The organism is Xanthomonas translucens pv. cerealis (genome assembly GCF_006838285.1).
In the GTDB taxonomy this organism is placed as follows: Bacteria; Pseudomonadota; Gammaproteobacteria; order Xanthomonadales; family Xanthomonadaceae; genus Xanthomonas_A; species Xanthomonas_A cerealis.
Genome location: NZ_CP038228.1, coordinates 1,368,430 through 1,483,772, shown reverse-complemented (window position 1 = coordinate 1,483,772; position 115,343 = coordinate 1,368,430). Strand labels below are relative to the sequence as shown.

Annotated in this window: 95 protein-coding genes, 1 tRNA gene and 3 pseudogenes (2 of these 99 only partly in view); 35 read left to right on the top strand and 64 right to left on the bottom strand. The window is 66.7% G+C overall.

The window, feature by feature from the left end; all coding sequences use genetic code 11:
- A protein-coding gene (gene phaE / locus E4A48_RS06550) for a class III poly(R)-hydroxyalkanoic acid synthase subunit PhaE (protein ID WP_142742077.1) crosses the window boundary here: on the bottom strand, positions 1-265 show its start. 902 nt of this gene lie to the left of the window's left edge; the window shows 265 of its 1,167 coding nt (coding positions 1-265); the start codon lies at positions 263-265; its stop codon lies beyond the left edge, outside the window.
- 46 nt (positions 266-311) lie between these two features.
- Positions 312-926 carry a CDP-alcohol phosphatidyltransferase family protein gene (locus E4A48_RS06545; RefSeq protein ID WP_039010113.1) on the bottom strand — a complete coding sequence of 205 codons (615 nt, stop codon included), beginning with the start codon at positions 924-926 and terminating at the stop codon, positions 312-314.
- A gap of 141 nt (positions 927-1,067) precedes the next feature.
- Between E4A48_RS06545 and E4A48_RS06540 the strand changes: the two genes are divergently transcribed.
- Positions 1,068-1,826, top strand: a complete 759-nt coding sequence (locus tag E4A48_RS06540; protein WP_039009887.1) for a 3-hydroxybutyrate dehydrogenase — start codon at positions 1,068-1,070, stop codon at positions 1,824-1,826.
- Between the two features lie 292 nt (positions 1,827-2,118).
- Here the strand turns inward: E4A48_RS06540 and E4A48_RS06535 are convergent, their stop codons facing one another.
- The 3 genes from E4A48_RS06535 to ppsR form a co-directional block, all read right to left on the bottom strand.
- Complete coding sequence (locus E4A48_RS06535) at positions 2,119-2,607, bottom strand: NUDIX hydrolase (RefSeq protein ID WP_039009884.1); 489 nt, start codon at positions 2,605-2,607, stop codon at positions 2,119-2,121.
- Positions 2,608-2,664: 57 nt separating this feature from the next.
- Positions 2,665-3,171 (bottom strand): DUF1249 domain-containing protein, encoded by a 507-nt coding sequence (locus tag E4A48_RS06530; RefSeq protein WP_039009882.1) that lies wholly within the window; start codon positions 3,169-3,171, stop codon positions 2,665-2,667.
- Positions 3,172-3,315: 144 nt separating this feature from the next.
- The gene (ppsR, locus tag E4A48_RS06525) at positions 3,316-4,137 is read right to left on the bottom strand and encodes a posphoenolpyruvate synthetase regulatory kinase/phosphorylase PpsR (protein WP_039009881.1); all 822 of its coding nucleotides are present in this window, start codon (positions 4,135-4,137) and stop codon (positions 3,316-3,318) included.
- 146 nt (positions 4,138-4,283) lie between these two features.
- On the opposite strand from ppsR, the gene ppsA reads away from it, so the two are divergent.
- Both ppsA and E4A48_RS06515 read left to right on the top strand, forming a co-directional pair.
- Positions 4,284-6,659: a phosphoenolpyruvate synthase gene (ppsA, locus tag E4A48_RS06520; RefSeq protein ID WP_039009879.1), complete on the top strand. Its 2,376-nt coding sequence runs from the start codon at positions 4,284-4,286 to the stop codon at positions 6,657-6,659.
- Positions 6,659-7,600 carry a mechanosensitive ion channel family protein gene (locus tag E4A48_RS06515; RefSeq protein ID WP_039009876.1) on the top strand — a complete coding sequence of 314 codons (942 nt, stop codon included), beginning with the start codon at positions 6,659-6,661 and terminating at the stop codon, positions 7,598-7,600. The genes ppsA and E4A48_RS06515 overlap by 1 nt, the downstream gene beginning before the upstream one ends.
- Positions 7,601-7,660: 60 nt before the next feature.
- On the opposite strand, the gene orn is transcribed toward E4A48_RS06515, so the two are convergent.
- The 3 genes from orn to mntR all read right to left on the bottom strand — a co-directional run bounded on the left by orn (position 7,661) and on the right by mntR (position 9,313).
- Positions 7,661-8,239, bottom strand: coding sequence for an oligoribonuclease (gene orn / locus E4A48_RS06510; protein WP_039009874.1), 579 nt, complete (start codon positions 8,237-8,239; stop codon positions 7,661-7,663).
- A 115-nt stretch (positions 8,240-8,354) separates the two neighbouring features.
- On the bottom strand, positions 8,355-8,852 hold the full coding sequence (tadA, locus tag E4A48_RS06505; protein WP_039009872.1) for a tRNA adenosine(34) deaminase TadA: 498 nt from the start codon (positions 8,850-8,852) through the stop codon (positions 8,355-8,357).
- A complete protein-coding gene (mntR, locus tag E4A48_RS06500) occupies positions 8,849-9,313 on the bottom strand; it encodes a manganese-binding transcriptional regulator MntR (RefSeq protein ID WP_039009870.1) in 465 nt (154 codons plus the stop codon). The genes tadA and mntR overlap by 4 nt, the downstream gene beginning before the upstream one ends.
- A 148-nt stretch (positions 9,314-9,461) precedes the next feature.
- Between mntR and E4A48_RS06495 the strand changes: the two genes are divergently transcribed.
- On the top strand, positions 9,462-10,814 hold the full coding sequence (locus E4A48_RS06495; protein ID WP_185910726.1) for an Nramp family divalent metal transporter: 1,353 nt from the start codon (positions 9,462-9,464) through the stop codon (positions 10,812-10,814).
- Between the two features lie 78 nt (positions 10,815-10,892).
- On the opposite strand, the gene E4A48_RS06490 is transcribed toward E4A48_RS06495, so the two are convergent.
- From E4A48_RS06490 to E4A48_RS06480, 3 genes are all read right to left on the bottom strand, one after another.
- Positions 10,893-12,605, bottom strand: a complete 1,713-nt coding sequence (locus E4A48_RS06490; protein WP_058195874.1) for a response regulator — start codon at positions 12,603-12,605, stop codon at positions 10,893-10,895.
- Complete coding sequence (locus E4A48_RS06485) at positions 12,602-14,119, bottom strand: ATPase domain-containing protein (protein ID WP_052235163.1); 1,518 nt, start codon at positions 14,117-14,119, stop codon at positions 12,602-12,604. Before E4A48_RS06485 ends, E4A48_RS06490 begins: the two co-directional genes overlap by 4 nt.
- Positions 14,120-14,457: 338 nt before the next feature.
- The gene (locus tag E4A48_RS06480; protein ID WP_260608074.1) at positions 14,458-17,262 is read right to left on the bottom strand and encodes a TIM-barrel domain-containing protein; all 2,805 of its coding nucleotides are present in this window, start codon (positions 17,260-17,262) and stop codon (positions 14,458-14,460) included.
- A gap of 693 nt (positions 17,263-17,955) precedes the next feature.
- Here E4A48_RS06480 and E4A48_RS06475 point away from each other — a divergent pair.
- Entirely contained in the window at positions 17,956-18,807 is an 852-nt protein-coding gene (locus E4A48_RS06475) for an AraC family transcriptional regulator (RefSeq protein ID WP_142742075.1), read from the top strand.
- Between the two features lie 239 nt (positions 18,808-19,046).
- Here E4A48_RS06475 and E4A48_RS20710 read toward each other — a convergent pair whose 3' ends face one another.
- From E4A48_RS20710 to E4A48_RS06455, 4 genes are all read right to left on the bottom strand, one after another.
- Complete coding sequence (locus E4A48_RS20710; RefSeq protein ID WP_218061108.1) at positions 19,047-19,427, bottom strand: Fur family transcriptional regulator; 381 nt, start codon at positions 19,425-19,427, stop codon at positions 19,047-19,049.
- 124 nt (positions 19,428-19,551) lie between these two features.
- Positions 19,552-21,021 (bottom strand): efflux transporter outer membrane subunit, encoded by a 1,470-nt coding sequence (locus E4A48_RS06465; protein ID WP_221887393.1) that lies wholly within the window; start codon positions 21,019-21,021, stop codon positions 19,552-19,554.
- Positions 21,008-24,100: an efflux RND transporter permease subunit gene (locus tag E4A48_RS06460; RefSeq protein WP_142742074.1), complete on the bottom strand. Its 3,093-nt coding sequence runs from the start codon at positions 24,098-24,100 to the stop codon at positions 21,008-21,010. The genes E4A48_RS06465 and E4A48_RS06460 overlap by 14 nt, the downstream gene beginning before the upstream one ends.
- Positions 24,101-24,111: 11 nt before the next feature.
- The gene (locus E4A48_RS06455) at positions 24,112-25,260 is read right to left on the bottom strand and encodes an efflux RND transporter periplasmic adaptor subunit (RefSeq protein ID WP_142742073.1); all 1,149 of its coding nucleotides are present in this window, start codon (positions 25,258-25,260) and stop codon (positions 24,112-24,114) included.
- A gap of 351 nt (positions 25,261-25,611) precedes the next feature.
- Between E4A48_RS06455 and E4A48_RS06450 the strand changes: the two genes are divergently transcribed.
- From E4A48_RS06450 to E4A48_RS06440, 3 genes are all read left to right on the top strand, one after another.
- On the top strand, positions 25,612-27,927 hold the full coding sequence (locus E4A48_RS06450; protein ID WP_142742072.1) for a TonB-dependent siderophore receptor: 2,316 nt from the start codon (positions 25,612-25,614) through the stop codon (positions 27,925-27,927).
- A 115-nt stretch (positions 27,928-28,042) separates the two neighbouring features.
- Positions 28,043-28,462, top strand: coding sequence for a hypothetical protein (locus E4A48_RS06445; protein ID WP_221887392.1), 420 nt, complete (start codon positions 28,043-28,045; stop codon positions 28,460-28,462).
- Positions 28,443-28,844: a hypothetical protein gene (locus E4A48_RS06440; protein ID WP_142742071.1), complete on the top strand. Its 402-nt coding sequence runs from the start codon at positions 28,443-28,445 to the stop codon at positions 28,842-28,844. Before E4A48_RS06445 ends, E4A48_RS06440 begins: the two co-directional genes overlap by 20 nt.
- Positions 28,845-28,966: 122 nt before the next feature.
- On the opposite strand, the gene E4A48_RS21700 is transcribed toward E4A48_RS06440, so the two are convergent.
- From E4A48_RS21700 to E4A48_RS06425, 4 genes are all read right to left on the bottom strand, one after another.
- The gene (locus E4A48_RS21700) at positions 28,967-29,227 is read right to left on the bottom strand and encodes a TrbJ/VirB5 family protein (RefSeq protein WP_425512395.1); all 261 of its coding nucleotides are present in this window, start codon (positions 29,225-29,227) and stop codon (positions 28,967-28,969) included.
- Positions 29,228-29,287: 60 nt separating this feature from the next.
- A complete protein-coding gene (locus E4A48_RS21695) occupies positions 29,288-29,428 on the bottom strand; it encodes a hypothetical protein (RefSeq protein WP_458296288.1) in 141 nt (46 codons plus the stop codon).
- A gap of 156 nt (positions 29,429-29,584) precedes the next feature.
- Positions 29,585-30,004 (bottom strand): type II toxin-antitoxin system VapC family toxin, encoded by a 420-nt coding sequence (locus E4A48_RS06430; RefSeq protein WP_142742070.1) that lies wholly within the window; start codon positions 30,002-30,004, stop codon positions 29,585-29,587.
- Positions 30,001-30,255 (bottom strand): FitA-like ribbon-helix-helix domain-containing protein, encoded by a 255-nt coding sequence (locus E4A48_RS06425; protein WP_039009846.1) that lies wholly within the window; start codon positions 30,253-30,255, stop codon positions 30,001-30,003. The genes E4A48_RS06430 and E4A48_RS06425 overlap by 4 nt, the downstream gene beginning before the upstream one ends.
- A gap of 198 nt (positions 30,256-30,453) precedes the next feature.
- Between E4A48_RS06425 and E4A48_RS06420 the strand changes: the two are divergent.
- Together E4A48_RS06420 and E4A48_RS06415 are read left to right on the top strand one after the other, a co-directional pair.
- Positions 30,454-31,155 (top strand): annotated as a pseudogene (locus tag E4A48_RS06420) (DNA-binding protein); the annotation flags it as partial.
- A gap of 443 nt (positions 31,156-31,598) precedes the next feature.
- Positions 31,599-32,768, top strand: coding sequence for a YopJ family acetyltransferase (locus tag E4A48_RS06415; RefSeq protein ID WP_185910725.1), 1,170 nt, complete (start codon positions 31,599-31,601; stop codon positions 32,766-32,768).
- Positions 32,769-34,064: 1,296 nt separating this feature from the next.
- Here the strand turns inward: E4A48_RS06415 and guaA are convergent.
- The 3 genes from guaA to folD all read right to left on the bottom strand — a co-directional run bounded on the left by guaA (position 34,065) and on the right by folD (position 38,312).
- Positions 34,065-35,630 (bottom strand): glutamine-hydrolyzing GMP synthase, encoded by a 1,566-nt coding sequence (gene guaA / locus E4A48_RS06410; RefSeq protein WP_039009840.1) that lies wholly within the window; start codon positions 35,628-35,630, stop codon positions 34,065-34,067.
- A gap of 153 nt (positions 35,631-35,783) precedes the next feature.
- Positions 35,784-37,241: an IMP dehydrogenase gene (guaB, locus tag E4A48_RS06405; protein ID WP_009602247.1), complete on the bottom strand. Its 1,458-nt coding sequence runs from the start codon at positions 37,239-37,241 to the stop codon at positions 35,784-35,786.
- 150 nt (positions 37,242-37,391) lie between these two features.
- The gene (gene folD / locus E4A48_RS06400; RefSeq protein WP_142742069.1) at positions 37,392-38,312 is read right to left on the bottom strand and encodes a bifunctional methylenetetrahydrofolate dehydrogenase/methenyltetrahydrofolate cyclohydrolase FolD; all 921 of its coding nucleotides are present in this window, start codon (positions 38,310-38,312) and stop codon (positions 37,392-37,394) included.
- A 51-nt stretch (positions 38,313-38,363) separates the two neighbouring features.
- Here folD and E4A48_RS06395 point away from each other — a divergent pair, with 51 nt between their 5' ends.
- Positions 38,364-38,660: a DUF1244 domain-containing protein gene (locus E4A48_RS06395; RefSeq protein ID WP_039009837.1), complete on the top strand. Its 297-nt coding sequence runs from the start codon at positions 38,364-38,366 to the stop codon at positions 38,658-38,660.
- Between the two features lie 94 nt (positions 38,661-38,754).
- Positions 38,755-39,432 (top strand): alpha/beta hydrolase, encoded by a 678-nt coding sequence (locus E4A48_RS20940; protein ID WP_312845576.1) that lies wholly within the window; start codon positions 38,755-38,757, stop codon positions 39,430-39,432.
- A gap of 108 nt (positions 39,433-39,540) precedes the next feature.
- Here the strand turns inward: E4A48_RS20940 and E4A48_RS06385 are convergent, their stop codons facing one another.
- The 15 genes from E4A48_RS06385 to ndk all read right to left on the bottom strand — a co-directional run bounded on the left by E4A48_RS06385 (position 39,541) and on the right by ndk (position 56,390).
- The gene (locus tag E4A48_RS06385; RefSeq protein WP_039009831.1) at positions 39,541-39,927 is read right to left on the bottom strand and encodes a DUF3325 domain-containing protein; all 387 of its coding nucleotides are present in this window, start codon (positions 39,925-39,927) and stop codon (positions 39,541-39,543) included.
- Entirely contained in the window at positions 39,920-41,587 is a 1,668-nt protein-coding gene (locus E4A48_RS06380) for a PepSY-associated TM helix domain-containing protein (protein WP_142742068.1), read from the bottom strand. The genes E4A48_RS06385 and E4A48_RS06380 overlap by 8 nt, the downstream gene beginning before the upstream one ends.
- Positions 41,588-41,615: 28 nt before the next feature.
- Positions 41,616-41,933, bottom strand: a complete 318-nt coding sequence (locus E4A48_RS06375; protein ID WP_052235161.1) for a hypothetical protein — start codon at positions 41,931-41,933, stop codon at positions 41,616-41,618.
- 37 nt (positions 41,934-41,970) lie between these two features.
- On the bottom strand, positions 41,971-44,112 hold the full coding sequence (locus E4A48_RS06370) for a TonB-dependent siderophore receptor (protein ID WP_142742067.1): 2,142 nt from the start codon (positions 44,110-44,112) through the stop codon (positions 41,971-41,973).
- A gap of 508 nt (positions 44,113-44,620) precedes the next feature.
- A complete protein-coding gene (locus tag E4A48_RS06365; protein WP_039009824.1) occupies positions 44,621-46,465 on the bottom strand; it encodes a monovalent cation:proton antiporter-2 (CPA2) family protein in 1,845 nt (614 codons plus the stop codon).
- A gap of 119 nt (positions 46,466-46,584) precedes the next feature.
- Positions 46,585-47,724, bottom strand: coding sequence for a molybdopterin-synthase adenylyltransferase MoeB (gene moeB, locus E4A48_RS06360; protein ID WP_039009823.1), 1,140 nt, complete (start codon positions 47,722-47,724; stop codon positions 46,585-46,587).
- A gap of 62 nt (positions 47,725-47,786) precedes the next feature.
- On the bottom strand, positions 47,787-49,004 hold the full coding sequence (locus tag E4A48_RS06355; protein WP_039009820.1) for a molybdopterin molybdotransferase MoeA: 1,218 nt from the start codon (positions 49,002-49,004) through the stop codon (positions 47,787-47,789).
- On the bottom strand, positions 49,001-49,606 hold the full coding sequence (mobA, locus tag E4A48_RS06350) for a molybdenum cofactor guanylyltransferase (protein ID WP_142742066.1): 606 nt from the start codon (positions 49,604-49,606) through the stop codon (positions 49,001-49,003). The genes E4A48_RS06355 and mobA overlap by 4 nt, the downstream gene beginning before the upstream one ends.
- Before the next feature lie 7 nt (positions 49,607-49,613).
- A complete protein-coding gene (gene der / locus E4A48_RS06345; protein WP_039009814.1) occupies positions 49,614-51,011 on the bottom strand; it encodes a ribosome biogenesis GTPase Der in 1,398 nt (465 codons plus the stop codon).
- Positions 51,012-51,026: 15 nt separating this feature from the next.
- On the bottom strand, positions 51,027-52,382 hold the full coding sequence (gene bamB, locus E4A48_RS06340) for an outer membrane protein assembly factor BamB (protein ID WP_142742065.1): 1,356 nt from the start codon (positions 52,380-52,382) through the stop codon (positions 51,027-51,029).
- Positions 52,382-53,020 carry a YfgM family protein gene (locus E4A48_RS06335; RefSeq protein WP_142742064.1) on the bottom strand — a complete coding sequence of 213 codons (639 nt, stop codon included), beginning with the start codon at positions 53,018-53,020 and terminating at the stop codon, positions 52,382-52,384. The genes bamB and E4A48_RS06335 overlap by 1 nt, the downstream gene beginning before the upstream one ends.
- A gap of 64 nt (positions 53,021-53,084) precedes the next feature.
- A complete protein-coding gene (locus E4A48_RS06330; protein ID WP_039009808.1) occupies positions 53,085-53,948 on the bottom strand; it encodes a helix-turn-helix domain-containing protein in 864 nt (287 codons plus the stop codon).
- Entirely contained in the window at positions 53,945-54,763 is an 819-nt protein-coding gene (pilW, locus tag E4A48_RS06325) for a type IV pilus biogenesis/stability protein PilW (RefSeq protein ID WP_142742063.1), read from the bottom strand. Before pilW ends, E4A48_RS06330 begins: the two co-directional genes overlap by 4 nt.
- Entirely contained in the window at positions 54,750-55,955 is a 1,206-nt protein-coding gene (rlmN, locus tag E4A48_RS06320; RefSeq protein ID WP_058196093.1) for a 23S rRNA (adenine(2503)-C(2))-methyltransferase RlmN, read from the bottom strand. The genes pilW and rlmN overlap by 14 nt, the downstream gene beginning before the upstream one ends.
- A gap of 9 nt (positions 55,956-55,964) precedes the next feature.
- A complete protein-coding gene (ndk, locus tag E4A48_RS06315; RefSeq protein WP_002812972.1) occupies positions 55,965-56,390 on the bottom strand; it encodes a nucleoside-diphosphate kinase in 426 nt (141 codons plus the stop codon).
- Positions 56,391-56,612: 222 nt separating this feature from the next.
- Between ndk and E4A48_RS06310 the strand changes: the two genes are divergently transcribed.
- From E4A48_RS06310 to E4A48_RS06300, 3 genes are all read left to right on the top strand, one after another.
- Positions 56,613-57,284 carry a TetR/AcrR family transcriptional regulator gene (locus tag E4A48_RS06310; RefSeq protein WP_039009791.1) on the top strand — a complete coding sequence of 224 codons (672 nt, stop codon included), beginning with the start codon at positions 56,613-56,615 and terminating at the stop codon, positions 57,282-57,284.
- 19 nt (positions 57,285-57,303) lie between these two features.
- Entirely contained in the window at positions 57,304-59,676 is a 2,373-nt protein-coding gene (locus E4A48_RS06305) for a 3-hydroxyacyl-CoA dehydrogenase/enoyl-CoA hydratase family protein (protein ID WP_142742062.1), read from the top strand.
- 70 nt (positions 59,677-59,746) lie between these two features.
- Positions 59,747-60,952, top strand: coding sequence for an acetyl-CoA C-acyltransferase (locus E4A48_RS06300; protein ID WP_058196095.1), 1,206 nt, complete (start codon positions 59,747-59,749; stop codon positions 60,950-60,952).
- Positions 60,953-61,076: 124 nt separating this feature from the next.
- Here the strand turns inward: E4A48_RS06300 and galU are convergent, their stop codons facing one another.
- The 8 genes from galU to cmk form a co-directional block, all read right to left on the bottom strand.
- Positions 61,077-61,973 carry a UTP--glucose-1-phosphate uridylyltransferase GalU gene (gene galU, locus E4A48_RS06295; RefSeq protein ID WP_039009784.1) on the bottom strand — a complete coding sequence of 299 codons (897 nt, stop codon included), beginning with the start codon at positions 61,971-61,973 and terminating at the stop codon, positions 61,077-61,079.
- Positions 61,973-63,883 (bottom strand): polysaccharide biosynthesis protein, encoded by a 1,911-nt coding sequence (locus E4A48_RS06290; protein WP_039009782.1) that lies wholly within the window; start codon positions 63,881-63,883, stop codon positions 61,973-61,975. Before E4A48_RS06290 ends, galU begins: the two co-directional genes overlap by 1 nt.
- A 17-nt stretch (positions 63,884-63,900) precedes the next feature.
- A complete protein-coding gene (locus E4A48_RS06285) occupies positions 63,901-64,872 on the bottom strand; it encodes an MraY family glycosyltransferase (RefSeq protein WP_142742061.1) in 972 nt (323 codons plus the stop codon).
- The gene (gene lapB / locus E4A48_RS06280) at positions 64,873-66,051 is read right to left on the bottom strand and encodes a lipopolysaccharide assembly protein LapB (protein ID WP_039009779.1); all 1,179 of its coding nucleotides are present in this window, start codon (positions 66,049-66,051) and stop codon (positions 64,873-64,875) included. It lies immediately after the preceding gene.
- A gap of 6 nt (positions 66,052-66,057) precedes the next feature.
- The gene (locus E4A48_RS06275) at positions 66,058-66,357 is read right to left on the bottom strand and encodes a LapA family protein (protein ID WP_039009777.1); all 300 of its coding nucleotides are present in this window, start codon (positions 66,355-66,357) and stop codon (positions 66,058-66,060) included.
- Positions 66,358-66,448: 91 nt separating this feature from the next.
- Positions 66,449-66,754 (bottom strand): integration host factor subunit beta, encoded by a 306-nt coding sequence (locus E4A48_RS06270; protein WP_003468670.1) that lies wholly within the window; start codon positions 66,752-66,754, stop codon positions 66,449-66,451.
- A 78-nt stretch (positions 66,755-66,832) separates the two neighbouring features.
- Positions 66,833-68,512 (bottom strand): 30S ribosomal protein S1, encoded by a 1,680-nt coding sequence (rpsA, locus tag E4A48_RS06265; protein WP_039009775.1) that lies wholly within the window; start codon positions 68,510-68,512, stop codon positions 66,833-66,835.
- 240 nt (positions 68,513-68,752) lie between these two features.
- Positions 68,753-69,424 carry a (d)CMP kinase gene (gene cmk / locus E4A48_RS06260; RefSeq protein ID WP_039009773.1) on the bottom strand — a complete coding sequence of 224 codons (672 nt, stop codon included), beginning with the start codon at positions 69,422-69,424 and terminating at the stop codon, positions 68,753-68,755.
- A gap of 174 nt (positions 69,425-69,598) precedes the next feature.
- Between cmk and ykgO the strand changes: the two genes are divergently transcribed.
- The 5 genes from ykgO (at position 69,599) to E4A48_RS06235 (ending at position 73,958) form a co-directional block, all read left to right on the top strand.
- Positions 69,599-69,724, top strand: a complete 126-nt coding sequence (gene ykgO / locus E4A48_RS06255; protein WP_003468676.1) for a type B 50S ribosomal protein L36 — start codon at positions 69,599-69,601, stop codon at positions 69,722-69,724.
- A gap of 128 nt (positions 69,725-69,852) precedes the next feature.
- Positions 69,853-70,182 carry a hypothetical protein gene (locus E4A48_RS06250; protein WP_039009770.1) on the top strand — a complete coding sequence of 110 codons (330 nt, stop codon included), beginning with the start codon at positions 69,853-69,855 and terminating at the stop codon, positions 70,180-70,182.
- A 167-nt stretch (positions 70,183-70,349) separates the two neighbouring features.
- A complete protein-coding gene (locus tag E4A48_RS06245) occupies positions 70,350-71,387 on the top strand; it encodes an agmatine deiminase family protein (protein WP_039009768.1) in 1,038 nt (345 codons plus the stop codon).
- Between the two features lie 310 nt (positions 71,388-71,697).
- Complete coding sequence (locus tag E4A48_RS06240) at positions 71,698-72,600, top strand: carbon-nitrogen hydrolase (protein ID WP_039009766.1); 903 nt, start codon at positions 71,698-71,700, stop codon at positions 72,598-72,600.
- Positions 72,601-72,662: 62 nt separating this feature from the next.
- Entirely contained in the window at positions 72,663-73,958 is a 1,296-nt protein-coding gene (locus E4A48_RS06235) for a TraB/GumN family protein (RefSeq protein WP_039009764.1), read from the top strand.
- Positions 73,959-74,105: 147 nt separating this feature from the next.
- Here E4A48_RS06235 and E4A48_RS06230 read toward each other — a convergent pair whose 3' ends face one another.
- From E4A48_RS06230 to E4A48_RS06220, 3 genes and pseudogenes are all read right to left on the bottom strand, one after another.
- The gene (locus E4A48_RS06230; protein ID WP_039009762.1) at positions 74,106-77,192 is read right to left on the bottom strand and encodes an efflux RND transporter permease subunit; all 3,087 of its coding nucleotides are present in this window, start codon (positions 77,190-77,192) and stop codon (positions 74,106-74,108) included.
- Complete coding sequence (locus tag E4A48_RS06225; protein ID WP_185910724.1) at positions 77,189-80,719, bottom strand: efflux RND transporter permease subunit; 3,531 nt, start codon at positions 80,717-80,719, stop codon at positions 77,189-77,191. Before E4A48_RS06225 ends, E4A48_RS06230 begins: the two co-directional genes overlap by 4 nt.
- Positions 80,719-81,716, bottom strand: a pseudogene (locus E4A48_RS06220) (efflux RND transporter periplasmic adaptor subunit). The gene E4A48_RS06225 and the pseudogene E4A48_RS06220 overlap by 1 nt, the downstream one beginning before the upstream one ends.
- 269 nt (positions 81,717-81,985) lie before the next feature.
- Here E4A48_RS06220 and E4A48_RS06215 point away from each other — a divergent pair.
- Both E4A48_RS06215 and E4A48_RS06210 read left to right on the top strand, forming a co-directional pair.
- Positions 81,986-82,357 carry a c-type cytochrome gene (locus E4A48_RS06215; protein ID WP_039009758.1) on the top strand — a complete coding sequence of 124 codons (372 nt, stop codon included), beginning with the start codon at positions 81,986-81,988 and terminating at the stop codon, positions 82,355-82,357.
- A 7-nt stretch (positions 82,358-82,364) separates the two neighbouring features.
- Positions 82,365-82,826 carry a c-type cytochrome gene (locus E4A48_RS06210; protein ID WP_039009756.1) on the top strand — a complete coding sequence of 154 codons (462 nt, stop codon included), beginning with the start codon at positions 82,365-82,367 and terminating at the stop codon, positions 82,824-82,826.
- 235 nt (positions 82,827-83,061) lie between these two features.
- On the opposite strand, the gene E4A48_RS06205 is transcribed toward E4A48_RS06210, so the two are convergent.
- Both E4A48_RS06205 and E4A48_RS06200 read right to left on the bottom strand, forming a co-directional pair.
- Positions 83,062-84,717 carry a hypothetical protein gene (locus E4A48_RS06205; RefSeq protein WP_142742060.1) on the bottom strand — a complete coding sequence of 552 codons (1,656 nt, stop codon included), beginning with the start codon at positions 84,715-84,717 and terminating at the stop codon, positions 83,062-83,064.
- 16 nt (positions 84,718-84,733) lie between these two features.
- Entirely contained in the window at positions 84,734-85,330 is a 597-nt protein-coding gene (locus E4A48_RS06200; protein WP_003468698.1) for an NfuA family Fe-S biogenesis protein, read from the bottom strand.
- 90 nt (positions 85,331-85,420) lie between these two features.
- On the opposite strand from E4A48_RS06200, the gene E4A48_RS06195 reads away from it, so the two are divergent.
- The 4 genes from E4A48_RS06195 (at position 85,421) to E4A48_RS06180 (ending at position 89,102) form a co-directional block, all read left to right on the top strand.
- Positions 85,421-85,762: a 4a-hydroxytetrahydrobiopterin dehydratase gene (locus tag E4A48_RS06195; protein WP_003468699.1), complete on the top strand. Its 342-nt coding sequence runs from the start codon at positions 85,421-85,423 to the stop codon at positions 85,760-85,762.
- Between the two features lie 5 nt (positions 85,763-85,767).
- Positions 85,768-86,211, top strand: a complete 444-nt coding sequence (locus tag E4A48_RS06190) for an energy transducer TonB (protein WP_039010105.1) — start codon at positions 85,768-85,770, stop codon at positions 86,209-86,211.
- Positions 86,212-86,328: 117 nt separating this feature from the next.
- Positions 86,329-87,150, top strand: coding sequence for a zinc transporter ZupT (gene zupT / locus E4A48_RS06185; RefSeq protein WP_142742059.1), 822 nt, complete (start codon positions 86,329-86,331; stop codon positions 87,148-87,150).
- Positions 87,151-87,281: 131 nt separating this feature from the next.
- Positions 87,282-89,102 carry a DUF3300 domain-containing protein gene (locus E4A48_RS06180; protein ID WP_142742058.1) on the top strand — a complete coding sequence of 607 codons (1,821 nt, stop codon included), beginning with the start codon at positions 87,282-87,284 and terminating at the stop codon, positions 89,100-89,102.
- A gap of 53 nt (positions 89,103-89,155) precedes the next feature.
- On the opposite strand, the gene E4A48_RS06175 is transcribed toward E4A48_RS06180, so the two are convergent.
- A complete protein-coding gene (locus E4A48_RS06175) occupies positions 89,156-90,154 on the bottom strand; it encodes an RluA family pseudouridine synthase (RefSeq protein WP_409976373.1) in 999 nt (332 codons plus the stop codon).
- 387 nt (positions 90,155-90,541) lie between these two features.
- Here E4A48_RS06175 and E4A48_RS06170 point away from each other — a divergent pair, with 387 nt between their 5' ends.
- Positions 90,542-94,057 carry an Rne/Rng family ribonuclease gene (locus tag E4A48_RS06170; protein WP_142742056.1) on the top strand — a complete coding sequence of 1,172 codons (3,516 nt, stop codon included), beginning with the start codon at positions 90,542-90,544 and terminating at the stop codon, positions 94,055-94,057.
- A 427-nt stretch (positions 94,058-94,484) separates the two neighbouring features.
- Here the strand turns inward: E4A48_RS06170 and E4A48_RS06165 are convergent, their stop codons facing one another.
- From E4A48_RS06165 to serS, 5 genes and pseudogenes are all read right to left on the bottom strand, one after another.
- Complete coding sequence (locus E4A48_RS06165) at positions 94,485-95,132, bottom strand: response regulator (RefSeq protein ID WP_058196747.1); 648 nt, start codon at positions 95,130-95,132, stop codon at positions 94,485-94,487.
- Positions 95,133-95,440: 308 nt separating this feature from the next.
- Positions 95,441-95,770 (bottom strand): annotated as a pseudogene (locus tag E4A48_RS06160) (hypothetical protein); the annotation flags it as partial.
- Positions 95,771-95,854: 84 nt separating this feature from the next.
- A tRNA-Ser gene (locus E4A48_RS06155) sits at positions 95,855-95,944 on the bottom strand.
- Between the two features lie 129 nt (positions 95,945-96,073).
- On the bottom strand, positions 96,074-97,060 hold the full coding sequence (locus tag E4A48_RS06150; protein ID WP_039009741.1) for a LysR family transcriptional regulator: 987 nt from the start codon (positions 97,058-97,060) through the stop codon (positions 96,074-96,076).
- 571 nt (positions 97,061-97,631) lie between these two features.
- The gene (gene serS / locus E4A48_RS06145; protein ID WP_142742055.1) at positions 97,632-98,912 is read right to left on the bottom strand and encodes a serine--tRNA ligase; all 1,281 of its coding nucleotides are present in this window, start codon (positions 98,910-98,912) and stop codon (positions 97,632-97,634) included.
- A 142-nt stretch (positions 98,913-99,054) separates the two neighbouring features.
- Between serS and E4A48_RS06140 the strand changes: the two genes are divergently transcribed.
- Entirely contained in the window at positions 99,055-99,714 is a 660-nt protein-coding gene (locus E4A48_RS06140) for an energy transducer TonB (RefSeq protein WP_039009737.1), read from the top strand.
- 105 nt (positions 99,715-99,819) lie between these two features.
- A complete protein-coding gene (locus E4A48_RS06135; protein WP_142742054.1) occupies positions 99,820-100,038 on the top strand; it encodes a hypothetical protein in 219 nt (72 codons plus the stop codon).
- 85 nt (positions 100,039-100,123) lie between these two features.
- Here the strand turns inward: E4A48_RS06135 and aroA are convergent, their stop codons facing one another.
- The 3 genes from aroA to serC form a co-directional block, all read right to left on the bottom strand.
- A complete protein-coding gene (gene aroA, locus E4A48_RS06130; RefSeq protein ID WP_039009733.1) occupies positions 100,124-101,437 on the bottom strand; it encodes a 3-phosphoshikimate 1-carboxyvinyltransferase in 1,314 nt (437 codons plus the stop codon).
- A 417-nt stretch (positions 101,438-101,854) separates the two neighbouring features.
- Positions 101,855-103,048 carry a prephenate dehydratase gene (gene pheA / locus E4A48_RS06125; RefSeq protein WP_142742053.1) on the bottom strand — a complete coding sequence of 398 codons (1,194 nt, stop codon included), beginning with the start codon at positions 103,046-103,048 and terminating at the stop codon, positions 101,855-101,857.
- A 79-nt stretch (positions 103,049-103,127) separates the two neighbouring features.
- A complete protein-coding gene (gene serC / locus E4A48_RS06120; RefSeq protein ID WP_039009729.1) occupies positions 103,128-104,213 on the bottom strand; it encodes a 3-phosphoserine/phosphohydroxythreonine transaminase in 1,086 nt (361 codons plus the stop codon).
- Between the two features lie 149 nt (positions 104,214-104,362).
- Here serC and msrP point away from each other — a divergent pair, with 149 nt between their 5' ends.
- Entirely contained in the window at positions 104,363-105,331 is a 969-nt protein-coding gene (msrP, locus tag E4A48_RS06115; RefSeq protein WP_142742052.1) for a protein-methionine-sulfoxide reductase catalytic subunit MsrP, read from the top strand.
- A gap of 94 nt (positions 105,332-105,425) precedes the next feature.
- Complete coding sequence (gene msrQ, locus E4A48_RS06110) at positions 105,426-106,061, top strand: protein-methionine-sulfoxide reductase heme-binding subunit MsrQ (RefSeq protein ID WP_003468300.1); 636 nt, start codon at positions 105,426-105,428, stop codon at positions 106,059-106,061.
- Here the strand turns inward: msrQ and E4A48_RS06105 are convergent.
- Positions 106,030-106,902 (bottom strand): FHA domain-containing protein, encoded by an 873-nt coding sequence (locus E4A48_RS06105; RefSeq protein WP_409976363.1) that lies wholly within the window; start codon positions 106,900-106,902, stop codon positions 106,030-106,032. The two genes, msrQ and E4A48_RS06105, sit on opposite strands and share 32 nt — an antisense overlap.
- Before the next feature lie 44 nt (positions 106,903-106,946).
- On the opposite strand from E4A48_RS06105, the gene E4A48_RS06100 reads away from it, so the two are divergent.
- The gene (locus E4A48_RS06100) at positions 106,947-107,222 is read left to right on the top strand and encodes a polyhydroxyalkanoic acid system family protein (protein ID WP_003473856.1); all 276 of its coding nucleotides are present in this window, start codon (positions 106,947-106,949) and stop codon (positions 107,220-107,222) included.
- A 156-nt stretch (positions 107,223-107,378) separates the two neighbouring features.
- On the opposite strand, the gene E4A48_RS06095 is transcribed toward E4A48_RS06100, so the two are convergent.
- Entirely contained in the window at positions 107,379-108,098 is a 720-nt protein-coding gene (locus E4A48_RS06095; RefSeq protein WP_039009723.1) for an FFLEELY motif protein, read from the bottom strand.
- Positions 108,099-108,185: 87 nt separating this feature from the next.
- On the opposite strand from E4A48_RS06095, the gene E4A48_RS06090 reads away from it, so the two are divergent.
- From E4A48_RS06090 to E4A48_RS06080, 3 genes are all read left to right on the top strand, one after another.
- Entirely contained in the window at positions 108,186-109,460 is a 1,275-nt protein-coding gene (locus E4A48_RS06090; RefSeq protein ID WP_039010101.1) for a patatin-like phospholipase family protein, read from the top strand.
- An 83-nt stretch (positions 109,461-109,543) separates the two neighbouring features.
- Positions 109,544-110,179 carry a phasin family protein gene (locus E4A48_RS06085; protein ID WP_142742050.1) on the top strand — a complete coding sequence of 212 codons (636 nt, stop codon included), beginning with the start codon at positions 109,544-109,546 and terminating at the stop codon, positions 110,177-110,179.
- 201 nt (positions 110,180-110,380) lie between these two features.
- A complete protein-coding gene (locus E4A48_RS06080) occupies positions 110,381-111,385 on the top strand; it encodes a restriction endonuclease (RefSeq protein ID WP_039009719.1) in 1,005 nt (334 codons plus the stop codon).
- A gap of 143 nt (positions 111,386-111,528) precedes the next feature.
- Here the strand turns inward: E4A48_RS06080 and E4A48_RS06075 are convergent, their stop codons facing one another.
- The 3 genes from E4A48_RS06075 to E4A48_RS06065 all read right to left on the bottom strand — a co-directional run.
- Complete coding sequence (locus tag E4A48_RS06075) at positions 111,529-113,517, bottom strand: SDR family oxidoreductase (RefSeq protein WP_142742049.1); 1,989 nt, start codon at positions 113,515-113,517, stop codon at positions 111,529-111,531.
- A 172-nt stretch (positions 113,518-113,689) separates the two neighbouring features.
- Positions 113,690-114,421 carry a histidine utilization repressor gene (gene hutC, locus E4A48_RS06070; protein WP_142742048.1) on the bottom strand — a complete coding sequence of 244 codons (732 nt, stop codon included), beginning with the start codon at positions 114,419-114,421 and terminating at the stop codon, positions 113,690-113,692.
- 34 nt (positions 114,422-114,455) lie between these two features.
- Positions 114,456-115,343, bottom strand: the 3' portion of a protein-coding gene (locus E4A48_RS06065; protein WP_142742047.1) for a formimidoylglutamate deiminase. The gene runs 510 nt beyond the window's last position; only the last 888 of its 1,398 coding nucleotides appear in the window; its start codon lies beyond the right edge, outside the window; the stop codon is at positions 114,456-114,458.

Genomic DNA, 115,343 nt, shown 5'->3' with positions numbered 1-115,343 from the left:
CGGCGAATTGTGCGGCCACCTGCTGCATCGCGCCGAACCACTCGCCGGCCTGCTGCTGCAACTGCGATACCGCGTCCTCGGCCTGCGCCGCGGTGCCACGCGGCAACCACTGCGCCCAGGTCTCAATCGCCTCGCGCCAGCCGCCGCCGCCGCCGGCGCCTGAGGGGAAGGCGCCGCCCTGGCGCAAGGCGTGGCTCCAGGCGCTCCAGTACTGACGCGCCAACGCCTCGAAATCGCCGGCATCGTTGCCGCCGCTAGCCTTCATCGCCACCCTCCCAGGTCAGACCGGGATGATAACAACCTGCCAGCGCTCAAGGCTTGGGAATGCGCAGGGTCTTGCTGATCATCAGCGAACCGGACAGCGCGAACAGCAGCACCAGCGGGTGCAGCAGCCATGGCCCCAGCCGCCACTCGCCCCACCATAGCGCATCGCCGAGATGGCCCAGGTGCGCGGCCACCGCCAGCACGATCACCAGTGCCAGACTGCTGGGGATCGGCGTGCCTTCGAAATACGGCACCTTGTCGCCGTCGCCGGCCAGCTGCTCGGCGGTGACGTTGTAGCGCGCCAGGCGGCTGACCCCGCAGCACACGAAGAAGCTCAGCACCAGCCAGTCCCAACCGCCCTGCATGCCGCAGGCATAGGCCAGCGCCGCCGGAGCGACGCCGAAGGAGATCACGTCGGCCAGCGAATCCAGCTCGCGGCCGAGGGTGGATGAGGACTTGCGCCAGCGCGCCACGCGCCCGTCCAGCGCATCGAACACGAACGCCAGCGGGATCAGCGCCATGCCGACCAGCAGGTCGCTGCGCCGGCCCTCCTGCAGGAAACGCATCGACGCGAACACCGCGCCGGTGCCGCAGAAGGCATTGGCCAGGGTGAACCAGTCGGCCAACTGGAATTCGCGCAGCATCGAAAAGTGGCGTTGCATCGGCATAGCGTGGCGGATCCGGGGTGAAAAGGGTGCGACCGGCACAGGGTAGCGTGGCGCCACCGCACTGGCGAGGACCGCTGCCATAGCGCCATCGCAGCGCGCTGCTACGCTGCGCACTTTCCCCGACAGGTGCCTTGCATGCAGACCGTCCTGATCACAGGCGCCGCCAGCGGCATCGGCGCCGGCCTTGCCCACGAACTGGCCGCTGGCGGCCGCCGCATCGTCGTCAGCGACCTGGATGCGGATGCCGCGGCCGCGGTGGCCGCGCAGCTGCGCGATGCCGGCGGCTCGGCAGAATCGGTGGCGCTGGACGTGACCAACGAGGCCAGCATCGATGCGGCGCTGGCGGCACTCTCACGGCCGGTGGACGTGCTGGTCAATAACGCCGGATTGCAGCACGTGGCGCCCTTGCAGGACTTCCCGATAGCCAAGTGGAGCCTGCTGGTGGACGTGATGCTGACCGGCGTGGCGCGGCTGACCCAGGCCGTGCTGCCAGGTATGCGTGCGCGCGGCTTCGGCCGCATCGTCAACATCGGCAGCATCCACTCGCTGGTCGCCAGCCCCTACAAGAGCGCCTACGTCGCCGCCAAGCACGGCCTGGTCGGGTTTTCCAAGGCCGTGGCGCTGGAAACCGCCGATACCGACATCACCATCAACACGCTGTGCCCCAGCTACGTGAAGACTCCGCTGGTGGACAAGCAGATCGTCGACCAGGCGCGCACCCGCGGCATTTCCGAAGCCGACGTGATCGCTCAGGTGATGCTCAAGCCGATGCCCAAGGGCGTGTTCATCGACTACGACGAGCTGGCCGGCTGCATCGCGTTCCTGGCCTCGCCGGCGGCGCGCAACATCACCGCGCAGACCATCGCCATCGATGGCGGCTGGACCGCGCAGTAGCGGCGCGGCACGTGCCGCAACAGCGGCGTGGGTAGGAACGGGAATGCCGGTTGGCGAATTTTTCGCCAGCCAGACGCCAAGCCCCGCGCTGCAACGCGGCGACGCGCTTATCCACAGACTTTGGCGGCTTCCATCCACACGCGCTGTGGAGAAGCGCCGCGCGTACTGGCGAAATTTTCGCCAGGCACAAAAATCCGGCAGCGATTTCAGCGACTTGCCGCGCTTGCCCACAGGTTTGTGCAGAATCGATCCACAGCCGCTGTGGACAAGCCAAGCGCAGGCGTGACGGCGCTCAGACCCGCGAATAACGCCACGACAGCATGCGCCCGTCGCGGTACGGCATCACCCCGTGGAACGGACGCGGATCGGCGTCGAATACCAGCGGCAGGAAGTGGCGGTCGCCCTCCCACAGCGGCAACGCTTGCATCTCTGCCACCGGCACCCAGGCCAATGTGCCCTCGTCGTTCTCGGTAAAGGGTTCGCCGCGGTAGGCGCTGATCAGGAACAAAAAGCCCAGCCAGTCCTCGCCATGCTTGCCGAAGCCGGGCCAGCTGATGGTGCCACGCAGTTGCAGCGCGTCGCATTCGATGCCGGCTTCTTCGCGGATTTCGCGGCGCATGCCGTCCAGCACATCCTCGTCGGCCTCGACCTTGCCGCCCAGCCCGTTGTACTTGCCCAGGTGGTGGTCGCCGGGCCGCGCGTTGCGGTGGATCAGCAGCACCTTGGAACCGTCGGGTGACAGCACGTAGCCCAGCGTGGCGACGATCGGGGTGTAAGGCATGCGGCAGGCGGGCGAGTCGACGGGCGCGCAGTATGCCGCATCCGCCGCGGCCGACGATCAGCGCGCCGGCGCCGCCGTGTCCTCGGCCGGGCGCCGCAGCGGTCCGGCCGGCTTCAGCGTGGCCACGCCGTGGCCGCGCTCGGCCAGGTATTCCAGCCATTTGCTGAGGAAGGTGTTCATGCGCATGCGGTGGCTGATCAGTTCCGCCGGCGGCGGATACAGCCCCATCACGTCCTGCCAGCGGCGGCCGACGTAGCAATGCGTGGTCTCGGCCTGACGCGCGTCGCGGTACAGGCGCACGTAGGCCGACGGATCCGGCTCGCCGGTGAGCGGGTCACACAGGTCGTAGGTGAGGCGCAGTTCCACCGTGTAGCGGTGGTGCTCGATCACGTCCAGGCGCAGGTCCAGGCCGTCGCCGATCGAGGACAGGTAGCTGCCCACGGCCAGGTCCGAGGGTACAAACAGGCGGTTCAGGTGCACGAAGTTCTCGGCGTACAGGCCCATCAGCCAGCCGAATCGGCTCAGCCGGGGGATGCGTTCGCTGCGGGTCAGGGCGTGCTGCATGGCGCTGATGCTACACGCTGCAACGCTCGCGCGGCAGCATTGACGGATCGTGCGTGGCGGCCTACCTTGGAAATCTGCACGGCGGCTGCACCAGCCTCCCGGGTACGCAGATTTCCCCAGCCGACCGCGTCGGCGCCACGGCATTCAGAACATCTCGCGCTGCAGCCCCAGCGTCGCCAGCACCTTGCTGGAAATCTCCTCGATCGAGGTATGCGTGGTGCTCAGGGTCGGGATCCGCTCCATCCTGAACATGGTCTCGGCCGCGGACACCTCGCGCCGGCACGTCTCCAGGTTGGAATAGCGCGAATTCGGCCGCCGCTCCTGGCGGATCTGCTGCAGCCGGTCCGGATCGATGGTCAGCCCGAACAGCTTGCTGCGGTACGGACGCAACCGCGGCGGCAGCCGATCGTGCTCCAGATCCTCCTCGGTCAACGGATAATTGGCCGCGCGCACGCCGTAGTGCAGCGCCAGGTAGATGCAGGTCGGCGTCTTGCCGGCGCGCGAGACGGCGACCAGGATCAGATCGGCCTCGTCGTAGTTGATCGCGATGCCGTCGTCGTGGGTCAGCGCGAAATTCATCGCATTGATGCGGCGGTGGTAGGTCTCGAAATCGACCAGGCCGTGCGCCTGCCCTACCCGCGAATGCCGCGGCGCGTTCAATTCGCGCTCCAGCGGCTCGATGAATGGCGCGAACACGTCTAGCATCAAGGCGCCGCTTTCCGACAACAGCATGCTCAGCTGCGGATCGACGCAGGAATTGACCACGATCGGCCGCACCTGGTAGCGCTCGCCAGCCGCATGGATGCGCTGCGCCGCCTCGCGCGCTTTTTCCGGATCGTCGACGAACGACATGCGATCGGTGACGAAGCTGAAACCGCTGAACTGGGTGAGCAGGCTATGCCCAATGGTTTCAGCGGTGATACCGGTTCCATCGGAGACGTAGAACACCGGTCGGATCGTCGACATTGCCTGGATTCTCCTTGCTGAAACCCAACGGATGCACCCGGCCGCGCTTGTGCCGACTCGGGTGCGCACTGCATGATATCGGCTTCTTCCCCCACGGACGCGGCCACTCAGCCCGCTTCGGGCGATGGCCCTACGGAGCATCGCGCTTGAACGAGAACATCCTTTGGTTGCACGAGTTGCGCCTGACCGACCTGGCCCGTGTCGGTGGCAAGAACTCCTCCCTCGGCGAAATGATCGGCAACCTGGCAGGTTTGGGAGTCTCGGTACCCGGCGGCTTCGCCACCACCGCCGAAGCGTTCAAGGCGTTCGTCGCCCACAATAATCTCTATCAGCGCATCTTCGACAAGCTGGCGACGCTGGACGTGGAAGATGTCGGAGCGCTGACCGTGGCCGGCAAGGAAATCCGCGGCTGGGTCACCGATGCGCCCTTGCAGCCGGAGTTGGACCAGGCGATCCGTGAGGCCTATGCGCAACTGTGCGCCGAGAACGGCGGCGGCGACGTTGCGGTGGCGGTGCGCTCATCGGCCACCGCCGAAGACCTGCCCGACGCCAGCTTCGCCGGCCAGCAGGAGACCTTCCTCAACGTGACCGGCGCCGACGACGTGGTGCACAAGGTCAAGGAAGTGTTCGCCAGCCTGTACAACGACCGCGCTATCGCCTATCGCGTGCATCACGGCTTCAAGCACGAGGACGTATTCCTGTCGGCCGGGGTGCAGTTGATGGTGCGCTCCGGCGTCGGCGCTGCCGGCGTACTGTTCACGCTCGACACCGAGTCCGGTTTCCGCGACGTGGTGTTCGTTACCTCGAGCTTCGGCCTCGGCGAAATGGTCGTGCAGGGCGCGGTCAATCCCGACGAGTTCTACGTCTACAAGCCCACCCTGGCGGCCGGCAAGCCGGCGATCCTGCGCCGCTCGCTGGGCAGCAAGCTGATCCGCATGGTGTATTCGGACGTGCCGGGCGAGCGCGTGCGCATCGAAGACACCCCGGCCGAGCTGCGCAATACCTTCTCGATCAGCGACGAGGACGTGCAGGAACTGTCCAAGCAGGCGCTGGTGATCGAAAAGCACTACCAGCGGCCGATGGACATCGAATGGGCGAAGGACGGCGTCAGCGGCAAGCTGTTCATCGTGCAGGCACGCCCGGAGACGGTGAAGTCGCGCGGCCATGCCACCCAGATCGAGCGTTTCGCGCTGGAACAGCGCGGCACGGTGATCGCCGAAGGCCGCGCCATCGGCCAGAAGATCGGTGCCGGTGTCGCCCGCGTGGTGCGCAGCCTGGACGACATGAGCCGGGTGCAGCCCGGCGACGTGCTGGTCGCGGACATGACCGATCCGGATTGGGAGCCGGTGATGAAGCGCGCCTCGGCGATCGTCACCAACCGCGGCGGCCGCACCTGCCACGCGGCAATCATCGCCCGCGAGCTGGGCGTGCCGGCAGTGGTCGGCACCGGCAACGCGATGGAGCTGATCGAGGATGGCCGAGAAGTCACGGTGAGCTGCGCCGAGGGCGACACCGGCTTCATCTACGCCGATCTGCTGCCGTTCGAACGCACCACCACCGATCTGGGCAACATGCCGCCGGCGCCGCTGAAGATCATGATGAACGTGGCCAACCCGGAGCGCGCGTTCGACTTCGGCCAGCTGCCCAATGCCGGCATCGGCCTGGCGCGGCTGGAGATGATCATCGCCGCGCACATCGGCATCCATCCCAATGCGCTGCTGGAATACGCCAAGCAGGACGTGGCGACCAAAAAGAAGATCGACGAGAAGATCGCCGGCTATGCCGACCCGGTCAGCTTCTACATCAACCGCCTGGCCGAAGGCATCGCCACGCTGACCGCGTCGGTGGCGCCGAACCCGGTGATCGTGCGCCTGTCCGACTTCAAGTCCAACGAGTACGCCAACCTGATCGGCGGCAGCAACTACGAGCCGCACGAAGAGAACCCGATGATCGGCTTCCGCGGCGCCAGCCGCTACGTCGATCCGAGCTTCTCGGCCGCGTTCGCGCTGGAGTGCAAGGCCGTGCTCAAGGTCCGCAACGAGATGGGCCTGGACAACATGTGGGTGATGATCCCGTTCGTGCGCACCCTGGAAGAAGGCCGCAAGGTCATTGAGGTGCTGGAGAAGAACGGACTCAAGCGGGGCGAGAACGGCCTGAAGATCATCATGATGTGCGAGCTGCCGTCCAATGCGCTGCTGGCCGACGAATTCCTGGAAATCTTCGACGGCTTCTCGATCGGCTCCAACGACCTGACCCAGTTGACCCTGGGCCTGGATCGCGATTCGTCGATCGTGGCGCACCTGTTCGACGAGCGCAACGCCGCGGTCAAGAAGCTGCTGTCGATGGCGATCAAGGCCGCCCGCGCCAAGGGCAAGTACGTCGGCATCTGCGGCCAGGGTCCGTCGGACCATCCTGACCTGGCCGAGTGGCTGATGCAGGAAGGCATCGAGTCGGTGTCGCTGAATCCGGACACCGTGGTCGATACCTGGCTGCGCCTGGCCAAGCTGAAAGCCGCTGGCTGATGGGCGCGGCGGCAACGTTGCTGGCCGCGGTCGCGCCGGCGGAGCGGGCACAGCAGCCGTTCAACTGGCGAGACCTGGATTGGGCGCAGTACGCGCTCAACTGGGGCGTGGCGCTGGTCATCCTGGTGCTGGGGATGTGGATCGCCAAGCGCCTGAGCCAGTGGTTGCACCGCGCGCTGATTCGCGCGCGGGTGGAGACTACGCTCAGCAATTTCCTGCGCAATGTCGCCTATGCCTTGCTGCTGGTGCTGGTGTTCGTCACCGCGCTGCAGAAGGTCGGCGTTCCGCCGACCTCACTGTTCGCGGTGCTCGGCGCGGCCGGCCTGGCCGTGGGCCTGGCGCTGAAGGATTCGCTGTCCAACATCGCCTCGGGGGTGATGCTGATCGTGCTGCGGCCGATGCGCGACGGCGACCATGTGGTGGTGGCCGGCCAGGAAGGCATCATCGACGAGATCCGGATCTTCCAGACCCGCATCCGCAGCTTCGACGAGCGCATGATCACCCTGCCCAACAGCACCATCACCACCGCGCCGATCGTCAATTACAGCACCTTGCCCAACCGGCGCCTGGAGATCACGGTGGGCGTGGGCTACGGCGACGACCTGAAGAAAGCGCAGCAGTTGCTGCTGCAGATCGCGCAGGACAATCCGAACATCCTGGAGACGCCGGCGCCGTTCGTGCAGGTCACCAACCTGGGCGAGAGCACGGTGGACCTGATGCTGTTCGCCTACGCCAGGAACGGCGACTTCGGCGCGGCCAAGAGCAGCACGCTGGAGAACATCCGCAACCGATTGCTGGAGAACGGGCTCAGCATTCCCTACCCGCAGCGCGATCTGCACGTGTACCACCACGATGCCGATGGCCGTCCGATCGCCGAGCTGCTGCTGAAGGGCGTGACCGACGACGGCGAGACCAGGCAAGGGCCGCCGCTGGCCCGTTGACGCAAGTGATTGCGCAAGGCCGTGCCGGACAGGCGCGGCCTGCGTGCCGCGCAGCGCGACTCAGCGTGCGCCGCCGCCATGCCCGCCCAACGCACCCATGAACGGGCGGTAGTAGCGCAGTTCGTCGATCGAGTCGTGCACGTCGCTGAGCGCGGTGTGCGACGAGGTCTTGTTCAGTCCCGAGGCGACCGCCGGCGCCCAGCGCCGCGCCAGCTCCTTCAGGGTGGACACGTCCAGGTTGCGGTAGTGGAAGAAGCGCTCCAGCCGCGGCATCTGCCGGTGCAGGAAGCGCCGGTCCTGGCAGATCGAATTGCCGCACATCGGCGACGCGCCCGGCTTGCACCACTGCGCCAGGAACGCCACGGTCTGCGCTTCGGCCTGGCCCAGGGTGATCGTGCTGTCGAGCACGCGCTGCCACAACCCGGAATGGCGATGCTGGTTGCGGTTCCACTCGTCCATCGCCTGCAGCGTCTGCAGCGGATGCGCGATGGCGAATTCCGGACCCTCCGCCAGCACGTTGAGCTGGCTGTCGGTGACCACCGTGGCGATCTCGATGATCGAATCCTTGTCGGTATCCAATCCGGTCATTTCCAGATCGATCCAGATCAGACGATCGTTGTCCACGTGCGGTTCCGCCATATCACCATCCAGTCGTTCGCGGCGGCGCCGCCGCCGCAGGGGTTTCGTATCGGTCGCGCATGATACCGCGCGTGACGCAGCGGATTCACATCCACCCGCCAGCGCATCGCGGCGCTCACCCGGGCAGCGGTGGCCGGCCGCGCTTGGCGCGGAAATAGTTGCTCAGGCGCAGCCCGGCGGGTGCCGCCAGCACCCCGCCGCGCACCTGCACGCGGTGGTTGTGGCGCGGATCGGCGAGCAGGTCGAACACGCTGCCGCAGGCGCCGGTCTTCGGATCGGCGGCGGCATAGACCAACTGCGCCACGCGCGCGTGCACCACTGCCATCGCGCACATCGCGCACGGCTCCAGGGTCACGTACAGGGTGCTGCCGAGCAGGCGGTGGTTGCCGAGCCGGCGCCCGGCCTGGCGCAGCGCCACGATCTCGGCGTGCGCGCTGGGATCGTGCTCGGCGATGTTGAGGTTCCAGCCCTCGCCCAGCACCTCGTCCTGCGCCGAGACCAGTACCGCGCCGACCGGGATCTCGTCGAACTCGCGTTCGGCGCGGTCGGCCAGGGCCAGCGCATGCAGCATCCAGCGCTCGTTGCGCGCGGCGATCTCGCTATCGCCGTTCATCGCGCCGCGGCATGCTTGCGCACGAACTCGGCGAACACCGTCAGCGTGGCTTCGCTGACATGGTGCTCGATGCCCTCGGCATCGCGCCGCGCGATGTCCTCGTCGATGCCCAGCGCCAGCAGGAACTGCTCCACGGTCTGGTGCCGCTGCCGGCTGGCCGCCGCCAGCGCCTCCCCGTCGGGGGTCAGGAACACCCCGCGATACGGCCGCTGAATCACCCAGCCGCCCTTGACCAGGCGCTTGAGCATCTTCGCCACAGTCGGCTGGGCCACGCCCAGGCGCGCGGCGATGTCCACCTGCCGTGCCTCGCCGCCGTCGGCCAGCAAGTCGGAAATCAGCTCCACGTAGTCCTCGATCAGTTCCAGGCGGTGCGCCTCGCGCACCTGGCGGAAGCTCTCGACCTGTACTTCGGCGTCGAGCAGCACCGCCCCCGGTGCTGTCGACTTCCCGCTTTTGTGCATCGCAACGCCCTTGTCCGGTGCCGGCGAACGCCGGCCGCCGCCTATTCTGGCCGAAATTGCGTGTATCGCAGCGATTTGGTTTGCCAATGCTAAACAGCATAGCAAGTGCTATATACTCGGTCGTGCTCATCCCACACACGTTTGCGCCATGGCCGATCCCCTACCCCTGCCCGATTCCGATGCCGCCTGGCCGCAGGCCAGCGAGCCGCCGCGGCGCAGCCTGGGACGCATGAACGGCAGCGTCGCCGTGCCCGGCGGCGGACTCGGCTGGCGCCGTTTCCTTGCGTTCCTGGGGCCGGGCTACATGATCTCGGTGGGCTACATGGATCCGGGCAACTGGGCCACCGACATCGCCGGCGGCTCGCACTTCGGCTACCTACTGCTATCGGTGATCCTGCTGTCGAACCTGATGGCGATTGTGCTGCAGGGCCTGGCGGCGCGGCTGGGCATCGCCACCGGCCGCGACCTGGCACAGGCCTGCCGCGAACACTATTCCAGGCCGGTCAATTTCCTGCTGTGGCTGGCCTGCGAGACGGCGATCGTGGCCTGCGATCTGGCCGAGGTAATCGGCACCGCGATCGCGCTGAAGCTGCTGTTCGGCATCCCGCTGACCCTGGGCGCGATCATCACCGCGATCGATGCGCTGCTGGTGCTGTACCTGATGCGGCGTGGCTTCCGCACGCTGGAGGCATTCGTGATCGCGCTGCTGCTGGTGATCTTCGTCTGCTTCCTGGTGCAGATCGTGCTGGCCGCGCCGCCGCTGCGCGAAGTGCTGGCCGGCTTCGTCCCGCACACCGAAGTGGTAACCAATCCGGCCGCGCTGTACTTGGCGATCGGCATCATCGGCGCGACGGTGATGCCGCACAACCTGTACCTGCATTCGTCGATCGTGCAGACCCGCGCCTACGAACGCAGCGACGACGGCCGCCGCTCGGCGCTGCGCTGGGCGCTGGCCGACAGCACCATCGCACTGAGCCTGGCGCTGTTCGTCAATGCCGCGATCCTGGTGCTGGCCGCGGCGGTGTTCCATGCGCACGGCCGCACCGACGTGGAGGAAATCGAGCAGGCCTACGAATTACTGGCGCCGATGCTCGGCGTCGGCCTGGCCTCGACCCTGTTCGCGGTGGCGTTGCTGGCCTCGGGCATCAACTCCACGGTGACCGCGACGCTGGCCGGGCAGATCGTGATGGAAGGCTTCCTGCACTTGCACATCCCGGCCTGGGCGCGGCGCCTACTGACCCGCGGCCTGGCGATCGTGCCGGTGGTGGTGGTGACCTGGCTGTACGGCGAGCGAGGCACCGCCAAACTGTTGGTGCTGAGCCAGGTGCTGCTGTCGATGCAGCTGCCGTTCGCGGTGATCCCGCTGGTGCGCTTCGTCGCCGACAAACGCAAGATGGGCGCACTGGTCGCGCCGCGCTGGCTGGTCTGGCTGTCGTGGATCATCGCCGCGCTGATCGTGGTACTGAACGTGAAGCTGCTCGGCGACACCTTGCTGCACTGAGCCGACGCTAGGCACCGCGCTGACACGGCGGCCGGGGCGACTTGGCGCACCGCCGGCAGTCGCCAACGGCGCCTGCCCTCACGAATATACGGGAGCCGCTTCCGGTTTGTCCTGGGCGCCGGGATTGGCGCGTACCTGCTGCAATGCGGTGGCCAGTTCGTCCAGCCGATAGGGCTTGGACAGGATCTGCACGCCTTCCGCCTCGGCCGCGGATTTCGCCGCTTCCGCGTAGCCGCTTGTGAGCAGGATCGGCAATTCCTGGCGCCGCATCCGGATCTCGTGGACCAGCTCCAGGCCGTTCATGCCGCCGGGCATCATGATGTCGGAGAACACGATGTCCACCACGCGCTCGTTGGCCAACGCGCCCAGCGCCGCGGCCGCGCTGGCGACGCGGGTGACCTGGTAGCCGAGCTGGCGCAGCATTTCGCCGACCAGCGCGGCGACTTCGTCGTCGTCCTCCACCAGCAGCACGTAGCCAGCATCGCCCGGAGCACGGCGCGCCACCTGCAGGTCGAGCAGATGCCGTTCGTCCAGCGCCGGCGCGCGGAACGAGCGCGGCAGCAACAGGTGGATGGACGTGCCCTGCCCCAGGTCGCTGTCGATGTGGATCGAGCCGCCGGATTGCTGCACGAACCCGTGTACCTGCGCCAGGCCCAGGCCCGAGCCCTTGCCGATGTCCTTGGTGGTGTAGAACGGCTCGAACACCCGCGCCTTCACTTCCGGCGTCATGCCGGTGCCGGTGTCGACGACCGACAGGCGGATGAAGTCCGGATCGGTCTTGCCGACGCCCGGCAGATTCTGCGCCCGCACCACGATGGTGCCGCCGCTGGGCATCGCATCGCGCGCATTGACTGCCAGATTGAGCACCACCAGTTCCAGCTCGCCCGGGTCCACTTCGATCGGCCACAGGTCTTCGGCGAAATCGAAATCCACATGCACGTCGCCGCGCAAGCTGCGGTCCAGCAGCTCGCGCATGCCGCCGATCTGCCGGATCAGATCGACCGGCTCCGGCTTGAGCTCCTGCCGCCGCGAAAACGCCAGCAATTGCCGGGTCAGTCCGGCGCCGCGCTGCGCCGCCTTCTGCATGCCGTCCATCAACCGCTTGCGCACGGCCGGGTCGGTCTGGATGTCGAGCATCGCCAGGCCGCCGGAAATCACCATCAGCAGGTTGTTGAAATCGTGCGCGACGCCACCGGTCAATTGCCCGATGGCCTCGATCTTCTGCGCGTGGCGCAGGGTCTCCTCGACCCGCGCGCGCTCGTCCATCTGCGTGCGCAGCAGGCGGTTGGCTTCTTCCAGCTCGCATGTGCGCGCCACCACCTGCGCCTCCAGCTCCTGCGCCGCCGAAGCCTGCGCTTGCAGCAGCGAGCGCACTTCGTACTGGCGGGCGCGGGCGCGCAGCGCGGCCTTGATGGTGCTGGTGAAGGTGATCGCCTGCACCGGCCGCTCGAGCAAGGCCACATTGCGCAGGGCCGCCACCAGGTTGCGCCGCCAGCTCACCACCGACGGTTGCTCCTGATGGCTGGTGAGCACAACGAACGGCAGATCCGACCATGCCGGCTGTGCATTGGCCCAGGCGAACAGTGCCGATGCATCCTTGCCGAACAGGCCTTCCTCGGCAACGAACACCGCGGCGGCACCCACCTCCAGTTCACCCACCAAATTGTCCAGATCGGGACAATGGCAGGCCACCACGCCGCCACGCCGCAACAGCTCCACCGACGCCCCGCCGTCGCGGCCGATCGGGGCATGAACCAGAACGCGGTGTTCGGTCGCGTCGCTGCTGCTCATGCAGGCGTATCCACCAGCAACGGCATCTCCTCTCCGCTGTAACGCGGCGTTCCCGAGAAGATGCCGCTGAACCCCTTGAGTGGCGGACCGACATCGATGCCGTTGCGGCTGAGGCGGAATTCGCGGATGGTGTTCTCGTGCTGGCCGCTGCGCTTCTTCACCACCGACAGCGCCCGGCGCACTGTGCCGTCCACCTCGAAATAGCGCAGCATCAGCACCGAATCGCTCAAATAGCTGAGGTCCAGCGGCGTTTCCATCGGCCCGACCAGGCCGTGCTGGGCCAGGACCAGGATGGTCAGCACGCCCTTCTGCCCCAGATAGCTGAGCAGCTCGTGCATCTGCAGGATCAGGAAGCGTTCGTCCGGCATCGCATTGAGATAGCCGTTGAGGCTGTCGATGACGATCACTCGCGCGCCGTCCACTTCCACGCTGCGGCGCACGTTGGCCGCAAACTGGCCCGGCGACATCTCCGCTGGATCGATCTGCTGGAATCGGATCAGTCCGTTATCGAGCTTTTCATCGAGCGGCAGGCCCAGGGTGCGCGCGCGCGCCTCCACGGTACCGCGCCCCTCGTCGAAGGCGAAGAACACGCTGTGCTCGCCCCGCTCGGCCGCGGCGATGGCATAGGTCAGCGCCAGCGAGGATTTGCCCACGCCGGCCGCGCCCAACAGCAGCGCGTTGGTGCCGCGCTCCAGACCGCCGCCGAGCAGCCTGTCCAGTTCGTCGTTGCCGCTGGGGGCGACTTCGTGGATGTGGTGGTGCTTGTAGTCGGCCGCGATCAGGCGCGGATAGATTTCCAGCCCGCCCTTCTCGATGGTGAAGTCGTGGAAACCGCCGCGGAACTGGATGCCGCGCATCTTGATCACCCGCAGGCGCCGGCGTTCGGCGCCGTAGTCGATGGCCAGCTGTTCCAGTAACACCACGCCGTGGGTGATGGAATGCAACTGCAGGTCGTTTTCCTGGGAGGAAAGGTCGTCGAGCATGATCACCGTGCACTGTCGGCTGGCGAAGAAATGCTTCAGTGCCAACACCTGGCGGCGATAGCGCAGCGGACTCTGCGCGAGCAGGCGCAGTTCGGAGAGACTATCCAGCACCACCCGCGTGGGGTTGAGCTGCTCGACCTTGTCGAAGATCAGCTTGGTGGTCTCGGTCAGTTCCATTTCCGCGGGATGGAACACGGTGAGTTCGCGTTGCGGATCCAGCGCGGTCTCCGGCGGCACCAGTTCGAACACGTCGACCTGGTTCATGCTCCAGCCGTGGCGGCTGGCGACCAGGCTCAGTTCGCGCTGAGTCTCGGACAAGGTGATATAGAGCACCCGCTCGCCGTTGCGCGCGCCTTCCAGCAGGAACTGCAGGGCGATCGTGGTTTTGCCAGTGCCTGGGCGGCCTTCGTACAGATAGAGCCGATTGGGGTCAACGCCGCCGCCGAGGATGTCGTCCAACCCCGCGCTGCCGGTCGAGATGCGCGGCGGATCGTCGCCATTCACGTGATCGCGCTGCCGATGGGGCGTCATGGTCGTCCTTATACTTGCGGTTGGATGAAAGGCGCCGGTTGTCCGTCGCCGCTGCGGGCCCACGCGCAGCGACTCGAACCGAGTCCAGCTTCGCCAGCACGCGCTGCCCGATCCTGCGACAGACGCGCCAAAGAGTGGTGCTCAGCGCACGAATCGCATACTTCAATCACACTACGTTCGGCAAAGTGATGGTCTTGTGTAGAACCGCCGCACGCTCGGCAGCGGCGCATTGCCGCTGCATTACCTGCAGCGGCATGATCGGCGAAGAGCGACGCGAGCGCCTGGCCGCGCCATTGCCGACGGGCCTGCTCGCAATCGAACAGCAACGACGCTGCGCGTCAGAACCGGATCGTAGCCGCTGTCCCGGTATAGGAGACCCGCTTGGTGACTGGCGCCGGTTCCAGGCCGCCACCGGTTGCGCCGTCCACGAGCACCAGATCGAGTTCCCGCCGCCGGGTCATCCAGGGAAAGCCGCCGCGTCGCGGGCCGATGGTCAGCGTCCTGGCCGCATCGTTCCAGACCAGATCGTAGGTGGCATAGCCCCCCTGCTCGTAGGCATAGGTTTCATTGTCGTCTTCGTAGAGCGTGAAGTGCGCGTCCTCGCCTGGATAGATGCGGACCTCGTACGCCGCGCCCGGGTCTTGCGTGGCGTATTGCACATGCGGCCCCATCGGCACGATCGATCCGGCCCGCACATAGAGCGGCAGCAGATCCAGCGGCGTGCGGCGCGCGACGCGGCGGCCGCCATCGAAACGCTGATTGGTCCAGAAGTCGTACCAGCCCGCAGCCTTGGGCAGATAGGTCTCCACGTTGTCGTCCGTGGCGGCGCGCGGGGCGGCGAGCGCCTGCCGCTCGCTCGGCGTTCGCCACGCCAGGCGCAGCATGCGTTCGGCATCGCCCTGGTAATACTCCAGTCCGAGCTTGACCACCTGGCCCTTGTGCAGCGCGACCGTGGTTGCCTTGTAGCGCGCGGCGCCTGCCGCCCAATCCTGCACGACGGTCTTGCCGTCGAGCATCAGCCGGACGCCGTCGTCGGCTTCGACCCCGATCTCATACTCGCCCGCTTCCGGCGCGGTCAGGCTACCCTGCCAGCGTGCCGAGAAGTGCGTCAGCCCGGCAAGGCCGGCCGGCACCTCGGCGAGCGGCGGATCCGGCCAGGTGTGGTCCACCTTCGGATCGACGAAGCGGCTCCTGGGCGTGTCGAAATTCTCGCCTTCGAAATACTGGCCCGCCAGGCCCGGCTTCCCGTCCGGCGTGCGCAGCACCGCGCTCGGGATGGTCGTCGCCGGCGGCGGCTCGATGTGGTACATGGGCCGCGTCACCGGATGCACGAGAAAGGCGCTGCCGAACATGAAGGTATCGTCGATGGTGTCGGTGGCGCGGTCTTCGGGGAAATCCATCATCAGCGGCCGCATCAGCGTATAGCCGTCGGAGGTCACCTTCCAGCTGAGGCTGTAGAGATACGGCAGCATGCGATAGCGCAGCTGGGTGCTCTTGAGCAGCGCGGCATAGACCGCCGGGTCGGTCGACTTGAACCGGTACGGCTCGCGCTCGACGTGGGTGCCGTGGATGCGCATGATCGGATTGAACGCCGCGAACTGCAGCCAGCGCGCATAGAGCTCGCGCCATGCAGGATTGTTCTCGCCACCGGGGAAATCGGCGACGAAGAAGCCGCCCGTATCCTGCGTCCAATACGGGTTGCCGGTCACCGTGACATTCACCCCGTCGGCGACCTGCTGTTTCAAGGTTTTCCAACTGGCGAAGATGTCTCCGCTCCAGGACGCCGCGGCGGTGCGTTGCGCGCCCGCCCACGCCGAGCGCGTCAGCGTGAACACGCGCTTGTCGCTGACCGCGCGCTGGCCGTCGTACGTGCCCTGCGTGGTGAGCAGCGAATAGGGATTGAGGTAACGGGTGAAGTCGCCCAGGGCGTTGGAGCCCAGCGCCTTGGTGTCGCGGATATTGTCCTGCGCGTTCCACATGGCGCTGCTGACTTCGATCTCGGTCCCATCCATCCACAGCGCATCGACGCCCTTGTCGAGCAGGCCCGACTTGATGTGCTTGAAGTAGATCTGCCGCCCCAGCGGACTGTAGGCGTCGTACACGCGCGCATGCTTGGAGATCCAGTGCAGCGGCACGAAACGCAATTGGTGCTGGTCAAGTTCGTGGGCGAGCGCGGTATCGTCGCCGACGGAGGGCCAAATCGACACCATCAGCTTCATGTGCAGGTCGTGCACCTGGCGCGCCATGCCGGCAGGATCGGGATAGCGGACCGGATCCCAGGTCATGCCGCTCCAGCTGCCGTCCTTGTCCGATCCCCAGTACTGCCAGTCCTGCACGATGTAGTCGAGCGGGAATCCGTGGTTGCGGAAGCTGCGGGCGACGTCGAGCAGTTGCTCCTGGGTCTTGTAGCGTTCCTTGCTCATGAACAGGCCGAACGCCTGCTTGGGATACATCGGCGCCTGGCCGGTCAGCGCCCGGTAGGCCGCGACTACCGCATCCGAGGTATCGCCGCCCATGAAGTAGTAATCGACGCCGCCGGGGGCGCTTTCGGCCCACATCGATGCGCCGTTCGCATCGTCCTTGAAGCGCATTTGCGAATAGGTATCCCACAGGATCCCGTAGCGGCGCGAGGACATCAGCACGGGGATGACGATGCCGACATTGGTCTGCACCAGCAGCAATTCCTTGCCGCGCCGATTACTGCTCTCCTCGCCGAGGAAGCCAAGGCCATAGATCGCCTCGTCCGGGCGCAGGGTAAAGCGGTTGGCCGCCTCGAACGTCGGCGCCCCCGACACCACGACCTTCTTCAAGGTCTGCGGCGCATCGCGGTTTTCTTCCGCATAGAGCTTGCCCGCCGCGTCGAAGAAACGCAGCGCGCCGGTCTTCTTGCTGATGTCCACGCGCAACCTGGCGCTTTTCAGCGTCAGCGCGTCGGCGGTCTCGCTGGTGGCGAAGGGGGTGGGTTGCGGCTTGCCGATCACCGCGAGGCTGGGAGCGTTCCAGTAATTCTCCCCCAGGTTCGCATTCACCCGCACGGTCTGCGGCCCGTAGAAGATCACGTTCTTGACGACCCGGCCGATGCGCACCTGGACGCCTTGCTGCAGACGCGTATACGCGAACGACTCGCCGCGTCCGGTTGCCACAGCGCGCAGATGTCCGCGCGCATCCAGGCCGGTCTCCGCGGCACCAGCGGCCTGCATCGCAGCAGCGAACGCTGTCGGAACGGATACCCAAAGCCCGACACTCAGCAACGCCGCTGCCAGCAACCTGTGTCGCCCGATCCGCATCTGACACTCCCTGATCGCCCATCACGGGCACATGGCGTTCACTTTGCGAAAAAAGTGTACGCCATGTGGCCGGACGATCAACCGAAGCTTGCAACCGTATCCGTACGCTACGCGCGCATGCGATCGGCACGGTCCGCAGCAGTGGAATTCTCAACGCGGTGCGGCAGCTGCCGCGTCAATGCCATATTCGAGGCCGGCTCGTGCGCGTCGAGAATGAAGATAACGCCCCCACTACGCCCAACGGGTTATGTCGATAGGCCCTGAAAGCCGCCATACCTCCCTGCGGCACACCGAAGGCGTGCTTTCGCCACCTTGGTCCGCATCGCCATACGCGTCGCGTCCAGCAGGTCTTCCGCCAGCACGCAGCCTCCGCGGGACTGCAGCCAGGCCAGCCACATTGGCAAGGTGTTCGATCTACTCGCCGGGAATCGCGACCGTCGTCGGCCGGTTGCTACTTGCTGACCGCCTAGACAAAAACGCAAAACTTTTCCATAATATTTTTCAAACAAGACATCACTCTCATCTTCAATACAAGTCCCACTACGCACTATGTCTAGCGTCGCCATCACTGATGTGACCGTGTCCAGGGATGTCGACAACTCCCCTCGATCCGTTGTTGCCCTGAGTGCCACAACGGTAACAAAGGACTGGGAAAACGCGAGGCATCAGCACCACAAGGCACAGCTGATTTACTCCGTTCGCGGCATCCTTAACTGCGAAATCGAAGATGGGGTCTGGATCGTGCCGCCCCAGTGCGCCATATGGATACCAGGAGACTTGCCGCACTCGGCCCGGGGATCGGGCGAAACGGAATTTTATTGCCTGTTCGTGGAGCCTGATGCCGCACCGGATCTTCCGAAAACCTGTTGCACGATTGCGGTATCACCATTGCTACGCGAGTTGCTAGTGAAGGTGGCCGGTTTTCCTGAGTTGTACGCGCTGGGGGGGCGGGAAGACCGGTTGATTGCCGCCTTGCTCGATGAGTTGGTGGCGGCACCGGTGGAAGATCTGCATCTGCCCATGCCGCGCGCCCCGCGATTGCGCCGCCTCGCGGAAATGATGCTGGCCGATCCCACGGACAAAACCTCGAAGGCCGATTGGGCTACTCGCATTGGCATGAGCGAGCGGAGCATGAGCCGTCTTCTGCTGCAAGAAATTGGAATGAGCTTCGGCCGTTGGCGCCGGCAGCTGCATGTGATCCTTGCGCTTCAACGTTTGACCAAGGGCGAAAGCGTGCAAACGGTGGCATTGGAGCTGGGCTACGAAAACGCCAGCGGGTTCGTCACCATGTTCCGCAAGGCAGTGGGCAAGCCTCCGGCACGCTACCTCTCGGATCGCATAAGCGGCGCGCAGCTGGCTTCCGTGCCCGGCATCATGTTCCCCGATGAACTCTCACCCTGATTGGATCAGGCTGTGTGCGCCCGGGACCACCGACCGCCCTGCATCGCCTGCTGCCCTTCCTTGCGGAGTTGCCGACATTTCGCACACGTCGTGGTGATGGTGAAGACTGACTCCTGGTCGAGAGCGAAGCCCTCCTCGGATGCCAGCGACTGCAGGTGTTCATGCAACGCCAGGTCTTCAATGAAAACAAGCCGCGCGCCACAATGACACCGCAGTGTGTCGTACTGGTCGTCTAGCGCCTACGGTTTGATTGCATAGAACGCGCGCCCACGTGCGCCTTCCGTGCGAACCAACAACCCGGCAGTCCATAGATCATTCAGCGCTCGGTAGACCGATCCCGGCGTGAGGCTGTCGAATTGCGTGCGGAGGAGACGGTACATCTGGCTGGCATCGAGACAGCTCGGTGTCGCCTTCTCCAGCGCGTTCAAGACTCTGGTACGAGCGATCGTCGGTCGCAGTCGGCTCGCCGCCAATCGTTGTTCCTGAGACGACACCGGCGATCTGGTCTCGGGATTGGCTGCTGCGGAATGCTTCATCAGGTGATTGCCTGACGGCAGACTTTTGCTACCGAATGATGTGATCAGTTCAATGATCCGAGGTGGGTCATCGTGCGGTTCCATGTCTGTCTTCCTTCTCCATGCCGGATCTCCGGTTGTTTGTGACAATGCGGAGCGGCGTGGCTAATCGTTGCTCTCGGACATGGGCGCGATGCTGCGGCCGCCACCGCGCCCATGTCCGCAGGAGCTACTGCGCAGTAGCCTGTTTCCATCCGCCGCCCAGCGCCTTGAACACGCTGACTCGTGCGGAACCTACACGCTGGTCGGCAGCGGCCACCTGCGATTTTGTGTCGATCAGACTGCTCTGCGCGACGATCACGTCGAGGTAGCCGATAGATCCGGCGCGGTAACGCTGGTCTGCCAACTGGAAGGCTTTTTCGGCCCGGTCGCGCGCTTCGACCAGTGCCTCGCGCTGCTGCATCGCGGCACCGTACGCACTCAACGATTGTTCGGACTCCTTCAAGGCATTCAGCACGGCGCCATCGAAGCTGGCCAGCGATGCCGCGTTTTGCGCCTCTGCCTGTGTGATGCGGCTACGAGCGACCATCGTGTTGGGGAAGCTCCAGGAGATCAGCGGCCCGAAGGAAAACGACCAGGTGCGATTGCCTTTCAGGTAGTCGTTGCGCAGGTAGTTGCCAGAGGCGCCCAGCGTGACGCGCGGATAGAGGTCGGCAACGGCCACGCCGATGCGGGCGGTATCGGCGGCCAGTTGGCGCTCGGCCTGGCGCAAGTCCGGACGGCGGCGCAGCAGCGCGGTGCCATCACCGATCGGCAGCGCCCCCGCGATCTCCGGTGCCTGCGTGCAGTTGCGCGCCGACTCGGGCACTTGCGACGGCGTACGGCCCACCAGCGCGGCCAGTTCGAACAACGCGGCATCCCGCTGACCCTGCAATCGCGGCAAGGCGGCCCGTGCCTGGGCCAGGGTGACACCGGCCCGTTCCACATCCAGATGGGACGCCGAGCCGGCGTGTTCCTGGCGGCTGACCAGATCCAGGCTGCGCTGAGCCAGTTCAATGGACGAGTCTGCGACGCCGATGGATTCGCCAAAGGTGCAGGCGTCCACATAGGCGCGTGTGGTCTCGGCGACGACGACGACCTTGGCGGCATCATGGGCGGCGGCGACTGCATCGGTGTCGTCGCGTGTGGCCTCGATGTCGCGCCTGACCCGGCCGAACAGGTCGAGTTCGTAGGAGACGTCGAGGCCACCGCTGTAGCTCCATTGTGTGGGCGCCTGGCCGTTGCCGGTCCACGTGGACTGGTCGCGGCCGTAGCCTGCGCCCGCCGACACGTTGGTCGAAGGAAACAGGCCACCGCGCGCTTCCCTGTAGATGGCCCGTGCGCGGTCGAGGTTGGCCAGCGTCACGCGCAGGTTGGTATTGGCCGACAGGGCTTCGCGCACCAGATGGTCGAGTGCCGGATCGGCATACAGCTTCCACCAGTCCGCCGGCAGTGATGCAGCGGCGTCCGTATCGGCCGGCTTGCTGACGAAGGGGCCTGCCGCGGTTTCCGGCGTGGCCGGAGCGCGATAGTCGGGGCCGCTGGCGCAGCCTGCGGCGATCACGGCAACGGCAATGGCCATGAACGCAGCGCGCCGAGGGGGAAACATGGCTGGATGCGAAGCAGTCGTCATGGCAGCAATCGGTTTAGAGCGCGACATCGGGGGCCTCCGCAGTGGCGAGTTCGCGGGCGCGGGGGCTTTTCGCTGCCGCCCGGTGATCCTTGGCGATGAAGCTGTAGATGGTGGGCAGCACGAACAGCGTGAAGAAGGTGCCGACCAGCATGCCCATCACCACCACGATGCCGATGGAGAAGCGGCTGGCCGAACCCGCGCCATCTGCGAACAGCAGCGGCACCAGGCCGGCGACCATCGCCGCGGTGGTCATCAGCACGGGGCGCATACGCACCGCTGCGGCCTTCTCGATGGCCTCGATGCGGCTCAAGTTTTCGTGATGCTGGATGTGGTTGGCGAAGGTGACCATCAGGATGCCGTGCTTGGAGATCAGGCCTATCAGCGTGACCAGTCCGATCTGGGTGTAGATGTTGAGCGTCGCGTAGCCCAGCCACAGCGGCACCAACGCGCCGCAGATCGCCAGCGGCACCGTCACCAGGATCACCAGCGGGTCGCGCAGGCTCTCGAACTGCGCTGCCAGCACCAGGAAGATGACCACCAGCGCGAAGCAGAACGAGACCAGCAGGCGGTTGCCTTCCTGCACGAACTGGCGGCTATCGCTGAGCCAGTCCACGCTGGTGCCGGGCGGCAGCGGTTGCGATTGCAGGAACGCCACGGCGTCTCCCATGGTCACGCCCGGGGCCGGCAGCATTTCCAGCGTGGCCGAGTTCATCTGGCCGAACTGGGTGAGCTGGTTGGCCTGCGGACGCATTTCGACGCGGGTCACGGTCGAGAGCGGCACCAGTGCGCCGGAGGTCACCTTGACGTAGAAGCGCCCGAGGTCTTCCGGCGTCATGCGTTCGCCGCCGCGCACCTGCGGGATCACGTCGTAGGAGCGGTCATGGAAGTTGAAGCGGTTGACGTAGTTCTCACCGACCAGCACGGCCAGGGTGTCGGCGATGGACTGCATGGTCACGCCCATTTCGCTGGCCTTCGCATTGTCGATGCTGATATGCGCCTGCGGACTGTCGTAGGACAGGTCGTTCTGCACGTAGAGGAACAGGCCGCTGGCATAGGCGGCGGTCTTGAGCTTCTCGCCGGTCTCGTACAGCGTCTTGAAGTCGTCGGGCGAGCGCAGCACCATCTGCACCGGCAGGCCGCCGCTGGAACCCGGTAGCGGGGGCAACTGCACGGCGGTCAGCGTCTCGCCGTCGATGGCGCCGCCGGCGGCCTGGATCTGGCCTTGGATGTCGGCGGCCGATCGCTTGCGTTGCGACCAGTCCTTGAGGATGGCGCCGCCGACCATCATGTTCTGGCCGCCGGCATAGTCGCCGATATTCATGAAGCTGCTATCGAACTCCGGAATCGACTCGAACAGCTTTTCGATCTGCTGGGCATAGTGGGCGGTGTAGCCCACGCCGGCATACTGCGGCGCCTTGGTGACGACGATGACGGCGCCCTGATCCTCGGTCGGCGCCAGTTCGTGGCGGGTGCCGGTGAACAGCACCACGATGGCGGCCAGCACGACCGCGCCGACCAGCAGCACCGCCCCGCGAGCGGCCAGCGTGCGGGCCAGCAGGCGACCATAGACTGCGGTCAGCCCTTCCATGGTGTGTTCGACGCGCTTCGCCAGCCGTCCCTCGCCTTGCTTGGAACTGAGCAGCATCGAGCTCATCACCGGCGAGAGCGTCAGCGCGACGATCCCCGAGACGATCACCGAACCGGCCAGGGTGAAGGCGAACTCCTTGAACAGCGTGCCGGTCAGCCCGCCCATCATGCCGATCGGCGCATAGACCGCCGCCAGCGTGATGGTCATGGCGATCACCGGTCCGACGATTTCGCGCGCGCCGAGCAGTGCCGCACGCACGGGTGTCAGTCCTTCCTCGATGTGGCGATGGATGTTCTCCACCACGACGATGGCATCGTCCACCACCAGGCCGATCGCCAGCACCATCGCCAGCAGCGTCAACAGGTTGATCGAGAAGCCGCAGGCCAGCATCAGCGCCGCCGTGCCGACCAGCGACAGCGGAATGGTGACGACCGGGATGATGACGGCGCGGAAGGTGCCGAGGAACAGGAAGATCACCACGATCACGATCACGATGGCTTCGATCAGCGTGTGTTTCACTTCGTCGATGGAGGCGTTGACGAAGCGCGCCACGTCGTAGTTGGGCGCCACCGTCAGTCCCGGCGGCGCCATCGCACGGATCTTGGGCAGCATTTCGTTGGCCCGCTTGACGATCTCCAGGGGATTGCCATCGGGCGTCGGCTGGAGGGCAACGAAGATCGCGGGGACGCCGCTAGCGAACGAGAGATTGTTGTAGTTCTGGCCGCCGACTTCCATCGTGGCGACATCCGACAGCCGCACCACGCCGCCCCCGGGGCTGGACTTGATGACCATCTGGCGGAAGTCCTCGACGCCGCGCAGGTCGGTGGAGGCGCTGATGTTGGTGACGGTCAGCGCGCTCTTGAGCTGGCCTGGCGCGGCCTGCACGTTGTTGGCGCGCAGTGCGGCCGAAATCTCGCCAGCCGACAGTCCATGTGCGGCCAACCGCACCGGATCGATCCAGATGCGCATGGCCAGCGCCTGACCGCCAAAGACGTCGGCCGAGGCCACGCCGGGAATGCTGGTGAACAGCGGCTGCGCCACCCGGGATGCGAAATCCGTTACCTGCGGGATCGACAGGGTCTTGCTGTAGAAGGCGACGTACTGCACGGCGGTGCCGCCCTCGGTGGACTTGGCGATGACCGGATCGGTGACGCCGGCCGGCAACTGGTACTTGACCTGCTGCACCTTGGCGAGGATCTCGGTCATCGCGCGATCGGCGTTGGCGTTGAGCACCAGCCGCGCCTTGATCTCGCTCTTGCCCTGCGTGGTGGTCGAACTGAGGTATTCGATGCCGCTGGCCGTGGCGATGGACTGCGCGATCGGGGTGGTGACGAAGCCCTGCATCACGTCCTGGGTCGCACCCGGAAGCTTGGTGCTGACCGTGATGGTGGCGTTTTCCAGATAGGGGTACTGCCGCACGGGCAGCAGGAACATGGCGGTGGCGCCCATCAGCAGGATCAACAGGCTGACGACCAGCGCCAGAATGGGCCGGCGGATGAAGATGTCGGTGATATGCATGGCGCCGTCCTCTATCGTGCGCTGGCGGCGGAGGCGACTGCCGGGGCGGCAGGCGGCGCTGCGGCGGCAGACGCGGGCGCATTGATCTTCACCGTCGCACCGGGCGGCAGCCGATTCTGGCCGGCCATCACCACGATGTCGCCAGGCTTGACGCCCTGGGTCACCAGGACGTCCTCGCCGAGCCGGCGACCAGTGACGACCGGCACGGCGACCGCCTTGCCGATTCCCTGCGCGTCGGCACCTTGCACGAGCACCACGCTGTCACCGGAGGCCGACGTCTGGATCGCGGTCAGCGGCAACACGATCGCGTCGGTCGTGGCGGGCAACGCCAGCCGTGCAGTCGCGTACATCCCGGACTTCAGCAGCCGGTCGGCATTGGGCAACAGTGCCTGCACGGCCACATTGCGGGTTTCGCCGTCGATGCGCGGTTCGATGGTGCTGATCTTGGCGTTGAACACCTGACCTGGTGCGGCATCTACCGTCACCTGCACCGGTGCGCCCGGCGTCAGCTTGGGCAAGTCCTGCTGGGGCAGCGTGAAGTTCACGTAGAGCGGGTCGAGCTGGGTCAGCGTGGCGATCGCATCGCCGGCATTGAGGTACTGGCCGGGATTGATGCGCCGGATGCCGAGCTGGCCGGAGAACGGCGCGCGGATGGCCTTCTGCTGGATGCGCGCGTCCAGTTGCCGCACCACCGCCACGGCCTGGGCGGCCTCGGCCTTGCGTTGTTCGAGCAATTCGCGCGGCTCGGCGCCGCTGGGGGCCAGTTCCTGCGAGCGCCGCAATTGCGCCTGCGCGAAATCGGCCTTGGCCGCAGCAGCGGCACGATCCGCTTGCTCGGGCGCGTCGTAGAGCTGCATCAATACCGTCCCTTCCTTCACGGACTGGCCGGCGTCGAAATGGATGGCAGTCACGCGGCCCGACGTGTCGGGGGCCAGCAGCACTTCGCGAACGGCTTGCAAATTGCCGACGGCCTGCAACTCCTCGGCCACGCCTCGAGGTTCGGCGCGGATCGTCGAGACGGGCATCGGCGGCATGGCGTGATATTCCGAGCCACCGCTGTGGTGGGTGGTGCGCCAGGCATACAGCAATCCGAAGACCACGACGAGGCCAACAACGCTGACGACAATGGGTTTGGCACGGGCGATAACGGCGGTGCTCATGCGTTCCTCCCAACGACAAAGGGGATCGGGGTGGCGCGCGACCGGCTGTGCGGGGCCGATCCACCGAGGCAAAGTGAGTGCATAGGGGGAATTTCCTGGGGAAGAACGGGGGACTCGTTCGGCCGGCCAAGCACGCTGGGTTGAGGCATGGCAGACCACGATGAAGCGCACCCTATCCGCGTGGGCACACTTTTACATTGCGAAAAAAGGTCAATTTATTTCGCATTACGGCCAAAGGCCCGGCGACACGTAAGTTTGGCCTAAATGAATAATAATCTGGCCTGATTTCACCATCATGCCGATGCCGCTCTATTGTTAAATAGAACGTCTAAATGCAAATGAGTATTGTTAATGACTCCTCTCAAAACTGCAGGGAAGTCCCGTTGGCCAATCGATAGGCGCAAAGCACTCGCCGCCCATCCTCATCTGGATGGGCAGTCCAAGGGCGCCATCAGGAGTGCGCCCCGCACCGTGCTTGGCTCGGCAGTTGCGGTGGCAGTTTTCATCAGCGCGCAGGGCGCATTTGCCGCTGAGCCCGCACAGTTGCAAAACGAGGCCGAGGGAAAAACGTCTCAGAAGGGGACGACCTTGCCGGCCATCACCGTAACGGGCCGCGTGGAAACGGCGACCACCGAAGGTACTGGCTCCTACACCACAGGCCAGACGGCAGCGGCGACGCACCTGCCGCTGTCGCTGCGGGAAACACCGCAGTCGGTGACGGTGATGACGCGCCAGCGCATGGACGACCAGCAGTTGAATTCGGTGCAGGGCGTGCTGGAGAACACCACGGGCGTAGCGGCGTACCAGTCCGACAGCGAACGAACGAGTTTCTATTCGCGTGGTTTCCTGATCAACAACGTTCAGTACGACGGCATCCCCACCGTCGTCGGCAACATCGTCAATGGGAGCGGCATCGGTTCTATCGATACCGCGTTCTATGATCGTGTCGAGGTCGTGCGCGGCGCCTCCGGCTTGCTGACGGGCACCGGCAATCCCTCAGCCGCCATCAACCTGGTGCGCAAACGGCCGACCCGCGACTTCTCGGCAGCCGCCTCGCTTGGTGCCGGGAGTTGGGACACCTACCGTGGCATGGGCGACATTTCGACGCCGTTGACCGAGGACGGCCGGATCCGCGCGCGCATGGTGGGGACGTACCAGGACGGACAGTCGTACATCGACGGCTACAAGCCCAAGGGGAAGTCGTTCTACGGCATCATCGAGGCAGATCTGACACCAGACACGACGGTGAGCCTGGGCTATGACGACCAGGACATCACGCCGAAGGGCTCCACCTGGGGAGGTTTGCCGCTCTGGTTCAGCGACGGCACGCAGGCGGAGTATTCACGCTCCAGGAACTACGCGCAGGACTGGAGCCATTGGGACAACACCCTCAAGACGGCATTTGCCGAGATCGAGCACCGCTTTGACAACGGGTGGAAACTCCGGGCCGTCGCCAACCAGTACCGCACCCAATACGATGCCGAACTCCTCGGCCTGATCGGCCGCCCCGATCGCGCCACGGGACTAGGCTCCTATCCCTACGGGGCTTATCCGGTAGCACTGGCGTCCGAAGGTCGCAGCCGTCAAAACACCTTCGACGTGATGGCGAGCGGCCACTTCGAACTACTGGGCCGCCAGCATGACCTGGTGGTGGGGGCGACGACTTCGCGCCGCACGGCCCGCCAAGAAGATATCGCACCGTTCTATGCAGGCGTTGCGCCGGTCAATGTCTTTGACCTGAGCGCTGCATATCCCCGCCCCAACTTCGATGCCATGGCGTCGATACCGACCCGCACCCGAATCAAGCAGAGCGGTGTCTATAGCGCAGCCCGGTTCTCGCTGGCCGAGCCGCTGAAACTCATTGTCGGCGGCCGCTTCAGCAACTACCAAATCGACGACGTCGCCGGTGGTTCGTCGTTGCATTACAAGAAGAGCAGTGAATTCACCCCGTATGCCGGCTTGATCTACGACATCGACAAGACCTATTCGGCCTACGTCAGCTACACGGGCATCTTCAATCCGCAAACCGACTATCGCGACAGCAGCGGCAACGTGCTCACGCCGTCGAAGGGAAAAACCAAGGAAATCGGCCTCAAGGGCGCTTACCTGTACGGGCGTATGAATGCGTCGGTGGCCTTGTTCGACACCGCGCTGAACAACGCTTCACAGATGGTCGCGGGAACCTATACGCCGGGCGGTGCCCAAGCCTACAGGGGCGCGGATGGGACGAAGTCGCGTGGGATCGAGCTGGACCTGCAGGGCGAGCTGGCGCGTGACTGGAATGTCTACGCAGGAATCGCCCATTTCACGGCGCAAGATGGCGATGGCGTCCGCTTGAATTCGCAACTGCCGCGCACCACGGCCCAGCTTTTCACCACCTACCAGTTGCCCGGAGAGTGGAGCAAGTTGACGCTGGGCGGAGGCGTCAAATGGCAAAGCCGCTTCTACCAGGCGCCCAACACTGGCACCAGTTCGTTGGGCGGGGAACAGGGGTCTTATGCCCTGGCATCGCTGATGGGGCGTTACTCCATCACAAAGCAGACCAACGTGGCCGTCAACGTCAACAACGTTCTCGACAAAAAATACGCGCTACAGAAAGGCGATTTCGACACCGTGGGGTATGGCGCACCACGCAACGTGATGGTGACGCTGAACTATCGGTATTGACTTGCGCTCGAGCGAACGCTTCAGCCGTTGGAAATCCTCAGACATTTATCCATTCATTATCGAGAAAGCTCCTATGCCTCTTCAGCCCTCCCTGCGCCCTGCACAAGACCTGGCCATGAACAACCCATACAAGGTCGCCCTGTTCTGGTTGACGACAGCCGCTGGTGCCGTGCTTTTCGTCACCTTCCAGTTGTTCTTTTACGTCAACGACTTTGTGAGAGCGCACGGAGCGACGCCTGCCATTACGTTTGAGCCCGACGTCCTCTGGATGTTTTCCGCGTTCTATGGCTCTTGGATCGTCACGGTGCTTCTCGCACTGATCGGAACCCGTAAATCTCAGTGGGCGACCCTGGTCCTCGGCAGCCTGCTTGTCGTCCTGAATACCCTCGGGGGCATCTCCGACGGGTTGCGCGACGGTTGGCACATTGCCTTTTCGGCAATGTTCTTTATCACGTTGCCAGGCGTGTTCGCCATTGCGGCCACCTGGCGCCGCATCAAAAGTAAAGGAAACGGCCATGTCGATGAACAATTCTGACTTCCCTTTAGTCTGGATGAATCTTACGCAAGAACCCGGACATGACCACCAGAAGGACTTCGACGAATTCGAGAAAAATTTGCAGCGCGGGGAGCCTTTCATTCTGTTGACCGATACCGCACCCGCTGAAGACCATGAGCACTCGCCGGAAGAAAAAAAACGCACCGCGCTCTGGATGAAGAAACACAAGGTTGAATTGCGAAGGCTGGTTCTGGCACTGATCCTGGTCGAACCCAACTCGGCAAAACGTCTTGGTTTCAAGGCATTTGCGGTCGTTTTTTCCAAGTTCTGGGGCTACCCTCTACTGCTTGCGCCGTCGCGAGAGCAGGCAATAGAAATGGCAAGAGAACTGCTCTCAAGGAACGGGAAGTCATCTCACTGATCTCGGCCACGATCATCCTGGCCCGGCCACAAGCCTTGTAGATGGGCCTCTGGTTGCGCAGTGCTGTGTCGGTGAGCATCGAGGTTTCCCTCCTGACCCGTGACGGCTTTTACCGTCACGGGTCAGGACACCTGCTGATGCCCGCAAAGCCGCATGAAACCAGCTTTCCAGAGCAGACATTTACCTTCAAAGACCGATCTGGTCGTAAAGCAGGGAGAGCTGCGGTAGTAGGACACGTCTTGGAACTTTCCCAGGTAGGCGTCGATGCTGCCCGCCTGGTTCTTGTAGTAGTTCAGAGTGTCCACGGCCTGCATCAGCCCATTGATGGTGGACTGTGCTTGGTCCCAGATGTAGGCCGCCGGCGCGACGGTGTTTTGCAGCATGTTTTCGTATTGCTGCAACTGCGTCCGCTATTGCTCGATTTGCTTCTGGACCTGCGCAACCTACTGAATCGCGGTGACAGTGGTTTGCGAAAGGTTGCTGCCGTCGAGGACCGGGATGCCCGCGTGCGCAGACATCGAGGCGACGCCAACAGTGAGGGCTAGGGAGAAAGCGATTTTAGCCGCTAAAACGTGCTGCTTCATGGTCATTACCTCGCGATGAATGGCTGCCCCCTTGAGCAAGCGCGCTTGTTAAAGGGTTCATCAAGTAGCTGCGCCACGGAGCTACCGGTAATTGACCTGGGCGACACCGAAGCCCGGCCTTTTTGATCAGATCACGGTGTCAAGTAGCGATTGAATTTACCGATGGTTCCAAGGATTGATAACAGTAAGCCCGGCCGCTTCAAAAGGGCTGGTGTCGCGTGTTGCTACGATAAATCCCTTGGAGGCCGCAATAGCCCCAATATATCCGTCGGGTGTTGGAAAACCCTTCCCGGCTGTGCGGGCTTTCACCGCCAGCTCGGCATAATGGCGAGCGGCTTCGGTGTCGAACATCAGCACCCGCTCGTCGAACAGCTCGAGCAAGCCGTCCAGGGCTTCGCCCAAGCCTTTCTTACGTTTCCCGTTCGGCAGCGCGACGATGCCGAAGAACAGCTCGGCAAGCGTCACGCTGGACAGGTAGAGGGTTTCCGCTACCTGCTCATTCAACCAAGCTCGCACGGCCGGGTTGGGTTCGGGTTTCATCGCCTCGGAGACGACATTCGTATCCAAGACAATCATTCAAACCTCATCGGTTCTGCCGGCACCTTGTCGCGCACTTGGTCCAATACTGCGAAATCATCGTTTGTTAGCCGTACGCGGCGGCCAAGCTCCGCCAACGCGTCGCCCATGCGGATGCGCTTTTCTGACTTAACCGCACTCTCCAGAATCTCGCGGACCTCCGCCTCTGTACTGCGGCCATGCTCGGCGGCCCGTAAGCGCAGAGCGCGATGTACCTCGTCGGGCACATTCCGCACTGTCAGGATTGCCATAGTCAAGACCTCATATGTGACTTCATTGACTTCAATATTACACAAATGACATCATCAAGGCAAGGGCGGCTGCGCCCTTCTCTCTAGCGCTCCAAGTCTTCGGCGGTAGCCGGCCCGGCCTCGCAGAGCAGGATTCCCTTTGAGCACCGCAGGTGCGAATAAGGGACAGTGAAGATAGATGACCGGCTCGCCGGTTAGCTGCAGCGCTGTGAGACCATACTGCAGGCTGAACACGAGGCGGGCGGCGCCGCCAGGGGCGAGTTGGTCAGCCGCACCACCGAACTGGCTCAGTTGGAGGAGCGGATCGCGGGCCTCACGGCGCGACTGGAGGAGCACGAAAGCCACGCCCGCTCCATGGAGCAGAAGCACGATCACGCCAGGGAAGCCATGGAGCACTACCGCACCTCGGTCAACGACCAGCGTGAGCAGGAACAACGCCGGCACGAGCACCAGGTATAGGAACTGCAGCTTGCCCTACGGCAGGCCAACGAGGCGCTGACCACCAAGAACCACGACCTGATGCAGCTCAACCGCGACAATGGCCAGTGGCTGGAACGCCATACCCGCCTGGAGCAGGAACTGACGCAGGCACGCCAGCGGGCCGACGCCCAACAGCGCGAGCGCGACGCGCTGCGCCTGGCGGCCGCCGAGCACCAAGGCCTGCAGGCGCGCTGGGCCGACGATGTCCAGGCGCTGGAAGGCGTGCGCGCCGAACTGGCTGCGGCGCGGACCGATCTGAGCCAGGAGCGCCAGCGCCGGGAATACGCCGAGGCGGACACCTTGCGGGCCACGGTACGTCTGGGCACATTGGAACAGCTCCTAGAGCAGCTGCGTCCGCCGCACCGCGTTGGCGAACCCGAAAACGCCATCTCAGCCGGTGCAATGACGGCAGGTAAATGATCAGCCGTTTCGGGGGAAGGCACCGGTCATCCCGTATGCCTTCGTCATCCCAGCCAGGACTTCGGTGAGGCGAAGCGAAGCGAAGCGCTCCTCCGCCAAACTTGCTTCTACAGTCACTGCAGGAGATCGACATGGGTCTATGCAATTCAAAGCCGAGCGTGGCGGGGTCACCTGCGCGTTATGCAACCTCCACCACAGAGCAGGCCGCGCCATCTGAGTCGCCGTCGCCATCGCGCAGGGACTCGCCTTCTTCTTCGACCAGTGCACTGCGCGAGGCTTTACCTTCCCCACCGCGTCGCTCTGCTTCTCTCGAACCGCAGGGCTCACCCAATTGGCAAGGGGCAGGATGGTCCGGCCATGAAGGTTTTAGCGGTTGGTCAGAATACCAGGGCAACTTGCATGACTCAGCCCATGAGTTGCAAGGCGCGTCGACTGGTGAGCACTTGGCCGATCCTGCCGATATGTGGCCTTCTCACGCTTTGAACCCTAATGCCACTTTTGACATTGGCACTGCTTCTTCGCACCCTCAAGCACTCCAAGAACGGGCGCAAGATTCGCGCACATGTCAACCCGTAACGGAGGCCATCAACACCCTTCGCCAAATCAAGGCACGCTTCGCGGCGCTGCTCGATGGAAACTGGACGCCGGGAGAGGAAGAAAAAATCTTCGACGCCGTAGTCATTCCGACACTAATCGCCGCGGAGTCCGCGCGCAAACCCGGCTCGCCATTGACTTTGCTCGATACTCCCAAGGAACTTGGTCAATGGTTGAGAAAAAGCATCCCCGCGTCGGGCAAGAGGGCCGTAGCCGTACTGCCAGGCCACGAAGAGCATGCGGTCGCCGTGGATGTCCGCATTATCGGTGGGCGGAGTTCGGTCCTTATCATCGATCCACTGGGAACGGATCCCGACCGGGTTGCCCAATATCGCCAGGATGTATTTCCAGCACTGAAGGAGAGGCTGCCATCCAAAGCGAAGACGACGTTGCTCTGCTTGAGTACCCAGAAGGCAAAGACGGGATGCAAGATCTTCGCGCTGTCGGCTACGTCCAAAGCAGCAGATCAACAGACGCTCATGGATGACCTCCACCATCGGAACGTCAATGGTGACGCGTTCGAGGATTGGAGCGGCAACGAAATCCCCGTAGCAGCGGTCGGTGATGGCGGCATCCGCATGATCGACGGGAAGCCGCTATTGCCCGCACAATTCTTCAAGCATTCGCAGTCCAACGGCACCCTTGGTCAATGGGCGGAGGCCAATCAGCCGGGTTCTGCGGCGGCAGCCATCAACACCCGAGGCGAAACGATCGGTGACCGATATAGCCGACACGCGTCGGAGCGTCATCCATGGCCTTTCTTAATCCTTAAAATGGATCAGCGCGGCCTTCGCGGAACCGTCGACCCGAAGGTGATTGAACCTCGACGATTAAGCACCTCACTGGAGCAGAAGCGGCTTGTCTATCTACAGCGCGCAATAGATTTTCTGCGGGTGGCCTCGAAGGACGAGAGCCGCCAGTTCGTAAAGCGTCTGGAGCGGTTTCATCTAAAGGATACCGATATCTCAACACCAAACCTGAGGAGCCAACCGTGGGGGCCGGACCCTTACACACTTTGACGGCAGGCTTTGCGAGTCCACGGCATACCGCCCCGTTGGAACGCTAGGCATGGGTGTGCGGCCTGTCAGTTACAGTTCGTCCTGCGCAACGCAGGCGCTGTAACTGGGCGCACTTCGTGTTGGTAACAAGCCGCGCCGCCAGGGGGCGGCTTGATTTAAGCCAAACAGCCGATTTTGATGAAGCTTTTTAAAAAAGTGCGGGACTATTTTTTAGCGGATTGCCCTAGCCTTAGCAGGCTGCTGAAAAACTCCACAGGACCTATGAATGTCGTCTTGAGATACCCCGTTTGGGGGCTTCTGCGTGGAATCTGAGGCGTCCGATGTCAGTCAACAGAGGACGCAGAATTCACAGGGGACGGCTCACCGGTGTGGGTTTGTCAGGTCCAAATTGGTATTTCAGCAGCCTTTTAGGCTTCAGCTCTTCACCGCGAGCCCGATCGCGTTGAGGGTCGGCAGGGATTGGTAAAAAATTCTGTACTGACAGCAAGTTAGCTCAATTTTGGCTGTTTTTTTTACACCAATCCCTGCTCCACCCTCACTTTTGGCTATTTCTTGCACGAATCGCTCCTAGTCCTCATGCTGATCGCGGCGTGGGGTAAGTAATCATTGGTCGTAGGCGTGAGTTCCGTTGCTCCTGGGGACGTGGGCTACGTCCAGGCCAGAATGACTCACAGAATCCGCAGGGTGGCTAATAGACGGATGCCACCGGCTTCACGAGAGCGAGCACGAGCCGATTGCCTGCATCTCACTTAACTGGGATGACCCACATTGTCAAGACCCACTACATAGGGCTGCGGCGTTCCGTCTACCTATTACGCGCCCAGTGGCCTACCGGCCCCGCACACTTGCCGCAAGACAGTTGCAGCGTGCCGAACCTGAAGGGACAAGGTAGTGGATGATCCCACGAAAGTGCGGTTTTAACTGGCAACTTCATGTTTTCACGAAGGAAATCGGATTCTGCGAGTCATTTTTGCGCGTATGTCGGCTGAACCCCGGCCATCTGAGGGCGATTCGAACACCATGCTCAGAAATCTCTGTGATTTCACGTTAAAAATATTTAAAATCAATGAGTTAGATTGACTCAATACCATGAATTTATCGTCAAAATCAGCATGGTATTGAGTGCCGAACATGGCATCAGTTCAAATCGTACTATCCAACATGCCATAAAAACGGGGTGCTTGGCGATGCGAAAATTTGCCAGATGGTGCTAGGTAGAAAACGAAAAAAGCCCGCTGTTACGCGGGCTTAGAGGTGTTTTATGCTCTTTGGTGCCGGTCTATGTCGGACATGGGATCATTCCCACTCGATCGTCGCCGGCGGCTTGCCGGAGATGTCGTAGACCACGCGCGAGACGCCGCGCAATTCGTTGATGATGCGGTTGGAGACGGTGCCGAGGAAGTCGTACGGCAAGTGCGCCCAGTGCGCGGTCATGAAGTCGATGGTTTCCACCGCGCGCAGCGCGATCACCCATTCGTAGGCGCGCGCGTCGCCGACCACGCCCACCGACTTGACCGGCAGGAACACCGCGAACGCCTGGCTGGTCTTGTCATACAGTTCGGCCTTGCGAAGCTCTTCGATGAAAATCGCATCGGCCTTGGCCAGCAGCTCGGCGTACTCGCGCTTCACTTCGCCGAGGATGCGCACGCCCAGGCCGGGACCGGGGAACGGATGGCGGTAGACCATCGTGCGCGGCAGGCCGAGTTCCACGCCCAGGCGCCGCACTTCGTCCTTGAACAGCTCGCGCAACGGCTCGACCAGGCCCAGTTTCATGTGCTCGGGCAGGCCGCCGACGTTGTGATGGCTCTTGATCACGTGCGCCTTGCCGGTCTTGCTGCCGGCCGACTCGATCACGTCCGGATAGATGGTTCCCTGCGCCAGCCACTTGGCGTTGGCCAGTTTGTTCGACTCCTCGTCGAAGATCTCCACGAACAGGTTGCCGATGATCTTGCGCTTGGCCTCCGGGTCGCTGACGTCGGCCAGGGCGTCGAAATAGCGGTCGGCGGCGTTGACCCGGATCACCTTGACGCCCATGTGCTCGGCGAACATCGCCATCACCTGGTCGCCTTCCTGCCAGCGTAGCAGGCCAGTATCGACGAACACGCAGGTCAGCTTGTCGCCGATCGCCTTGTGCAGCAACGCGGCGACCACCGACGAATCCACGCCGCCGGACAGGCCCAGGATCACCTCGTCGTCGCCGACCTTGGCGCGCACGCGCGCGATCTGGTCGTCGATGATGTTGGCCGCGGTCCACAGGGTCTCGCAGCCGCAGACGTCGACCACGAATCGGCGCAGCAGGGTCTGGCCCTGCAGGGTATGGGTGACTTCCGGATGGAACTGCACGCCATACCAGCGCTTGGCCTCGTTGGCCATCGCCGCGACCGGGATGCGCTCGGTCACCGCGGTGATGGTGAAGCCAGGCGGCACCTTGGAGACGTGGTCGCCGTGGCTCATCCACACGTTCAGGCGCGCGGCGCCGGGGTGGTCGCTGAGGCCGGAGAACAGCGCGTCGGGCGCGATCACCTCCACTTCGGCATGGCCGAACTCGCGCTGGTCAGCCGCCTCGGTGGCGCCGCCCAGCTGCGCGGCCAGGGTCTGCATGCCGTAGCAGATGCCGAACACCGGCAGGCCGCTGTCGAACACTTGCTGCGGCGCGACCGGCGCGCCCGGCAGCGTGGTCGATTCGGGGCCGCCGGACAGGATGATGCCCTTGGCGCCGAAGCCGGCGATCTCGGCAGGATCGTGGTCCCAGGCCCAGATCTCGCAGTAGACCCCCAGTTCGCGGATGCGCCGCGCGATCAGCTGCGTGTACTGCGCGCCGAAATCGAGGATGAGGATCTTGTCGCTGTGGATGTTTGACATCGGGACTCGGGACTCGGGACTCGGGACTCGGGACTCGGGATCCCGCGATCCGGTAGCGATCGACGATGAAGAAACGGCGAGGAGGAATCGCTTCGTCCGTCGCCGTCCAACTGCTGTGCCGAGTCCCGAGTCCCGAGTCCCGAGTCCCGGCACTTACCCCATGCGATAGTTCGGCGGTTCCTTGGTGATCTGCACGTCGTGCACATGGCTCTCGCGCTGGCCTGCACCGGTGATGGTGACGAACCTGGGCTTGGTGCGCATGTCCTCGATGGTCGCGCAGCCCACGTAGCCCATCGTGGCGCGCAGGCCGCCAACCAACTGGTGGATGATGCCGCTGAGCGGGCCGCGGTACGGCACGCGGCCTTCGATGCCTTCCGGCACCAGCTTGTCGGCGTCGGAGGCGTCCTGGAAATACCGGTCCTTGCTGCCCTTCTCCATCGCGCCCAGGCTGCCCATGCCGCGGTAGCTCTTGTAGCTGCGGCCCTGGAACAGTTCGACCTCGCCCGGGGCTTCCTCGGTGCCGGCGAACAGGCCGCCGACCATCACCGTGGAGGCGCCGGCGACCAGCGCCTTGCCGATGTCGCCCGAGTAGCGGATGCCGCCGTCGGCGATCAGCGGGATACGGTCCTGCAGCGCCTCGGCGACCATGTCCACCGCGGTGATCTGCGGCACGCCGACACCGGCGACCACGCGCGTGGTGCAGATCGAGCCCGGACCCACGCCGACCTTGACCGCGTCGGCGCCGGCGTCCATCAACGCCAGCGCGGCATCGCCGGTAACGATGTTGCCGCCGATCACCTGTAGCTGCGGATAGGTCTTCTTGACCCAGGCCACGCGGTCGATCACGCCCTGCGAGTGGCCGTGCGCGGTATCGACGATGACCACGTCCACGCCCGCCGCGGCCAGCAGTTCGATGCGCTGCTCGGTGTCGCCGCCAACGCCGACCGCTGCGCCGACCAGCAGGCGCGTGGAAGCGTCCTTGGCGGCGTTGGGGTTGTCGGTCTTCTTCTGGATGTCCTTGACCGTGATCAGGCCGCGCAGCTCGAAGCTGTCGTTGACCACCAGGATCTTCTCGATGCGGTTGCGATGCAGCAGCTGCAGCACTTCCTCGTCGCTGGCGCCTTCGCGCACGGTGATCAGGCGATCCTTCTTGGTCATGATGTGGCGGACCGGATCGTCGAGCTTCTTCTCGAAGCGCATGTCGCGGCTGGTGACGATGCCGACCAGCTCGCTGCCATCGACCACCGGCACGCCGGAGATGTTGCGCGCGCGGGTCAGTTTCAGCACTTCGCCGATGGTCGTTTCCGGACCGACGGTGAACGGCTCGGTGATCACGCCCGCTTCGAACTTCTTGACCTTGGCCACTTCCGCCGCTTGCTGCGCCGGGGTCAGGTTCTTGTGGATGATGCCGATGCCGCCGAGCTGGGCCATGGCCACCGCGAGGCGGTGTTCGGTCACCGTGTCCATCGCCGCCGACAGGATCGGCAATTTCAGGCGCAGGTCGCGGGTCAGCCGGGTTTCCAGGCTGACGTCCTTCGGCAGGACGATCGAATGAGCGGGGACGAGCGAAACGTCGTCGTAGGTAAGAGCTTCAGCCTGGATGCGCAGCATCGGCGGACCCGAATGTGGGGAAGCGCGGCATTTTAACCTGAAAGGCGGGGCGTAGGCTATGGGAGGAGAAGCCTAGACCGGGGACCCGAAGAACGTCTCTCGGTCAAGCCACATGTATCGGCCGCCGGTGCTTCGGCTCGAACGTTGCTTTTACCGGGTCCCCGGTCCCCTGTCCCAGGTCCCGGCAACACCAGCCCCATCCGCCGCTTCGATCGTGTTCTGCATCAACGTCGCCACGGTCATCGGCCCGACTCCACCCGGCACCGGGGTGATCCAGCTGGCGCGCTGCGTGGCCGCGTCGAAGCCGACGTCGCCGACCAGGCGGCCGTCGTCGAGGCGGTTGATGCCGACATCGATCACCACCGCGCCGGGCTTGACCCATTCGCCCGGGATCAGGCCGGGACGGCCCACCGCCACCACCAGGATGTCGGCATCGCGCACGCGGGCCTGCAGCACCTCCGGCGGGGTGAACTTGTGGCAGCAACTCACCGTGCAGCCCGCGATCAGCAGTTCCAGCGCCATCGGCCGGCCGACGTGGTTGCTGACCCCGACGATAGTGGCGTTGCGGCCGCGCACCGGCTGGTCGGTATGCCCGAGCAGAGTGACGATGCCGCGCGGGGTGCACGGGCGCAGGCCGAATTCGCGCAGCGCCAGGTGGCCGACGTTCTCCGGATGGAAACCGTCCACGTCCTTGCGCGGGTCGATGCGGTGGATCAGCCGGCTGGCGTCGGGAATGCCCGGCAGCGGCAGTTGCACCAGGATGCCGTGGATCTTGGGATCGGCATTGAGGCGGTCGATCAGCGCCAGCAGCTCGGCTTCGCCGGTACCGGCCGGCAGATCGTAGTCGAACGCCTCGATGCCGACCTTTTCCGCCGCGCGGCGCTTGTTGCGCACGTACACAGTGGAGGCTGGATCGCCGCCGACCAGTACCACCGCCAGGCCCGGCCGCGGCTGCCCGCCCGCCAGCCGCGCATCGACCCGCAGCTTGAGCTGGTCGAGCAGTTCGTCGGCGATGCGCCGCCCGTCGAGGATGCGGGCCGGAACGGAGGAGGCGGGCGCGGAATCGGTCATCGAGGCGAGCGGGTGTAGAGTCTGGGGACCCCCATTGTCCCCGATTCCGCCATGACCGACACCACCCGCATCGAGGCCGCCGCGTTCCGGCGGCTGCTGCAGCACCTCAACCAGGACCGCAGCGACGTGCAGAACATCGATCTGATGATCCTGGCCGGCTTCTGCCGCAACTGCCTGGCCGACTGGTACCGCGAGGCGGCGTCCGCCGAAGGCGAGACGCTGAGCAAGGAACAGGCGCGCGAACGCGTCTACGGCATGCCGTTCGCCGACTGGAAGGCGCAGTTCCAGGCCGAAGCCACGCCGGACCAACTGGCGGCCTTCGCCGACGCGCAACGCCGACACGCATAGATGCTGCGTCACCTGGGCATCGTGGCGGCGATCGCGGCCGTCGCCTACCTGGTGGTCTGCGCGCTGCTCTACCTGGGCCAGCGCAACTTGCTGTATTTCCCGCAGGCGACCCGCGTGGCGGCCGCCCAGACCGATTTCACCCTGCAGCGCAGCCCGGCATTGCGCCTGCGCGGTTGGCAGCTCAATCCCGGCCGCGACAAGGTCTTGCTGTACTTCGGCGGCAACGCCGAGGACCTGCGCCAGGCACGCGCAGCTAGCGCCGCTGCTGCCCGACTACAGCGGGTACCTGCTGGCCTACCGCGGCTACGGCGCCAGCGACGGCACGCCGAACGAAGCGGCGCTGATCGGCGATGCGCTGGCGCTTTACGACCACGTGCGCGCCGCGAAGCCGCACGCCGAGATCGCGGTGCTCGGGCGCAGCCTGGGCAGCGGCGTGGCCAGCCAGCTGGCGGCGTGGCGGCCGCTGGCGCGGCTGGTGCTGGTCACCCCGTTCGACAGCCTGGCCGCGGCCGCGCAGGCGCACTACCCGTGGGCGCCGGTGCGCTGGCTGCTGCGCGACCGCTACGACTCGGCGAGTGCGCTGCGCGGCTACCGAGGCTCCTTGCTGGTACTGCGCGCCGGGCGCGACCAAGCGATACCCGCATCGAGCACGCAGCGCCTACTCGATGCGTTGCCGCAGCAGCCCAAGCTGGTCGCCCTGCCCCACGCCGGACACGACGACCTCAATGCCGACCCGCGCTATGCGCAGGCGCTGCGCGCATTCCTGCACTGAGGTGCGTCTCCCGGATGGTCCGGAGCAGCGTCTGTTTTCCTGGGGTGCGCAACGGCGCGTTGTCGGCTGGGCCTGCGGGCGACGCGTCAATGGAACGGCGCCTGGCGCCTATCGGTCCTGTGGAGGATGGCTGCGCCGCTGCGCGCGTGCCTCGCCCGCGTGGCCCGGCAACGGAGGCGTCCACGGAACGAGCACACGCAGCAAATGCGGGCGCCAGGCCAGGGTCAAGGCGACGAGCAGCGAGGCGCCGGTCAGGGCCATCACCCAGACCAGGGCCGCCATGGACGCATGATCGACCGTCAGGCACAGCCCCAGCGCCACGACGAGCCCGGACGCGCCCATCCAGCGCAGCACGCGCGCCGCACGCAGCGACAGAACGCCGCCCAGGACCTGCTGCGCGTGCGCCTGCATCGATAGCGCCAGCCAACCCATGCCGGCCACGCTGACGAGTAAGGCCGCCGCCAACAGGCAGGCCGTGGAAATGGGGTCAGGCACGTGCAGGCTCCTCGACCGGTGAACGCGGCTGCGCGATGAGCGCGTGCCGTCCCAGCCTGCGTGCGGCCACAAACGCCACCGCGGCGCTGGACAGCAGGAACAGGTCGATGCCGGCGACCGGCCAGTAGCCGGCAGCGATCGTACGCACGAGGTGGTCGCCGGTGGTGATCCAGTTCAACGCCACCGCGGCCAACGCGCCCGCGCCGATCGCCCAGCACTGTTCGCGCCAGGCGGGATTGGCCAGCCCCTGCGCGACAGCCGCGCTGCGCCAGGTCGCGTGCAGCAGCGCCAGCATCCAGGTCGCCCAGAACGCCCAGCGCTCCCAATCGCCGCGCGCAGGCAGGTTTTCCGGCAGCAAGCGGTTAGCCATCAGGATTCCCAGCGCCGCCAGCACCATACCGGTCACCATGGTCACTGCCAGCGCATCGACGATACGTGCGCCCTGGCTGCCCTGCTCGGCATGCTGGCGCTTGCGTTTCTCGACGAAGAACACGAAGCCAGTCGCGATGCACACCGCGCCAGCCAGTCCGCCCAGCACGTAGAACCAGCGCAGCAGCCAATGGCGGAAGTGCTGCAGGTGCAGCCCGGTGAGGAACTCGCTGACGCGCCCGACCGGCGTGGTCGGCGGGTCTTCCCTGATCAGCTCGCCGCTGGACGCCTTGAAGTGCACGCCGTCGCCGATCAGCGCGATGCGGTCGGTGCCGGCGCGGTACACGCTGACGTAGCCGTTTGCGTCGCCCACGTGCTGCAGCACCAGGAACCCGACTTCGCCAGCCTTGCCCTTGGCCTGCCAGCGGCGCTGGGCTTCGGCGACCATCGCATCTACCGGCGCCAGGCCCGCGGGCACGCCGGCGCGGTCGTGCGGTAGCCCGTTTTCGCGCGCTTTCAGCTGCTCGTGCAGGTCGTGCAGTTCGTGCAGTTGGGTATGGCCGACCGGGAAGTAGTAGCTGCTGGCGAAGATCACCAGCCCGGTAAAGGCGAAGAAGAAGTGGAACGGCAGCGCCACCACACCGGTGAGGTTATGCAGGTCGAGCACGCTGCGCAGCCGCGCCTTGCCCGGACGGAAGGTGAAGAACTCGCGGAACAGTTTGCGGTGCATCACCACACCGCTGACCAGCGCGACGAGCATCATCAGCGCCGAGAACCCGACGATCCAGATGCCCAGATTCTTCCAGTCAAGCGTCAAGCTGTAGTGCATCGGGTAGAAGAATTCGCTGCCGAGCTTGAGGCGGTCGTCGGGCAACGCGCTGCCATTGCGCGGATCGATGGTGCTGTAGGCCCAGATGGCTTCTTCCGGGTCCTTGGCGTTGGGCACGTCGTAGCCGGCATACAGCGCCAGCACCGGGTCGCGGTGGGTGGTGTAGGCGCTCCAGCTGACCACCGTGTCGAAGCGTTCGGGCATGCCGCCGTCCACGCGCGGGCGCATCGCGTCGATGGCCTTGGGCGTCGGCCGCATCCGCTCGAACGCCGGGCGCAGCACGCGCTCGAACGAGGGCATGGGCTGCGGCTCGAAGCGCGTGGCCGGGATCGCCCAGCGGTCAATCTCGCGGTCGAACACCGACAGCGCGCCGAAGAAGAACGCGGCCATGAGCACGAAGCCCAGGAGCAGGCCGAACCAGGTGTGCAGCCAGGCCATGGATTGACGGAAGCTCTGGAACACGACTATCTCCGTTTCAAGGTGGGCACATTCAAGCCAGCAACGATTGCACATACGAAGCGCCGGCGGCCATCAGCGCAGCGGCGCCCAGCAGCACCGCCCAGACCCGCGCCAGGCGCCGCGCCGCGATCGCCCACAGGAACGCCACGAGGTAGGCGAGCAGGCCGGCGACGGCGCCCAGGAACTCGGCATCATGGAAATCCAGGTCGGCGGCGGACAGCACCGCGGTGACCGCAGCGACCGTTCCCCATGCGAAGGCATAGCCGCCGAGCACCGCCGCGGCGATGCGCGAGGCCAGGCGCAGGCGCGGGGCGGCGAAGGGAGCGGGAGTTGTGGCGGTGCGGGGCATGGCGTCGGCTGTGGGCTGTGCGTGGGTCGGAGCGGGGTCAGAACCGCCAGTTCAAGCTGAGCGTGTAGGCGCGCGGCGCGCCGTAGTAGCCGCTGTAGCGCAAGGTATTGATGTACTTCTCGTCGGCGATGTTGTTGGCAATGAGGCGCACCGTCGCGTTGGGCAGGAAATCCCAGGCGACGAAGCCGTTGAACAGCGCATAGCTGCCCTGGCGCACGGTGAACCCGTTGCTCTCCACGTTGGAGATGTCGCTCTGCCAGCGTCCGCCGATCCCGAAGGACAGCGCGGTGTAGCTGGGCAGGCGTGCGCTGAGCATCAGGTTGGCGGTGCGCCGAGGCACCCAGCGGTAGGTGTCGTCGCCGTCCTGGCCGGTCAGCTTCAGCGCGGTGTAGCCGAACACCACGTCGAGGTCGTCGCTGAGCTTGCCGGTCGCCTCAAGTTCCACGCCCTTGGACTCGACATCGACGCCGGTGTAGTAGAACTGGCCGATCGCGTTGTAGCCGGCGCCGGTGGCCAGCCCGTTCTGCTCGGCCTTGAACACGGCCAGCGTGGTCAGCAGGCGCTGGTCCAGCCAGTCGGCCTTGACGCCGATTTCGTAGTTCGAACCCTTGGTCGGATCCAGGTAACGGCCGCTCGCGTCGGACTGGCTCTGCGGCTGGTAGATGTCCGAATAGCTGGCGTAGCCGAGCACGTGTTCGTTGAAGTCGAACGTCAGCCCCGCGTACGGGCTGGTCTTGCTCTCGGTCTGGTCGAAGACCACGCCGTAGTTGACGCCGTCGCGGTGGTATTGGGCGTAGTTGAAGCCGACCACGGCCTTCAGCCGGTCGCTCAGCGCCAGCCGGGCCGCGCCATAGGCGCGCTTGAGCCGCTCGTCCAGGGTGCTGTACATGGAACTGCCGCCCCACACCGGCTCGGCGACGGCGTCGCCCGGCCACGGGAAGCTGGGCATGGCGAGATAGCCGCAAGGGGCGGTGCCGCACGTCGCCTGGGCATACTCCCGATTAATGTTCTCGCCCCTGGACCAGTTCGCCCCCATCATCACTTCCTGGTCGCGGCCGAACAGCTGGAAATGGCCGTTGAGCGTGGCCGCGCCCAGGTCGGCGGTCAGTTCGTCCTTGCCGCCCCATGGATAGCCGTACAAACCCAGTTGGGTACCCGGCTCCAGGCCGGTGCCGGCCAGGTCGGTGGCGTAGAACAGCTTGTCGTCGTTGCGGATGTCGCGGCGGTTGTAGGACAGCTTCAGCAGCCAGTCCGGGCCGAACTGGTGCGTGTACTCGACGAATGCGGTCTGGGTGGTGGTGTTCCAGTAGGTCCAGTCCTGCGTGGTCGAGGCACTGCGGCTCCATTCGGCCTGGGTGCCATCGCTGTACATGAAGGCCAGCGCGCCCCACATGTTGCCGTCGGTCTGCGCGTGCTGCCAGGAGTAGCCGAACGTCAACGTGCCGTTCTCGCCGATCTGCCCGTCGACCACGCCATAGAAGAAATCGCGCTGGTCGTCCTTACCGCGCAGATAGGAACCTCCTTCCTCGTGGGCCGCCACCACGCGGCCGGCCCAGCGGCCGTCGGCGGTGAACGGGGTCGAATAGTCCAGCTCTTCGCGCGTGGTGCCCCACGCGCCATCGCTCACGCCGACTGTCCCTCGCGGATCGTTGGTCGGGCGCTTGCGCACGTAGTTGATCGTGCCGGCGGCATTGCCCACGCCGGTCAACAGACCGTTGGCGCCGCGGATCACTTCCAGCTTCTCATAGCCGAAGGTGTCCACCGCGCCGGTGACGATGCCCCAGCCGTTGGGCAGGCCGACGCCGTCGATCTGGGTGTTGGCGATATCGAAGCCGCGCGCGGTGAAGTTGGTGCGGTTCGTCTCCCATTCCTCGACCTGGATGCCGGTGGCCAGGCGCAGCGCCTCGTTGAGGCTGTCGGTGCCGAACTGCTCCATTTGCGCGGCGCTGACCACGCTGATCGACTGCGGCGTGTCCTTGATGTCCAGGTCCAGGTTGGTCGCGCCGTTGCTGACCCGGCTGGCGCGCTGGGAGACGACCAGCACCGCGTCCAGGTCGGTGGCCGCAGTGTCGGCGCGGCCGCCCTGCGCGCCGGCCGCAGCTTCCTGCGGCGCGGCGAGTGCGGCGCCATACAGGCACGCCAGGCCAAGGCCGATGGCAACGGCCAGGTGTCCGCGCATGCATGGCGACGGATTCTTGTACGCATTGGCGGATTGCAGCCGACTGGAATTGTTTGAGCGCATTGGCCTGTCTGGGGCGAAGAAAGAAATCGGTGAGTGCGGCCAGGGCACCGAGCAAGCGGGCTTTCAGGAAGCGGCGCGTGGTCGATGCGGATGCGTGGAAACCCGATAATTGCGATTAAGAATGATTCGCATTTTATAGACAAATTCGGCTGCCCGTCAATCGCTCTTCCAGCCAACGCGCCGCACAATGCCACGGCGGGACAAGCGCCCCCCCCACTACCCGGCTGGCGTCATGGCGAATCGTCAGGAACCGCCTGTGCTTTCGGAACCTCTCTGCGGCACTAGAGCGATGACCTCCGGCCTTCATCTCCATCGTAAAAAGACCGGGCGCGGCCGGGCTGCGTTCGCCCCAACCCTACGGGACTTTTTTCCGGACGGATCTTTGGCGTCGACCGCTTGCCGGGCGTATGAAGCGCGGCGTCACGTTGCCGACAGAGGCCCTGCCCTAGCCATCCCGGCCCGACGACGCATCTTTCGGCAACGGTGCCGGATTGAGCGTGCGACTCTCGCGCCGCGGCTGGGTGAACGGGGTCGGCTTGGGCACCGCCGCGGCGATATTGCCGTACATCAATCCGCTGCCCGCACGTACGTCGCCAGCAGCGATTTCCAACTCTAGGCGCTCGGCGTCGCGACGGCGGATCTCGCGGGCGATGCCCGCGGCCTCGTCTCGGTCCATGCCCAGTTCGGTCAGTGCGGCCTGGCCGAATTCCACCGCCGATTCGAAGGTCTCGCGGATCTGGTAGTCCACCCCGGCGGCGATCAGCTTCAGCGAATGCTCACGGTCGTAGGAACGCACCAGCAGCTTGGCGTGCGGAAATTCTTGCGTGGCCAGCTCGACGATGCGGCTGGCCGCCTCGCGGTTGTCGATGCACACCGCGATCGCGCGCACGCTGTGCGCACCGGAAGCATGCAGCACGTCAAGCCGGGTGCCATCGCCGTAGTAGATCTTGAAGCCGAACTCGGCCGCGCTCTGGATCATCTCGATGTCGTTGTCGATGATGGTCACGTCCACGTCGCGCGCCAGCAGCGACTGGCTGGCGACCTGGCCGAAGCGGCCGAAACCGATGATCAACACGCTGCCGGTCAGCCCGTCGGCCGCCTCCACGCCGTCCAGCGACGGCACTTCCACCGGCGCCCAGCGCCGGTACAGCAGCACGAACAGCGGGGTCAGCGCCATCGACAGCACCACGATTGCGGTCAGGTTGGCATTGACCTGCGCATCGATGACCCCAGCCGCGCCGGCGGCGGCGAACAGTACGAACGCGAACTCGCCGCCCTGCGCCATCAGCACGCCGCGGTCCAGCGCCTGCGCGTGGCCGCTGCCGGTGAGCCGCGCGACCAGATAGATGCATGCGGCCTTGGCCGCCATGAAGGCGAGCACGCCGCTCAGGATCAGCGTCCAGTTCGCCGCCACCACCGCCAGGTTCAGGGCCATGCCCACGCCGAGGAAGAACAGCCCCAGCAGGATGCCGCGGAATGGCTCGATGTCGGCCTCGATCTGGTGGCGGAAAGTGGATTCGGACAACAGCACCCCGGCAAGGAACGCGCCCATCGCCATCGACAGCCCGCCGAGCTGCATCAGCAATGCCGCGCCCAGTACCACCAGCAATGCCGCCGCGGTCATCACCTCACGCGCCTTGGCCGCGGCCAGCAGGCGGAACAGCGGGTTCAGCAGCCAGCGTCCGGCCACCAGCAAGCCGACGATGGCCGCCGCGCCGATGCCGATGCCGATCCAGCGCGAAGGCGCATCGGCTGCGACCGGCACCGGCGCCATCCACGCCACTACCGCCAGCAGCGGCACGATCAGCAAGTCCTCGAACAACAGGATCGCGACGATCTTCTGCCCCACCGGCAACGCGATGTCGCCGCGCTCGCCGAGCAACTGCATTACCACCGCGGTGGAGGTGAGGACGAAGCCGGACGCGGCGATGAACGCCACCGGCAAGGACAGCCCCAGCGCCAGCCCGACCCCGGTCAGCACCGTCGCGCAGACCACGATCTGCGCCGTGCCCAGGCCGAAGATCTGCTTGCGCAGGCTCCACAGGTGCGAGGGCCGCATCTCCAGCCCGATCACGAACAGGAACATCACCACGCCCAGCTCGGCAACGTGCAGGATCGCCTGCGGATCGGCGAACCAGCCCAGTCCGAACGGCCCGATCGCCAGGCCCGCGGCCAGATAGCCGAGCACCGAGCCCAGGCCCAGGCGGCGGAACACCGGCACCGCGACCACCGCGGCGCCGAGCAGCGCCACCACCTTGATCAATTCACTACTGTCGGCTGCGCTGGTCATGCTCAGATTCTACGCACAAGGCCGGGGCCACCCCATGCACCTGTGTGCGGCATGGCGAGTCTTGGTCTAATTCTCGCCCCGTACCCTCGCCCCAACCCCTTTCCCGAGGGGAGAGGGGCTTATTGTTCGGTGCCGCAGAACTGTGCGTAGTCGATGTAGCCGGGGAATGCCAGGCCGGGCGCGCAGACCGGACACTGCGGGTCGGCGGCCAGCCGGGTTTCGCGGAAGCGCATCGCCAGCGCGTCGAAGTACAGCAGGCGGCCGCGCAGCGGCTCGCCGATGTCCAGCAGCAGCTTCAACACTTCGTTGGCCTGCAGCAAGCCGACAATGCCGGGCAGTACGCCGAGCACGCCGGCCTCGGCGCAGCTGGGCGCGAACTCCGGCGGCGGCGGCTCCGGGAACAGGCAGCGGTAGCACGGCGCCTGGCCGCGCCGGCGGCCGGCGTCGAACACGCTGACCTGGCCTTCGAAGCGCTGCACCGCACCGTACACCAGCGGCTTGCCGTGTTTCACGCAGGCGTCGTTGAGCAGGTAGCGCGCCGGGAAATTGTCCGAGCCGTCCAGCACCACGTCCACGTCCTGCAACAGGCGTTCGACATTGGCAGAGCTCACCCGTTCGCGCACCGCCTCGACCCGGACGCCTGGATTGAGCGCACCCAGCGCCGCGGCCGCCGACGCCACCTTGGGCTGCCCGACCCGCGCCTCGGTGTGCAGGATCTGCCGCTGCAGGTTGCTGCGATCGACCACGTCGTCGTCGGCGATGCGCAGCTGGCCGACTCCGGCCGCCGCCAGGTAGAAACCTGCCGGCGAACCCAGCCCGCCGGCGCCGACCAGCAGCACGCGCGCCGCCTGCAGGCGGCGCTGGCCGTCGATGCCGACCTCGGGCAGGCGCAGGTGGCGCGAATAGCGCTCGAAGAAATCCTGCTGCTCCGGCGCCAGCGCCGGCCGCTGCAGCGGCAACCCGTCGCGCTGCCAGCGCGTGGTGCCGCCCAGCACCGAGGCGATCGCGCAATAGCCGGCCTGCTGCAGGAACAGCGCCGCTTCGTGCGAGCGCTTGCCGCTCTGGCAGATCAGGATCGTCTCGGCGTCGGCCGCGCCGACATGCGCGACCGGATCGCCCTGCAACTGCGCGCGCGCCACCCCGAGCGCGCCCTCGGCCATGCCGGCGGCGCGCTCGTGTTCCTCGCGCACGTCGATCAGCCGAGCGCCCTGGGCGATGCGCTCGCGAGCCTGCTGCGGGGTCAGTTCTCGAATGCTCATGCGTGCATTATCGGCGCAAAACTGGGGTGGGTCCTTCGCTCAGGAGCGCACACGCGCGCAGCTCAGTACGCAAACACCTCGACCACCTCGCCGGCGTCGAAGCGGCGCGCGCCCTCGTCCAGGCGCAGCAGCACGTCGCTGTCGGCGGCACCGCGCAGGCGGTGCGAGCCGTCGGCCGGGTTCGGCTCCACCCACAGCTGTCCGTGCGCGTCGCAACGCATGCGTCCGCGCAGCAATTCCAGGCGGTCGTGGCGCTTGTCCCAGTCCGAGGCCAGCCGCGCGCGCCATTGCGGGCGTGGCTCGGTGCGCTGCTGCAGTGCGTCCAGCAGCGGCCGTGCGATCGCCATGAACGTGGCCAGTACCGACACCGGATTGCCGGGCAGGCCTAGGAACAGGGCGCGGTCCAGCTCGCCGAACAACAGCGGCATGCCGGGGCGCATGCGCACCTTCCAGAAATGGATGCGGCCGCGCTCGGCCAGCAGCCGCGGCAGATAATCTTTCTCGCCGGCGGACACGCCGCCGCAGGTCAGTACCACGTCGAACGCCGAGGCCGCATCGCTGAGCATGCTCGCGATCCGCTGCGGATCGTCCGGCAGTGTCGGCCACGCGGTCGGCTCCAGGCCGAGCAGGCGCAGCTGCGCCATCAGCATGTCGCGGTTGCTGTTGTAGATCTGCCCGGGTCTGAGCGGCATGCCCGGCTCGACCAGTTCGTCGCCGGTGGCGAACACCGCCACGGTCGGTCGCGCCGCCACCGCCACCTGCGCCACGCCGAGCGCGGCGGCCAGGCCGATCCGCGACGGCGTCAGCACCACGCCCGCGTCGAGCACACGTTCGCCGGCGCGCACGTCCTCGCCGCGCGCACGCACATGCGCGCCGGCGGCCGGCGCGACCGGCACCTGCACCTGGCCCTCGCGTTCGGCCACATTTTCCTTGATCACCACCGTATCGGCACCCGCCGGCAGCGGCGCGCCGGTGGTGATGCGCAGGCATTCGCCGACGCCGATCGCCTGCTGCAAGTCCTCGCCGGCGAACTGCTCGCCGGCCAGGCGCAACACGGTCGGCGCAAACGGATTCAGATCGGCATGGCGCAGCGCGAAGCCATCCATCGCGCTGTTGGCGAACGGCGGCAGGTCGATCGGCGCGTCCAGCGCTTCGAGCAGGATGCGGCCGTCCGCGCGCGGCAGCGCCAGGCGTTCGGCCGGCAACGGGCGCGACTGGGCGACGGCGGCGACGATGGCCAGCGCCTCGGAATAGGCAATACGGGAGGGATAGTCGTTCATGGCGCAGGCAGGATACCCGCTGCGCGCAGGTCCTGCGGCGTGTTGAGGTTGCCGAGCGTCAGCCCAGGCAGCGGCAAGCAGGCCAGCGCCAACTGCCGCTGCAGGGCACGCGGCGCGTAGCGGCCGGCATCCAGCGCCGAAGCCAACGCAGGCCGCAGCGCGGCGACGCGGTACAGTGCCACCAGCGGCTGCAGGCCGTCGTCGTCCTCGGCATAGGCGCCATCCCCATCGCCACTGGCGTCGATCAACCTGTCCAGCAGCGCTGGCGGAAGCCGGCACAGGTCCACCGGCAAGGTCAGCAGCCACGGCGTGGCGCAGCCCGCGGCCAGTGCGTCCAGGCCGGCGATCGGCCCCAGCGAGCGCTCGGCGCTAGGCGGCGCGCCGATCCGGTCAGGCAGCGCGTGCAGTCCGGCGGCGGCGTAGCGCGGCAGGTCGCGGTTGGCGCTGATCAGCACCGCTGCGACCGCGGGCGCCAAGGATTGCGCCAGGCGCTGCACCAGCGCTTGCCCGTCGTGTTGCAGCCATGCCTTGTCGCAACCGCCCAGGCGTTGCGAGCGGCCGCCGGCGAGGATGCCCAGCGTGACCTCGCAGCGCGCGTCCATCGCCCGGCTACTTGCCGCGGACGTGCTTCATCAGGCGCCGCTTCTTGGCGACCTGGCGCTCGGTTAGCACGTTCTTCTTGCCTTCGTACGGATTGGCGCCTTCGCGGAACATGAAGCGCACCGGCGTGCCGACCAGCTTGAAGCGCTTGCGGAAGAAATTCTCCAGATAGCGCTTGTACGACTCCGGCAGCACCTTCAGCCGGGTGCCGTGGACGATGAAGGTCGGCGGATTGCTGCCGCCCGGATGCACGTAGCGCAGCTTGGAGACATGGCCGCGGATGCTCGGCGGCGGATTGGTCTCGTAGGCCACTTCCAGCGCCTGGTTGACTTCGCTGGTGCTGAAGACGCGCACAGCCGAGGCATGCGCGCTGTGGATCGAGCGGAACAGCTCGCGCAGGCCGGAGCCGTGCTTGGCCGAGATCCGCACCGCTTCGGCCCAGGGCACGAAGCCAAGCTTGCGCGACAGCAGCGCCTCGGCCTGCTCGCGCTGATAGTCGGTCAGCCCGTCCCACTTGTTGACCGCCACCACCAGGGCGCGGCCGGCGTCCAGGATCGCGCCGAGCACGCTGGCGTCCTGGTCGGTGACGCCTTCGGTGGCGTCGAGCAGCAGCACCGCAACCTCGCATTGCTCGATCGCCTGCAGCGTCTTGAACACGCTGAATTTCTCCACCGCCTCCTCGACCCGGCCGCGACGGCGCAGGCCGGCGGTGTCGATCAGCCGGTACAGGCGGTCGTCGCGTTGCAGGTCCACTGCGATCGAATCGCGGGTGGTGCCCGGCACTTCCGAGGCGATCATCCGCTCCTCGCCGAGCAGGCGGTTGACCAGCGTCGACTTGCCGACGTTGGGACGGCCGACGAAGGCGATGCGCATGCGCGCGGGATCGGTGTCCAGCGTGGCGCCAGCGCCCTCTTCCGGCAAGCGCGACAGCACTTCCTCAAGCAGGTCGTCGATGCCGTGGCGGTGCGCCGCGGACACCGCGATGGCCTCGCCCAGGCCATAGCGCGCGAACTCGGCGCGCACCTGGTCCTCGTCGGTGCCGTCGATCTTGTTGATCAGCAGCAGCGTCGGCCGCGCCAGCTTGCGCAGCCAGGCCAGGATCTCGTCGTCGAGCGAGGACGAGCCCTCGCGGCCATCGACCACGAACAGCACCAGGTCGGCTTCGCCGGCCGCGGAGCGCGCCTGGTCGGCGGTCGCGCCTGCCAGTCCTTCTTCCTCGCCGGAAATACCGCCGGTGTCGACGATCACGAACGGGGTGTCCGGCTCCAGCCTGCAGACTCCGTAGTTGCGATCGCGGGTGACGCCGGGCTGGTCATGGACCAGCGCGTCGCGGCTGCGCGTGAGCGCATTGAATAGCGTGGACTTGCCGACATTCGGCCGTCCAACCAGGGCGACCAGCGGCAGCATCGCGAATTCCTTCCCTTATTGACCCAACCGGAACGCGGTCAGGTCGCCTTTCGTGTTCTGGACCAGCAGGATGCCATCGGCTACCACCGGCTGCGCTACCAACGCCTTGCGTCCCACCCGCTCGCGTGCAGCGATCTCGCCGTTGTCGAGCTTCAACCAATGCAGATAACCCTTGTAGTCGCCGACCACGGCGTAGTCGCCCTGGATCGCCACGCCGGTCAGCGAACGCCGTGCCAGCGCCGGCTGCGACCAAGTCGCCGAGCCGGTGGCCTTGTCCAGCGCCCACACCGAACCGGCGTTGTCGGCCACCACCACGCTGCTGGAACTGACGCCGACACCGCCGGCGCCGCCATGATCGCGGGTCCACAGCGGACGCCCGCTGGGGCCTTCCAGCGCCACGGTCTGATTCTTGAAGCTGGTCGCGTAAAGGGTGGTGCCTTCCAGCACCGGCGCGCCGTCCACGTCGGCCATGCGCTCCAGTTCGGTACGCCCTTCCGGCACGCCGATGGTCTGCTCCCACAGCACGCGCCCATCCTGCATCGCCAGCGCCGCCAGGGTGCCGTCGTCGTTGCCGATGAACAGCACGCCCGGGCCGGACACCACCGGCGCGTTGCCGCGCACGGTCAGGGTCGGCAGTTCCTGCGCGTGGAACCAGCGCTGCTGGCCGCTGCTCGCATCGAACGCGGTGACGTGGCCATCGTTGCTGCGCACGAACACTAGGTTCTGCGAGACGACCGGCGCGGCGATCACTTCGTTGGGCACCTTGGCGTGCCACTTCTCTGTGCCGCTGGCGGCGTCGAGCGCGATCACTTCGCCATTCAGGCCGCCGACGACGACCAAGCCCTCGCCCACGCCAGGACCACCGGCGAAGCGCGGCAGCGGACGGTTCTTCTCCAGCCGCTTGCGCTCCTTGGCCTGCTGCTTCTCGTTGCGCAGGCGCTGCTTGTAGGCCACGCGCTCGTCCTTGGACAGGGCCTTGCTGGACTCGCCCTCGACCTGGCTCTCCGGCTGCGCCTGCACCTGCGACATGCGCTCCTTGCGCGCCTTCTTGGCGTCGTATTCCCACAGCGTCTTGCCGGTCTGCAGGTCCAGCGCGTAGACCGAACCGGAGGCCGCGGCCAGGTACACCTTGCCGTCGGCCACCGCCGGATGCTGGCGCACGCCGATCCGCTTCTCGCCCTTGCCGGCATCGGTGGACCACAGCTTGACGACCTTCACCGACGGCTTGAAATCGACCAGTTCGGCCGGCTCGGCGGCCTTCTTGGCGGCCGCGTCCTTGCCTGCAAACCAGCCCTTGACCGTGCTGCAGCCGGACAGCGTCAGACCCAGCAGCGCGATGGTCGCGATGCGCTTGAACATGACTACCTTCATCAGATCGGCTCCGCAGGATTCGGCACGGTGCCGCCCGCATCCATCAATTTCGTTTCCAGCAGTCGCCGTTGCGGCGCCGCCACGTCCAGGGTGGTCAACGACTTGGCGTACGCCTCGCGTGCCGCGTCGCGCTTGCCCTGTGCGATCAGCGCATCGCCACGAATCTCCAGGCTCTGGTTGTCGTCGGCCGCGGCCAGCAGCTTCAGCGCTTCATCGCTCTTGCCCGTCTCGATCAGCAACCGCGCCACGCGCTGGTCGATCAGCAGCTTCAGCTCGCCCTCGGCCTTGAGGCCGTGCAGCGTCGCTACGGCCTGGTCGTACTTGTTGTCATCGGCTTGCGCCTTGGCCAGGCGCAGCGCGGCCAGTTCGGCGTAGATGTTGGCCGGGCCCTGCTGTAGCGCCGCCATGTCCTTGCTGGCCTTGTCCAGTTGCTTGGCCTGTATGCTCTTGAGCACGGCGTCGTAGCGGGAATTGGCCAGCGCCAGATCGTTGGAGTGCTGCTTGGTCCACCACTGCCAGCCAATGATCGCGCCGATGCCCAGGGCAATGCCGCCGATCAGGCCGGCGCCGTTTTTGCTGAGCCAAGTGCGGACGCGTTCGCTTTGTTCGTGCTCGTCGAGCAGGTCGTCGATCGCCATGCGTACTCTCGCCCCGCCGCAACGACGGGACATGAAATGTTGAGATTGAGGAACCGCGCCGCCGTCACTCTGACGCTGGCACCACGGAACCGTCAGAGGATACCGCAAAGCGGGCCACGTTCGCGCGCTTGTACGGCGTCAGATCCACGGTACTACCGGATTGCTGAACCTGGACCGCCGAGGCATTGCCGAGCACGATGCGGCCCACTTGACCCGGCGCGTAGTCGCGCTTTTCGCCAGCTTTCAGCAGCGCCTTCTCCAGCGGCTTGCCGTCCGGAGCGATGATCTGCACCCAGCTGTCGCCCTGGAACGACAGGCTCAGGCCAGGCTTGTCCGGCTCGCCAGAGGCGCGCGGTAGCGGCGTCAACGAGGCGATGTACGGCGCCGCGCTGGGAACGGTGTGGGCGGCCGGCGCGGGCGCAGCGGCGTTGCCGTTGCCGCCCTTGGCGGCCGCGGCCGGCGCGGCATCGCCCGGCGCGGCCGGCACCACGTCCAGCGACGCGGTGCTGGGGCCGTCCTCGGCGAAATGGGTGCGGGTGGCGTACCACACCGGTACCGCCAGTCCGGCGGTGATCACTACGTACACCAGGCGCCGGGTGGCGCTCTCGAGCATGCGCCGAAGCGGCGGCGTATGCGTGTGACTGATCAGCTCCACCGGCTGCACCGGCGCGATGTGCGCGCTGGCCAGCAGCGGATCCAGGTCCACACCGAGCAGGCGCGCATAGCTACGCAGCTGGCCGCGCACGAACACCGGCGCGCCGAGGCGCTCCCATTGCTCGGTTTCCAACGCACGGATCACGTGCAACGGCATGCGCAAGCGGCTACCGACGTCGTCGATGCTCAGGCCGGCGGCTTCGCGCGCTTCGCGGAGCTGTTGCCCGCAACCTTTGGCGCCGTCGAAAGCGTTCGGATTGGAATCACTGATCACAATGCACTAGCCCCGGGAGTGGTGGTCGCGATAGCGGGAAACTCCTTGCGCAACCGCTGTTGGTAACGGCCGGCAGCAGCCATGTCGCCCAGCCCTTGTTCAATCTGAATCGCAAGTTGTAACACGGATGCAGTGGCAGGCGCAGCCGACAGACGCCGTTCGGAGAAGGCGCGCGCCTCGAAAAAGCGCGTCTGCGCCGCTTCGTCGCGCGCCATCGCTTCCAGCGCGTAGACATTGTCCGGCTGCAGCGCCAGCGCCTTGCGCAGGTCGTGTTCGCCGCGCTCGCGCTGGCCGATCTGCAACGCGCAACCGCCGGCATTGGCCAAGGCCGATGCCGGCGTGGCGTAGCCGGGGGCCGCCAGCGCGCGATCGAACCACTGCAGCGATTCGGCGATGGCGCCGTTCGCGCACAGCCAGGCGCCGTAGTTGTTCAAGGTCTCGCCGCGGTCCGGCGCCAGTTCGGCCGCCTTGCGGTAATGCTCGCCGGCGCTGACGGCATCGCCGCGGCGCCCGGCGACCACCGCCAGCAACGTGTGCGCCTGCACCGAATCCGGCGCCAGCGCCAAAGCCTTGCGCGCATGGTCCGCGGCGCCGGCCAGATCGCCGCCGCTGAGCCGGTTGCCGGCCAGGCCCAGCTGTTCCTGCAGCGCATAGCGCGCCTTGACCTGGCCGTTGTCGCGGAAGTCGTAGTGCGGCGCCACCTGCTCGACGCTACGCAGCTTGCCCGGCTTGCTGCTGCGTCCGGCGCAGGCCGACAGCGCCAGCAACGCCGCGACCGACACCGCGATGGACAGGGCGTAGTTAGGCCGCCGCATCCCGCTCCGCCTGCGTCTGCAACTGGCGCTGGAAGTCGGCCTGGCGACGGGTGCGGTCCAGCACCTGCCCTTTGAGCTGACCGCAGGCCGCGTCGATGTCGTCGCCGCGCGTACGCCGCACCATGGTCAGCACCTGCGCATCGAGCAGAATCTTCTGGAACGCGCGGATTTCGGTCTCGCCGGAGCGCTCGTAGCGCGTGCCCGGGAACGGATTGAACGGGATCAGGTTGACCTTGCCGGCGTTCGCGGCCTGCACCGCGTTGTCGAACTGGCGCATCAGCCGCGCCAGCTGCCGCGCATGCTCGGGCCGATCGTTGATGCCCTTCATCAGCGTGTATTCGAAGGTCACCGACTCGCGCCGCTTGTTGGCGCGCAGGTAGCGCGCGCAGGCGGCCATCAGTTCGGCCACCGGGTACTTCTTGTTCAGCGGCACCAGCGTCTCGCGCAGCGTGTCGTCGGCCGCATGCAGCGACACCGCCAGCGACACGTCGCTCTCGGTGGACAGGCGATCGATCATCGGCACCAGGCCGGAGGTGGACAGCGTAACCCGCTTGTTGGCCAGGCCGTAGCCGAGGTCGTCGCGCATCACGCTCATCGCGCGCACGACATTGTCGAAATTCATCAGCGGCTCGCCCATGCCCATCATCACCACGTTGGTGAGACGGCGCTGCTGATGCGGCACGTTGCCCAAATGCCTCGCCGCGACCCACACCTGGCCGACGATCTCGGCGGTGGACAGGTTGCGGTTGAAGCCCTGGGTGGCGGTCGAACAGAACGTGCAGTTCAATGCGCAGCCGACCTGAGAAGACACGCACAGCGTGCCGCGGCCCTTGTCGGGGATGTACACAGCCTCGATCGCGTTCTTGCCGTCGTTGCCCATGGCCAGCAGCCACTTGTGGGTGCCGTCGGTAGAGGGCTTGTCGAACACGATGTTGGGGACGACGACCTCGGCATGCTGCTGCAGCTTGGCGCGCAGCGCCTTGCCGAGGTCGGTCATCTGGTCGAAATCGGTGACGTAGCGATGGTGGATCCACTTCATCACCTGGTGGGCGCGGTAACGCGCTTCGCCGAGAGTCTCGGCGAAGAAGCGCTCCAGGCCCTCGCGATCGAGGTCGAGCAGATTCTGCTTGGCGGCCGCACCGGTCCGGATCGGATCGGCGAGCGCCAACGGAGTGTGGACGACCTCGTTCACGATGACCTCTTAGCGCGAAACCACTTCGGTGGCGGCGAAGAAATACGCCACTTCATTGGCGGCGTTCTCGACAGAATCGGAACCGTGCGCGGCGTTGGCGTCGATCGAGTCGGCGAAATCGGCGCGGATGGTGCCGGGCGCGGCGTCCTTCGGATTGGTGGCACCGAGCAGGTCGCGGTGCGCGGCCACGGCGTTCTCGCCTTCCAGCGCCTGGATCATCACCGGGCCGGAGATCATGAACTCGACCAGCGCGTTGAAGAAAGGACGCTCGCGATGCACGGCGTAGAAGCCCTCGGCCTCGCGGCGTGACAGCTGCTTGTACTTGGCGGCCACAACCTTCAGGCCGGCCTTCTCGAAGCGGGAATAGATCTCGCCGATGACGTTCTTGGCGACGGCATCGGGCTTGATGATGGACAGGGTGCGCTCCAGCGCCATGGGAAGTTCTCCGTTGGGCGGGCCACTAGATCAGTTGGCCCGAGGTTAACATGAAAAAAACCCGCGTCAAAACGCGGGCTTAGCCAGAATTGCGATCGACAATTCTATCCAATCGCAATGGGCTTTGCACGACCGCCTGCAGAATCGTGCTGCATTGCAGCATGACGTGGGCGGATACCAGGCCTAGACTCAAACAATCGTTTGATTGATTCTGGCGGCCGTATGGCAAAGCAAGCGCACTTTTCGACCAAGGACCGCATCCTCAGCGTGGCCGAGGAACTGTTCGCCCAGCACGGCTTTTCCGGCACGTCGCTGCGCCAGGTCACCAGCCAGGCCGACGTCAACATCGCCGCGGTGAACTACCACTTCGGTTCCAAGGAAAACCTGGTCAACGAGGTGTTCCGGCGGCGCATGGACGAGATGACCGCGGCGCGCCTGGCACAGCTGGAAACCGCACAGCGCATGCATCCGGGCCAACTCGGGCCGGTGCTGGCCGCATTCGTGGAGCCGGCGCTGGCGATGGCCCAGGACCGCCAGAGCGGCGGCGCCTTCGTGCGCGTGATCGCCCGCGCCTATGCCGAAAAGAACGACAGCCTGCGCCAGTTCCTGTCCGACCACTACGGCCACGTGCTGCGCGAATTCGGCAAGGCCATCGCCGTCTGCGCGCCCGAACTGAGCAAGGAAGAGCTTTACTGGCGCCTGGACTTCCTGGCCGGCGCGCTGACCTACGCCATGGCCGACTTCGGCCTGATCAAGCGTCCCGCCGGGGTCAGCGAAAGCGCGCATCGCGCCCATGCCGCGCGCGAACTGATCCGCTTCGCCGAGGCCGGCTTCCTGGCCGCAGCGCGCCCTGATTCCGCAACAACCGTTCCGACCATATCCCGCAATCGTTGACCTACAGAGGCTGATCGCTATGTCCACCCCCCTGCTAGTCCGCCGTGCTGCCGTCCTGGGTGCGGGCGTGATGGGCGCGCAGATCGCTGCGCACCTGACCAACGCCGGCGTCGACACCGTGCTGTTCGATCTTCCCGCCAAGGACGGCCACCCCGACGGCGTCGTGCTCAAGGCCATCGCCAACCTGACCAAGCTGAGCCCTGCCCCGCTCGCCAGCCCCACCCTGGCCGAGGCGATCACGCCGGCCAACTACGCCTCCGGCCTGGAGCAGCTGCGCGGCTGCGACCTGATCATCGAAGCCATCGCCGAGCGCATGGACTGGAAACAGGACCTTTACAAGAAGATTGCCCCGTTCGTGGCCGATCACGCGGTACTGGCCTCCAACACCTCCGGGCTGGGCATCAACGCGCTGTCCGACGTGCTGCCTGAACAACTGCGCCACCGCTTCTGCGGCGTGCATTTCTTCAACCCGCCGCGCTATATGCACCTGGCCGAGCTGATCCCGGCCAAGGGTACCGACGCCGCTGTGCTGGAAGGCCTGGAAGCGTTCCTGGTCAGCACCCTGGGCAAGGGCGTGGTCTACGCCAAGGACACCCCGAACTTCATCGGCAACCGCATTGGCGTGTTCTCGATCCTGTCCACCATCCACCACACCGCGCAATCCGGCCTGGGTTTCGACGAAGTGGACGCGCTGACCGGCCCGCTGGTCGGGCGGCCGAAATCGGCGACCTACCGTACCTCCGACGTGGTCGGCCTGGACACCATGGCCCATGTCATCAAGACCATGGCCGACACCCTGCCGAACGATCCGTGGCACCAGTATTTCGCCTCGCCGAAGTGGCTGGACGCGCTGATCGCCAAGGGCGCGCTCGGCCAGAAGGTCGGCGCCGGCATCTTCCGCAAGGTCGGCAAGGACATCGTGGTGCTGGATCTGCAGAAGCAGGACTACCGCCCGGCAGACCGCAGCGCGGCGCCGGAAGTGGTCGAGATCCTGAAGATCAAGAACCCCGCGGAGAAGTTCGCCAAGCTGCGCGCGAGCCAGCATCCGCAGGCTCAATTCCTGTGGGCGACGTTCCGCGACCTGTTCCACTACAGCGCCTACCATCTGGCCGACATCGCCGAAACCGCGCGCGACGTTGATCTGGCGATCCGCTGGGGCTACGGCTGGTCGCTGGGCCCGTTCGAGACCTGGCAGGCCGCCGGCTGGAAGCAGGTGGCGCAGTGGATCGCCGACGACATCGTGGCCGGCAAGGCCATGTCCAGCGCGCCGCTGCCGGACTGGGTGTTCGACGGCCGCGACGGCGTGCACGCCGCCGAGGGCAGCTACAGCCCGGCGCGCCATGCCAAACTGCCGCGTTCAGCGCTGCCGGTGTACCAGCGCCAGCGCTTCCCCGATCCGCTGCTGGGCGAGACATTCGCGCCGGGCGAGACCGTGTTCGAGAACGACGGCCTGCGCCTGTGGCACGACGGCGACGACATCGCCGTGGTCAGCTTCAAGACCAAGATGAATACCGTGTCCGACCAAGTGCTCGACGGCCTGCAGGAAGCGGTCGGCCGCGCCGAGCAAGGCTTCAAGGGCCTGGTGCTCTGGCAGCACAAGGAACCCTTCTCCGCCGGCGCCGACCTGGCTGGCGCGTTGGGCCTGCTGCAGGCGGGCAAGGTCGATGCGTTCGAGGCGATGGTCGCCAACTTCCAGGCCACCAGCCAGCGCATCAAGTATTCGCTGGTGCCGGTGGTCGCGGCAGTACGCGGCCTGGCCCTGGGCGGCGGCTGCGAATTCCAGATGCACAGCGCCAAGACCGTGGCTGCACTGGAGAGCTACATCGGCCTGGTCGAGGCCGGCGTCGGCCTGCTGCCGGCCGGCGGCGGCCTGAAGGAGATCGCGGTGCGCGCCTCGCAGGCGGCCGGTCCGGGCGGCGACGTGTTCGCCGAGCTGAAGAAGACCTTCGAGACCGTGGCGATGGCCAAGGTTTCCACCTCGGCGGTCAACGCCAAGGAACTGGGCCTGCTGCGCGGCACCGACAAGGTCGTGTTCAACAGCTACGAGGCGCTGTACATCGCCAAGGCCGAAGCGCGCGCGCTGGCCGAGAGCGGTTACCGCCCGCCGCTGCCGGCACGCCGCATCCAGGTTGCCGGCGACGTCGGCATCGCCACCTTCAAGATGCTGCTGGTCAACATGTTAGAAGGCCGCTTCATCAGCGACTACGACTACGAGATCGCCACCCGCATCGCCACCGTGCTATGCGGCGGCGAAATCGATCGCGGCGCGCTGGTGGACGAGGAATGGCTGCTCAAACTCGAGCGCAAGCACTTCGTCGAACTGGCCCAGCAGGAAAAGACCCAGGCGCGGATCGGGCACATGCTCAAGACGGGTAAGCCGTTGAGGAACTGATTGAAGCCGGGACCAGGGACCGGGGACCGGCCCCGAACCAGCAAACTTCCAGCCATTCGAGACTCCCCAAATGACCAGACAAATCCAAGACGCCTACATCGTCGCCGCCACCCGCACCCCGGTCGGCAAGGCGCCCAAGGGCGTGTTCCGCAATACCCGTCCGGACGAAATGCTGGCGCACGTGTTGCGCGCGGTGGTCGCGCAGGCGCCGGGCATCGACCCTTCGCGCATCGACGATGCGATCATCGGCTGCGCGATGCCCGAGGGCGAGCAAGGCATGAACGTGGCGCGCATCGGCGTGCTGCTGGCCGGGCTGCCAAATTCGGTGGCTGGGCAGACCATCAACCGCTTCTGCTCCTCCGGCATCCAGGCCGTGGCGCTGGCCGCGGACCAGATCCGCCTGGGCAACGCCGACCTGATGCTGGCCGGCGGCACCGAGTCGATGTCGATGGTGCCGATGATGGGCAACAAGGTCGCGCTGTCGCCAAGCGTGTTCGCCGACAATCACGTCGCCATCGCCTATGGCATGGGCATCACCGCCGAGAAGGTGGCCGAGGAATGGAAGGTGTCGCGCGAGGACCAGGACGCGTTCGCGCTCGCCTCGCACCAGAAGGCCATCGCCGCGATCGCCGCCGGCGAGTTCCGCGAAGAGATCAGCCCGTACGAGATCCTGTCGCACCAGCCCGACCTGGCCGGCAACGTCATCGCGCTGCGCAAGCGCCTGGTCGATACCGACGAAGGTCCGCGCCCGGACAGCTCGATCGAAGGCCTGGCCAAGCTGCGCCCGGTGTTCCGCAACGGCCAGTTCGGCGGCAGCGTCACCGCCGGCAACTCCTCGCAGATGAGCGACGGCGCCGGCGCGGTGCTGCTGGCCTCCGAGCAGGCGATCAAGGACTACGGGTTGACCCCCCTCGCCCGCTTCGTCAGCTTCTCGGTCGCCGGCGTGCGCCCGGAAGTGATGGGCATCGGCCCGATCGCGGCGATTCCCAAGGCGCTCAAGCAGGCCGGGCTGAGCAAGGACCAGATCGACTGGATCGAGCTCAACGAAGCCTTCGCCGCGCAGTCGCTGGCGGTGATCCGCGACAGCGGCCTGGACCCGTCCAAGGTCAATCCGCTTGGCGGCGCGATCGCGCTCGGCCATCCGCTCGGCGCCACCGGTGCGATCCGCACCGCCACGCTGGTGCACGGCCTGCGCCGCCGCCAGCAGAAGTACGGCATGGTCACCATGTGCATCGGCACCGGCATGGGGGCGGCGGGCATCATCGAAGCGCTCTGAGCTGCGCGTTTGGGCAACGAAAAAGGGCAGCCTGGGCTGCCCTTTTTCTTGCATCGGCGGTTGCGCTGCCGAACCCCGCACGCAACGCGGTGGACCCGCGCGCTTCGGCAGCCTCGCCGTGCGTTTACTTGCTGCCGGCGTCCACGTCGGCCAGCGCACGACGCATCATGTCCTGCGCGGGCTTGCTCAGCTTCTCGTGCTCCAGCGCATAGCGGATGGTCGCCTCGATCAGGCCGATATGGGTGCCGCAGTCGAAGCGGGTACCCTCGAAGCGGTAGGCATGCACCGGATCGCTCTCGATCAGCGTGGCGATCGCGTCGGTCAGCTGGATCTCGCCACCGGCCCCCGGCACGGTCTTTTCCAGCAGATCGAAGATCTTGGAACTGAGCACGTAGCGGCCGACCACGGCCAGGTCGCTCGGCGCATCGGCCGGCTTGGGCTTCTCGACGATCGCGGTGATCTTGCCTTCGCTGCCGTCGAACGCCTCGGTGGCGACGATGCCGTAGCTGCCAGTGCTCTCGTGCGGCACGTCCTGCACGGCGATCACGCTGGCGCCGGAGCGCTCGGCCACGTCGGCCATCTGCGCCAACGCGCCGGGGCCGCGGTTCCAGATCAGGTCGTCGGGCAGCAGCACCGCGAACGGCTCGTCGCCGATGATCGGCTTGGCGCACAGCACCGCATGGCCGAGGCCGAGCGCTTCGGCCTGGGTCACGAAGATCGCGCGCACCCCATTGGGCAGCACGTGGCGCACCAGTTCCAGCTGCTCGAGCTTGCCGGCGCGTTCGAGCTTCTGTTCCAGCTCGTAGGCCTTGTCGAAATAGTCCGCAACCGCATGCTTGTAGCGGTTGGTGACGAAAATGAGGGTGTCGCAACCGGCCTCGATCGCCTCGTCCACGGCGTACTGGATCAACGGCCGATCGATGATCGGCAGCATTTCCTTGGGCACCGTCTTGGTGGCGGGGAGGAAGCGGGTACCCAGACCTGCAACCGGGAAAACTGCCTTGCGGATTCTCTTGCTCATCAGAGCCTTCTTGCCTCGCGTGCGGGGAAGGGAACAATTGTAGCGGAGCTATCCTGACCAGCTTGTTGTCGCAGCGGCGAGAACTCGGGCATTGTCGTGCGCAGCACTTTTTCGATGCTATCGCTGTCGTATTCGGCCACGGCGGCGCGCAATTGCTGCAGGCCCTGCAACACGTTCTCGCGCGAGAACGTGCGTGCGCCGGCCTCGAGGATCTTCGGATGCGAGGTGGGACGATAGTTCTCGTCGGAATAAAACAAGGTTTCGTGCAGCTTCTCGCCCGGACGCAGCCCAGTGTAGACGATGGCGATGTCGCGACCGGGCTGCTTGCCGGCCAGGCGGATCATCTGCTCGGCGAGCAGACGGATCGGCACCGGTTCGCCCATGTCCAGCGTATAGATCGCGCCATGCGACGCCGACGCGGCGGCCTGCACGATCAACTGGCAGGCCTCGGGAATGGTCATGAAATACCGGGTCACCTGCGGATCGGTCACGGTGACCGGGCCGCCCTGGCGGATCTGCTCGCGGAACAGCGGCACCACGCTGCCGGCCGAATCCAGCACGTTGCCGAAGCGCACGGTGACGAAACGCGTACCCACGGTCTGGTCGTCCAGCGACTGGCACACCATCTCCGCATAGCGCTTGGAAGCGCCGAGCACGTTGACCGGATTGACCGCCTTGTCGGTGGAGATAAACACGAAGGTCGAGACTTTGGCGGCGACGCAGGCGCGCGCCACGTTCTCGGTGGCAAGCACGTTGTTGCGGACCGCCTCGCGGAACTGCTTCTCCAGCAGCGGCACCTGCTTGTAGGCGGCGGCATGGAACACCGCATCCGGCTCGGCGATGCGCATCGCATGGCGGGTCACCGCCGGATCGCCGCAGTCGCCCAGCACGCACTCGATCTCCAGATCCGGAAAGGTGCGGTGCAGATCGGCGTGGATGGTGATCAACGCCAGTTCGTCGATCTCCAGCAGCACCACTTTGCGCGCGCCATGGCGCGCGCACTGCCGGCACAGCTCCGAACCGATCGACCCGCCGGCACCGGTCACCATCACCGTGCGCCCGGATAACCAGGCATTGATCAACTTCCAGTCCGGGGTCACCGGCTTGCGCCCAAGCAGGTCCTCGATCGCAACCTCCTTCAGTTCGCCAGGCAGATAGTGGCCTTCGAGCACGTCGAGCAGGCGCGGCACGGTCCGGAACGGCAGCCCGGTGCTTTCGCAGATCGCCACCACCCGCTGCATGCCGGTCGCATCCAGCGACGGGATCGCGATGACCAGCAGTTTGGCCGCGGTTTCCTTGGCGATCGCGCCGGCTTCGTCGATCCGGCCCAGGATCGGCAGGCCCTGCAGCTTGGCGCCGTGCAGATGGCCGGCATCGTCGACGAAGCCGACCGGATGATAGGCGCCGGAACGGCGCAGGTCGCGCACCAGCGCCTCGGCCGCACGGCCGGCGCCGACGATCAGCACGCGCCGCGCGGTCACGTCCGAATGGGCGATCTGGTAGTCCTTCCAGGCGCGGTACAGCAGCCGCGGCGCGCCGAGCAGCGCCGACAGCGCGAACGGATACACCATCAGCACCGACAGCGGAATGGCATCGAAGCGGCTATATGCCAGCCCCAGCACGATCGCGACCAGGCCATAGAAACTGGCCTTGAAGATATTCAACAGATCCGGAACGCTGGCGAAGCGCCACAGCCCGCGGTACAGGCCGACCTTCCAGAACACCAGGCCCTGCGCCACCAGCACGATGACGGTATTGAGATTCCACAAGGGCAAGGGATGCTCGCCGGCCAGCATCGTGTAACGCGCCGCATGCAGCAACTGCCAGCAGATCCACACGATCACAAGATCGTGCACCACCACGGAGGCCTTGGGGAACAGCTCGGTCAGACGGTCGCGGGTCGATAGCATCAGTTATCCATGAGAGTTCAGCACAGTCCCTTGCGCAAAGTCAGCCAAAGCGCACTCGCCAATGCATACCAGGCAAGCGCCAACCCAGCCTGCCCCGCGGTTTGCAACGTTTCACCTAACCAGGCAATTGTAATCGCGACAATGCTGAACAGGGCATAGGCGAAGGTCACAAGCGTGTGGCTCCTGCCTGTATGTACCCAACGCTGGTAAAAATGTTGCGCATGCGGTTGCCACCAACGTTCGCCAGCGAGCATGCGCGACAGCAGCGTGAAGCCGGCGTCGATGGCGAATGCGGAAATTGGTATCAGCAGCAACCATGGAGTGAGGTGGCTCACGCGGGTGCACAGTGCGAACAACGCGGCGACCAAGTATCCCAGCGCCCCACTGCCGACGTCGCCGAGGAAAATGCGTGCACGCGGATAGTTGAACGGCAGGAAGCCGGCACAGGCCACGATCAGCACCCAGCACGGCCAGCGCAACGGCGCGGGCAGCAGGCAGGCGAAGCCCAACGCCACCAGCATCGCCTGGCTGGTCGCCAGGCCATTGATGCCGTCCATGAAGTTCCAGATGTTGATCAGCGAGATCGTCGCCAGCCAGGTCAACGCGGTCAGCCAGGGATTGTGCTGCGATCGGTAGACGAGTCCGGCCAGCAGGGTGGCGGCCAGCGCATGTACCAGCAGCCGCAGCGCGGCCGACAGCGGGCGGTGATCGTCCCACCAGCCGATGCCGGCGACCAGCATCAGCCCGCCAGCGAACGCCGCGATGGCCATGCCCTGCTGCGGCCACAGCGCCGCCGCATACGCGCAGGCCGCCAGTACCGCGGCAACGATCGCCACACCGCCGCCGCGCGGCGTCGCCACCGTATGGCTGCGCCGCTCGCCGGGCGCGTCCATCAGCTTGCGCTTGAGCGCATAGCGGCGCGACAACCAGGTTCCGACCGCGCTGAACGCCGCCAGCGCCGCGAGCAGCGCCCATCCTGCGACCGGCACCTACACCACCGCGTAGTTGAGCAGCGGCTTGACCGTGCCCCACTCCTTGCAACTCGGACATTGCCAGTGGTGGGTGCGGGCGCCGAAACCGCAGCGCGTGCAGCGATAGCTGGGATTGCGCACCAGCAACTGGTCGGTGATGTGCTTGAGATCCTGCAGGGTGGCGGTCGAATCGGCGCCCTCGGCCAGGGTCAGGTCGATCAATGCCGATTCGCCGCGGACCGAAGGCCGGTCCTTCAGCTGCCGCCCGAGGTAGGCGCGTGCCGCGGACACGCCTTCCTGCGATTCCATCAACCGGGTCAGCGCCAGCACTGGGGCGATGCCGCGGTAGTGCTCGGTCATTTCCGACAGGAAGGCGCGCGCGCCGCTGAGATCGTTGCCGCGACGGTAGCAGTCCATCAGTGCCGGCATGATCTCCGGCAGGTAGTCCGGATCGTGGCGCGCGGCACGTTCGAAGGCGCGGATCGCGGCCTCGTCGTTGCCGTCGTCCACGTCGATGCGTCCTTCCAGGATGCCTGCGCGCACCGAGGTGGCGTCGGCCTGGTAGGCGCGTGCGATCGCCGCCCGCGCAAGCTCGGGCTTGCCGGAGGCGCGGTAGCGGTCGGCCAGCTCGCATTCGAACTGCGCGATCAGCTTGCCCATCGGCTCGCCGGTCACGTCTTCGTAGCGGGTGGCGTTGTCGATTGCCTTTTCCCATTCGCGCTCGGCCTGGTAGATACCGATCAAGTGCTTGAGCGCCTGCGGCGCGCGCTGGTCGATCTGTGCCAGCTCGGTGAACACGGTCTCGGCCCGATCCAGCAGGCCGGACTTCATGTAGTCCTCGCCCAGTGCCAGCAAGGCCTGCACGCGTTGCGGATCGCTGAGGTCGGCGCGCTGCACCAGGCCCTGGTGCAGGCGGATCGCCCGATCCACTTCACCGCGACGGCGGAACAGGTGACCGAGCGCGACCTGGGTCTCGAAGGTTTCCTTGTCCAGTTCGGCGATGTGCAGGAACAGCTCGATCGCCTTGTCCGGCTCTTCGTTGAGCAGATAGTTCAGGCCGCGGAAATAGGTGCTGGAAAGCCGGCTGACCTGCGTGTCGCCATGGCGTTGGCCGCCACGGCGACCGATCACCCATCCGCTCAGCGCCGCCAATGGCAGGAACAGGAAGAACCAGAACCACTCGGTCAGGAAGTCCATCGAAGATCAGCGTCCGTCCACAGGCGGGGGATAGGTCGGTACCGGCGCGACGGCCGGTGCGGCAGCGGCGATCGCGGCCTTGTTGGCGCGGCGCAGCTTGGCGTACAGCGGGATCACCAACGTGGCCAGTATCAGCGCCGCGCCGATCACCACGCCGGCGCACAGCGAGACGATGATGGCAATGCCGGAGGTGGTGTTGATGCCGGTGAAACCGAAATTGATGACGATCTGCTGCGAATTCAGCGATCCGATGACCAAGCCGGCCAACAGGAACAGCAGCAATAGCAGCAGACGAACAATTTTCATGAAGCTCTCCAGCGCCGGGAGACACTAGATTAGCCGAACAAGCGTGGGTTCCGGAAAAGTCCGGGACGCGACGACGCAGGCGCGGGGCGTATCAGGGCGTGTCGGACTCGACCGGAACGACGCCGCTGACGCGTTCGCGCAATTCCTTGCCTGGCTTGAAATGCGGCACATGCTTGCCGGGAAGCGCGACGGACTCGCCCGTCTTGGGATTGCGTCCCAGGCGTGGCGGCCGGTAATGCAGGGAAAAACTGCCGAAACCGCGGATCTCGATGCGGTCCCCGCCGGACAGCGCACCGCCCATCATCTCCAACAGCGATTTCACCGCCAGATCGACGTCGTCCGCCTTCAGATGCGCCTGCTTGCGCGCCAGGATTTCGATCAGTTCGGACTTGGTCATTCGGATTCGTGCGGTGGGGTCGCAACCCGGCACGGCCCGGATCGACCGGGCCGTGCCAGAAACGCTGCGTGTGGCGGATTACTCGGACTTGTTGCCGTTCAACTGCGCACGCAGCAGCGCGCCCAGCTGGGTGGTGCCGCCCGACGCGGACTGGTATTCCTCCAGCACTTCGCGCATTTCGGCATCGTCCTTGGCCTTGATCGACAACTGCAGGATGCGGCCTTTGCGGTCCATGCCCACGAACTTGGCTTCGATCTTGTCGCCGACCTTCAGGTGCTGGGTCGCATCGTCGACGCGCTCGTTGGCGATGTCGCGCGCGGCGACGTAGCCCTCGATGCCGTCGGCCAGATCAATGGCGGCGCCCTTGGCGTCCACTTCACGGACAACGCCCTCGACCTTCGAACCCTTCGGGTTGGCAGCCATGTACTGGCCGAACGGATCCTGCTCCAGCTGCTTGACGCCCAGGCTGATGCGCTCGCGCTCCGGATCCACCGCCAGCACCACCGCTTCCAGCGTGTCGCCCTTCTTGAAGTTGCGCACGATGTCTTCGCCGGTGGTGTTCCAGCTGATGTCCGACAGGTGCACCAGGCCGTCGATACCGCCGTCCAGGCCGATGAAGATGCCGAAGTCGGTGATCGACTTGATCTGGCCGGACACCTTGTCGTTCTTCTTGTGGGTGGCGGCGAAGGTCTCCCACGGATTGGCGGCGACCTGCTTCATGCCCAGCGAGATGCGGCGACGCTCCTCGTCCACGTCCAGGACCATGACCTCGACCTCGTCGCCGACCTGCACGACCTTGGACGGGTTGACGTTCTTGTTGGTCCAATCCATCTCGGACACGTGCACCAGGCCTTCCACGCCCGGCTCGATCTCGACGAACGCGCCGTAATCGGTGACGTTGGAGACCTTGCCGTACACGCGGCTGTTGGCCGGGTAACGACGCGCGATGTTGTCCCACGGATCCTCGCCCAGCTGCTTCAGACCCAGCGAAACGCGGTTGCGCTCGCGGTCGAACTTCAGTACGCGCACGTCCAGCTCGTCGCCGACGTTGACGACTTCGGACGGATGGCGCACGCGCTTCCAGGCCATGTCGGTGATGTGCAGCAGGCCGTCGATGCCGCCCAGGTCCACGAACGCGCCGTAGTCGGTCAGGTTCTTGACCACGCCCTTCAGGATCGCGCCTTCCTGCAGCTTGTCCATCAGCTGCTCGCGCTCTTCCGAGTGCTCGCTCTCGACCACCGCGCGACGCGAGACCACCACGTTGTTGCGCTTGCGGTCCAGCTTGATGAGCTTGAACTCCAGCTCCTTGCCTTCCAGGTAGGCCGGGTCGCGCACGGGGCGCACATCGACCAGCGAACCCGGCAGGAACGCGCGGACATCCTTGATGTCCACGGTGAAACCACCCTTGACCTTGCCGCTGATACGACCGGTGATGGTCTCGTTCTTTTCCAACGCTTCTTCCAGCTCGTCCCACACCATCGCGCGCTTGGCCTTCTCGCGCGACAACACGGTTTCGCCGAAGCCGTTCTCGAGCGAGTCGAGGGCGACCTTGACCAGGTCGCCTTCGGCGACGTCGATCTCGCCAGCGTCGTTACGGAACTGTTCGATCGGCACGATGCCTTCGGACTTCAGGCCGGCGTTGATCACCACCACGTCGCCGCGGACTTCCACGACGACGCCGGTGACGATGGAGCCCGGCTTCAGCTTGGCCAGATTGGTTTGACTGGCTTCGAACAGTTCGGCAAAAGATTCGGTCATTTGAAATTACTCTAGTGGACACACGGACAGGGCGTTTCTTCTGGAAACTGCGAACTGCCCACCTGGTTAGTCGGCCCAAACCGCGGCCGGGTGTGAAATGGGAAAAACCGCAGCGCGACATTGCGCGGCGGAGCGTGGAACAACGGTATTGCGGCATTACGGGTGAAGCGCACTGCGGTGCAACTCGCCTGGATGGCACCGAAGCGGCGCCCTACTGCTGCCCTACTCCCGGCGCGACCATCAGACGGGAAGCAATTCCAGGACGCGGCCGACCACCTGTTCGATGTCCATGCCGGTGGTGTCGAGGAGGACGGCATCGTCTGCCGGCCTCAGGGGCGCCACCGAACGTTGGGCATCGCGTGCGTCGCGGGCCATGATCTCGCGCAGCAGGTCGCCAAATATAACCGAAACTCCTTTTTCCTTCAACTGGTTATGCCGGCGCATGGCGCGCTCTTCGGCGCTGGCGGTCAGGAACACCTTGTACGGGGCGTCCGGGAAAATCACCGTGCCCATGTCGCGGCCGTCGGCGACCAGCCCCGGCAGGCGCCGGAACGCGCGCTGGCGCTGCTTCAGCGCCGAGCGCACCTCCGGGATCGCGGCGATCGCCGAGGCCACCGCACCGGTGGTCTCCAGCCGCAGCTCGTCGGTGGCGTCGACCTCGTTGATCCTGACCCGCAAGCCGCCGCCGGCCACGTCCTCGAAGCTGACATGGGTATCGAAGGTGCAGCGCACCAGCGCCGCGGCGTCGGAAATGTCCAGGTTGGCCCAGCTGGCGGCCACGCCGACCGCCCGGTACAGTGCGCCCGAATCCAGGTAATGCCAGCCCAGCCTGGCGGCGACGATGCGGCTGACGGTGCCTTTGCCGGCCCCGGAAGGGCCATCGATGGTCAGGACGGGAGCGGGGTCGTTCATGCGGTTCCTCGGACGGGGGGCGCGCGCATTGTAGCCCCGACACCGGCCATGCTGGCGCAAGCAGTTGAAACCATGAAGAAAACCAGGCTATACTCGCCGGCTTACTGATCCAGCGACGTGGTTTCGCCACGCCGTCTCCTTCTCCAACTCCACAAGTTTACGCCGAGGTGTGCCATGAAAGTCCTGTCCTCCCTGAAGTCGGCGAAGGCCCGTCACCGCGACTGCAAGGTGGTCCGCCGCCGTGGCAAGGTCTTTGTGATCAACAAGACGAACCCGCGTTTCAAGGCTCGCCAGCGCTGATCCGACGACGGCCCGCGCTGCGGCACCGCGCGCACGGTTGCGGGTCATCGACGAAAGCCGCCTTCGGGCGGTTTTTTGTTGCCGAAATTTGCTGTAATCGCCGTTCGTCCTCTGGGGAGCACACCGTGATGAAGCACCGTCTGTCCGTACTGCCGCTGCTGCTCGTCCTGGGCCTGGCTGCGGGCGCCCGCGCCGAGACCCTGCTGGTGGAGCGGATCAAGCAAGAACCCGTGGCGGCGATGCCGGCGCGCGGGCTCAGCATGGGCGAGGTCGAGTCGCGCTACGGCGCTCCGCAGTCGAAGCTGGAACCGCGCGGCGGGCAGAAGCGACAGTGGCCGACAATCAACCGCTGGGTGTATCCGGCCTTCACCGTGTACTTCGAGAAGCACAAGGTAGTGGATGTGGTGGCCAACAAGGCCGATGCCAACGAGGTTGGGCCCAAGCCTGCAATTCGGTAGTGCGAGTCCCTCGCAAGAGCCTGCACATCCATGTGCAGGGATTCAAATATGCGAGTCCCTCGCAAGATCCCGATTTATGCGAATCCTTCGCAAGAGCCCGCACATCCATGTGCGAGGACTTAAATAACAGCCTGGCTTCGGCGGGCAGCACCTGAGTAGTGGTCGCAATGACTGATCGCCTTCGCCTTCCCGCGGAATGGGAGCCCCAGTCCGCCATCCTGATCGCCTGGCCGCACGCCGGCACCGACTGGGCCGAGCGCCTGGCCGAGGTCGAGGAAACCTATATCGCGCTGGTTGCGGCGATCGTCCGCTATCAGCGTGTACTGATCTGCGTCGCCGATGCCGATCTGCAGATCTACGCCGAGGCGCGGCTGCGCTCGGCGCGGGTGGACATGCAGCGCGTGCGGTTCGTCGAAGCCGAGTACGACGACACCTGGCTGCGCGATTCCGGCCCGATCACCCTGGCCCGCGCCGGCGGCGGTTTCCAGTTGCTGGACTTTCGCTTCACCGGCTGGGGCGGCAAGTTCCAGGCCAGCCGCGACGACCAGCTGGTGAGCGCGCTGGCGGCGCAGCGGCTGTTTGCCGACAGCGATGTGCGCAGCATCGATTTCGCGCTGGAAGGCGGCGCGATCGACAGCGACGGCGCCGGCACCCTGCTGACCACCTGGCAGTGCCTGCACGAACGCCATCCGCAGCGCTCGCGCGAATCGCTGAGCCGCGACCTGGGCGACTGGCTGGCGCAGCAGCGGGTGCTGTGGCTGGACCACGGCTACCTGGAAGGCGACGACACCGACGCGCATATCGACACCCTCGCCCGCTTCGCCAGCGAAGACGCGATCGTCTACCAGGCCTGCGACGACGCCGACGATTCGCACTACGCCGAGCTGCAGGCGATGGGCGCCGAACTGGCGGCGCTGCGTACCGCCGACGGTCGCCCGTACCGACTGTTCCCGCTGCCGTGGGCGCAGCCGGTGCTCGATCACGGCCGGCGCCTGGCCGCGTCCTACGCCAACTTCCTGATCGTCAACGGCGCGGTGCTGATGCCGGCCTACGGCGATGCCGCCGATGCGCAGGCGCAGGCGGTGATGGCGCAGGCGTTCCCGCAGCATGAGATCGTGCCGATTCCGTGCCGCGCGCTGATCTGGCAGAACGGCAGCCTGCACTGCATCACCATGCAGTTGCCCGAGGGCGTGCTGGCGGCCTGAGCCGCGTTCGCTGGGCGAAGGCGTACACAATGACGGCAGGCGTTCGCCGGGTTGCATCGACGCGCAGCAATCGCCATGCGCGCCGCCACCATCGCCGCTCCCGAGGCGGCGATGGCGGCAGAACGGCGGAATTCCGGTTCTTCTGTGGAACCCAGGCAACGGACCGAATTCGGCGTCGCATGGTGCTGGCGCCTCCAGCGCCGAGCCACCGGAACAGGGCCGCAGCGCGCCGGGCGGCATTCATCTGCCGGGAACCTGCCGCGGCGCCATCCGCGTTACCATGCGCGCTTTCGCCGACCATCCTTCCGCAATGAGCCGAAACACTCTTTCCGTCGCGCTGATCCAGGAGCGCAACCATGGCGATGCCGCGGCGAATCTGGCGGTCATCGAATCGCGCGTGGCCGAGGCCGCGGCGCAGGGCGCGCAGCTGGTGCTGCTGCAGGAACTGCACAACGGCGCCTACTTCTGCCAGCACGAGTCGGTGGACGAATTCGATCTGGCCGAGCCGATCCCCGGCCCCAGCACCGAGCGCCTCGGCGCGCTGGCCAAGCGCCATGGCGTGGTGTTGGTCGGCTCGCTGTTCGAGCGCCGCGCGGCCGGTCTGTACCACAACACCGCGGTGGTGTTCGAGAAGGACGGTAGCCTGCTTGGCAAGTACCGCAAGATGCATATTCCGGACGATCCGGGCTTCTACGAGAAGTTCTATTTCACCCCGGGCGATCTCGGCTTCACCCCGATCCAGACCTCGGCCGGGCGCCTGGGCGTGCTGGTGTGCTGGGACCAGTGGTATCCGGAAGCGGCGCGGCTGATGGCGCTGGCCGGCGCCGAACTGTTGCTGTATCCGACCGCGATCGGCTGGGATCCCAGCGACGAGCAAGCCGAGCAGGAGCGCCAGCGCGACGCCTGGATCCTCAGCCACCGAGGCCATGCCGTCGCCAACGGCGTGCCGGTGCTCAGCTGCAACCGGGTCGGCCACGAAGCCTCGCCGCTGGCGGCCGATGGCGTGGTGGGCGCGGCCGGCATCCAGTTCTGGGGCAATAGCCACGTGCTCGGCCCGCAGGGCGAGTTCATCGCCGAAGCCGGCGCCGAACCGACCGTGCTGGTCTGCGACGTGGACCTGCAGCGCAGCGAGCACGTACGGCGGATCTGGCCGTTCCTGCGCGACCGCCGCATCGACGCCTATGGCGACCTGCTGAAGCGTTACATCGACTGAGCCGCTGCACAGGCAGCAGATGCACTACCTGCCGCACCCCGGCGCCGATCAGGCGCCCTCCGATGAGTGATGGAATGAACGAACTTTCCCAGGCCGGCGACGACGCGCTGTTCGCCGGCCAGCCGTACCGCATCGTCGAGCGCGATGGCGTGCGCTACACCCTGCTCGGCACCGCGCATGTGTCGCTGGCCAGCGTCGCCGCGGTGGAACGGGCGATCGACAGCGGCCGCTTCGATGCGGTCGCGGTCGAACTGGACCCGCAACGGCTTCAGGCGCTGACCGACCCGGACGCGCTGACCAAGCTCGATCTGGTGCAGGTGATCCGCAAGGGCCGGGTCGCATTGTTCGCGGCGAACCTGGCGCTGGCCGCCTACCAGCGGCGCCTGGCCGAACAACTGGGGATCGAACCCGGCGCCGAACTCAAGCGCGCGGTGCTGCTGGCGCGCGAACGGCAACTGCCGGTGTACCTGATCGACCGCGAGGTCGGGCTGACCTTCAAGCGCGCCTCCGGCCGGCTCGGCTTGTTCGGCAAGCTCAAGCTCGGCAGCGGCCTGCTCGGCGGCCTGTTCGCCTCCGACGAGGTCGGCGAGGCGGAGATCGAGAAGCTCAAGCAGGGCGACATGCTCGAGGCCAGCTTCGGCGACTTCGCCAGCGAAAGCCCGGCGCTGTACGACACCATCATCGCCGAGCGCGACCACTACATGGCCACGCGCCTGCGCGAGGAACACGCGCAGCGCAGAGCGCCCAGCCAGACCCCGATCGCGACCCCGGACTATCTGGAGACCGCACGCGCCGATGGCATCCGCGACGTGCTTGCGGTGGTCGGCGCTGGCCATCTGGCCGGCCTGGCCAGGCACCTGCAGGACGACCAGGACGATCCGGCCACGCTGCGCAAGGCGCTGGAAGACGTGCCGACCAAGAAGAAGGTTCCGTGGATCACCCTGACCCTGACCGCGCTGGTGCTGGGCGGCGTCGCCTGGGGCTACTGGCGTGGCGGCTTCGCGCTGGGCACCGACCTGCTGCTGCAATGGGTGCTGTTCACCGGCGGCCTGGCCGGGTTGGGCTGCCTGCTGGCCGGCGGCCATCCGCTGAGCATCATCGCTGGCGCCATCGCCGCGCCGCTGAAGCCGTTCCGGCCCGGCGTGCCCGCCGGTGCGTTCAGCGCACTGGTCGAGGTGCATATGCGCAAGCCGGCGTACGGCGACTTCCTGGCGCTGCGCGACGACGCGCAGAACCTGCGCGGCTGGTACCGCAACCGCGTCTCGCGGGTGGTGCTGACCTTCCTGCTGACCAACCTCGGCAGCATGATCGGCGTGTGGCTGGCGGGTTTCCGCATCTTCGGCAAGCTGGCCGGTTGAGCGCGGCACGGTGGCTGGGCCATGCGCCCTGCCCCATCGCATGACTACGATGTCGTTGAACATTGTGGGAGGGGCTGAAGCCCCTGCCACAGGTTTTTCCGCGCGATGCAGCAGGCGACGAGCGCGCCAGCCATTCCGTCGCCTTCGTCAGGACACCTCCGGCACCACCACACTACGGCCACCGCGGGCGCGGCGCACCAGGTGCGCCACGCCGCCGCTGAGGTCGTCGAGGATCGCGTAGATGGTCGGCAGGAACAGCAGGCTGACCACCGTGGAGAACGCCAGGCCGCCGGCGATCGCGCGCGCCATCGGGTAGTAGGCCGGGCCGTCGCCGAACATCTGCGTGGTGGTCAGCGAGATCGGCACCATCGCCAGGATCGCGGTGCCCATGGTCATCAAGATCGGCCGCAGCCGCTCGCGCGAGCCTTCCACCAGCGCTTCGGTGCGGCCCATTCCGCGCCGGCGCAGGTTGTTGATGTGCTCGATCATCACGATGCCGTTGTTCACCACCACGCCCATCAGCACCAGGATGCCGATGAAGGCCATGATCCCGAAGTTGGTGCCGCTGAGCCAGAACAGCCAGAACACGCCGAAGATCGAGAACAGCACGCCGCTCATGATCGCTGCCGGGAACAGCAGCGATTCGAATACCGCGGCCATCACCACGTAGATCATCAGCAGCGCGATCAGCAGGTTGAACAGCATCTGCTTGCCGGCCTGGTCCTCGTCCTGGCCGTCGGCGCCGTCGAAACTGTAGTGGTAGCCGGCCGGGAAACTGACGCCCTTGAGCGTGTCCTGCATCGCCTGCTTGGCCTGCGCCGGGGTGACCTTGACCCCGAGGTTGGCGGTGATGGTCAGCGTGGTCTGGCGGTTGGTGCGCCCGATCTGGGTCGCCGCCGGTCGCGTCTGCACGTCCACCAGGCTCAACAGCGGCACGCTGCGCCCGTCCTTGGTGCGCACGTTGAAGCTGTCCAGGTCCTCGGGCGTGGTCTGCTCGGCGCCGGCGAAGCGCACCCACACCGGCACCTCGGTGTCACCGCGGCGGAACTCGCGCAGCGAGGCGCCGCGCAGCGCCAGGCCGACGAAGCTGGCGACCTGCTCGGCGTTGAAGCCGAACGCCGATGCGCGGTCGCGATCCACGCGCACCGCCAGTTCGGTGGTGCGATCGCCGATGTCCACGCGCACGTCGCGCAGTTCCTTTCGCCGCGCCAGCAGCGGCAGCACGTCGTCGGCGATCGCGCGCAGGGTCTGGGTGGAATCGCCGACCAGTTGCACCTGCACGCTCTGCGCGCCGCTGCCCTGCCCATTGCCGTTGCCATTGCTGCCGACGCTGTAGTCGGCCAGCGCCGAGCGCGGCAGCTCCTTTCGGATCTGTTCGATCAGCGCAGGCAGGTCGCGCACCTGCTTCAGGTCCACGGTCAGCGTGGTGCTGCTGCCTTCCACCTCGCTGAACCACGAATACACCTGGGTGACGTGGTAACGCTGGCGGCGCGCGTCGATGAAGCGTTCGAGCTTGGCGACCTCGGTGGACAGCTGCTCGCGCGTGTACGAGCCCTTCCACTGGTAGCCGATGAAGATCTGCTCGCCGCCGTCGCCGCCGAACATGTCCTTCTTGATCTGCAGCATCGGCAGCACGCTGAGCGCGGCGATCAGCGCGATCGCCGCCACGCTCCAGCCGCGGTGAGCCAGCGACCAGCGCAGCAGCCGCGCATAGCGGTGCTGCAGGCGTTGGATCAGGCCGCGCTCGGAGCGCACCAGCGCCGGCGTACGCATGCGCGCGGACAGCATCGGGATCAGGCTCACCGCCACCAGCCACGAGGCCAGCAGCGACACCGAGATGGTAATGGCGATCTGCGCCATGAAGATGCTGATGTTGTTGGTTTCGCCGAACAGGTTCGGCACAAACACGATGCAATGGCACAGGGTGCCGGCCGACAGCGCGATGGCCACGTTGCGGGTGCCGATGATCGACGCCAGCTGCGGCTGGTCCGGCATGCGTTCGCGTTCCTGGTAGATGCTCTCCACCACCACCACCGCGTTGTCCACCAGCATGCCCACCGCCAGCAGCAGGCCCATCATGGTCAGGATGTTGAGGGTGACCCCGGCGAAGTACATGAAGCCCAGCGTGATGGTGAAGCAGATCGGGATCGCCAGGGTCACCATCAGCGTCGACGGCCAGTGGCGCAGGAAGAAGAACAGCACCGTCACCGACAGCAGCAGGCCGACCCCGCCGGCCTCGGCCAGTTCGCTCAGCGACGAGGTCACCGCCTTGCCCTGGTTGTCGATGACCTTGACCTGCACGTCGCTGAGCGCCGGCTGGGTGCGGATCTGCTCGACCTCGTCCAGCACCGCGTGCGAGACATCGACCAGGTTGGCGCTGCGTTCCTTGTACACGTCCAGGCCCACCGCCGGGCGCCCGTCCAGGCGCCGGCCGTAGTTCATCCGGGTCGGTTTCAGCAGGATGTCGGCGATGTCGCCCAGGCGCAGGCCCTTGGGGTCGATGACCAGGTCGCGCAGTTCCTGCAGGTCGCGCAGCTCGCCGACCGGCTGCACCCGCAGGCGCTGGCCATGGTCGTCGATCTGCCCGGCCGACAGCGAGAAATTGAGCTTGCCCAGGCGCTCGCTGAGATCGTTGAGGCTGAGGTTATGCGCGCTGAGCCGGTCCGGTGCGATCGCGATCTCGACCTCGTTCGGCGGCGCGCCGGACACCTTCACCTTGGCCACGCCGGGGATGCGTTCCAGGCGCCGCTTGAACTCGCGGTCGAGCATGTCGTAGGCGCCGGTCAGGTCGGCCGCGCCGGCCAGACGCACCTTCAGCACCGGCTCGTCGCTGCTGGACCACTTGAACACTTGGTAACGCTGCAGGTCGGAAGGCAGGTCGGCGCGGATCGCGTCGATGCGCTCGCGCGCGTCGGAGGCGGCGATGGCAATGTCGCGGTCCCAATCGGAGAATTCGATGAAGATGTTGGCGCCGTCGGCGGTGGCGGTCGAGCGCATGCGCTTGATCCCGGTCATCGTCGCCAGCGCTTCCTCGGTCGGCCGCACCAGGTTGCGCTCGACCTCGTCGGGGGTCGAGCCGCTGTACGGCAACTGCACGAACAGGAATGGCGCGGAGATGTCCGGCAGCGCCTCCAGCGGCAGCCGGAACGCGGCGATCAAGCCGACCACCACCAGCGACACGAAGCACATGATGGTGGTGATCGGACGGCGGATGCTGAACTCGGCGACGCTCATACCGGTTCACCCGCGCCGTCGCCTGCGCCGTGACCAAGCCCCTCCAGACGCCGCCGCGCGCGCTGCCCGCGCTCGGCGTAATAGCCGTCGGCGCGGCGATCCAGGCGGTCGTAGACCACCGGGATCACCACCAGCGTGAGCAGCGTGGACACCAGCAGGCCGCCGATCACGGTGATCGCCATCGGCGCGCGCACTCCGGCGCCCTCGCCCGACGCCAGCGCCAGCGCCAGCGCCAGCGGCAGGAAGCCGAACAGCGTGCACAGCGTGGTCATGATGATCGGACGCAGCCGCGAGCGCGCGCCTTCGATCAGCGCCTCGCGCTTGGCCACGCCCTCCTCGCGCAGCTGGTTGACCTTGTCGATCAGGATGATCGCGTTCTTGGTCACCAGCCCGACCAGCAGGATCAGGCCGATGAACACCACCACCGACACAGGCTTGCCGGTCAGCAGCAGCGCCAGCACCGCGCCGACCATCGCCAGCGGGATGGTGAACAGGATCACGAACGGATGCAGCAGCGATTCGAACTGCGAGGCCATCACCAGATAGACCAGGAAGATCGCCAGACCGAACGCGAACAGCAGCGACCTGGCCGACTGCGCCAGCTCCTCGCCCTGCCCGCCGATGTGCATGCCGACGCCGGCGCCGAGCGGTTCGCGCGCGACCAGGGCCTGCACCTCGCGCATCGCGCCGCCCAGGTCGATGCCGCGCAGGTTGGCCGACACGATCGCCACGCGGATCTGGTCGGCGCGGTGGATCTCGCTGGGCCCGGTGGTGGCGACCACGTCGGCGACCGCATCCAGCATTACCGGCTTGCTGCTGCCCGGATTGACGATCAGCCGGCGGATGCTGTCGACGCTGGCGCGATCGCTGCGCTGCGCGCGCACCAGCACGTCGATCTTGCGGTCGCGGAAGCTGTAGCGGGTAGCGACGTCGCCGCGCACCTTCTTCACCACCACGTCGGCGATCTGCCGCGTGGTCAGGCCCAGCGCGCCGGCACGTTCCTGGTCGAAGCGGATCTGGATTTCCGGGAAACCCTCCTCCACCGTCGATTTGACGTCGGCATAGTGGCCGTTGCCGCGCAGCATCGCGGTCAGCGTCTGCCCGGCGTGCTGGATCGTCTCCAGGTCCTGCCCGCGCAGCTCGATTTCCAGCGGCGTGGAAAAGCTGAAGAGTTCCGGTCGGCTGAAACCGACCTGCACGCCGGGATGCTGGCGCATCGTCGCGCGCATGCGCTGGCTCTGCTGCGCCTCGAACTGCGCGCTGCCGCCGCCGGTCATGGCGATGGTCAGCTTGCCGATGTTCTCGCCGCTTTCGGTTGGGCTGGCATCGAGCCGGGTGCCGCTGCCGCTAACGCCATACAGCGCCTGCACGCCGGCGTCCTTGCCGTGGGTTTCCTGCAGTTCGCGCACCAGCGCATCGGTCTGCCGCAACGGCGTGCCGGCCGGCAGCTTCACCGTCATCTCGAAGCGGTCCTGGGCCAACTGCGGAATCAGGTCGGCGCCGAGCATCGGCAGCACCGCCAGCGTCGCCGCGAACGCCAGCGCGGCCAGCCCAAGCACGTGCCACGGCCGCGCCAACGCGCCCGGCAGCAGCTGCAGATAGCCGCGTTCGGCACGCGCATACGGCGCCATCGCCAGGTCGCTGGCCTTGCGCATCACCGGCGCGATCACCGCCACGCCGCCGCGCCACAACCGCACCACCAGCCACGCCACGCCGAAGAAACCGCCACGCACCGCCGCGGCGGCGCCGCGCCGACTCCATGCCACCGGCTTCAGCCAACCGCACTGCGGCTGCCACTGCGGCTGTTCCGGTTCGGCCGGGAACGCTAGCGGCGGGCGCCCCTTCAGCGAACTGAGCATCGGGATCAGCGTCATCGACACCACCAGCGAGATCGCGATGGCGATCGCCACGGTCAAGGCCTGGTCGCGGAACAACTGCCCGGCCACGCCCTCGACGAACACCAGCGGCAGGAACACCGCGATCGTGGTCAGGGTCGAAGCGACCACCGCCATGCTCACCTCGCGGGTGCCGGCGATCGCCGCATCGAGGATGCTAAAGCCGCGCTCGCGCGCCTTGGCGATGCTCTCCAGCACCACGATCGAATCGTCCACCACCAGCCCGGTGGCCAGCGCCAGGCCGCCCAGCGACATCACGTTCAAGCTCAGCCCGAGCTGGCCCATGAAGAAGAACGTGGCTACGATCGACACCGGCAACGACAGGCTGATCACGAGCGTGCTCCAGCCGTCGCGCAGGAACAGGAAGATGATCAGGATCGCCAGCAGGCCGCCGATCACCGCATCCTTCTTGACGTCGCCGATGGCGTGCTCGATGAAGCGCGACTGGTCTTCCAGCGTATTCAGTTCCACGTCCGGCGGGATCTGCGCCTGCAGCTGTTCCAGGCGCTCGCGCAGCGCCGCCGCCGTGGACACGGTATTGGCGTCGCCTTCCTTGTAGATCGCCAACTCCACCGCTTCCTTGCCGCCCAGGCGGATGATCGCTTCGCGCTCCTTGTAGCCCTGGCGCACCTGCGCCACGTCCTTCAGCCGCACCGGCATGCCGTTGGCGATGGTGGTGGTGGCACTGGACGAGGCGCTCTGCGCCGCCGAGGCCGCGGCCAGCGCCGCTTCCGAACCGGTCGAGGCGGCGATGGCGTACATCTGCTGCATCGCAGAGTCGGCGGCGCTGCTGCCCGCGCCCTGGGTGGTCAGCAGCAGATTGCGGATCTCGTCCAGGTCGGCGAACTGGTTGACCGTGCGCACCAGGTAGCGCTGCGCGCCCTGTTCCAGGCGCCCGCCGGAAATGTTGATGTTCTCTTCCTTGAGCCGGGCGATGACGTTGTCGATCGGCAGGCTCAGCTGCGCCAGCCGCTGCTGGTCGATATCGACCTGGATCTCGTCTTCCAACCCGCCGCCGACCTTGACCGCGGCCACGCCGGCCACCGGCTCCAGCTTCTTCTTCAGGTCTTCGTCGGCGTAGCGGCGCAGCTGGGTCAGCGCGCGTACCGCATCGGCGTCGCTGGCCGGCGTCGCCTTGCTCGCCAGCACCAGGCGCATGATCGGTTCGGTGGAGGGATTGAAGCGCAGCAGCACCGGCGCCTTGGCTTCCAGCGGCAGCTCCAGCGCCTCCATCTTGTCGCGCACCTCCAGGCTGGCCCGGTCCATGTTGGTGCCCCAAGCGAACTCCAGCACCACGTCGCTCTGCCCGGTGCGCGACACCGACTTGAGCTTGCGCAGGTTCTTGACCACGCCGACCGCTTCCTCGACCGGCTCGGTCACCAGCGTCTCGATCTCCGACGGCGCAGCGCCGGTGTACTCGGTGCGCACGGTCAGGGTCGGATAGCTCAGGTCGGGCAACAGATTGACCTTGAGGCTGTTCAGCGCGATCACGCCGAACAGCAGCAACGTGACCGTGGCCATCGCGATGGTGACGCGGCGGCGCGTGGCGAATTCGACCAGCCCGCCGCCGCGCACGCCGGGCGGCGCGTGGTGGTGCGGATCGCTGCCGTGATCGGAACCGGCGCTGGTCATCAGCGCGCCCCGACCGCGGCGCCGCCGGCGACCTCGGCGACCTCGCGTTGCGGCGCGATCACCTGCACGCGGCTACCGTCGCGCAAGGCGACCTTGCCGGCGGTGACCACCTGATCGCCGGGCTGCAGGCCGTCGCGGATCTCCGCCCACGGGCCTTCGGCGTAGCCCAGCTTGACCGGCACCCGCGTCACCTTGCCGGCGCTGACCCGGAACACCGCCGGCTCGCCGTCGTCGAGCAGCGCCAGGCGCGGCACCACCAGCGCATCGGCGCGCTGGTCGTAGTCGATGCGAATGCGCCCGAACATACCCGGTTGCAACGCTTCGGCCCCTTCTTCGAAGGCGCACACCACGCGGAACGTGCCGCTGCCCGCATCCACCACCGGCGCGATGCGATCGACCTTGCCCAGGTATTGCTTGCCCGGCAACGCATCGGCCAGCAGCGTCACCGGCTGCCCGGCCTTGAGCGTGGCCAGCTCGCGCTCGGGCACGTTGAGCGTGGCCTCAAGGCGCGAGTCGTCGACGATGCGGAAGATCGGCGTATTGATCTGCACGAAGTTGCCGGTTTTGATCGAACGCGACGCGATCACCCCGGAGATCGGCGCGACCACCGTGGCGTAGGACAGTTCCAGCGACGCCAGTTGATGCTGCGCGCGCACGTTGGCCAGGTCGTACTTGATCTGGTCGACGTCGGCGGCACTGACCAGTTGCTGGCCGACCAGTCGCTGCAAGCGCCGGTAGTCGTTCTCCAGCTTGCGCAGCTGCGCCTCGCTCTGCGCCACCGCCAGCCGCGCGCGGTCCGGGTCCAGCCGCACCAGCGGCTGCCCGGCGCGGACCTGCTGGCCTTCCTCGGCCAGCACCGCCAGCGCCACGCCGGAGGTCTTGGCCACCACCTGCGATTCGGCGCGCGCCTCCAGCGCAGCGGTGCCGCTGTAGCTGGCCGCCACCGCGCGCCGGCCGCCGGCTTGCAGCCGCCGAGCAGCAGCGTGGAGGCGATCAACAGCGAGGCGGCGCAGCTGGCGTTGCGTCGGCGCGTGGAATATCGCGTCATCGTCGTGTCCCTGGTGGATGGCGTGAATGGTGTTGTAGATAAGTAGATCGCATGATGAAACCCAGGTGAATGAGCCAAAGGTCATGGACCCGCCGCATGGTGCAGCGTGGAGGATTGACAAGGCATGTTTCGGAGCCGCGAAAGGCCAGGCTATACTCGGGTCGTTCCGTGTTCCCCCACGCCGGAACGCCCAGTCCCGTCCTCCGGACCACGAAACCATGCGCACGCAGCCGCTAGCCGCTTGTTTTGCTTTGGCCGTACTCGTTTCTCTCGTGGTCGCCCCGGCCGCGGCGCAGACCGCGCCGGCGCCCGCCACGGCCGCAGCATCCGCGGCCGTCGCCGGCAATGCCGACAACGGCAGGCTGCTCACCTATACCTGCCAGGGCTGTCATGGCGTGACCGGCTACAAGAACGCTTATCCCAGCTACCGCGTCCCCAAGATCGGCGGCCAGTCGGCGCAGTACCTGACTCAGGCATTGAGCGAATACCGGCTCGGCAAACGCAAGCATCCGACCATGCAGGCCCAGGCGGAGAGCTTCTCCGACCAGGATATCGCCGACATCGCCGCTTACCTGACCACCCTCAAGTAGCCCGCCCATGCCGAAAGCCGCGCACGCATTGCGTCCCGCCGTCGTCCTGCTTGCTGCCCTGTGCCTGGGGGCGTGTTCGCAATCGCAGGTGGAATCCACCAGCCAGTCCGCCGCCGACCCCGGCCACGCCAGCGGCGAGCACGGTTCCGGCTCGTCCGCCGGCCTGCCCGGCGGACGCGTCACCGCCGGCGAGAAACTGGCCCACGCCAAGGGCAAGGCTACCGGGCAGAGCTGCATCGACTGCCACGGCGCCGACGGCAACGCGCCGATCGACCCGAGCTATCCCAAGCTCGGCGGCCAGTACGGCGACTATGTCGCGCATGCCTTGCAGGCATACCGTGCCGGCGATCGCCAGCACCCGCTGATGACCCCGCAGGCGGCGCCGCTCAGCGATCAGGACGTCGCCGACCTGGCCGCATACTTCGGCTCGCGCGCCACCCAGCTGCGCGACCTGCACGGCATGAAGTGACCGCGCGCGCCGGCGTCTTGCCGGCAGTGCGTGCGGCAGACGTGGCGTAGCCGGCGCCAGGTGCCGGGCAGTGCACGCAACGCCTCGGCCGCGAGTCCTTTAGGAGCGGCTTCAGCCGCGACAGAATCTATCGGTAACGCCTGTCGCGGCTGAAGCCGCTTCTACAGGATCCAGGCGTCTGCATATTGGCGGATCGCTGTCGACTCCACCGTGCAGATGCGCGCGCTGCCGCTACCTACTTCACGCTGCCGTTGTCGTCCTGCAGGCCCGGCTTGAATGGTACCGCCGGCGGCGGCCGCGCGCTGGCGGGCTGGTCGTTGAAATTCGGATCGGTGATGCCGCAGCCGCCGCCCAGCTGCAGGATCGAGACCACGCAGGAAATGCTGCTGGTGGTGCCGGGAATCGGGATGTTGACGCTCTTGATGCCGCGCCGCACCCACTCTTCCAGCAGCGTCGCGTTCGGCAACCAGTACTTGTCGAACGAGGTCGGCGTGTAGTCGTAGGGCGGACGCTTGAGCCACTGCCCGGCATTGGCGATCTGGTCGCGCGACCAGCTGTCGGTCTCGCTTCCCGGCGCGCCGCGCGGCGGCGCCTTGCCCTGCCCTTCGCCACCGGGCACGCGCACGCTGCCATCAGCGTTGAACATGCCATTGCGCTGGCTGGCGCCGGCTCCGGCGTCGCCGGCGCGGTTGCGCGCCGATGCGCCCCAGTCGTCGCCGCGCTGCGGCGTCGCCCAGCCGCCGTCGTGCGCGACCGCCGCAGGACCGCTGCCCGGTGCGGATGCCTGGCTACCGGGCGGCGCGGCGCCGTTGCCGGTCGGCGTTCGCGTCTCGGCCTTGCCCTGCGCCGTGGTGCTGGCCTGGGCCGGCGTCTGCGCCGAGGCCGCGCTGGCCGTCGGCGGACTGACCGTCGCCTCAGGCTGCACAGCAGCTGCTGCCGGCGTCGGCGTCGGCGTTGCCGTTGTGGCGGGCGTCGGCAATTCGATCTGTCGCACCGGCGGCGCCTCCGGCGTACGCAGCGTCGGTGCCGGGTCGCGCGTGCGAATCTGCGGCATCGGCACCTGCGGCAACGGCGCCGGCACTTCGCGCTCGCGCACCTGCAGTTGCGGCTCGGGCGCGCGCGGCACCGGCACTTCGTGCGGACGGATCTGCGCCACCGTCGGAATCTCGGTGACCACGTCGACTTCGCGCTCCGGCACCTGCACGCTCGGCGGTGCGATCTCGCGCAGAGTCGGTTCACGCACGCTGGGCGGCGGCAGCACGAAATCGCTGCTCGGCTGCGCAGTCTCGGTGACCTGCAGCGGTTGATCCGGCGGCGCAGGCGGTGGGCTGGTCACGGCCTGCGTGGTGCTTGCGGCCGGTGTGGCGGAGGCAGCAGGCGTCGCCACGGCCCGCGGCGCACTTGCCGCAGCGGCAGCGGCAGCGGCCGCGGCATCTTGCGCCGCCGCGCCGCCACCGGTGTCGGCGGGGGTGCCGCGACCGACGAATTCCACCTGCACGCGCCCGGCCTCGCCCGCGTCCGGACGCGGCGGCAACCAACGCACGAAGGCAACCCACAGTAGAAACAGCGCGAACAGCAGATGCAAGGCCAGGCTGACCAGCGCCGCGATCCGCCGCCACCAGCGCTGGTCGTACGGTGCCGGATCCCAGTCCTGCCACCACAGCCGGCGGAATGCCTGCCACGGGCTCAGTGCAGGCAGCAGCGACGTCGCTGCCGGCAGCGGCTGCGGCAGCGCCGCAAGCAACTCGGAGCAGACGAACGGGCGCGGCACGGCCGGCTGCGAGGAGATCCAGTGCGCCCAGCCGTACGGCAGGCCGCTGCGGCGATCGCGTAGCAGCTTGCGTGGCGAGCGCGCCAACAACGCGTCGAGGATGTCGGCGGCGCGCGTCACCGGCGTGGCGAAGGAATCAGGCCGCGGAGTCGCGCGGGATATACGGGGCGCTGCCGCTGTCGTGGTCGGTGGCGTCGCGCACGGCGGTGATGCCCGGCACGCGCCCCATCAACGTCTTCTCGATGCCCTGCTTCAGGGTCACGTCGGCCATGCCGCAGCCGTGGCAGCCGCCGCCGAAGCGCAGCAGCACCACGCCCTCGGCCGACACTTCCTGCACCGCCACGCGGCCGCCATGCTGGGCCAGCTGCGGGTTGACCTCGTTCTCGACCACCCAGCGCACGCGTTCGACCAGGGAGGCGGCCTCGCCCGGCGCCTCGCCCTTGATCTTCGGCGCCTTGATCGTCAACTGCTGGCCGGTGCCCTGGGTAACGTAGTCGATCTCGGCGCCGTCCAGCCAGCCGACGCTGTCGGCGGCCACATACAACGTGAAGCCGGCGCAGTCGATCGCCCATTCGTCGCCGGCCAGGTCGGCCGGTTCAGCGAACTCCAGCCGCGCGTCGGCGCGTGCGGTGCCGGGATCGACCGCGCTCAGGCGCACGCCCATGCCGGGCACGGCCTCGCGTTCGAGCAGTTTGCGGAAATGGGTCTGCGCATTGTCGGAGATCTGGATCATGCGGTTATTCTAGCGCTTCCACGCGACCGGCTCATCGCGAACCTTCCCCATCGGCGGCACGTTCAGCCGCCACGCCGCGGAGACCCCGACATGAACGACCTGATCCCGCTCGCACAGGCCCATTGCGCGCCCTGCAAGGGCAGCGAATACAAGCTCACCCAGGCGCGCCTGGCCGAACTGCTGCCGCAGGTGCCCGGCTGGGAACTGGTCGAGAACGGCATGGCGATCAGCCGCACGTTCCGCTTCCCCGACTACTACCGCAGCCTGGCGTTCGTGAATGCGCTGGCCTGGATCGCGCACCGCGAAGACCATCACCCCGACCTGGGCGTGCACTACGACCGCGTGGTGGTGCGCTATTCCACCCACGATGTCGGCGGCCTCAGCGAAAACGACTTCATCTGCGCCGCCAAAGCCTCGGCCCTACCGGAATGACCCTCATGCCAGCCGCATCCCGCCGTTCCATGCTCGCCGCCACCTGCCTGCCGCTCGCCGCGATGCTGCTGCTCGGCGGCTGCGGCAAGTCCGAACAAGCGCAGATCCAGCGCGTGGCCGCCGCGCCGACCGAAGTCGCCGCGGTGCAGACCCCGCCGCCGGACTACCCGATCGAACTGGCCTGCGCCGGACTCGGTGGCAAGGCGGTGCTGAGCGTGTTGGTCGGCGTGCAGGGCAAGCCCACCGACGTGCAACTGGTCAGCAGCAGCGGCCAGCCCAAGCTCGACGCGTCGGCGCAGCAGCGCGTACGCGAGTGGATCTTCAACCCCGCCACGCGCGACGGCAAGGCGGTGCCGCGCACGATCCAGGTGCCGGTGAACTTCAACCCGCCGCAGCCGCGGCCGGACCGCTGCTTCGCACTCGACGCGCAAGCGCACCACGCCAACTGAGCGCGGCCCCCGGGCCGCTTCCGCGCGCGGCGCCGACCGCGGCGCGGCGTCGCCTTCACACTGCACCAGCCTCGCGCCCGCTTTCATCGCCCTCTGGACACAGGAGCCGCCTGGCGCATGCTGGATATTCCCTCGCACAACGTGTGGGTCGCCCTGGCGGTGACCCTGGCCGCCGGTCTGGCCACCGGCCTGGGCAGTGTGCTGGTGCTTTTCACCAAGGGGCCGAACCCGCGCCTGCTCGCCTTCGGCCTGGCCTTCGCCGGCGGTGCGATGGTGTACGTGTCGCTGACCGAGATCCTCGGCAAGTCGGTCGCCGCCTTCAGCCACGCGTTCGATCAGCGCCTGGGCTACGCTTATGCCACGCTGGCGTTCCTGGCCGGCATGGCGCTGATCGTGGTGATCGACCGGCTGGTGCCCAATCCGCACGAAAGCCTCAACGCCCATGACCCGCTGTTCCGCGCCAACAACCGCGCCTACGTCAAGCGCGTCGGCCTGCTGACCGCGGTGGCGATTACCGCGCACAATTTCCCGGAAGGCCTGGCGACCTTCTTCGCCACCCTGGAAAGCCCCACCGTGGGCATGCCGCTGGCGTTCGCGATCGCCGTGCACAACATTCCCGAAGGCATCGCCATCGCGGTACCGGTGCACTACGCCACCGGACGCAAGTCCTACGCCTTCGCCGCCAGCCTGCTGTCGGGGCTGGCCGAGCCGATCGGCGCGATCATCGGCTACGTGGCGCTGTCGCGGTTCCTGTCCGAGGCGATCTTCGGCTCGGTGTTCGGCGTCATCGCCGGGGTGATGGTGTTCCTGGCGCTGGACGAACTGCTGCCGGCGGCCAAGCGCTATGCCAAGGGCCACGAAACCGTGTACGGACTGGTCGCCGGCATGGCCACGCTGGCGCTGAGCCTGGTGCTGTTTCGCCTGTCCACCACGCCCTGAGCCGGCAAAGGCGGCCTGTCTGAACGGACGCTGGCGCGACCGGCGTTGCGGCGCGTCGCAGAAAGCTTGCAGACATGCAACACAGAGCATCCTGCGCGCAACTTCACGAACGCCAGTCGCAAAGGTGCCGCATGGATATCCGCTCCCTGCCATCCACGAAGTTGGCGCTGGCGCTGGTCACCGCCGCGAGCATGCTGGGGCTGAGCGCATGCCAGCAGCAACCGGCACCAGCAGCAGCCCCGGCCGCAGCGATCGCCGCCGCACCCGCGCCCGCCCCCTACTTGCCGCCCAGCGCCGAGCAGCTGTACAAGCTGGTCGCACCCATCGCCTTGTTCCCCGACAAGCTGCTTGCGCAGACCCTGGCCGCCTCGGTGTATCCGGACCAGGTCGGCGACGCCCAGGGCTGGCTGCGCAGCAACAGCGGCCTGGCCGCGACCGATCGCCTGAAGGCGGCCGCGGCGCAGCCATGGGATCCCAGCGTCAAGGCGCTGACCGCGTTTCCCGAGGTGATCGACCAGTTGGCCAGCAACGGCGACTGGACCCGCGCGCTCGGCGATGCGTATGCGCACGACCCCAACGAAGTGCTCGACGCGATCCAGGTCATGCGCGGGCGTGCGCAGGCGCAGGGCCATCTGCGCAGCACGCCGCAGCAACGGGTGCAGGTGGTGCAACGCACGGTGGTGGAACCGGACTACGCAGACGAGCGGATCCCGCCGCCGCGGCAGACCATCGTCATCGAACCGGCGCAGCCGGATGTGGTCTATCTGCCGCGCTACGATCCGGACGTGGTCTACGGCGCACCGGTCGACGTCTACCGCGAGTACCGCTATCACCCGCGCTACTACAGCGAAGGCGATCTGGTCACTGCCGGCATCGTCTCCTTCGGCGTCGGCGTGCTGGTCGGCGATGCGCTGGAGCACCGACATCATGGCCCGCTGGGCTGGCTGCAACCGGAACCGGCCTGGCACCCGTGGGGCTGGAACAGCTGGGACATGAACTGGAACGCCCCGCCCTCGGCGCCGCACTACGTGGTCTACCAAAACCGCGTCTACGCGCCGCGCACCACCATCATCAACAACAACATCACCAATAACATCAGCAACAACCGGATCGACGCGCGCCGCTTCGTGCACAACGACAACCGCAGCTTCCCGCAGCAGGCGGCACTGGCGGCGATGCCCGCGGCGGCGGCGGCCGCGGCGCTGGCGCCGCATCTGGCGAAGAACCTGCGCGGACCCGCGCCGCAGTTCGCGCCGGCGGCGGCGCCACGCCACGCGCTCGACTATGCGCAGCTGTCCACGCCGCATTTCAATGAGCGGATGCTGCAACCGGGCCGCCCGGTCGTCGCGAACGCCGCGCAGCGCGCGCCGCTGCCAGGGCTGGGCGGCCAGAACGCAAGGGATGCTGCCCACGATGCGCGTGCACAGCCGGCATTCGCGCAATCGCTGCACGCGCCGATGCCGATGTCCGCGACCGATCACCGCCACGCTATACCGATGGCCAACGCCGTCGCAGCGCAACGGCGCGACATGCCGCAGGCACCACACTTCAACGCACCGATGCCGATGGGCAACATGCGGATGGCGCATGCAGCGCCACAGCACGCGATGTCCATGCCGGCATCGCATCGGGAGGATCCGCGCGCGCAGCAGCAGGCCCGATTCGCCCAGTCCGAACCGCCACGGCAGGCACCGCACCAGGTCGCCGCTTTCACTGCCCTGCAGCGGCCGGCGCCCGCATACCGGGAGGCGCCGATGCGGCAGTTTCCTGAGCGTGTTCAGGCCATGCCGCGACAGGAACAGCAGCGTCCGCCGATGCAGGAACAACGCATGGCCAGGATCGCGCCGCCGCCGCGGCAGCAGCCGATGCGCGCGGCCGAGCCACGCCTTGCTCCGCGCCCGCCGCAAGCGCACTCAGAGTCGCACCACCAGCACGACAAGCATAACGGGTAGATGGCACGAGCCGGCCGGGCGGCGTGAGACAGCGCCGCCCGGCCGCGCGTGGTTCAGCCGCCCAGGCGGCTCAGCGCCTCGGCCAGTTCGTCGGCCAGCGGCGCATTCAGCAGATACGGGGTCTTGCCACCGTCGAGGGTGAATTCCAGAGACGCGGCGTGCAGGAACAGGCGCTTGAGCCCGATCTGCTCGCGCAGGCGCTTGTTCACTGCCGCATCGCCGTACTTGTCGTCGCCGGCGACCGCATGCCCTAAATGCTGTGCATGCACGCGGATCTGGTGGGTGCGGCCGGTCTCGATTCGCACCTCGCAATAGGAATGCCCGCCGCGCCGCTCCAGCACCCGGAAGTGGCTCAGCGATTCCTTGCCGCCCGCGTTCACCTGCACGTGACGCTCGCCACCCTGGCGCAGGCCGATGTGCAACGGCGCGTCCACGCTCATCACCCCGTCTGGCATGCGCCCGACCAGCAGGGTCAGGTAGCGCTTGCTGATGCCGCGGCCCTCGACCCGGTCGTCCTCACGCATCAGCGCCTGCATCTCGGTCAGCGCCGAGCGCTTCTTGGCCACGATCAGCAGCCCGGAGGTGTCGCGATCGAGCCGGTGCACCAGTTCCAGCGTCTGGTTCGGGCGCAAGGCGCGCAAGGTCTCGATCGCGCCGAAGCTGATCCCGCTGCCGCCATGGCTGGCGACCCCGGACGGCTTGTTCAGCGCCAGCAAGCGCGCGTCCTCGTAGACGATCGCCGCCTCGAGCCGGGCCATGAATGCGTCCGGCGGCGCGGCCTTCTCGCCCTCCTCGTGCAGCTTCACCGGCGGGATGCGCACCTCGTCACCCGCCTCCAGCTTGCGCTCGGCCTTGGTGCGGCCGCCGTTGACCCGGACCTGGCCGCTGCGCATCAGCTTGTAGATCAGGCTGCGCGGCGCGCCCTTGAGCTGGCCGAGCAGGAAATTATCCACGCGCTGTCCGGCCCTGTCTTCCGGGACCTTGAGAATGCGCACCGCGCTGGTCGCGACGTCGCGCGGCTTGGGAAGGATCGGGGGGAAGTCATCAGGCAGTTTATTCTGTTACACTCGGGCGGCGAGATAAGGGTTTGATTTCGTTGGAAGTTAGCGCAGGGCCAGAAGCCCGGCTTGCGACGATTCCGGCACAGTGCGCGACCACCGCCCCCGGGGCGGCCATGTTAGCGGCTCACCGGCCTACCCGGCCATCGCCGGACGCCACAAGCGTCCGCGCTGAACATGCCCCGTGCGGCGCCCAGCCTGGCTGGAGTCGCCGCCGGTCCTGAACCACCTAAAAGAAAGAAGCGCTCCCGCGGCTCGCCGTGGTGTCGTAGCGCTGGAAACCCAAGCTGCCCTCCCCGCGCCTGCGCGATGGGCGGCGAAGCGTGACCAGAAGCGAAACCCCATGGCGTTCCGCGCGGTAGCAGCGCGAGGAACGCAACAATGAAGCGAATGCTGATCAACGCCACGCAGGCGGAAGAACTGCGTGTGGCCATCGTGGACGGCCAGACCCTGTACGACATCGACATCGAGCAGCCGTCCAAGGAACAGAAGAAGTCCAACATCTACAAGGGCCGCATCACGCGACTCGAACCCTCGCTCGAAGCGGCCTTCGTCGAATACGGCGGCGAGCGCCATGGCTTCCTGCCGCTGAAGGAAATCTCCCGCGACTACTTCCAGGCCGGCGTCGACCACAACAAGGCGACGATCCGAGAACTGCTGCGCGAGGGTCAGGAAGTGGTGGTCCAGGTGGACAAGGAAGAACGCGGCAACAAGGGCGCCGCGCTGACCACGTTCATCTCGCTGGCCGGCCGCTACATGGTGCTGATGCCGAACTCGCCCAGCGCCGGCGGCGTCTCGCGCCGGATCGAGGGCGAGGACCGCGCCGCGCTGAAGGAAGCGCTGGACAAGCTGAACATCCCCGACGACATGGGCGTGATCATCCGCACCGCCGGCGTCGGCCGCGATGCCGAAGAGCTGCAGTGGGACCTGGACTACCTGCTGCAGGTGTGGAAGTCGATCGCCGAGGCAGCGCTGGCCAAGCCGGCGCCGTTCCTGATCTACCAGGAATCGCGGCTGATCATCCGCGCCCTGCGCGACTACCTGCGCGCCGACATCGGCGAGATCCTGGTCGACACCCCCGAGATGTACGGCGATGCCCAGGAGTTCATGCAGCAGGTGATGCCGCAGAGCCTGCGCAAGCTCAAGCACTACACCGACGACATCCCGCTGTTCAACCGCTTCCAGATCGAATCGCAGATCGAGGCGGCCTACGAGCGCAGCGTGCGCCTGCCCTCCGGCGGCTCGATCGTGGTCGACCAGACCGAAGCGCTGACCGCGGTCGACGTCAACTCCTCGCGCGCGACCAAGGGCAGCGACATCGAGGACACCGCGTTCCAGACCAACCTGGAGGCCGCCGAAGAAGTGGCGCGCCAGCTGCGCCTGCGCGACCTCGGCGGTCTGGTGGTCATCGACTTCATCGACATGGCCTCCAACAAGCACCAGCGCGAGGTCGAGAACCGCCTGCAGAACGCGCTCAAGTACGACCGCGCGCGGGTGCAGATCGGCCGCATCTCGCGCTTCGGCCTGCTCGAGATGAGCCGCCAGCGCCTGCGTCCGTCGCTGGGCGAGTCCAGCCAGATCGTCTGCCCGCGCTGCGACGGCCACGGCCGCATGCGCAGCGTCGAGTCGATGTCGCTGTCGATCATCCGCGTCGCCGAAGAGCATGCGATGAAGGAGAACACCGGACAGGTGCTGGTGCAGGCCCCGGTGGAGATCGCCAACTACCTGCTCAACGAGAAGCGCCGCGCGCTCAGCGAGATCGAAAAGCGCCACGACGCGCCGATCGTCATCGTCGCCGACGAGCAGCTGCACACCCCGCACTACGAGGTGACCCGCCTGCGCGAGAACGAGCTCGGCGAGGAAAGCGCCAAGCCCAGCTACCAGCGCAACACCCCGCGCAAGCTGCCGGTGCATGCGCTGACCAAGGCGCAGCTGAATATCCCGGCGCCGGCGGTGACCAACGTGAAGCACTCGCAGCCGGCCCCGGTGCGCGAAGTGGTCGAGGCGCCCGAAGCGGTCGCCGCGCCCGTGCAGGTCCAGGCGCCGGCCCCCGCCCCGGTCGCGGCCCCCGCCACCGGCGTAGTCGGCTGGCTGAAGCGGATCTTCGGTGCCGGTGAAAGCCCGGCCCCGGCGCCGACCGCGAACGAACCGGCGCAGCGCCAGCGCGCCCACGACGGCAACCGCAACCGCAACGACCGCGGCGACCGCAACGCGCGACGCGACGGCAACCGCAACGGCGGCCAGGGCGGCAATGCCGCACGCGGCAACGGCGGCAACGTGCGCCGCGACGAGCGTCGTCCGGGCAACGGCGGCGGCAACGCGCAGGGAAGCCAGCAGAACCTCGCATCCAAGCCGCCGCGCAACGAACAGGCGCCGCAGCAGGCCAAGCCGCAGCAGAACCCGCCGCAGCAGCCGAAGGCGCCGAAGCAGCAGCCGCAGAATCCGCCGCGCCAACCCAGGCCGCAGCAGGACCCGGCGCAGGCCGCCCTGCAGAGCGACAAGCCGCAGCGCCAGCCGCGTCAGGACGAGAGCGCTGCCAAGCAGGTCACCGCACCTGCCGCGGTGCAGGATGCCACCACGATCGCGGCGGCTGCCGTGGCCGGTGGTGCCGCCGCGTTGAGCAGCGATGCACCGGCCAGCGAGGCCACCAGCGCCGCGCCGGCAGCGGCCGCAGCGCAGCCGAACCTGGCGCAGCCGAGCGTCGATGAACGCGAGAGCGCAGCGGAAACCGCGCAGGCCGTCCCGGCTGGCGAGAACGGCGATGGCGACGACGCCAATGGCGAGGCCGGTGGCCGCCGCCGTCGCGGCCGTCGTGGCGGCCGTCGCCGTCGTCGCGGCAGTGGCGAAGCGGGCAGCGGCAGCGAGGGTGCAGCGTTCGACGACAACGACCTGGATGCCGGCGACAGCGACAGCGACGGCGACACCGCGCCGGCGCCGAGCCGCAGCCAGCCGGAGTTCGATTTCGACGACGATGCCGCCCCCGCCGAAGCCACTGAGACCAAGCCGCAGCAAGCGCTGCGTGCCCCGCAGGAGAAGCGCGAGCCGCGGCCGCCACGTACGCCGCGTCATGAGCGGGCGGCTGCCAAGCAGACGCCTGTCGCTGCTGCGCCGTCAGTCACTGACGCCGGAACCGACCCTACCGCAACCCAGGCTGCGCCGGTTGCTGCAGCCGCTGTGGCCGCGATCGCAACGGCTCCTGCCGTTGCCGAGTCGGCATCGGCACCTGTCGCGGCAGCGCCTGCGCAAGCAGCGACGCCGGTAGTGGCAGCGCCCTTGCCGCCGGCCAGCGATGTACATGCCGCACAGGTCGCGGCAGCGCCCGCAGCGGAACATGCCCCTTCGTTCGTCGTCGAATCGGCACCTTCCGAGCCAGCGCCGGCGACAATCGAGGCCGCGCCGCAAGCGACCGCGACGCCGATCATCGAACGGCCTGCTCCGATCGCCGCAGCGACACCAGCGGCGGAAACGGCAGTGGCACCGGCCGCAGCAGCCGAAGAACCTGCAACGCCGTCCCAACTGGTTGCCGAGCCGCGGCAAGCAGCCGCTGCGACGCCGCAACCGATCGCGGAGGAAGCAGCGCCCAGCACGCCGGCCTACGTGCCGGTGCAGACCACGCTGCTGGACGCCTTTCACGAGGCGCCGGTCGCCGCGACCGAACCGAAGCGGCACGCGCCGGTCGCCGCGGCCGCCCCGGTGTCGAACGACGACATCGAGCGGAGCCAAGCCAGCACTGCCGAACCGGCACCTACCGCTGCGGCGGCCAGCACCGGCCTGTTCGATGCGCCGCCTGCAGCTCCGGCGGATGCGCCGATCGCTGTCGCCCAGCACCAGCCGCATGCAAAGTCCGGCGAAGGCAAGAGCGACGACGACAAGGAACACAAGGAACGTGCCAGCTGATCCGGCCGCCGTTCTTCGCAACAGAAAAAAAGCGGCCTTCGGGCCGCTTTTTTTTGTCTCTCGCTAGCGCGACTGCGGCTTTTCCAGCGAACGCTGCGGACGTGGTCCGAGCGCGAAACCTCCTCTACGCAACGCAGGGATCCACTCCGCACGCAACCGACTACGGACACCGACAAACCGCTTTGCGCCGCCCACCTCGCCTCACAACAGCGCCGACACCCGACTGTAGGAGCGTCTTCAGCCGCGACAAACGCCGTCCGCAACGACGCTTTGCAGGCAACCGATCCAGAACCGGGACTCGCAACTTGCGGGAGCGGCTACGGAGGCTACGGACGGACCATCAGTCGCGACGGCCATTTCTGCACGCGGCACAAAAAAAGCGACCGGTCAGGTCGCTTTTTTCAAGTGAGGGGTGGACAACCGGCGCTTACAGCGGGTGCGCAGGATCCAGCAGACCGTACTGCGTTGCCAGCCGCGCCAGCGCGATGTTGTCATGGATGCCGACCTTCTCGAACAGTCGCGCCTTGTGCGTGTTGACCGTCTTGGCGCTGAGGCTCAGGCGCTTGGCGATGTCTTCCTGGCGCAGCCCGCGGGTCAGCAGCAATGCGACTTCCAGCTCGCGCGGAGACAGCGTATCGAACGGCGAGCCGCCGCCTCCCAGATTGGCCAGCGCCAGGTTCTGCGCGATGTTGGCGCCGAGGTAGCGCTTGCCCATCGCTACGTCGCGTACCGCGCGCAGCAATTCCTGCGCGTCGCCGGCCTTGCCCACGTAGCCGGACGCGCCAGCCTCGAGCAGGCGCTTGGGCAACGGGCCGTCCTCCAGCACCGACACGATGATGACCTTGGTACCGTGGTCGCCCTTGACGATGCGTTCGGTGACCTCGAGCCCGCTGACGCCCGGCATGTGCAGATCGCAGAGCACGATGTCAGGCTTGAGCTGGCGGATCTGCGGCATGGCGACCTCGCCGCTCTCGGCCTCACCGACGATCTCGATGTCGGTCTGATTCGAAAGGATCAGCTTCATGCCGGTACGGACAAGAGCGTGATCGTCGACCAAAAAAACTCTAATGGTCATCTCATTCAACCCCAATGCAGCGAACGCTGCGCGGCAAGACTAACGACGTGAATTGTTCAGGGCAACTGAAAGTTGTAGACAAAATCATCCAGCCTTCACAGATCGCTCAACTGGTCGCACTGCGTTGTCATCATGCTGAAAAAAATACCACACCGAGCTTACTCAAGGCTTGGCACGCAGGCGAGGACCAGCCTGTTTGCTCCTTCAGGAGCGCGCGGCGGTACCTGCGCCAGGCAGGCGAAGTATCGTGGCCGGCAGGCGACAACGTTATCAGGGCAAAGCCTGACATCGGGTCAGATTTTCCTGGCCTGGCTCGTCAGCCGTGGGCGTGGACGCCCCTTCTCACGCATGTCCTGATACCAATGCGCCAAGTCTGACCGGGTGATGGCATGGACCTTCATCGTCGGCCCCAAGAACGCCACCAACGCCTCGATGGCTGTCTTCTTGATCGTGTAGGTCTTGGGCACAGTCGAGCCCTTGAGCGTCGCCAGGAATGCGTCTCGGGCTTTGCCCAGCGTCATCTGCAGCGTGCGTTTGATAAGCAGGCAGCCCATCACGGTTTGCAAAGCGACAGGAACACGTTGGACGAACGACCAGCGACCGGTGGCAGACCGGCTCAGATGATGAGGAATGCGCATGCGAGTGTTTCCTCTGCACGCTTCCTGCTTTCCAATCCGCCAACACCACTGATTTTAATTTAAAATCAATGACTTAGCGGAGGTTGGCGGAGAGAGTGGGATTCGAACCCACGGAAGGTTTGACCCTTCGCCGGTTTTCAAGACCGGTGCCTTAAACCGCTCGGCCATCTCTCCGATTTCGACTACGCCGCTTCACCCTGCATGCCAGATTGCCGGGCATGTGCTTGCAACTGATTGGAGCGGCTAACAGCGATGGCTATTGCTCTGCGGCGGTGCATTTTCGCACGACCGCGCCGGTTTTGCTCAGCCGGCCTCGACCGCCATCGCGCCCAGAGTCGAATGCTTGGCCTTGCCCCGCTCCGGGCAACTGCCGCAGTCCAGGCGCGAGTCCTCGATCTGGCGTGGCAGGTGCTCGGCGAGGAAGTCGATGAACACGCGTACCGCCGGCAGCAGACCGCGGCGCGAGGCGAACACGGCGTGGCAGATGCCCTGCGGCAGCGACCATTCCGGCAGCACCACTTCCAGTTCGCCATTGCGCACCGCGTCGGCGCAAACCGTCTCCGGCAGCAGGGTGATGCCGAAGCCGTCCTTGACCATCGACTGCAGCAGCGGGAAGTCGAAGCCGGCCACGCGTGGCTGCAGGTCGACGCGGCGCACTTCGCCGGCCGGTCCGTGCAGTTCCCAGCGCTGCCGCGCCTCGTCCTCGCTGATGCTCAAGGTCACGTGCGCGGACAGTTCTTCCGGATCCTTTGGACGGCCGGCGCGGTCGAGGTACTTGGGGCTGGCCACCAGCAGTTCCTGCACCTGGCCGAAGCTGCGCATCACCAGGCTGCCGTCATCGTCCAGGCGCGAGCGCACGCGCAGCGCGACGTCGTAGCCTTCGTTGATGATGTCCACGCGGCGGTTGCTGATGTTCAGCTGCAGGCGCACTTTCGGGTACTGGTCGAGGAACATCGGCAGCAGCTTGGGCAGCTGCATCTGCGCCAGCGACACCGGCACGCTGACCCGCACCAGGCCGCGCGGCTCGGCGCTGAGTCGGTCCACCACCTCGCGCGCGGCCTGCGCTTCGGCCAGCATCGTCTGCGCATGCCGATGCACACTCATGCCCAGGTCGGTGACCGCGAAGCGGCGCGTGGAACGCTGCAGCAGACGCACGCCCAGATCGGCTTCCAGCTGGCTGATGCGGCGGCTCAGACGCGACTTGGGAATGCCCAAGGCGCGCTCGGCGGCGGCGAAACCGCCGTGATCGACCACCATCGCGAAGTAGTATAGGTCGTTGAGATCGTGCATGTTCTTTCGATATTCAGAACGATGGATGAAATCGCATTGGATTCATTCTACTCCCACAACGATCAATGCTGTGCAATCGGGCCTGGCTGACATGGCGCATGGCGAACGCAGCTGCGGCGGCCCGTTCCGGCAGCAACGGCGCAGCGGCTCCCGCTTTGCGACAGCGCGGTGGCGTGAACGCCCTGCCCCGGCCTTGTGCTTTGCATCGGCAAGTGGCTGCTGGGTCGTGCGCAGCGATTCACGCATGCAGCAACACCGGCGTCTTGATTGCCGGTGCGGCGATACGATCGAACACGTCTGGCTGCGAACGCAGGCGAGCGAAGTGCCGGGGATGGCAGGTCGGATGGAATCCTGCCCGAGGTGGGCGAATACGCAGCCACACATCCGCACAGCGGCAAGGCACAGGACGCCAAACGGGAGCGGTTTTCGTCAATTGGCAACGACTGTGGGAGCGACTTCGGTCGCGACAGGCTTTCCTGGTAATGACCGTCGCGACTGAAGTCGCTCCCACAATGACCGCCGGATAGTGCCGCAAGACCGGTCGCCGCGCCGCGAGCGCAGGGCCTGAAGCTCAACCGATGCGGTCGAGGCCGCCCATGTACGGACGCAGCGCATCGGGCACGCCGATCGAGCCGTCAGCGTTCTGGTAGTTCTCCATCACCGCGATCATCGCGCGGCCGACCGCGGTGCCGGAACCGTTGAGCGTGTGCAACAGTTCCGGCTTGCCGGTGGCGGGACTGCGCCAGCGCGCCTGCATGCGCCGCGCCTGGAAGTCGCCGCAGTTGGAGCACGAGGAGATCTCGCGGTAGGTCTGCTGCGACGGTAGCCAGACTTCCAGATCGTAAGTCTTGGTCGCCGAGAAGCCCATGTCGCCGGTGCACAGCAGCACCTTGCGGTACGGCAGCCCCAGCGTCTCCAACACCACCTCGGCGCAGCGGGTCATGCGTTCGTGCTCGGCGGCACTGTCCTCGGGACGGCAGATGCTGACCAGTTCCACCTTCTCGAACTGGTGCTGGCGGATCATGCCGCGGGTATCGCGTCCGCCGCTGCCGGCCTCGGAGCGAAAGCACAGCGAGTGCGCGGTCATGCGCAGCGGCAAGCGCTCAGCCTCGACGATCTCGTCGCGGACCAGGTTGGTCAGCGAGATCTCGGAAGTGGAGATCAGGTAGCGTTTCTGTTCGCCCAACTGGGTGGCGAACATGTCCTCTTCGAACTTGGGCAACTGGCCGGTGCCGTACAGGCTGTCGGCGTTGACGATCACCGGCACGTTGGTTTCCTGGTAGGCGTGCGGGCCGGTATGCAGATCGAGCATGAATTGCGCCAGCGCGCGGTGCAGGCGCGCGATCGGTCCGCGCAGCACGGTGAAGCGCGCGCCCGACAGCTTGGCCGCGGTCTCGCCGTCCAGCCAGGCGTGGCGCGCGCCCAGTTCCACATGATCCTTGACCTCGAAATCGAAGCTGCGCGGCGTACCCCAGCGCTGCACTTCGACGTTGTCGGCCTCGTCCTTGCCGGCCGGCACGTCGGCCTGCGGCAGGTTGGGAATCTCCAGCGCCAGCGTCTCCAGCTGCGCGCGGATCTCATCCAGGCGATGTTCGGACGCTTTCAGTTCGTCGCCGAATCCAGCGACTTCGGCCATCAGTGCAGTCACGTCCTCGCCCTTGGCTTTGGCATGGCCGATCGCCTTGGATCGGCTGTTGCGCAGGCTCTGCAATTCCTGGGTCCGCACCTGGATGCGCTTGCGATCGGCCTCCAGGGCTTCCAGGGCGGCCACGTCCAGCGCATAGCCGCGGCTGGTGCGCAGGCGCTCGGCGAGGTCGGCGGGCTGTTGGCGGAGCAGGACAGGATCGAGCATGGGCGCGGCACGTGGATGGATCGGAGCCGCGCATTATCGCCTGTCAGCCGCGCTTTTGCCGAAACAAGGGAGGCTGCGCCCCGCGGCGCACCCGATTAACCGCGGCTATGCCAGAATCCAGCGGTTCCCTATGGTGAGTCCCATGTCCACGTCGCCTCCGTCGTCCAACAGCGGCATCGTGCTGCGCCTGCCGCGCCGCCTCCTCGTGATCGTCGGCATCGCCTTCTGCGCCGGGCTGCTGCTGTTCCTTGCAGTGTGGCTGGTCGGGCGCAAGGACAACGACTTCTACAAGCCGCAGCCGGCGCAGGTGCACCAGGACGCCGCGGAGGTCAAGCCGCTGCCCGAGCCACTGCCCGCCAGCAGCGGCGCCAGCGACATGCCGCAAGCCAAACCGCCGACAGCGGAGGATGCGCCGAAACTGGTCGAGACCGCGCCGCCTGCCCCGCTGCCGGCCGATACGATGGCGGCGCTGCCCGGCGCCACCGAAGGTGCTGCTGCGGGGACGAACGCCACCGTACTGGCACCAGGCGATCGTCCTGTGCCGCTGGAAGGGCAAGCGCCACCGCGCTATCCGTCGGCAGCCTTGCGCAGCGGCGACAGCGGCACGGTGGTGGTGCGGGTCGAAGTGGACGCCAGCGGCATCCCCGGCGGTGTGGCCCTGGTCAGGCGCAGCGGTTCGCGCGAACTGGATCGCGCGGCAATGGAAGCAGTGCGCCGCTGGCGCTTCCGCCCGGCGCAGCAGAACGGCCAGGCGGTGGCCGGCAGCCTCGAGATTCCATTCGATTTCAAGCCGGCTCAGTAAGCTGAACCGCACTTGCGGCGCGCTTCCGTAGTTCACGGGCGGCTGACACACCGCTAACCGTATCCGGACAAAGCTGCCTGCGTCCCACGACGCAGGAGCACGCCCATGTCCAGACCGCACGATACGCAGGAGCTGTGTCCGCGCAAGCACGATGACGCAGTGCCTCCGCACGCCCATCTTGGGTCACCGTGGGCATGGATCGTCGTGATCGCGCTGGTGCTGGTCGCCAGCGGTTGGTGGCTGGGCCGCGATCGCGCAGACCAGATCCCTCCCACTGCGCCGGCTGCGGCGACGCCTGCCAGCGATCCACCGCGCGCTCCGTAAACCCGCGCTTCCCTACACTTGATTCACCACCCTGCAGTGGTGATCGATAGTTGAGGCGGCCGTGTGCTGCCGGCCGCGACTCGCCTCAGACACTGGCGGCCAGGCCGAATCCAGCAGTGCGCGCCAGCGTGTCGAAGCCCGGGAACGAGGTCGCCACGTTGGCCACATCGTTGATCCGCACCTCGCCATCGGCCAGTTGGCCGGCAATCGCGAATGCCATCGCGATGCGATGGTCGCCGTGGCTTTCGATCACCCCGCCGCCCAGCAAACCGCCATGGATCGTGGCGCCGTCGGGCGTCTCGTCGACCACGATGCCCAGGCTACGCAGACCGGTGGCCATCGCGGCCAGGCGGTCGGATTCCTTGACCCGCAGCTCGGCCGCGCCGCTGACCACGGTCTGGCCCTGCGCGGCGGCCGCGGCGACGAACAGCGCCGGAAATTCGTCGATCATGTCCGGCACCACCGCTTCGGGAATCTGCGCCCCGCGCAGCGGCGCGTAGCGTACGCGCAAGTCGGCCACCGGCTCGCCGCCATGTTCGCTGTGATTGTGCTCGACGATGTCCGCGCCCATCAGCCGCAGCGCGGCGAGCAGGCCGGTGCGGCGCGGATTGAGGCCGACAGCCTTGAGGGTGATATCCGAGCCGGGAACGATGCTGGCAGCGACGATGAAGAACGCTGCCGAGGAGAAATCGGCCGGCACCGCGATGTCGCTGGCGTGCAGCCGCTGGCCGCCGCGCAGGCGCGCCTGGCCGGGTGCGAACGCGATCTCCACGCCGAACGCGGACAACATGCGCTCGGTGTAGTCGCGGGTCGGATGCGCTTCCTGCACCGAGGTGATGCCATCGGCATACAGCCCGGCCAACAGCACCGCCGACTTGACCTGGGCGCTGGCCACCGTCGAGGCGAAGTCGATGCCGCGCAGCGGCTGCCCGCCATGGATGCGCAGCGGCGGCACGCCGTTTGCGTCGGTGTCGATCCGCGCGCCCATCAGCGCCAACGGCTCGGTGACGCGACGCATCGGCCGCTTGGACAGCGACGCATCGCCGACCAGCACGCTATCGAACGGCTGCGCCGCCAGCAACCCGGCCAGCAGCCGCATCCCGGTACCGGCATTGCCGCAATCCAGCTCGCCCTGCGGTGCCTGCAAGCCATCGACGCCGACCCCGTGCACGATCCGCTGCGACGGCGACGGCGTCTCGATCCTGACCCCGAGCTTGGCGAAGATCGCCGCGGTCGACCGCGTGTCCTCGCCCTCCAAGAACCCATCGATGCGCGACACCCCATCGGCCAACGCCGCGAACATCACCGCCCGATGCGAGACCGACTTGTCGCCCGGCACATTCAACGTCCCCTGCAAAGCAGAGCCCTTCGTCGCGATCCAGTACTGCTCGTTGCTCATCACTATTCCTGAGATTGCCAGCCACCCGCCCCGCGGGCCCACTGTCGCTGTTGATCTTGCCGCCGCTGTCGATCTTGCTGTTGCAGTTGCCGTTTGCTTTTCAGGGGTCCCCATTGAGGGTCGGCGAGCGGCCCGGGGAAAACCCCGCAGGGGCGACGCGCAGGATGCGCGTCGTTTTTCGCTGGCACATGGATGTGCCATCGAAAAATCCCAGGTTGCTCGCGGACCCCGCGCGCAGCGCGGGGCGACCTGACTGGGGCGGCCTTTCTTTTGCTTACTTTTCTTTGGCCGTTCAAAGAAGCGCTCCTCAGCGGCCGCAGGCCGATCAAAGTAAGTCGCGCAACGCGCGAAAGCCTTTGCCCTTTCTGTTGCTTTTGCTCTACCGCCAAACCAGTTACAGCAGTCACACAGACCAGATCAAGGCACCGCCACCGGATAAGACCCCAACACCTTGATCTGCGCCGAATGCGCCTTCAACTCCGCCAACGCCTGCTGCATCGCCTCGTCCTCCACATGCCCGGCCAGATCGATAAAGAACCCATACTCCCACTTCGCCTGATGCGAAGGCCGAGACTCGATCCGGTTCATGCTGATCCCATGCCGCGCGAACGGACTTAGCACATCGAACAGCGCACCCGGCTTATCGTGGATGAACACCAACACCGACGTACGATCGTGCCCGGATGGCGGAAAGATCTGCCGGCCGATCACCAGGAAGCGCGTCGTGTTGTCGTCGTCGTCCTCGATCGACTTCATGATCACCTTCTTCAGCGCGTACACATGCGCCGCACTCTCCCCGCCGATCGCCGCCGCATCCTCCGCATTGCGCGCGCGCCGCGCGCCCTCGGCATTGCTCGACACCGGGATCTTCTCCACCTTCGGCAGATGCGCGCGCAGCCACCCGGCGGTCTGCGCGAACGACTGCGGATGCGCATAGATGCGCTCGATCGCATCGAGCCGGCCGGTGCGCGACAGCAGGTACTGGTGCACGCGCAGCTCGGTCTCGCCGCAGATCTTCAGGTTCGAGGTCAGGAACATATCCAGGGTGACCTGGATCGTGCCCTGCCCGGAATTCTCCACCGGCACCACGCCGAAATCGGCATTGCCGCTCTCCACTTCCTGGAACACTTCCTCGATCGTCGCCATCGGCATGCCCACTGCCGAGCGGCCGAAATGCTTGAGCACCGCCTGCTGGCTGAAGGTGCCTTCCGGGCCGAGATAGCCGATCTTCAGCGGCTCCTGCTGTGCCAGGCAGGCGGACATGATCTCGCGGAACACGTGCACCAGCACTTCGTCGCTGAGCGGCCCCTGGTTGCGGTCCACCACCATGCGCAGCACCTGCGCCTCGCGCTCTGGACGGTAGTAGTCCACCGCGGCGGCGAGCTTGCCCTTGGCCTTGCCGACCTGGTGCGCGAACTGCGCGCGCTCGGCGATCAGCGCCTGGATGGTGCGGTCGATCTCGTCGATCTTGGCGCGCACGTCGGCCAGCGCCGGCGCCGCGTCTGCGGGCATGGCGATGGCGGTCGATGTCGGCTTGCCCGGCTTGGCCAGCTTGGCCGACTTGCTCGATTCGGCGTGTGCGGTTCGGGATTTGTTCGGCTTTGCGGCCATGGATCGTGGTTCCTCGATGTTCCGGAGCGCCTGCTGGGCGATCCGGTCGCGGCTGAAGCCGCTCCTACAGGGGGATGGCTCAGCCGTTGCGTTGCTGGAAGTCGCGCATGAAGGCGACCAGCGCCTGCGCGCCGGCCACCGGCATCGCGTTGTACAGCGAGGCGCGGATGCCACCGACCGCCTTGTGGCCCTTCAGCGCAAGCAGCCCGGCGGCCTTGGATTCGGCGACGAAGCGCGCGGTGAGGGTGTCGTCCGGCAGGAAGAACGGGATGTTCATCCGCGAGCGCGCAGCGGCCACCACGTCGTTGCGGTAGAAGCCGCCGGAGCCGTCGATCGCCGCGTACACCAGCGCCGACTTGGCCTGGTTGCGGCGCGCGAACTCTTCCACCCCGCCCTCGGCCAGCATCCACTTGAACACCAGCCCGGCCAGGTACCAGTTCCAGGTCGGCGGCGTATTGAGCATCGAATCGCGCGCGACGTGCGAGCGGTAGTCGAAAATGTCGGCGCGCGGCTGGCCGCTGCGCTGCAACAGATCCTTGCGGATGATGACCACCGCCACGCCGACCGGGCCCAGGTTCTTCTGCGCGCCTGCGTAGATCACCGCGTACTTGGACACGTCGATCGGCTCGGCGGCGATGCTGGAACTGAAATCGGCGAACAGCGGCACCGCGCCCACGTCCGGCGCGTCGCGGAACTCGACGCCATGGATGGTCTCGTTGGCGGTGATGTGCACGTAGGCGGCATCGGCGCTGAGCTGCCAGCTGGCGCGCGGCGGGATGTCGTGGAAGCCGCCGGCCTCGCTGCTGGCGGCGACGTGCACGTTGGCGTACGGGCTGACCTGCTTGATCGCGGTCTTGCCCCAGTGTCCGGTCACCACGTAATCCACGGTCTGCCCGGGCGCGGCGAAGTTCAGCGCCAGCAGCGCCTGCTGGGTAGTGGCGCCGCCGGACAGGAACAGCACCGCGTAGTCGTCGGAGATGTCGATCAGGCGGCGCAGATCGGCTTCGGCCTCGGCCGCCACCGCCATGAACTCGGCGCCGCGGTGGCTCAGCTCCACGATCGAGGCGCCCACGCCGTTCCACTCCAACATCTCCGCCTGCGCCTGGCGCAGGACCGATTCCGGCAATGCAGCGGGGCCGGCACTGAAATTGAACGCGCGTGTCATGGGGCACCTATCGGACAAGACGCCTAGTATGCCGCAGCGCAGCAGCTTGCGGCCCGGACAATTTAGGTTGCATTTGCATCCATTGACCTCGCCCACGCGTAGTCTGTACTGAACTCGTCGGCGGTCGTCCGCCCCTCCAGGAGTCAGCCATGTCATTGCGCGATGTGCTCAATATCCCCAGCCGCCAGATCACTGACGAGGCGCTCTACCGCGATCGGCGGCGGCTGCTGCAGGCCATGGCGATGGCGCCGGCGATGGGCCTGGTCGGCTGCGCCGAGGCCGAACCGCCGGCCCCGCCGAAGACAGTGGTGACCACGGAACAGGCGCGCAACGGCTTTCGCACCAGCGAGGAGTTGACCCGCTACGAGGACGTCACCAGCTACAACAACTTCTACGAATTCGGCACCGACAAGACCGACCCGTCGAAGGCGGCCAAGACCCTGCGCACTGCACCGTGGTCGGTGAAGGTGTCCGGCGAATGCGAAAAGCCCGGCACCCTGGCGCTGGACGATCTGCTCAAGGGCAGCAGCCAGGAGGAGCGCATCTACCGGCTGCGCTGCGTTGAAGGCTGGTCGATGGTGATCCCGTGGCTGGGGGTGCCGTTGGCCGCGGTGCTCAAGCGCTTCGCACCGACCTCCAAGGCCAAGTACGTCGCCTTCACCACGCTGGCCGATCCGCAGCAGATGCCCGGCATCCGCTACCGCTCGATCGACTGGCCGTACAAGGAAGGCCTGCGCATCGACGAGGCGATGAACCCGCTGACCCTGCTCGCCACCGGCCTGTACGGCAAGCCGCTGCCGCAGCAGAACGGCGCGCCGCTGCGGCTGGTGGTGCCGTGGAAATACGGCTTCAAGAGCATCAAATCCATCGTCGAGATCCGCTTCGTCGAGCGCATGCCGGAGACCGCCTGGCACGAATTGCAGGCCTCGGAGTACGGTTTCTTCTCCAACGTCAATCCGGCGGTGGACCATCCGCGCTGGAGCCAGAAGACCGAGCGCCGTATCGCCGGCAAGGCCAGCAAGCTGTTCGCCGAACGCATCCCGACCCGCCCGTTCAACGGCTATGCCGAGCAGGTGGCGGGGATGTATGCGGGGATGGATCTGAAGAAATGGTATTGAACGCTCGGGACCCGGGACTCGGGACTCGGGGCCCGGAAAAAGCCGGCGGTTTCGGCGTTGGGCGGGCGCGTTGCTTGGTCGGGGCAGTCGCGACATGGCGGTGAAGTCCGGGCCCTCTGGTTTGATCGCGGCCAAGGGCATGGTCCATGTGCTGGCGCTGGCGCCGTTGGCTTACCTGGGCTGGCAGTTCTGGCAGGTGTGGCAGAGCGGCAGCGATGCGCTCGGTGCCGATCCGGTGGCCGAGATCGAGCACCGTACCGGGCTGTGGGCGTTGCGGCTGCTGTTGCTGACCCTGGCGATCACGCCGCTGCGGCAGCTGAGCGGGCAATCGGTGCTGCTGCGGTTCCGGCGCATGCTCGGACTGTATGCGTTCTTCTATGCCTGCGTGCATCTGGGTGTGTATCTGGGTCTGGACCTGCGCGGCTACTGGGCGCAGATCTTCGAGGACATCGTCAAGCGGCCCTACATCACCGTCGGCTTCATCGCCTGGCTACTGCTGATCCCGCTGGCAATCACCTCCACCCAGGGCTGGATGCGCCGGCTCAAGCGCAACTGGGGCAAGCTGCACAAGGCGATCTACGCGATCGGCGTGCTGGCGGTGCTGCACTTCTGGTGGCTGGTGAAATCGGACATCCGCGAACCGCTGCTGTACGCGGCGATCCTGGCGCTGCTGCTGGGCTGGCGCGGCTGGCGGGCGCTCAGCGCGCGCCGAACCACAGCAGCCCGCTGAGCGCGGCGGCCAGCAGCAAGGCGCTGAGCAGCAGCCACGGCCAGCGCAAGGCGGTAGCCGGACGCGCTGGGGGTTCCGCTGCGGCGGCCGCCGGGACGCTGGCCGGATCGTGCTTCAACGGCTCGCCAGCGACCACCTGCGGCACCTCCAGCACGAAGCGGTGCTGCGTGTCGAACACCAGTTGGTCGCCCGGCTGCAGCCAGCAATCGCGTACCGCATTGCCGTTGACCTGGGTCTGCGCATCGCCGAGCCCGCGCAGCAGCACGCGCTCGCCATGCCGCTCCAGGCGCGCGTGGCGTTCGGCGAAGGCCGGATCGTCGATGCAGATGTCGCAGTCGCGCAGGCGGCCGATGCTGCGCACCCGGTCCAGGGTATAGCTGCGGCCATGGTGCTGGCCGCCGACCCCGCGCAGCACCAGCCGCGGATCGTCGCCCTCGCCTTCGGCCGCATCGGGCAGGCGCTGCAGCGGCTCGCACGCGCCCCGGACCACCATTTCCACGCCATCGGCATAGACCGCATCGCCGGCGCGCAGCAGCGCCATGCGCCGTACCGGACGCCCGTTCACGTGGATGCCGCGGGCGCCGTTGACCACCTGCAGCCATAGACCGCGCCGGTCCAGGCAGAACTGCGCCAGCAGCAGCGCGCCCTGGCTGTCGTCGACCACGCGCACATGCCCGGACGCCTGCCGCACGATGCGGTGCACGCCCGCGCGCAAGGGTCGGTCGGGTTGCTGGCGATTGCTGAAATGGACTTGCAGGTCGGACACGGCGGGGAGCCTAGCAGGTTGCCCGCGCTTGAAGAAGCGCGCCGTGCCTGGACAACACTGCGCGCATACGCACAATGCCTGATCTTTTCCGCGGGCCGCATGCCCGCACAGGAGCCAGCATGTCCAGCATCGACATCCGCCACGACCACGGCAAAACCCCCGCACAAGCACGCAAGGCGATCGAGGACGCCGCCAAAAAGCTATCCGAACGTTTCGACCTGGAATCGCGCTGGGACGGCGATGCGCTGCTGTTCTCGCGCTCCGGTGTGGACGGGCGCATCGAACTGCTGCCCAAGCAGGTGCACGTCACCGCCGAGCTGGGCTTCCTGCTGTCGGCGCTGAAGGGCACAGTGGAAAGCGAAATACGCCGCGTGCTGGCCGAAAAGCTGGGCTGAGCGGCAATAGCGCCTTCTCCCCTTGGGAGAGGGGTTGGGGTGAGGGTCCGGCGCGAAAGCGACTCGTAGAGATAGGGACACGAGGCTCCGCCCGTACCCTCATCCGCCCCTTCGGGGCACCTTCTCCCGATGGGAGAAGGAACCACCGCGACCCGCTCAGTCGAAGGCGAACGGCTGCGGGTGTCCGGCGAACAAACGCCGCGAAACCTCGCGCTCGGTGGTTTCGATATCGCCCATGAAGCCTTCGGCGTCGCCGAGTTTGGAAAACGCGTCGAAGCCGCGTTCCAGGAACCCCTGCAATTCCGACAGCCCCGCCGCCTTGGCCGGGCCGCGCGCGAAGCGCAGCAGCATGCGTACGCCCGTGGTGTGCACCGCGGTGGCCAGGCCAAGGCCGACACTGGCGATCAGGTCGATCTGATGCAGGCGCAGGCGGCGCAGGCCAGTATGTCGGTAGGCCTGCGCGTACAAGTCGTCGTCCAGGCGCTTGCGGCGCGGCGCCAACGCCTGCAGCGCCTCGGCCATGCGCAGGTCCAGTGCGTGGGTCAGCGCGCCCAGCTCGATGCCGTCGGCGACCGTGTCCAGCAGCGTGGCCGGCATCAGCCGCTGCATCATCGGCAGCACCTTGACGATGTCGGCGTCGCGCCGGCTGAAATCGCGGTCGCCATAGACGTCGGTCAGGAAGAACATCGCCGCCGGGCGCCGCTGCGGGTCCTCCAGAAAGTGTTCGAAGCTGCGCTCCAGCCGCTGCGTCTGCCAGCGCCGCAGTTCCTGCAGCCAGCGCAACGCATTGCGCGGCTCGTGCGCCGGATCGTGCACGGCCTGATGCCATGCCAGACGGCGGCCGAGTCGTTCCAGGACGGGATTGCTGCGCGCCATGGGGGCCGATGATGCTGGTCGCCGGGCGTGACCGCAAGCATCATGCCGCTCGGCTACACTCCGGCCAACGCCCTTCGCGAACCGCGCATGCTTTCCCTCCACAGCGCCACGCCACGCCCCCGTTCCCAAGGCCGTATCGGCCTGGCCATCGCCGGCGGCGGCCCGATCGGCGGCATGTACGGACTCGGCGCGCTGCGCGCGCTGGACGAAGCCCTGGACGGACTCGACCTGACCCGGCTGGACTGCTACGTCGGGGTCAGTTCCGGCGCGTTCCTGACCGCCGGCCTGGCCAATCGCATCAGCAGCGCAGAGATCTGCCGGATCTTCGTCACCGGCAACAGCGACGATGCGCGGTTCCGGCCCGAGGATTTCCTGCGCCCCAACGTCTACGAATACCTGCGCCGCGCCGCGACCCTGCCCAAGCTCGCCTACGGCTGGTGGCACGACCTGCTGACCGAGCCGCGCAAGACCCGCTGGTCGGACCTGATCACCCGCTTCGGCGGGCTGGTGCCCAGCGGGCTGTTCGACAACGCCGGGGTCGAACGCTTCATGCAGGACGTGTTCAGCCGGCGCGGCCGCAGCAACGACTTCCGCGCCCTGGACACCGACCTGTTCGTGGTCGCGGTGGACCTGGACAGCGGCCGCACCGTGCGTTTCGGCGAGCCGGGCATGGACCAGGTGCCGATCTCGCTGGCGGTGCAGGCCAGCGCCGCGCTGCCGGGGCTGTATCCGCCGGTGGAGATCGACGGCCGCCACTACGTCGACGGCGCGCTGCGGCGCACGATGCACGCCTCCACCCTGCTGGAGCGCGGCATCGACCTGATGATCGGGATCAACCCGCTGGTCCCCTACGACGCCACCCACGCGCCACGCCGCAACGGCCAGATCGACCGCGCGCGGCTGCTCAGCGGCGGCCTGCCGGCGGTGCTGTCGCAGACATTGCGCACCCTGCTGCAGTCGCGCATGCAGGTCGGGCTGGAGAAGTACGCACAGCAATACCCGCGGGTGGACCAGCTGGTGTTCGAGCCCAATGCCGACAACAGCGAACTGTTCTTCACCAATCTGTTCAGCTATTCCGCACGCCACCGCGTCTGCCAGCTGGCCTATCGCAACACCCTGGCCGACCTGCGCGGCAACGCCCAGGTGCTGGAACCGATGCTGGCCGCGCACGGCATCGCCCTGCGCCATGAGATCCTCAACGATCGCCAGCGCACCTTCACCGACGGCGTGGACGTGCAGCAAGGGCGCACCACCGAAGCCACTGCGCGCCTGCGCCGCGCGCTCGACGACATCGATCAGGTCATCGCCCGACGCCGCGCCAGCCGCCGCACGCGGCGCGCACCGCCACTTTCCACCGACTGAGACGCCGGCGCTGGTGTGATTGCTCTAACCAACGCCGTGAGTCTCCAATCCAGCCACCCAACCGCCGCAGGAACCGCACCGTCATGGCCACTCTGAAGAAATCCGCACGCAAAAAGAAGACCGCCGCCGCCAGCGACGAGGGCCTGCAGGCGCAGGCGGAAAAGCTGTCCAAGCGCCTGGGCGAATCGGCGCAGCAGGTATGGCTGGCCGGGGTCGGCGCGTTTGGCCGCGCCCAGGCCGAAGGCGGCAAGCTGTTCGAAACCCTGGTGAAGGAAGGTCTGACCCTGGAGCAGAGCACGCGCAAGCTGGCCGGCGGCGGCGTCGATGCGGTGCGCGATGTGGTGGAGAACCGGGTCGGCCAGGCGCGCGAACGCGCCGCCGATACCTGGGATCGGTTGGAGAAGGTGTTCGAGGACCGGGTGCAACGCGCGTTGCGCAGGCTGGAAGTGCCCAGCCGCGAAGACCTCGGCACTTTGCTCGATCGCGTAGATGCTTTGAATGCCGAACTGCGCAACCTGGGCAGCGGCCGCCGCGCACGCCAGGCACCGGTCAAGGCGCCCGCAGCCAGGAAGGCGGCAAAGACCGCCGCACCCAAGTCCCGCCCGACCAGGCAGGCAGCGCCGGCGCAACGCCGTGCCGGCCCGGTCGTGGCCAGCGCCACGCCCGCGCCGAAACGCGCCAGCCGCAAGCGCGCCGCGGCGCAGACGCCCGCTGAATAAGGTTTTGTTGCAAAGCAGCAGGTTTTTTCCGAAAATTGGGACGGACCCGCCAGTCCCTCTGAAGACCGTTTGTTCCCCTCCCCTCGCGGCTTCGGACTGGCGGGTCTTCTTCTGTCCGCCGTTCCCCGCTGTCGCCTTGCCGGCGCTGTGACACGCTGGCGATAAACTGGCGTCATCGAATAGCGTTACGCGGGTACGAGCATGTTTTCCTGGATAGTGGCAACGGTCTTGGCAGTGGGCGCATGGCTCGCTGCCACGCTCTATCTGTGGGTGGTCCGGCGCCGCGAGAACGAGACCAGCGCCGGGCTGAATGCCCTGGCTGGACTGCATTGGCGCGATTTCTCGCGCATGGTGCGGCGCGCGATGCGCGAGCAACGCGACCTGCACGACGCGGTGGCCGACGAGGACGTGTTCCAGGAACCGCAGAGCGACTTCGTGATGACCCGCGGCGACGCGCGCTGGCTGTTGTCGTGCAAGCACGGCCGCGCCTACCGGATCGGCTCGGCCGCGGTCAACGAACTGGGTGCGACGGCGCGGCTGATGGGGGCGCAAGGCGGCATCCTGGTCACCGAGGGCACGGTGCAGCGCGACGGCATCGCCGCGGCCGAGAAACAGTCGGTGGAAATCCTCGACGGCCGCCGCATCTGGCCGATGCTCAAGCGCTACCTGCCGAGCGAACTGGAGGACGGAGTGATCGGCGCCAGCCGCCGACGGGCGCAGCGGCATACCGTGATCGCCGCACTGGCCGCCGTGACCCTGGGCCTGCTGGTGGGACTGGGCGGACTGGCGCTGCAGCAGCGCAGCACCGACGCGGCATCGATCGCGGCGCTCCCTGCACCCGCCCAACCCAAGCCGGCAGCAGCGCCGCCCGCGCCAAGCGCCTCGCCCGCCGCGGCGACAGGGCCGTCAGCGGCGCCCGTATCCGAGCCCGAACCGGCCGCCAGCGCAGCACCCGACCCCGCCACCGAAGCCGGCTATCGCCAGTCGGTGTCCAAGGCCCTGGCCAAGACGCCCGGCGTGATCCGCGGCATCTGGCAGACCCGGATGACTCTGGTGATCGACCGCCGCGACGACGACGCGCAGGTCTGGCCGCGGATCTGCAAGGAAGTGGAACGCTATCCCTCGCTGCGCACCGCGCGCATCCAGCTCAATCCGCGCCCCGACCGCGACGAGCCGGTGCGCTGGCGGCAATGTAGGACGTTTTGAGTCGGGACCGGGGACCTGCAAGAGCGTAAAAGCCAAAGCAAAAAGCGACCATCGCGGTCGCTTTTTTGTTTCCATCAATCTCGAATCAAGCGCACGGATTTTGCAACCGAAATCCACCGGGTCCCCGGTCCCTGGTCCCGGCCTCACCAATGCACCCCCCGCATCAACGCCGCGAACGCGATCTGCTCCTGGCTGGGCTTGGCCTCGCGTAGCACCTTGCGGTCGCCCTTGGCGGCGGCAGAATCCGGGAACAGTTCGAAGGCGGTGTTCATCACCAGCTCGTAGGCCTTCGGCGCCACCGCGTTGACCAGCGCGGCGAAGATGCCCAGCCGCGTCGCCACCCGGCTCGGGCGCTCGATGATCGCCTTGACCATCAGATCAGCGGCTTCCTCCACGCTCAGCGTGGGTACGCTGTCGTACATCTTGGTCGGCGCGATCATCGGCGTCTTCACCAGCGGCATGTTGACCGTGGTGAAGCTGATGCCCTTGCCCGACAGTTCGCCCTGCGCGCAGCGGCTCCACGCGTCCAGCGCCGCCTTGGAGGCCACATAGGCGGAGAAACGCGGCGAATTGGCCAGCACGCCGATCGAGCTGACGTTGATGATGTGGCCCTTGCGCCGCGCGGTCATGCCCGGCAGCACGCCCATGATCAGGCGCAGGCTGCCGAAGTAGTTCAGCTGCATGGTGCGCTCGAAATCGTGGAAGCGGTCGTAGCTGAGTTCGATCGAGCGGCGGATCGAGCGGCCGGCGTTGTTGATCAGCACATCGACATGGCCGTGCGCTTCGAGCACGGTCTTGAGCAGCGCATCGCAGCCGGCCAGGTCGGACAGGTCGGCGGTATAGGCGAACACCTTGCCGCCCCTGGCGTTCATCGCATCGCGTGCGGCGAACAGTTCCTGCTCGCCGCGGGCGACGATGATGGTGGTGGCGCCGGCTTCGGCCACGCGCTGCGCGGTGGCAAGGCCGATGCCTGAGGAGCCGCCTGTGATCAGCACCACCTTGCCGCGCACCTTGCCCTTCAGCGTGCGGTCCACGAACAGGTCCGGATCAAGGTGCCGTTCCCAATGGTCCCACAGGCGCCAGGCGTAGTCTTCCAGCCGTGGCACGGCGATGCCGCTGCCCTTCAGCGCGCGCTCGGTCTCGCGGCTGTCGAAGCGGGTGGGATAGGTGATGAACTTCAGCACCTCGCGCGGGATGCGGAAATCGCGCAGCAGCATGCCGGTGAAGCGGCGGATCGGCGGCAGCCCGCCGACCGCGGCGCGGATGCCCGCCGGCACGAATGCGAACATCCGCGCGTCCACCCGCAAGGTCATCTCCGGCGCGTGGCCGGCGCGGCAGAACGCGTTGAGCACCTCGCCCACGCGCAGCGGCTCCGGATCGGTGAGGTGGAAAGTGTGGCCGTCGAGCTTGGGCTTGTGCGCGATGTGGTCCATCGCATCGGCGACGAAATCCACCGGCACCAGGTTGATGCGCCCGCCCTCGATGCCGAGCATCGGCGCCCACGGCGGCAACAGCTGGCGCAGCTTCTTGATCAATGGGAAGAAGTAATACGGCCCGTCGATCTTGTCGATCGCGCCCGTGCGCGAATCGCCGACCACCATGCCAGGGCGGTAGATGCGCCACTTGATCCGGGTTTCGGCGCGCACCAGCGCCTCGGCATCGTGCTTGGTGCGCAGGTAGGGATCGTCCAGAGCTTCGGCTTCTTCGAACATGTCCTCGCGGAAGATGCCGGGATATAGACCGGCCACCGCGATCGAGCTGGTGTGGTGAAAGATGCCGGCGCCGATCTGCGCCGCCAGCTCCAGCGCGTTGCGGGTGCCGTCCAGATTGGCCACGCGCTGCGCCTCGGCCTTGGCAGTGAGGTCGTACAACGCGGCCAGATGGAAGACGTGCCTGACCTTGCCGCGCAGCGCCTGGCGTTGCGCCGCGTCCAGGCCGCAACAGTCGGCGCCGACATCGCCATGCAGCACCACCAGGCGCTTGCCGTCCCAGCCCTGCTCGCGCACCAGCGCATCGAACTTGCGTTGCGACTCCTTGCGCACCAGGACGTGGATGCGGCCTTTGCGCCGCATCAGATTGGCCATCAGATAACGGCCGATGAAACCGGTGGCGCCCGTAACGAAATACGTCATGCCGAACCATTCCTCGTACTGCGGCCGCGGCCCCTCGCCTCGTCCTGGGCGCTAACTTGCCAGAGCGCGGCAGGCAGGACAAACGCACGTTGGGTATGGCGCGCGGCACCGGCCGTGCGGCGGCGCAGCATCGGCCAGCGCCGACCGCGGCGATCGACGCCGCGCGCGATGCTCAGCGTCCGCCCGGCGAGAACCGCGCCACCAGGTCGTAGGTGTCGCCGAGGAATATCTGGCGTACGAAGGTCACGGCCTGTTCGCCGCGCCAGGTCTGCCGGTCGATCAGCAGGCAGGCGGTGCCGGCCGCCACCTGCAACCGCGCCGCCTGCTCGGGGTTGGCGCCGACCGCGCTGATGCGATGCTCTGCGCGGGTCCACGGCACGTGCTGCAGCAGCCAGCTGCCGGGCACGACGACCGCGAAATCCATCTGCAGCGCTTCCGGCACCGCCACCGGATTGATCACCCGCTCCTCCAATGCGAACGGGCGCCCGTCGGCGAAGTGCAGGCAGTGCAGCGACAGCAGCGTGCCGACGGCAGCGACCTCGGCTTCCTGCGGCAACGCAGCGTGCGGCGCGCGCTGGCACCGTTCCAGCAGTGCGAAGCGGTAGGCATGGCCGCGCGCGGCGACCTCGACCGGAATGTCGGGGATCTCCAACGCCACCTGCTCGATGTGCGGATGCGGCCGCGCCACGAACGAGCCGGCGCGGCGGCGGCGCTCGATCATGCCGGCGTCGGCCAGCATCGCCAGCACCTTGTTGACCGTCATCCGCGAGCAGGCGTACTGCGCCATCAGCGCGTGCTCGGAGGGAATGCGATGGCCCGGCGGCCATGCGCCGCTGCGGATATGCCCTTCGATGTCGCTGCGAATGCGGTGGTTGAGCGTCGCCGCGGGCCGGGTCTGGCTCATCGGCGCTCCCGCGCAGCGGCATCGCGCAGACGGATCATGCGTCAAGCAGCGCGGTCAACGCTCGCGCATAGGCCGCGACGACCGCATCGCGGCGATGATGGCGCCCGTCGCGCACCAACTCGCGGCCGTTGCGCCAGACCGAACGCACCGCGCCGCGCCGCGCGGCGAAGATCCAGCTGTCCAGCAAGGCATCGCCGTTGCGCGCGCACAGCGCCGGATGCGCAGGATCCAGTTCGACCAGATCGGCCGGCGCGCCCGCCTGCAGGCCCCGCACCACGCCCAGCGCCTGCGCCGCGCCATGCGCGGCGGACCGGAACAGGAAACCGCCGCTGGATTGCGCGGCGTCGCCGGCGAGCACATTGCGCCCGCGCAGTTGCAGGCGCTGACCGTATTCGAGCAGGCGCAACTCCTCGGCCGCATCGATCAGCACGTTGGAATCGGAGCCGACGCCAAAGCGTCCGCCCGCAGCGACGAACGCGCGCATCGGGAACAGCCCGTCGCCGAGATTGGCCTCGGTGATCGGGCACAGGCCGACCACCGCGCCGCTGGCGGCGATCGCCTGCACTTCGGCGGCATCGACGTGGGTGGCGTGGACCAGGCACCAGCGCGCGTCCACCGGCGCATGCGCCAGCAGCCATTGCACCGGCCGCTGCCCGCTCCAGGCCAGGCAGGCCTCGACCTCGCGGGTCTGTTCGGCGATGTGGATGTGCACCGGGCCGTCGCACAGCGGCAGCAGCGCGGTCAGTTCGTCCGGGGTCACCGCACGCAGGCTGTGCGGAGCGATGCCGAGCACCGCATCGTCGAGACCGCACAACGCGCGGCGGCTGCCGTCGAGCAGTTCGACGTAGCCCTCCAGATCATGGATCAGGCGCCGCTGCGCCGGGTTCGGCGCGGCGCCGCCGAAATCGGCATGCGCGTAGAA

Coding starts and splice junctions, on each gene's coding strand:
- E4A48_RS06545 (WP_039010113.1), bottom strand. CDS start 926: ATGCAACGCCACTTTTCGATGCTGCGCGAATTCCAGTTGGCCGACTGG.
- E4A48_RS06540 (WP_039009887.1), top strand. CDS start 1,068: ATGCAGACCGTCCTGATCACAGGCGCCGCCAGCGGCATCGGCGCCGGC.
- E4A48_RS06535 (WP_039009884.1), bottom strand. CDS start 2,607: ATGCCTTACACCCCGATCGTCGCCACGCTGGGCTACGTGCTGTCACCC.
- E4A48_RS06530 (WP_039009882.1), bottom strand. CDS start 3,171: ATGCAGCACGCCCTGACCCGCAGCGAACGCATCCCCCGGCTGAGCCGA.
- ppsR (WP_039009881.1), bottom strand. CDS start 4,137: ATGTCGACGATCCGACCGGTGTTCTACGTCTCCGATGGAACCGGTATC.
- E4A48_RS06515 (WP_039009876.1), top strand. CDS start 6,659: ATGGGCGCGGCGGCAACGTTGCTGGCCGCGGTCGCGCCGGCGGAGCGG.
- orn (WP_039009874.1), bottom strand. CDS start 8,239: ATGGCGGAACCGCACGTGGACAACGATCGTCTGATCTGGATCGATCTG.
- tadA (WP_039009872.1), bottom strand. CDS start 8,852: ATGAACGGCGATAGCGAGATCGCCGCGCGCAACGAGCGCTGGATGCTG.
- mntR (WP_039009870.1), bottom strand. CDS start 9,313: ATGCACAAAAGCGGGAAGTCGACAGCACCGGGGGCGGTGCTGCTCGAC.
- E4A48_RS06495 (WP_185910726.1), top strand. CDS start 9,462: ATGGCCGATCCCCTACCCCTGCCCGATTCCGATGCCGCCTGGCCGCAG.
- E4A48_RS06490 (WP_058195874.1), bottom strand. CDS start 12,605: ATGAGCAGCAGCGACGCGACCGAACACCGCGTTCTGGTTCATGCCCCG.
- E4A48_RS06485 (WP_052235163.1), bottom strand. CDS start 14,119: ATGACGCCCCATCGGCAGCGCGATCACGTGAATGGCGACGATCCGCCG.
- E4A48_RS06475 (WP_142742075.1), top strand. CDS start 17,956: ATGTCTAGCGTCGCCATCACTGATGTGACCGTGTCCAGGGATGTCGAC.
- E4A48_RS20710 (WP_218061108.1), bottom strand. CDS start 19,427: ATGGAACCGCACGATGACCCACCTCGGATCATTGAACTGATCACATCA.
- E4A48_RS06465 (WP_221887393.1), bottom strand. CDS start 21,021: ATGTCGCGCTCTAAACCGATTGCTGCCATGACGACTGCTTCGCATCCA.
- E4A48_RS06460 (WP_142742074.1), bottom strand. CDS start 24,100: ATGCATATCACCGACATCTTCATCCGCCGGCCCATTCTGGCGCTGGTC.
- E4A48_RS06455 (WP_142742073.1), bottom strand. CDS start 25,260: ATGAGCACCGCCGTTATCGCCCGTGCCAAACCCATTGTCGTCAGCGTT.
- E4A48_RS06450 (WP_142742072.1), top strand. CDS start 25,612: ATGACTCCTCTCAAAACTGCAGGGAAGTCCCGTTGGCCAATCGATAGG.
- E4A48_RS06445 (WP_221887392.1), top strand. CDS start 28,043: ATGAACAACCCATACAAGGTCGCCCTGTTCTGGTTGACGACAGCCGCT.
- E4A48_RS06440 (WP_142742071.1), top strand. CDS start 28,443: ATGTCGATGAACAATTCTGACTTCCCTTTAGTCTGGATGAATCTTACG.
- E4A48_RS21700 (WP_425512395.1), bottom strand. CDS start 29,227: ATGCTGCAAAACACCGTCGCGCCGGCGGCCTACATCTGGGACCAAGCA.
- E4A48_RS21695 (WP_458296288.1), bottom strand. CDS start 29,428: ATGAAGCAGCACGTTTTAGCGGCTAAAATCGCTTTCTCCCTAGCCCTC.
- E4A48_RS06430 (WP_142742070.1), bottom strand. CDS start 30,004: ATGATTGTCTTGGATACGAATGTCGTCTCCGAGGCGATGAAACCCGAA.
- E4A48_RS06425 (WP_039009846.1), bottom strand. CDS start 30,255: ATGGCAATCCTGACAGTGCGGAATGTGCCCGACGAGGTACATCGCGCT.
- guaA (WP_039009840.1), bottom strand. CDS start 35,630: ATGTCAAACATCCACAGCGACAAGATCCTCATCCTCGATTTCGGCGCG.
- guaB (WP_009602247.1), bottom strand. CDS start 37,241: ATGCTGCGCATCCAGGCTGAAGCTCTTACCTACGACGACGTTTCGCTC.
- folD (WP_142742069.1), bottom strand. CDS start 38,312: ATGACCGATTCCGCGCCCGCCTCCTCCGTTCCGGCCCGCATCCTCGAC.
- E4A48_RS06395 (WP_039009837.1), top strand. CDS start 38,364: ATGACCGACACCACCCGCATCGAGGCCGCCGCGTTCCGGCGGCTGCTG.
- E4A48_RS06375 (WP_052235161.1), bottom strand. CDS start 41,933: ATGCCCCGCACCGCCACAACTCCCGCTCCCTTCGCCGCCCCGCGCCTG.
- E4A48_RS06370 (WP_142742067.1), bottom strand. CDS start 44,112: ATGCGCGGACACCTGGCCGTTGCCATCGGCCTTGGCCTGGCGTGCCTG.
- E4A48_RS06365 (WP_039009824.1), bottom strand. CDS start 46,465: ATGACCAGCGCAGCCGACAGTAGTGAATTGATCAAGGTGGTGGCGCTG.
- moeB (WP_039009823.1), bottom strand. CDS start 47,724: ATGAGCATTCGAGAACTGACCCCGCAGCAGGCTCGCGAGCGCATCGCC.
- E4A48_RS06355 (WP_039009820.1), bottom strand. CDS start 49,004: ATGAACGACTATCCCTCCCGTATTGCCTATTCCGAGGCGCTGGCCATC.
- mobA (WP_142742066.1), bottom strand. CDS start 49,606: ATGGACGCGCGCTGCGAGGTCACGCTGGGCATCCTCGCCGGCGGCCGC.
- der (WP_039009814.1), bottom strand. CDS start 51,011: ATGCTGCCGCTGGTCGCCCTGGTTGGACGGCCGAATGTCGGCAAGTCC.
- bamB (WP_142742065.1), bottom strand. CDS start 52,382: ATGAAGGTAGTCATGTTCAAGCGCATCGCGACCATCGCGCTGCTGGGT.
- E4A48_RS06335 (WP_142742064.1), bottom strand. CDS start 53,020: ATGGCGATCGACGACCTGCTCGACGAGCACGAACAAAGCGAACGCGTC.
- pilW (WP_142742063.1), bottom strand. CDS start 54,763: ATGCGGCGGCCTAACTACGCCCTGTCCATCGCGGTGTCGGTCGCGGCG.
- ndk (WP_002812972.1), bottom strand. CDS start 56,390: ATGGCGCTGGAGCGCACCCTGTCCATCATCAAGCCCGATGCCGTCGCC.
- E4A48_RS06310 (WP_039009791.1), top strand. CDS start 56,613: ATGGCAAAGCAAGCGCACTTTTCGACCAAGGACCGCATCCTCAGCGTG.
- E4A48_RS06305 (WP_142742062.1), top strand. CDS start 57,304: ATGTCCACCCCCCTGCTAGTCCGCCGTGCTGCCGTCCTGGGTGCGGGC.
- E4A48_RS06300 (WP_058196095.1), top strand. CDS start 59,747: ATGACCAGACAAATCCAAGACGCCTACATCGTCGCCGCCACCCGCACC.
- galU (WP_039009784.1), bottom strand. CDS start 61,973: ATGAGCAAGAGAATCCGCAAGGCAGTTTTCCCGGTTGCAGGTCTGGGT.
- E4A48_RS06290 (WP_039009782.1), bottom strand. CDS start 63,883: ATGCTATCGACCCGCGACCGTCTGACCGAGCTGTTCCCCAAGGCCTCC.
- lapB (WP_039009779.1), bottom strand. CDS start 66,051: ATGGACTTCCTGACCGAGTGGTTCTGGTTCTTCCTGTTCCTGCCATTG.
- E4A48_RS06275 (WP_039009777.1), bottom strand. CDS start 66,357: ATGAAAATTGTTCGTCTGCTGCTATTGCTGCTGTTCCTGTTGGCCGGC.
- E4A48_RS06270 (WP_003468670.1), bottom strand. CDS start 66,754: ATGACCAAGTCCGAACTGATCGAAATCCTGGCGCGCAAGCAGGCGCAT.
- rpsA (WP_039009775.1), bottom strand. CDS start 68,512: ATGACCGAATCTTTTGCCGAACTGTTCGAAGCCAGTCAAACCAATCTG.
- cmk (WP_039009773.1), bottom strand. CDS start 69,424: ATGAACGACCCCGCTCCCGTCCTGACCATCGATGGCCCTTCCGGGGCC.
- ykgO (WP_003468676.1), top strand. CDS start 69,599: ATGAAAGTCCTGTCCTCCCTGAAGTCGGCGAAGGCCCGTCACCGCGAC.
- E4A48_RS06250 (WP_039009770.1), top strand. CDS start 69,853: ATGAAGCACCGTCTGTCCGTACTGCCGCTGCTGCTCGTCCTGGGCCTG.
- E4A48_RS06245 (WP_039009768.1), top strand. CDS start 70,350: ATGACTGATCGCCTTCGCCTTCCCGCGGAATGGGAGCCCCAGTCCGCC.
- E4A48_RS06240 (WP_039009766.1), top strand. CDS start 71,698: ATGAGCCGAAACACTCTTTCCGTCGCGCTGATCCAGGAGCGCAACCAT.
- E4A48_RS06235 (WP_039009764.1), top strand. CDS start 72,663: ATGAGTGATGGAATGAACGAACTTTCCCAGGCCGGCGACGACGCGCTG.
- E4A48_RS06230 (WP_039009762.1), bottom strand. CDS start 77,192: ATGAGCGTCGCCGAGTTCAGCATCCGCCGTCCGATCACCACCATCATG.
- E4A48_RS06225 (WP_185910724.1), bottom strand. CDS start 80,719: ATGACCAGCGCCGGTTCCGATCACGGCAGCGATCCGCACCACCACGCG.
- E4A48_RS06215 (WP_039009758.1), top strand. CDS start 81,986: ATGCGCACGCAGCCGCTAGCCGCTTGTTTTGCTTTGGCCGTACTCGTT.
- E4A48_RS06210 (WP_039009756.1), top strand. CDS start 82,365: ATGCCGAAAGCCGCGCACGCATTGCGTCCCGCCGTCGTCCTGCTTGCT.
- E4A48_RS06200 (WP_003468698.1), bottom strand. CDS start 85,330: ATGATCCAGATCTCCGACAATGCGCAGACCCATTTCCGCAAACTGCTC.
- E4A48_RS06195 (WP_003468699.1), top strand. CDS start 85,421: ATGAACGACCTGATCCCGCTCGCACAGGCCCATTGCGCGCCCTGCAAG.
- E4A48_RS06190 (WP_039010105.1), top strand. CDS start 85,768: ATGCCAGCCGCATCCCGCCGTTCCATGCTCGCCGCCACCTGCCTGCCG.
- zupT (WP_142742059.1), top strand. CDS start 86,329: ATGCTGGATATTCCCTCGCACAACGTGTGGGTCGCCCTGGCGGTGACC.
- E4A48_RS06180 (WP_142742058.1), top strand. CDS start 87,282: ATGGATATCCGCTCCCTGCCATCCACGAAGTTGGCGCTGGCGCTGGTC.
- E4A48_RS06170 (WP_142742056.1), top strand. CDS start 90,542: ATGAAGCGAATGCTGATCAACGCCACGCAGGCGGAAGAACTGCGTGTG.
- E4A48_RS06165 (WP_058196747.1), bottom strand. CDS start 95,132: ATGACCATTAGAGTTTTTTTGGTCGACGATCACGCTCTTGTCCGTACC.
- E4A48_RS06150 (WP_039009741.1), bottom strand. CDS start 97,060: ATGCACGATCTCAACGACCTATACTACTTCGCGATGGTGGTCGATCAC.
- serS (WP_142742055.1), bottom strand. CDS start 98,912: ATGCTCGATCCTGTCCTGCTCCGCCAACAGCCCGCCGACCTCGCCGAG.
- E4A48_RS06140 (WP_039009737.1), top strand. CDS start 99,055: ATGTCCACGTCGCCTCCGTCGTCCAACAGCGGCATCGTGCTGCGCCTG.
- E4A48_RS06135 (WP_142742054.1), top strand. CDS start 99,820: ATGTCCAGACCGCACGATACGCAGGAGCTGTGTCCGCGCAAGCACGAT.
- aroA (WP_039009733.1), bottom strand. CDS start 101,437: ATGAGCAACGAGCAGTACTGGATCGCGACGAAGGGCTCTGCTTTGCAG.
- pheA (WP_142742053.1), bottom strand. CDS start 103,048: ATGGCCGCAAAGCCGAACAAATCCCGAACCGCACACGCCGAATCGAGC.
- serC (WP_039009729.1), bottom strand. CDS start 104,213: ATGACACGCGCGTTCAATTTCAGTGCCGGCCCCGCTGCATTGCCGGAA.
- msrP (WP_142742052.1), top strand. CDS start 104,363: ATGTCATTGCGCGATGTGCTCAATATCCCCAGCCGCCAGATCACTGAC.
- msrQ (WP_003468300.1), top strand. CDS start 105,426: ATGGCGGTGAAGTCCGGGCCCTCTGGTTTGATCGCGGCCAAGGGCATG.
- E4A48_RS06100 (WP_003473856.1), top strand. CDS start 106,947: ATGTCCAGCATCGACATCCGCCACGACCACGGCAAAACCCCCGCACAA.
- E4A48_RS06095 (WP_039009723.1), bottom strand. CDS start 108,098: ATGGCGCGCAGCAATCCCGTCCTGGAACGACTCGGCCGCCGTCTGGCA.
- E4A48_RS06090 (WP_039010101.1), top strand. CDS start 108,186: ATGCTTTCCCTCCACAGCGCCACGCCACGCCCCCGTTCCCAAGGCCGT.
- E4A48_RS06085 (WP_142742050.1), top strand. CDS start 109,544: ATGGCCACTCTGAAGAAATCCGCACGCAAAAAGAAGACCGCCGCCGCC.
- E4A48_RS06080 (WP_039009719.1), top strand. CDS start 110,381: ATGTTTTCCTGGATAGTGGCAACGGTCTTGGCAGTGGGCGCATGGCTC.
- E4A48_RS06075 (WP_142742049.1), bottom strand. CDS start 113,517: ATGACGTATTTCGTTACGGGCGCCACCGGTTTCATCGGCCGTTATCTG.
- hutC (WP_142742048.1), bottom strand. CDS start 114,421: ATGAGCCAGACCCGGCCCGCGGCGACGCTCAACCACCGCATTCGCAGC.